The sequence below is a fragment of the Pectinatus haikarae genome, from assembly GCF_015732185.1.
Classification (GTDB): Bacteria; Bacillota; Negativicutes; order Selenomonadales; family Selenomonadaceae; genus Pectinatus; species Pectinatus haikarae.
Map to the genome: position 1 here is coordinate 1 of NZ_WIQM01000014.1, position 115343 is coordinate 115343.

Below are 115343 nucleotides of genomic sequence, written 5' to 3' on the forward strand. Positions count from 1 at the left end.
ATTTCAGATTGGCGCCTTCAATTTTTTTCGAAAGCAATCTGTTATACGGAGACGAATAATTTTTTAAAATATTGCATTCGTTATCCAGCAGCAGCAGACATAAATCATATTCCTGTAAAAAATCCCTTATCCCATCAGTAAAATCCTGCATATATTCCACTGCTGCTTTATGATGATTTTGCAAAACTCTTAATTCTTCTTTGCTCATCTCCGCCAGATCACTGAATTTCTCTGCGGTTATGGCAAATTTTCTGCTTTTCTGCCATGATTCGGCCACCCAGGGATGAACATTGGGATCAATTTCGCCGCTTTCTGCAAATTTATTGTAGTAATTCACTAATTTATCTCTATTGCGATTCTGTCTTATCATTATATCTTTGTGCCGGCTGTATGCCGACCACAAAATGTTACACCTCAATTTCCTATGCTGTCTAAATTAAAATACATATATATCATATTGTATCAATCATTACTGAAAGTAGCAATTGATATTTACAAAAAAGCTTGTTTCACATTGAATAATAATGATCATATTTACCAATATAATCCACTTGCAATGGGCAAATAACTATAATACTGTTTTTTATGATCAAAACTGTACTGTACAGATTGATAGGTTCAACCATGTTAGTCACTGATTGGAATTTATGCTATAATATATAAAATCAATAAAAAAGGATTGATGTGAATGGCCCGATATTCAAAACGCATCAGTGAGAAAATCGAAAAAACCAAGGGCTCTGCTGCTCCGCCGCAAAAAAAAGCAGGCCGCGATATTCTCTTGATAGTACTTATAGTTATTAACATCGTATTTCTGATAATAGGCTGGCCGCAGCTGGCAAACATTGACAGAGGCATATATATCCTGCTGGAAGGAGCCCTCATATCCATCTATGCGCAGCGGCATGCTGACCTAAGTGAGAAATACAGTGAATATGTAAAATATCTCAGTTTTATCTTTATGGGATTAGCTTTTCTTTTATTTATTTACAGTGCCTACATGCGTTATATAGCTTCATGAGACTTTCTGACTGCTGCGGTCCTACAGTATTCGCACGATATGAAACGGGGAATATCCACTATGTGGATGTTCCCCGTTTCGTGTATAAAAGATCAAGTTTCCTCTATAATATTGCCGCCGAAAATATCTACGGCATTTTGCAGACGCTTCTTTTCCTCAATGCTCAGATCATTTCTGTCGCCTGCTGTTTCAGTTTTTTTTTCCACAGCTGTATTTTTATCGGCAGATTCATCTGATAATATCTTTTTAGAAGCAGGCTGATCCATAACACATACAAGATTTATATGCTGCCCTGTTTTTGTTAATAAAAGCTCTTCTATAAGATTTTTATAATCAGCCCGTTCCGTCCTTGCTTTGAGAAATGACGCCTTAAAAGCAAGAATCATTTGATTGTTTGCCATACCGCGAACCTGTGCTTTCTCCACACAGGCAAGCGCAGGAATTTTATGCTGTTCACGCAGTCCATCCAGCACTGCCTGCCAGACAGGCAGTGCCTCTTCACGCTGTTCCGGTGAAAGCATCTCACGGACCGCAGGAGAAACTGGTTTTACCGCCTGAGCAGGAATATGCTCGTTACTGCCGGCGTTTTTCGTCTTTATATTGTTTTTTTCTGTGCTGCTGCTCTTTTTTACTGCCGGTACGATAGCCGCACGTGCAGAATTTTCCAGCTTACTGATCACATTTTCCAAATGCGATATTTTTTTCTCCATTGCCAAAAGACGCGTATCTTCCGCTGATACGTTATTTTCCGAAGCAGTCTCATAAGGGTAGCATAGTCTCATCAATGCCATTTCAACAGTTACCCGCGGCTGCGGGGACCAACGTATCTGTCCTGATGCTTCATAAACTGCATCTATCATTGCAGTCAGCTGTTCATGCTTAAAAGCAGCTGCCTGACGGGCAAGCACAGAACCTGCCTCCTGCTCTTCGAGAGCAATTTCACCGGAAGCCTTGTAGATCATGACCGAACGCCAATGAAGAGCCAACTCTATCAAAAGCTGACTTATGGCCTTACCTGCGGCAATCAATTCTCCTACAGCATGCAAAATACCCTGCGTATCATTATTTATAATGGAATCTGTTATCTGCCAGATGTATTCGTAATCTATTATACCTAAAATATGGCGTACATTTTCTGCCGTCAATTTCTCCGTTGACAAAGCCGTACACTGATCAAGCAAACTTAAGGCATCCCGCATACCGCCGTCAGCATGAACGGCTATTATGGAAAGAGCTTCATCTTCAGCTGCTATATTAATAGCAGCTGATATTTTTTGCAGCTGTTTTTTTATATCATTCTGTGTTATCCGCCTAAAATCGTATCTTTGACAGCGCGACTGGATCGTAGCCGGCACCTTTTGTATTTCAGTAGTAGCCAAAACAAATACCACATGCTCAGGCGGTTCTTCCAGCGTTTTCAAGAGTGCGTTAAATGCCTCGGATGTAAGCATATGCACTTCATCAATAATATAAACTTTATATTTGCCCTCTGCAGGGGCAAATTTTACAGTTTCCCGCAGATCGCGGATTTCATCAATGCCACGATTTGAAGCAGCATCTATTTCATATACATCCATAAATGTATTATTATTTATTTTTTCACAGTTGCTGCATTTATTGCAGGGTTTCGCCGTAGGACCATGTTCACAGTTTAATGCTTTGGCAAGGATTTTGGCTGTACTTGTTTTTCCTGTGCCACGCGGACCGGAAAACAAATATGCATGGCCTATCTTGCCGTTTTTTATAGCTTGCGCCAGCGTGTGACTGATATGATCCTGTCCTACCAGATCAGCAAAATCCTTAGGCCGCCATTTGCGATACAGTGCCACATAAGACATGCTTTCACCATCTCCTTTACCGGAAAAACAGGAAAAACAGCTCCTCAAATCAGACTACGGCGCTCAGGCACCCTCACGGCACATGAAGGTAATCACTTACCGCTGCTTCCTTCCGGATCTGACGGGGTTCATGAGTCTCCATTGCGTAAGACCCAAGCGCCGCAGTCTCATTTGAAAAACTGCTTTCGTTTGTCTATTTTATCATAACTTATGTCTTGTTGCAAGAATATATATTTTCAAAGCTTACAAAATAATAATTTTCTATCCGTCTTTCAGGCAAAACAAACAGAATATCAAAATCATCTTTCTTGTCAGGTCAATAATTCCGATTCAGTGAAGTTTGTTAATATAAACGTAACATTAAAATAACAAACACTGCGTTATATAATATTAAACTTAATCTATACATGTTGTGCTCAATGCTGCCTTATAAAAATATTCCACGAAGGGTGAAATGAAAATGGAAAACATTACAAAAAGCATCAAGACGCTTTTTATTATTGGCACAGTATTGATCGTAATTTTAATCAGTGGCATTCAAAGCGGTTTTGGCATTTATCAGTTCAAGAACAGCATGGAAGATGAAGTTAAAAACAATCTGCGGCATCAGTCCGGTGAAATAACCAACCAGATGTCTGTCAGTTTGACAGATGCAGCCAAATATGCGGAGCTGTTATCCTACAATATTGGCGCAATGCCTCAATATAATACAGATTTGATTCTCAATATTATCAATAAATATATATCCTCAAGCCAGCTGGTAAATGGAATGGGCTTTTGGTTTGAACCGGATATGTACGAAAAAGGCACAAAATATTACGGACCTTATGAATATAAAAATAACGGCAAAATTGAAACTACCTGGGAATACAGCAACAGCAGTTATGATTATTTCAGCTACGATTGGTATAAAAATGGCTTAAAAACGACTGCAAATACAGCCTGGAGCGAACCATATGAGGACTCTGTAAGCAAAGTCGCAATGATCACCATCAGCAGTCCTATCAAAAAAGATAACAGCGTCATCGGCGTGACTACCGCCGATATTAATCTAAAAACATTGACGGATTACATTCGCAATATAAAAATAGGCCAGACCGGATATGCTTTTGTTATAAGTCCTCAGGGATATTATCTTGGTGACAAGGATGACAATAAAAATCTTAAGGAAAAAATCGTAGATGACCAAAATCCCGCAGTACAGCAGCTTGGAACGGAAATCTTAAAATCGGCAGATACATTTTTGACAGAATCCTCAGCCTTTGGCGAAAACAGCTTTGTTATAGCCGCACCGATCGCCGAAACAGGAATGCATATGGTACTGGTATATCCTACTGCGGAAGCCTATCAGAATGTCAACAAAGTAATGATCATAAGCATAATTATCTTTATCGCCGTTGTCCTGCTGCTGGTAAGCTTCATAATCATGATTTTCAACAGAAAGATCGGCAGGCCGATCGAATATCTGATGCATTGTGCGGAACAGATAGCCGGAGGAGATCTATCAACAAAAATAAATATAAAATCAGAAGATGAAATGGGAAGATTGGGCAAAAGTCTTAGCCGTATGACAGAAGACCTGCGCAGCGTTATTTCCCGTGTAGCCGACACCTCGCAGTCGGCCGCGGCTTCAAGCGAACAGCTGACTGCCAGTTCCGGCCAGTCGGCGCAGGCTGCCGATCAGGTTGCGTCTCTGGTAGCTGAAATCGCAAACAACGCATCTGTTCAGACAAAAGAAGTAAATGACACCACTAAAACCGTTGATCAGCTATTAGCAAGAATAAAAAAAATCGCTGACAATGCCGGCCATATTGCCGAACAATCTGCCAACGCTTCGGAAAAAGCCCAAAACGGCGGTCAATCAGCAGACAAAGCCGTCCTGCAAATGAACCAGATAGCCGCAGCCGTCAATGAATCCTCACAGGCGGTAGCAAAACTGGGAACCCGATCAAAAGAAATAAGCATTATAGTAGACGCCATTTCCGGAATTGCCGGACAGACAAACCTGCTGGCGCTTAATGCCGCGATCGAAGCCGCACGGGCCGGTGAACAAGGCAAAGGATTTGCCGTTGTTGCCGAAGAAGTCAGAAAACTGGCGGAGCAATCGGAAAACGAAGCCAAGAAAATCGCCCAGCTGGTCGGGGAAATCCAGTCAGACACAGAAAAAGCCGTATCTGTAATGCAGTCCGGCACTCAGGAAGTACAAACAGGAGCTGAAGTAGTAGACCTGGCAGGCACTGCCTTCAAAGAAATCATAACTTCAGTGGAAAATGTCTCCGACCAAATGAAAGAAATATCTTCAGAAATACAGAAAATGTTCTCTGACAGCGGCCATATTGCCAAAGCCTTTGAAAAGATCGATCTCAACAGCAAAGAACTGGCTGACGGAACACAAGGCATTTCCGCCGCCACACAGGAACAGCTTGCCTCAATGGAAGAAATAGCCAGTTCCAGCCAGACCCTTGCAAAATTAGCCGAAGAGCTGAAAACACAAATAGCTAAATTTCATCTGTAACAGCAGCATTCTGTCAAAAACGGACTATGCTCCGTTTCCTATTTATAGCACAGACAGGTGTTTACCAAACCAAACAAATAGTCTATACTATAAATGAATCTTTTGTACTGACAGCAGCTGTTTTACCGGATAAAACGTCCGTTTGTGCAAGCTTAGAAATATATTGATGCGGGCGATGGTCCGAAAATAATAAAAATATCAGAAAGTCGGTGTTATGCTTATGGAAACTATTGCTTTAATAGCTCATGATCAAAAAAAAGATGAGATGCTGTCTTTTGTCAACAATCATAAGGATCTGCTGAAAAAGTTTCATCTTGTCGCCACTAAAACTACGGGCACGCTGATAAATGAAAAATATCAGCTTAACGTAGAAACAATGATGTCAGGACCTTTGGGCGGTGATCAGCAGATTGGTGCTCTTGTAGCTACCGAAAAAATCAATTATGTCATATTTTTGCGCGATCCGCTGAACGCCCAGCCACATGAACCGGATATCAATGCTTTACTGAGAATTTGTGATGTACATAACATTCCTCTTGCTACCAACAGAAAAAGCGCCCATATTTTATTAAAATATATTTCCGCAAAAATGCAATAAAAAATGGTCCGCAAATATCTTTATCAGGTATTTGCGGACCATTTTCTATTCAAATTTTTTTATTGCATTTTCCAGAGTGTCCAGCATATTATCAATATTATTTTCGGTTATTATGAGAGGCGGCTGAAAAGCCAGAACATTCCTGAATATACCGTTTTTCCCTATAATAAAACCTCTGTCTTTCATTTCTTCAGCAATTTTATCCAATTTATCCGCAGCAGGGCTCTTGTCTTTGTTTACAAGCTCTGCTCCTACCATGAGACCCAAGCCTCTTACATCACCGATGAGCGGATGTCTTTTTTGGATATCCTGCAAGCCTTCTCTCAGCTGTACACCTCTTTTTTGAGCATTTTTCATAAGATCATGTTCCAGGATATACTTCAGCACTGCCATACCCGCAGCCGTCGATACAGGATTTCCACCAAGAGTGGATGCTCCCGGCTTAACATATATATCTGCGATTTTGGGGCTGGCAATAAAGGCGCTGATGGGGACACCATTGCCAAGAGCCTTGGCCATTGTCATAATATCCGGCTCCACACCAAAATTTTCTATCGCAAACATCTTGCCTGTACGTGCGAACCCGGTCTGCACTTCATCAATTATCATAAGGGTATTATGCTTTGCCAGAATTTCCCTGACACGTTTAAAATAATTCTTCGGCGGAACGACTATCCCGCCATTTCCTTGTATCGGTTCTGCAATGAAGGCAGCCACTTTATCCGAAGTAGCATAACTTATTATATCTTCTATCATATTGGCACATTCCAGATCGCATTCCGGATAACTTCTTTTCAAAGGACAGCGATAACAGTTTGGATTCGGTGCAAAGTGAATGCCGCCGACAGGATGTGGATCAGTGCGCCACATGCTTATGCCCGTCAGATTCATTGTAAGCTTTGTCCGTCCGTGCAAACCATGCCGCAGACCTATAAATTCATCATTGCCTGTATACAGCTGAGCAAGCAGCAGCGCACCTTCATTGGCTTCAGTTCCTGTCGAACAAAAAAAAGATTTTTGCAGAGCGCCCGGTGTGACTTCAGCTAGCTTTTCCGCTAAATTAACAAAATTTTCAGTAAGATATATATTGCACACATGCTGTAAATCATTTACCTGATCGCATACGGCTTTTGTGATCTCCGGATTGCAGTGACCACAGTTGATGACTGACACCCCTGCAAAAAAATCAACATATTCCCTTCCCGTATTATCATATAAATACTGCATTTTTCCTTTGACAAATTCAGGAGGATTCTGATAAAAATGTCCCAAACAAGGCATTATATATTTTTTTTTCTTTTCCAATATTTTTTCCGGACCAATATAACTCGTCATGAAACTACCTCTCATTCAAATATTTACAATATCAAATCCATTTGCATTAATAATCGGATTTTATAGAAGTGCCGCATTGCAGTGACACGACTTATATCTTCAAATAAATATACTGTTTATATAAATAATATATAAACAGTATATTTCAAAACCATAGAATAACCTATTCTTTATTTTGAAGTATCGTAACGATATACACCGTTGCCAATGCTGCGCGGACCAGTCTGCTCAATCTCCTCGATTATTTCATGAACATCGTACGCAGTATAATCATCTATCATCTGGCGGTAGATATTCACCAGCCTGCCGGTATACTCCGGTGAGTAATCCTGTGCCTCGATACAAAATGAAGCTGCTCCAGCCAAACTTTCCAAATACGGCATAAGGCAGATGTCATGAGAAAAAAGTACATGATTTCTATTATATTGTGTTCGCCTTACAGCATGTACTTCATCTGCCATATCAATAAATGCATAATGTTTTTCAAAAGCTTCGGGATCATCCAATTGATTTTTCCCTGTTTCTTCCATAATAAAATCAAAATCACATATCATAGCTTCGATTGATCCATGAACGACAACTTCTATCGGCAGTGTGCTTTTCCCGATAAGACCGATAGTTTGTTTATGTGCCAGTTCCAATGAAACGGCTGCCTGAACAGCTCCTTCGCTTTTTAGTAAAGCTGCCGCTTCACAATTGAAAAGACTAAAGGAAGAACCACAATATACCGGCAGATTCGTCAATTTTTTCGCCAGTGAAAAAGTTCCCATGTTGTGTACCAAAATACCATCCGGTTTAAAGCTGCCGAGTGTGCTGAATAATTGTTCCAGCTCACTTATTTCCCGTGTTCGTGTTATGCGTGGTGTAGTGATAATCAGCCTGCAGCCTTTTTCAGCTGTTATTTTTCTGGCTTCTGCAAATTCGGCTATAGTCCACGGTTTTAAAGGACGATAGACATCACCGCCGGCATATACTGCATCTGCTCCGTTAGCACAGGCTTCCTTTAAGTGTAGCAATGACGCACAGTGTACAGACAGATCAGGTTTTTTATGTTCCTTCGGCTTAAAAGGAACTGTTTTTTCTCTTTCAAATCCAGCCTCTTTCACTGCCTTGCTAAAAAAGCGTGGCTCATCTTCTCCCGTCAAACCAATATCCTTATATGTAGGTTTACTGACGGCAAAGCAGGTCGAAAAACCTCTTACCTTACTTTCAGAAAGCTTCTGCCAGTCATTATTATCCACACTATAGCCTGCAGGATCTGCTATGTATCGATCTATGGCACGGCGATATATACCAACAAGCTGGCTGACAAAAGCGGCATCTCTCATACGTCCTTCAATTTTAAACGAATATACTCCTGATTGAATCAATTCGGGAAGCGCACGATACATACACATATCCTTTAAAGCCATTTTATAAGAAAATTTTTGTTCAGATAAGAACCGCGGATCAGCAATCTTGGTCTCTTCACCAAATTTATACTGCCAGCGGCAAGCTTTCATGCAGCGTCCGCGATTGCTGCTGTTGCCGAATACAATTCCCGAATGCAGACATTGTCCGCCTTCCGCAATACACATGTCACCGTGAACAAAATATTCCAGCTCGATTCCCGTTTTCTGTTTTAGAATGCATATTTCACTGAGACTCATTTCACGGCTGGCTACAATACGGCTGATGCCATACTGCTTAAATTTTTCAATCATAAGCTCATTGTGCGTATTCATCATGATCGATGAATGAAGATTGAGCTTCAACCCAAGTTTTTTCACTATTTCTATTACAGCCAGATCCTGAATAATAAGTGCGGCGGGTTTAATATCACGGTCAAGACATTTCAGATACTCGACAAGCTGTGGAATTTCATCATCACTTATAAGATTATTTAAGGTTATATACAAATTCACGCCATGGGAATGAGTATATTCCACAGCTTTTTTTAATGATGCATTATCAAAGTTAAAATCATCACGAAACATCCGCATATTAAAAGCTTTACCGCCCATATAAACAGCATCAGCGCCTGCTTCTACCGCAGCCTCCAATGTTTCCCACTGACCGACAGGAGCCAAAAGCTCAACAGATTTTTTATTGAGTAACATATATTGCTAACTACCATCCTCGCTAAAATTATTTTATAGATTCCCTTGAAAATAAATAAATATTCAATTCAGCAGATAAATCTATTTATAATAATTATACAATATTCTCCTGAAAAATACATACTGTTTTAGTGAGTTTTTTATTATTCGTAGCGAAGTGCTTCGATTGGGTCCAATTTTGCCGCCTTTCTTGCCGGATAAATACCAAAAAACAAACCAATACCGACAGAAAAAAAGAAAGAAAGCAGAATCGGTTCCAACGTTATCACTGTATTAAATCCACCGAATTTGGAAATTGCCATCGCAGAGGCACAGCCGACAACAATGCCGATGAGCCCGCCGATGACACTGACAACAATGGATTCTATAAGAAACTGCATCATCACATTATTGAAAGTTGCCCCCAATGCTTTTCTTATACCTATTTCCCTTGTGCGTTCCGTCACAGAAACCATCATTATATTCATAATGCCAATGCCGCCGACTATCAGAGAAATAGCCGCAATACTCCCAAGAAGCATCGTTATCATAGTTGTGGTGCTGGTCATTGTTTCCATTATGCTTGTAAGATTTCTTACCTGGAAATCATCATTGACCGGATTTTCTATACGATGACGCTGACGAAGCAACGTCTCTATTTCACTTTGGACCTGATCAATTTTTTCAGCCGACGAAACCTGCACGTTTATAGTCCTTATGCTTGTCAAAGCCATTAATCGTTCCATCGCCGTTGTAACAGGTATCAAAACACAGTCATCCTGATCCTGCCCCATAGCTGACTGCCCTTTATTTTCCAAAACACCAATAATTTTATATGGATCATTATTAATACGGATATTTTTTCCGACCGGATTGGTGCTGCCGAATAAATTTGATGCAACAGTGGCGCCTATAACGGCAACACGTGCACGAGTCGTTATGTCATTTTCAGTAAGAAATGACCCGCTGTTGACCGTCAAAGACCGTATCGCCATATATTCTGATGTTATGCCGTAAACAGTCGTGTTCCAGTTTTGATTGCCGTTTACTACCTGATATGATTTTTGCACACTTGGTGCGACATAATCAATGTTTTTTATTTTTTTCTTTATAGCATCCGAATCATCAAGTTTTAGATTTTCACCGCTGCCGGCAGCCTGGCGCACTCCATTCACCCGAGGAGCACCGGCCTGAACAATGAGCATATTGCTGCCAAGACTGGCTATCGAATCCTGAACATTTTTCCTGACCCCCATGCCTATTGATACCATAGCGATTACTGCGCCGACGCCGATGATTATTCCCAGCATAGTCAGTATAGAACGCAGTTTATTGGCAATCAATGCTTTCAGGGCCATCATAACACTCTCATTAAACAACATCCATTTTTTCCCCCCTGCCGGCATCACGTGTTATTACGCCATCGCGTACCAGCAGCTGCCTTGATGCGCAGGCCGCGATTTCAGGTTCATGCGTGACAAGGATGATGGTCTTGCCCTGCTCATGCAAGTCAATAAATATTTTCATTATTTCTGTCGTCGACTTCGTATCCAGATTACCCGTAGGTTCATCTGCCATGATTATACTCGGATCATTCACCAAGGCTCTGGCAATCGCTACTCTTTGTCTTTGCCCTCCTGAAAGTTCATTTGGCTGATGGTTGGCTCTAGTATCCAGGCCTACTGCTTTTAAAAAATGATAGGCCCTCTCCGCACGTTCTCTGCGGCTTTTCCCCGCATATACCAGAGGCAGTGCTACATTATCCAATGCACTTATGCGCGACAATAAATTAAAATTTTGGAAAACGAAGCCTATCTTTTTATTGCGTGTCTTGGCCAGATCATCATCACCTAAATATGCTACTTCCTTACCATCAAGTTTATATGAACCAACTGTGGGCCTATCCAAGCATCCCAGAATATTCATAAGAGTCGATTTTCCGGAGCCTGAAGGACCCATTAGGGCAGCAAACTCTCCCTGTTTTATATGCAGATCAATACCATTTAAAGCGGCTACCTCTTGGGTACCTATCTGATATATCTTTTTTATCCCCTCAAGGTCGATTGTCATAAAATACCTGCTTTCTTAAAAACAAAAGATTCACAAGGACTAAAATAAAAACATCTGCTCGGCAGATACCTGCATTCTTAATGCATATTATTAAAAAGGAGGTCCGCCGCCCTGTTTTGATGATGATGTGCTGGTCTTAGGCGCCGTATATTCTATTGAAACTTTCTCACCTTCATTGAGTCCGTCAAGAATTTCCACATAATCGTCACTATATATCCCCGTCTTCACATAGCGATTTTCAGTTGTTTTATTGTCGTTTACAATGATTACATATGACCCGCTGCTGTCTGTTTTCAAAGCGGCAAGAGGTACAGCAACCGCATCAGCCTTATTGTCAGTGGTTATTTCTACACGAGCCGTCATTGCCGGTTTCAGTAATCCGTCAGGATCATCCACATCCAATGTCACATAGTAATATATAACAGAGGACGTGCTGGATGAAGATGTACTGTCTGAAGATGTATCCCAGCTGTTGCTGACATCAGTTTGAGATATTTTTGCCACTTTTCCTGTAAAGCTTTTGTCGGTATAAGCATCAACGGCAAATACCACAGACTGCCCGACCTTTATCTGCCCTATATCAGTTTCATCGACTTTGGCCAGTATCTGCTTCTGTGAAAGATCGGCGACACGCATTATCACAGTCGGATTGCTTGTTCCCTGAACAGCCATTGTACCGGGTGTCTTAGGTTCGCCGACAACTACTCCGTCCATCGGTGCCGTTATCACAGTTTCGTCGAGATCCGATTTTGTGACTTCCATATCACTCTGTGCGGTTTCATAATTATATTCCGCATCTTCGTAGTCTTCCTTTGACTTGGCTCCGATGGAATATAAATATTTAGCGCGATTATATTTGGAAAGTGTATTGCTGACTGTTTCCTGTGCTTTTATAAGTTCATTTTCCAAATCCTTGCCGTCAAGTACTGCCACAGTCTGACCTGCCTTGACAGAATCATTTTCTTTAACTAGTACGCTTTTTATGCGTGCCGTTATTTTCGAACTCACTTCTACTGATTCTACAGGTTTTATAGTTCCCGTTGCTGAGACTACGGATTTAAGATCCATTTTCTGCACTGTATAAGTCTCGCCGACTTGAGACGCATTATTTTTCTCCTGATAACTGCTCCAGTATTTATAGCCGGAGAACCCCAATACTGCTACTATTACTATTGCTGCAGCTATTTTTATAATAGATTTCTTTTTCATTTTCAGATATTCTCCCCATTAAGCCCCATGGCGTTTTTCAGCTGCGCCTTATATCTGGCGTAATCGTACTGAGCACTTATATGATTTGTTCTGGCCGTTGATAGTGCCAGCTGCGCATCAATGACATCGAGAATGATACCTGCTCCGACCCTGTATTTTTCCTGCGCGATGAAAAGATCCTCTTCTGCCTGTTTTATAGCAGTCTGCGTTAAATTAAATCTTTTTTCTGCGTCGCGCATATTAAGATATGCCTGCCTGACTTCAATATCTATGGAATCAGTTTCCTGCTGGAGAGTCAATTCTGCTTCATCGAGTGCTGATTCGGCAGCATCTACATTTGCCTTTGTGAGTCCGTTATCAAAAACATCCCAGCTGGCGGATATGCCGGCAGTATAAGAATGATCCCGTTCACTGGGCAGAGGCTGCTTGCTCCAGTTTGTTCCTAGTGAGGCACTTACTGTGGGTTTGTAATCAGCCTTTGCCAGATCGACATTCTTTTTTGCAATTTCATAATCCAGCTGTGTCTGTTCCAGATCTTTTCTATTATCAGATGCATATGACAAACAATAGTCCAATGTCTGGTCAAAAGGAATATATCTGAAATCATCCGTCAGATCAAGCAATTCATTTTTATCCATTTTTAGTATGTTTTTCAAAGTCAGTTCATTTATGACCAAAGTATTCTGTGCCTTTATCAGTGTCTGCTGGGCATCAGATAAAGCTACTTCTGAACGCAGCAGATCAGATTTCGGCACACTTCCCGCTGAATATAATTGCTGAACATTTTCCAGATGCTTACCATAATTATCCACAGATTCTTGATCAACACCGATGTTTTTATGTGCTTCCAAAATATCATAATACGCTTTTACCGTATTGTATGTTATATTTTCGGTAGTTCTTTGGGTATTAAGCATACTCTGCTGCAGCATCTGTTCCTTCACATCTGTATTCAACTGTGTTTTTCCTGCAGAATATAACGGATAATTAACAGATACACTTGTATTATTGCTGCGTTCAAAATTTTGGCTTACTCCGTCAGAAACACCATCAGATATCGAAAAATTACTTCCCAGAGAAACTGTCACACCCGCTTGGGCCTTGGTAGCCGCAAGATTTGCTTCAGCTTGATTTTCCTTTGTCGAAGCAATTTTTATATCCAGATTGTTTTGCAAAGCCATCGCTACCGCTTCATTAACGGAAAGGCTGGCACAAAGACCTGTTGTTTCCTGCAAAAATAATAATGCAAATGCTAAACTTGTTACTTTTTTTGTAAATTTCCCGCCCATAGTACTCCTTCTCTAGTAATCTGAATTTAAATCTTCTGTCCATATATTTGCCAGATGCTGTTTTTAGCATAGCAGATATTTGTGTCTTATTGTAGGCAATTCTTTTTTTTATTACAACGCTTTTCCAAATTCATTGTATATTATAGCATAATTTGTCATATATTAAAGAAAAACAATATCATCACAGAGAACGGTCAAATATTCATAAATTGCTTAAAGCAAAACATATTTTAAACAAATTTCTTTTCATATTCGACATTTGCTCAAATTTTTTACTTGACGCATATAATAGTGATAAACTAAAATGTTTAAAGAAACATGTATTTACATAAATATTTCTGGATGTAATTATTACTTCATCTGGATTTAGCAATTGACATCATCATTTAACGATTTTTTCACACTGCTTGCAACAAAAAACTCTGAAATGAATGAAGCCAATTTAAGATCCGTATTATTTTATTTCAATTAAAAGGGAGACTGGATATCATAATGAAAGTTTTAGTTGCTGACGGTGTATCGCAAAAAGCTGTTGATATACTGCAGAAGGATTTTGACGTAGTAGTCAAAGATAAATTACCGGCAGAAGAATTGCTTGAAATAATACCTGAATTTGACGGCGTTATTGTACGCAGTGCGTCAAAAATAACCAAAGAAGTCATTGATAAAGCGGCAAATCTGAAAGTAATCGGTCGTGCAGGCGTTGGAACCGATAATATAGATATTCCTGCGGCTACTGAACGAGGCATCATCGTGCTCAACGCACCAGAGGGCAATACTATTGCCGCTACAGAACATACCATGGCAATGATGCTCTCGATGAGCCGTATGATTCCCATTGCCAATGAAACACTGCATAAAGGTGAATGGAACAGAAAAAAATATGTAGGTGTTGAACTGAGAGGAAAAACACTCGGGGTTATCGGCTTGGGTCGCATAGGCTCAGGTGTTGCCAAAAGAGCTATGTCCTTTGATATGAAAATAATCGCTTACGACCCTTACCTGAACGAAGACAGAGCCCAGGCTCTCGGTGTTAAAATAGGAACTTTGGATGATGTAGTAAAAAATGCCGATTTTATTACCGTACATATGCCTCTTACGCCGCAGACAAAAAACATGCTGAACAAAGATAATATTGCCAAAATGAAAAAAGGCATCCGCCTTGTCAATTGTGCACGCGGCGGCATTATCAATGAACAGGATTTAGCTGACGGTTTAAAATCAGGTCAGATCGCCGCGGCAGCAATCGATGTATTTACTTCAGAACCTCTGGCTCAGGACAATCCTTTGGCCTCCACTCCCAATATTGTTTTGACACCTCATCTTGGTGCTTCAACAGTCGAAGCACAGATCGGCGTAGCTATAGACGCATCAAACGGCGTAGCAGCCGCATTAAAGGGAGAACCCGTCTCTACGGCTGTTAATATGGCACCTGTGTCAGCAGAAACCATGGGAAAAATCCGTCCTTATCTTACTTTGGCGGAAAGACTCGGCTGCACGGCACAATCCCTCTCCGATGGACCTATTCAAAGCCTGACAATACAATATAATGGCGACATCGCTGATATAGATACGAAAATGATGACTATTGCCGTTATAAAAGGTGTCCTCAATCCTATTCTCCAAACAGCCGTCAATTATGTAAACGCGCCTTCAATAGCCAAGCAGCGCAACATAAAAATTCAGGAAATCAAAAATAAAGATGTTGACAATTTTGCCAATTTGATAACTGTGACTTTAAAAACCTCCGGCGGCGAACAATCCGTTCAGGGCGCTCTTTTCGGCACAGAAGGAAGGATCGTGACAATAAACCAGCATCGAGTGGATGTAGATCCTCATGCAAGAATATTGATCTGCCCTCATATAAACCGCCCGGGCATGATAGGCCACGTCGGTTCTCTGCTGGCTAAATATAATATAAATATCTCCGGCATGCAGGTCGGAAAAACAGCGATAGCCGGCACCAGCATTATGGTTCTTACAATAGATGATGATATCACACAGGATATAATTGATCAGGTTTCTAAGATTGATGGCATCTTTGGTGCCAAATTAGTAAATTATTATACAGTCTGAACGATTTTTCGATAAGCCTGTTTCTATTTATTTAGAGACAGGCTTATTTTTTTATACATCATTGCTCTTGTCAATCTGAAGTATGGCACACTTATTGCAGCGCAAAACATTTCTGAGCATAAGAGTCGCTCTCCATGCGGAGAACGACTTCACCTTATAATATATTATTTCTCATTCTTTTCGGGAGTATAATGAATTATACTTAGTTGTCAGCAGATACAATCATATTATATATAGTTTTTATCGTTCAATAAACAAAGCACTTTACTTATAACATTGATTGTATTATACTTTTAATAAAGCTGAATTTAAATCCAAAAATTTGAGGAGGACTCTTGATATGAAGATTTCTGTTATTGGCGCTGGTAACGTAGGTGCTACCGCTGCTAACGTATTAGCTTTAAAAAACTTTGCTGATGAAGTGGTATTGCTCGATATTAAAGAAGGCGTTGCCGAAGGTAAGGCAATGGACATGATGCAGACTGCAAAAATGATGCACATTGATACAAAAATTGTCGGCATTACCAATGATTATTCTAAAACCGAAAATTCCAACATAGTTATTATAACTTCCGGTATCCCTCGTAAACCGGGTATGAGCCGCACTGACCTTATCGGTGTTAACTCTAAAATCGTAAAGTCTGTTATGGATGAATCTTTAAAGCATTCACCTGATGCTATTTTTATCATTATCTCAAATCCTGTAGACACGCTTACATATCTTGCGCTCAAAGACAGCGGCTTACCGCGTGAACGCGTGATCGGTATGAGCGGACTTTTGGACGGGAGCCGTTTCGAATATTATCTGGCACAGGCTATTGGCTGTCCGGTTGGCGACATTGATGCAATGGTTATCGGTGCCCACGGCGACCTTATGGTTCCTCTCACACGTTCAGCTACTTATAAAGGTGTACCTGTCAGTGAATATCTGTCCGAAGAAAAACTTGCTGAAATTGAACATGCTACGCAGGTAGGCGGCGGCACACTCACTAAATTGCTTGGCACTTCCGCATGGTATGCTCCTGGTACTACAGCAGCTACAATGGCAGAAGCTATTGCCAAAAACACAGGTAAAACATTGTCATGTATAGCTTTACTTGACGGTGAATACGGTGAAAAAGACGTATGCGCAGGTGTGCCCGTTGTTTTGGGCAAAAACGGCATCGAAAAAATTCTCGAACTGCCTCTCAGTGAAAAAGAAAAGGCAATGTTCCAGAGCAGCGTAGATAGCGCTAAAGACACAAACGCAAAATTAAAAGAAGCTCTTAAGTAATAGTCTTGATATAAAAAACAGGGTATTGTTCATTTTGAACAATACCCTGTTTTTTGTGCAGCAGATTTTTATAATCATTTTAATCTATGCAATAATCTGCGCCTGGATGTTATGATCGCAGCCCTATTCACAATATCATCACTTTTTCTCTTTCCCGAAAACACTTTTGCATATCTGCCAATATTTATCAAGACTCCAATGCTGGCCATATTCAAAATAAGCGATGTACCTCCATAGCTTATAAAAGGAAGCGGGACGCCAACAACAGGCAACAATCCTATAACCATATAAAGATTAGCCGCTGCCTGACCGACAATAAGCAGCATAATGCCGCATGCCAGCAACTTGCCGAATCCTTCATCAGCCCGTTTGGCTATCTTTCCGCAATATACTGCCAAGACTGCATACAGAAAAAAAACAAACAAAACAGCAAGCAACCCATTTTCTTGGCTGAAAACGGCGAAAGCAAAATCTGTATGCGCTTCCGGCAAATAAGAATACTTACTGACACCCTTGCCCAGCCCCATCCCCCATATACCGCCAGAACCTATGGCAGACAATGACTGTACTGTCTGATAACCGAATCCCTGAGCCTGCGACCAAGGGTCATACCAGCTTTTTATACGATCCAGACGATATGACTGAAAAGTGACGAGTACTGCAAAAAGAACCATCAACGCAACCGCAGCGTAACCTATCAATCTTGTTTTCATACCTGCTATGAAATGCAGCAAAACTGGTATTCCGCCAATTAAAACAGCAGTCCCCATATCCGGTTCCAGTTCAACCAATGCTGCCATTAAAAGTGTTATGCCAAAAGTGCGGTTGAATAAAGAAATTTGCCGGCCTTTATCTATCTTTGCACCCAAAAACGATGCGGTTATTATAATACATACTATTTTGGCTATCTCTGAGGGCTGAAATTGCATAAATCCTAAACTTATCCATCTTTTTGCTCCGTTAACACTAGTTCCTGTCAATAATACGAGCATAAGTGCCGCTAAAGTGAAAAACATCAGAAAAGGAACAAATGTCCGCAGCTTATGATAATCAAAATTTACCGCCAGCAGAAAAGCTGCCATGCCCACTGCTACACTTATCAAATGTCTGACAAGGAAAAAATACGGATTGTCAAAATTCATTTCCGCGGTTATAAAACTTGCACTGAAAACATTTATGGTTCCTATTATTATCAGCACCACCATGATCATAAATACTGCTTCCATATCATTGAGCCAAAATTTCTTCTTCACCGCGGAATCTCTGCCTGTTGCCATATTCACGGAAAAATAACCTCACATCGATTTATATTCTCACCAAAACCGCTGAATTTTTCTTCATATTCTGTCACGAAATCCTCACGCAGACAGCCTTCCTCATGCAGGTTATAGGTAAGTGCCTGCACATTGCATCCTGCCTCGTTAAATTGTCCCAGTGAAAAATCAAACAACGGTCTGTTATCTGTCTTAAAAAATAGTTCGCCGGAAGCATCAAGAAGGCGACGGTATTTCTCCAAAAATGAAACATGCGTCAGCCTCCTTTTTGCATGACGCTTTTTGGGCCACGGATCGCAAAAGTTTATGTAAAATCGTTTTACCTCATCAACATTAAATAAAGATTCTATACTATTGATATCAAAAACAGCCAGACGAACATTTTTCAGCTCTGCTTCCGACGTTTTCTTAGCAGCATAATAGATTATATCCTGTTGAAGCTCAATGCCAAGAAAATTGATCTCCGGATGCATCGCGGCAGCCTGACTGATAAATCCGCCCTTTCCTGTGCCAAGTTCGACAAAAAGAGGTGCCGTCCTGCTGAATATTTTACACCAATTGCCCTTCAGCTCTGCCGGATCAAATGTATCCTTCATAAATACAAAATCTTTAAAATCAAAAATGGCATCTGCTATCCACGGTCTCCTACGTAATCGCAAAAAAATTCTCCTTTATTTTCATACTTACTGTCTGATCTGCTCTATAAATCCGGAATCTGCCAATCAATTGGGGTCTGCCCTGTACTCTGCAGAAAGTCATTGACCTTAGAAAAAGGTCTGCTGCCAAAAAAACCATTAAAAGCAGACAAAGGACTGGGGTGAGCTGATTCCACAATAAAATGTTTTGAACTAGTTATCATTGTCTTTTTACGGCGGGCGGGACCTCCCCACAAAATAAAGGCAACAGGTTTGTCTCTTTCATTAAGCAGTGAAATAACTTTATCAGTAAAAGTTTCCCATCCTATTCCCTTATGTGAATTTGCCTGATGCTCACGTACAGTCAATACTGTATTCAAAAGGAGCACGCCCTGCTCTGCCCATGATTTCAGACAACCATTATTGGGAATGGTGCATCCCAAATCTTCATTCAGTTCCTTGAAAATATTTACAAGCGACGGTGGTGCCTTAACCCCCGGATTCACAGAAAAGCTTAATCCGTGAGCCTGCTGCGGTCCGTGATAGGGATCCTGTCCAAGAATTACCACCTTACATTCGTGATAGCTCGTATAATGCAGTGCATTAAAAATATCGTACATACTGGGATATACGACTTTCGTTCTATATTCTTCCTTCAAAAAATCTCTTAGTTTTAAATAATAATCCTCTTGAAACTCCGCGGACAGATATTCATTCCAATCATTTTTAAAAATCTGCATAATTTCTGATGCTCCTAAGCTTGCAGCCGATATTTTATAACTATTGCTTTCTACTATTATATATAAAAATCACAGATGTAACAAGTACTGCCCGGCTTCTGCGCATGAAAAAGGACACCAATCCGTGTGGTGCCCCCTATAAGTTAAATTTAGGTCTAACTTAGGGGACAGTTCACCGACGGGTGTCCTTTTCTCACCATATTAGGCAAAGCACTGACTCAAACAGCGTCATACCCCAGCTTCAAAGCTTTTATATTTTGTTCGATTGTATGAACCGGAACGCGCCCTTTAACGGACATTTCTGCGCTTTCAAAAGATATGAGCTTTGAAAGTTTTACAAGCACGCCTAAAGCAACAATATTGGTAAAAAGCATTTTTCCTACCTGCTCGGAGGCAATACGTGTAACAGGCACTTTTATTACATTGGCAAACACAGGAACATTCGGGACCAAATCTTCATCCACGACTAAAAGCCCCTCCGCATTATCCAGATCCTTATAGTATTTGTCAGCCGCCTTCTGCGTCAGAGACAAAACAATATCCGGCTTGATAATTTTGGGATGATATATAGGTGCATCGTCTATAATAACTTCCGCCTTTGAGGCACCGCCGCGGGCTTCCGGTCCGTAAGACTGTGACTGCACCACCTGCCGGCCTTCACTCATAGCAGCTTCAGCAAAAATAATAGCAGCTGTAATAACTCCCTGCCCCCCCGAACCGGACAAACGTAACTGTTTCATTATTTTCCGCCCTCCTGTGCCAGCGTAATAACTTCACTGTAAGCTTCTGTATATTCCACGGCCTGATGCCTGTGGAATACGCCGATAGGAAATTTATCCGCTTTCTTTTCCTCAGGCATTCTATCCCACGCTGTCTTCATAACCGCGTTATCGCGCATCCATTTCATCATTTCTGCGGGATCAGGCATCTTATTTTTTCGTCCGTAAGCTGTAGGACACTGAACCACTGTTTCTATAAAAGCGAAGCCCCGGCAGCTTATTCCTTCCGCTATCATATCAGTCATATGCTGAACATGAAATGCTGTACTGCGGGCAACATAAGAAGCACCGGCAGCCTGGGCAAGATTGCATGCATCAAAAGGACGGTCAACACTTCCGTAAGGCGCAGTGGTCGCTTTTTTATGCAGCGGCGTCATCGGTGAAGCCTGTCCGCCTGTCATTCCATAAATAGTATTATTAAAAAGCACCACTGTCAAATCTATATTGCGGCGCGCCCCATGGATAAAATGATTTCCTCCTATAGCCGTGCAGTCACCATCTCCTGTTATGACAATGACGTTCAATTCCGGATTGGCCAGCTTTATTCCTGTGGCAAAAGGAATAGCACGTCCATGTGCCGTATGAAGCGTATCAAAGTCCATATAGCCTGAAGCCCTTGACGAACAGCCTATACCGGACACTATAATCGTCTTGTCACGTGGCAGACCACGCATCTCCACAGCCTGAACAATAGCTTTCATTGCTATACCATTTCCACAGCCGGGACACCAGATATGGGGCAGTCGATTCTGTCGAAAATATTTTTCATAAGTACGTTCCTTCATTAAAGCCTGCCCCCCTTCAAAGCTTCTATGCCTTCGAGTATTTCACCCGGCACAAATATTTCCGTGTTATATTTGGCGAGCAATTTTACAGGACATTTTCCGCCGGCGGCTCGTTCCACCTCATATTTCAATTGACCGTAATTAAGCTCCGGAACTAATATGCCCTTCAAACTTTCGGCATTTCTGCGGATCACCTTATCGGCGAAAGGCCAGATCGTCATAAGACGTATCATTCCTGCCTTGATGCCCTTTGCACGGGCCTGCCGGACTGCTTCGTATGCCGTTCTTGCGACACCGCCGTACGAAACCACCGCATATTCCGCATCATCCATAAAAAATTCATCATAATGAGTTATCTCATCTTGTGCCAGCAGAATTTTTTTATGAAGCCGATCAATAAATTCTTCCGTCACAGCTGGACTGCCCGACGGGAAACCCGTGTAATCATGAACTAAACCTGTAACATGTATGCGATATCCAGTGCCAAAATCGGCAGGATTAGGAACCAGATCAGCCTCCGGTGCATATGGTTCATATCCTTGCAGACGTGTCTTTGAGGGACAGCGGCGCGGATAAATATCAATGTTCTCAGCAGCGGGCAGCTGTACATTCTCCCGTAAATGGCCAACGATTTCATCCATAAGCAAAATAACAGGTGTGCGGAACCGTTCCGCATAATTGACCGCCATTACCGCAGCATCAAAAGTTTCTCTGACAGTCCACGGCGACAAAGCTATCATCGGATGATCACCATGTGTGCCCCAGCGGGCCTGCATAACGTCTCCCTGCGCTGGTGAAGTGGGCTGCCCCGTAGAAGGTCCTACTCTCTGAACATTTACTATCACCACAGGTATTTCAGCACATGCGGCATAGCCGATAAGCTCCTGCTTGAGTGAAAATCCCGGTCCCGATGTAGCCGTCAAAACTTTTTTGCCGGCAAGGGACGCACCCAGTACCACACCCATACCGCCTATTTCATCTTCCATCTGAACAAAACAACCGCCAACAGAAGGTAATATTTTTGCCATTGTTTCCGCTATTTCTGTAGACGGTGTTATCGGATAACCGCCAAAAAAGCGCACACCCGCGGCCACTGCACCAGCTGCACAAGCTTCATTTCCCTGCATCAATTTCATATCCGTCATGCGCCCACCTTCTTGTCCACAAAAATCGCATAGTCCGGACAACGCAGCTCACATTGTCCGCAGGCAATACAAGCCTGTTCATTGATAACGCTGCAATGCCCCAGTGTATCAAGTCCAAGAACCTTTTTAGGACAAAAAGACACACAGATACCACAGCCTTTACAACGTTCAGATTTTAATAATATTTCTGTATTCATAGAGCTTCCTCCCCAACTCACCAGCATTTTATCCGGATCAACCAATTCTATTGAATATTTTTATGATATTAAAAAGCAAACCATCCGGACAGCAAACAAAAACATCCATCAATGAGTCATAAATTATATTATAGAGAGTATTGTTCTTTTTGACAATACTCAATAAATAAAACTTATATTACCTTGTCATGCATCACTGCCCAAGCAGCATAGTAAAATTTACATCTGTATATATTTCAAATGTTCTTGGCCACGGAAAAAAAGCATCTACTTTCATATTACGCAGGTAAATCTTTTTTATGCCATCGGAAGTTTTTATCGTGAGCGGAGTGCGTGAGGCCATACCATACGCCAACTTATCCAGCTGTCTTTGCAGTGAGAACGCCAGCATCCGATTGGCCCAAAGATAATTGTTCTCCAAATTCAAATCACTCACATTATTGATCCCGGCCTTACGCAAGGATATATTGACAGCATCAATCGTTCCCTTTAAATAAAAATAATCTTCAACAAAATGCTCATAAAGTACCGTTAGATTATTATAAGTAAGGCGTAAAACATCATCTGTATCTATTTTATTATTATCTGACAGGCAATATAACGCAGCCTGTGAAACTGCCGTGCCGACAGAGTTGCTCACTGTATTCCAGCCTGAATAAGCCAGCAGGCTATTAACCGGAACATCATTTGCCAACAGTACAGGGAACAATGCTTCATCCGCAGAAAAATGCCTGCTCAAATCCACAACAGCGACTTTTTTCCCATCTTTAAGCCATTCTTTTATTCTTTTTGCCCCGCAATACCGTGCTGATAAATTCTCATCGTCACCGATATGCAGATATAAAATAAAATCCGCCTCATCGGCTGTTGACACGATCCGACCTCCCGTCATAGCAATCTTCTCTTCTGTAATTTCTTCCACAGGAGCGGCCATGTAAGGCAGAATGGCCTGCGCAGAACTTTCTTCATTATATGCGACAAATATACGAGGATGATATTTATTGTCATTGAACTCCTGTGCCATGTTAAACAAGAGCGACATCCCCACTTCATCGGCACCATGTGTTATAAACACGGTACCATTATCCAGCTGTTCTGTAGCCGTATATTGCTGCAGACTTCTTCGCTCCATATTCGGAATGCCATATTTTTCTCCGTCGTCCTGTCCTATTACCACTTTAGTCAAAACTTTTTGAGCAGCCAGATCAATCAACTTTTTGTTGAGCTGCAAATTCCGAATATACAGGTCCATATACTGCGCCAAATGTCCCTCAGGGATTTTACCGCGCAGTTTTTCGATCTTCACCAGATCGTCTTCATCATAAAACTGACTGAGCTTATCAGTCAGCCTTGAATATTCCATGAGATTCTTTATATCCTGAACTGAATCTATATTTGCCGGAGGTGTTATACGCGGCAGTATATTAAAAGCATATATCGGCAGCTGCGGATTGCTTTCACGTATATCCTTGAGCATCTGCCATAAAGCACCTTCCTGCGCCTCCTTGCCAAAGGATTGACGAGAGGCAAGCAGCCCTCCATATAACAATTGATCTATCGATACTATAATACCATCGGCTGAGACAGCATTCTCTGCCAGCCATTTACGAAGAGCCGCAGTATTTCCCGGCTCCGTATAATAATCCATCATAGATTGAGGAGGCGTGATAACTTCTATATCCGCTATCCTGCCGGCATCAATGACAAACTTGGCGCATGGCGGACGACTGTCCAGCGGTATAAAAATGACTCGTTTAGTGTATTTCTGTGTAATAGTAATATTTTTGCCGACAGGAACATCCAGATAAAATCGCTGAAAAAAAACAGCAATAATTATTGCTGCCAATATAAAAAAAACACTGCGTTTATACAAATCCGTCATCCTTTTTGCAGGCTTTAATCAAAAAGCTGAATTTAAACAGAAAACAATACATGCCCTAAAAATATAAACATTGGTATTGATATACCGCTTAAAACCGTCGTATTCATCACTACCTGCGTAGCATACTCCGGACAATTATTAAATTCAATGGCAAATATGGCCGAATTTACAGGCGACGGCACCGCACAATAAATCAAAAACACCAGGGCCGCGACGGGTGTGAACCCACCGGGAGCAAAAACATTGCTCATATAAACTATCCCTAACCCCAAAACGGGCGCAACAATAAGCTTTAAAAAACTGGCGAGCCACACATCATAATTAAGCCACTGTATTTTAGTGCGTGAGAGCTGAACACCCATACTTATCATGGCAACGGGCAGCAGCATTTCACTGGAATGGGTAATAACCGGCCATAAAAAAAACTGAGTTGCATCCAGCTCAAAATATTTCGTCAAAATGACAAGGGGAAATACATAAACAATAGGCATATGTAAAATGACGCTGATCGCGTTTCTGGCGGACATTCTTCCTCTGCCTGCCTGATAGAGGCCGATAGTATTAAGCGTCACATTCTGCACTATAAGCAGCAATATCTGCACCACCATAGCCTCGCCAAGATATGGTGTCTTGCCGTCCACCAGAAAAGGCGGATGCGAAAAAACAAGTGCTACAAGTGCGACCCCAAGATTTCCGGAATTATTGAACATCGTGGCATTTCGCAGCGACTCCAGCATACAGCCGTCATACCCCTTGATCTTACTGATAACAGTGGCTATTATAAACATCAATGCCATAAGAGCAAAAGCTGCTGCCAAAATATTATAACTTGCCTCCGGAAATTGCGTTTCGTAAATATTTTCAAAAATAAAACTGGGTACGATTACATAAAACATTAATTTAGCCAATGTATTTATATCCAATCGAAACTTTCTGTCGAGCAGGAACCCAATCAAAATCAAACTGAATATAGGCAGCATTATATGTTCAATCAAATAAATAAACAGCATCGATATCATCCCTTGTATGTATAATAAAAAAATAATTTCACATATAACTATTGCAAATTATATATAACAGCATTATAATGATTTCGAACTAATTAATATCTTACTCAGCCTTACGCCTTTATGGTGTAAGGTCTTTTTTCTTTCAATCTGTATTTGCGGGATCATCCTGCAAACACCAAATATCATAATAATAGCACTTATATATTCATATAGAAAGAGTAAACATGGAAATTTTAAAATCGATCATCTATTTTATCATTGCCGGTATTTTCGAAATAGGCGGTGGTTATCTTATCTGGGAATACTTTAAAAATAACAAAGGCCCCCTTTACATGCTTCTGGGAGGCCTTGCGCTTATCCTGTACGGTATAATTCCCACCATGCAGACCGCCAGCTTTGGCAGAGTCTACGCTGCATACGGAGGAATATTTATTATTTTATCCATACTCTGGGGTTGGCTTATAGACGGTACGGCACCCGATCAATTTGATATCATAGGCTCGGTTGTTGCACTGACAGGAGTCCTTATTATAATGTACTGGCCGCGATAATGACACTTTATATTTACTTTCACTAAATTAATTCTATTTTTACAAGTCCGTGCGGTAAATTGGTTTCCTGATCTAAAAAAATGGCACTGTTGATTTCCTCATGAAATTTTGGGCTTTCAATAGAGTTCCGCAGACCTTTATATCCTCCCAATAAAAAAATATCATCACTGTCTTTTATAGCTGTTATTTTAAATTTAGCACAGTTTAAATGAAATAAAAAATGTTCTTTCTGTCTTTTGAGACTATCAAGATATACCAGCATTTGTTTTAATTTCTTCTTTGCAGAATCATTTGCTGACTTTATGAGTGATATCGCACAACTTTTATCTTTTACATAAATCTCACCAATTAATTCTGTATGTGCTTTTATCATTTCGACACCAACATTAGGGAAAAAAACAGCAAAATCAGCCTTTTGTTCATCATTAACATACTGTGCCTTATATAAATTGCGTAAAACAACATCATTATTACTGACTCTGATATCATCGACCATTATATTTCCAGTATCAGAGGAGCGCTTCTGGCACAAGGCTCCTTTGATGGAGCTACCAGGCAGATAATATTTTGCACTCTCAGGGACATATTTTGTATATTCACCATACTGATAAAATGGATAAATAATATTTAGTTTAGCTTTATCAAGATAGCCACCGCTAGTTGTTAGCTGATCCAGAAAAAACTCATCTAATTCCTTATATAGAGCTGTATTCATTCTGGGTGATACAATCAAACTGGACTGTGCAGTCAGTTTATATGTTATTTTTTGCATATCTGCACCTGTCTTTTCTGTATTGGCAGCGGGTATAAAAATGCATTGCCAAAGACGATATCCCTTTGAGGATTAAATGGTGATGGTATAGATTTTCCGGTGTTGTTTGCTCCAAGAGAAGCCGTGATGATGCTGCCCTCAGCAATAAAGCTGATATAGTATCTGGTGAAATTACTGTCCCAGCCACCGGGAATATTAAAAGGACGTCGTTCTGAGGTAAATAACTTTAAAGTTGAAGCTGTATAATCAATGTTCTCGGGCAATAGCATACCTGTATTAATAAAATGTTTTACGGATTCATAATGCATATTTTGCCTGCTGATATCCTGAAATTTAAAAGTATTCAATCCCTGTGAGGCTCTTTTTCCTAATATTACAGCCGCCGAACGCCGGACTGCTTCTTGTATCATATTTAGTAAATTGGTACAAATTTCGCTGTTATCTATGCGCAAATAAAAACAAAATTTATTTACGGTACTTTTTTGTTCTTTATTTTCTGTACTTTTTTCCTTTTGCATCAAACTTACTTCTGATATATTGATGGTAGGAACCGAATAGAGCTTGCTGTCTAACACCGGAATATCATAGAAGCTGCTTTCTATAGAAGCACGAAGCTGTTGTTTAGGGTCCAAATTGATATAAGGAAAAATATTTTCAATATCTGATTGCTTACCAAATGTTAGATCATTTAAAAGCTCCTTTAGTTTGCTTGTCAGTATATAGTTTCGCTTTTTTAGAGCCTTGCGTTTCTTTTTTAGGTTTTTATCCTTATCGCTCTGATCTTTGGATGGTTGAGAAGCTATACAGTCGATGATATAATCCAGTGGTGTAGGGATATACCCCTTCGGCATAAGATTTGACAGCGAAAAATAAATATCTTTATTTAAAAGACTTTTTGTCAGTATTGACGCAGATGTGTCACCATATTTTTCGGAATACATATAAACCAGAGCTCCGAAGAGTTTTTGAGAATCCGGAAGCTGTGTCAGGGGACCTGTTGACAGAAGCTGTACTTCATAAATGTCCATATTATTGCTCCTCATTCTCGATACTTACATGGATTTTTCCATATCCCCGGCTTTTGGAATTTCCAAGACGATAAATTCCTTCATTAAATTTTTTTAAGATATAAATAATATAATCCTTACACAGCTGTTCAGCACCTTTTCCCAAGGCATCTATTTTATGGAGACGAATTTCACCGGTAAAAATCAATCCATTTCGAGCGGCCTTGTAAGTGCGAGGATTGGACGTGAGTGTAGTACCGTTAACAGTAATAGAGTTTTTCATGTCAATAGAAAAACAGCTTTTTTCATCACGAAATTTTTCACACAAACGTAAATCACTAAACATTAATTTTGGTGTATTATTGAAACCGCTGATGCCAAAAAGGTATTCAGCAGATACCGCATTCTGTGCTTCTTTATATCTTTCCTGAACACGGGTTAACGCTTCAGCCTCTTTTACCAGTGTTTTTATTTTATCCCGATTTTTTATCTCTTCGGATTTTAAATACTCAGTATATAGATTAGTAATAGCTGTTTTTTTGGCGCTGTTATCCTCATGTACTATGCTGCGAACGCTACCTTTTTCAGAAGAAGCAGGGATGCAGGGATAGCCTTCCTGATCCAGCGCGGTCTGTTGGTCTATTCCCCCGATCTCAAAAGGAGGCGGTGCGCCCCCGATAAACAAATTAGACAATGTTTCTACTTCATATTTAACTATGTCTGACATAACGGATACTCCTTTTGTCTTTATGATTTTTACTATTGCCAGTAATAATTTTATATTTAATGACGGCCTCATTGTATTGATAAAATAACATTAAAGAATCAATGAAATCTGGGGTCCAATCGGTACTTGACCGAGTTTTTTCACAAAAACTTTCTGCATCAAATGGCATTCTGTAAGAAGGCTTATCTGGTTGCGATGCAGTAGTATTATCTAAATCATTATGATTGTTATTCATGGAAAGCATGATTGCAGCTTTACAAATGGGGATTTTTTCTGTATTGCGCAATCTAAAGAACATGGACTTTTCAACACGGACGGTCTTATAATAGGATATTATACGAGGTTTTTTATTACCCGCACGGGTATTGTCTGCAGGTATTGTGAACTTATCTTGTTTTACAAAGCAGCTTGTCAGAGTTTTATGTGAAATAGTCTCATATAAACAGTGACGGATCTTTGTCAGTAAATTTTTTCTGGCATTATCTATATTTTCTTTACTTAATAAAACTGTATCTGAAACTTGATTTTTAGCTATCTGAAAACGAGGATCAGAAAACAAAAGCATTAATCGCAGATACGTGTCCATACGGTGCTTTGCATAAGATGACTTATCGATTATAAATCCTTTTTTGGGAATTTTCCTGCATAACTGTCTTAATATGGCGGCATTTAATAGTAGTTCAGCTTGCCACAGACGTTCTTCAGTATTGCCTAAATAATTCGGCAGTAGATAGTATAATAAAAGATTTATATATTTTTTATCATCGCAACGAATAACTTCATCTGAAAGCCTTTCAAGCAGAGTATAAAAAAAGCTTGGTGTACCAAGAAGCTCTTTACAAGCAGCAGTATTTTTTATAAAAAGAAGTAAATTCATGTCGTTAATAAAAAACTGCCATATGGGCACAGAATTAATGGCACTATTAAGGTCTGATTTTCTTTCTTTGGAGGTACTCTTTTTACAATCCTTAAACTGAGCATAATCAATATCTAAAAAGGTGAGTCCACCGATTGATATTTTAGAATTGAGAAATGGTTTCAAGCTATTAATATGAGAGCTATTTTTATCGTTTTTGGCATTTTCCAGCTGATCTTCCACCCTATCAAGATAATAGCGTATGGGCTGCCTGTTGAAGGTGATTTCCACGCCGATGCTCATAGAGATTTTGTTAGAAATTTCCCCAAGGAGTTTTTCAGCGAGTTTATTTTTTATTTCTTTCAGTAAATATTGACATACATCAACACCTTTTATTATATTTGTCACCGATACCGCGAAAAATATGTCATCTCCAGCAATGTAAAAAGGAAAAAGCCAATCACCAGTTGTATATGATTGATTATCTGGTCGGCAAGACTTAGCAGCTTTATGCAGGCCACGTAAGGAAACAGTATCAGACAGCACCTCGCTTGTCGAAGTATATTCCTTATAATTTTTTATACTACTGAACATATCGCCCATTCCGTCAAGATCGGCTTTAATTACGGCTATACGAAAATGATTGCTGTTTCCGGTATCTTCACTATCAGTATCCTTGGCCTGATACAGTGCGTTGATATCCTTAACAAACATCGGATAATCTTTTTGATTAGCTGCAGAGGCGGTATCTGATTTTTCGATTTTACAAAAAGAGAACAGCGGATGGTCTTTTGGTTTCGCTGCAGAGGCGGTATCTGATTTTTCGATTTTACATTGTGATTTGTTTTTTTCTATTATTCGGGTAAAGTATTTGTTCTGCTTAAGACGCTTTTTAGCTTCTTGAATAGCCTCAATTTCTGTACGTCCGTCATTCTTAAAAAACACATAGTGTAATAGCTTATTTCCCTGCGAGATGTGATAATAGTGTAAAAATAATTCATTGAGCAGTTCCTCTAAAGCAGGCTCATCAGACTCAGCGATTGTACAGGAAAATATATATACTCCCGAACATGACATGAGTTTTTCAATTTCAATTTTATGCTCGTTAAATTTGTTCTCAATTGCAGTAAAAAAATCATCTGATATTTCTCTGGAAGAGTTCACGATGCTTTTTAAAGTGGCCTCCTCAGTCTGTTTTTCCTGTACATGAGCGTGAATTGCTTCCGTCAAATATGTTTGAATTTTATCAATGGAAAGCCCTGCAACATATTTATTTACCATTAACCTTATCCTCCGGTTTACATTTATTAAACATATCTGCGTATGCCCTGTGAGGGAAAAGTATAGGATTGTTAATGAGCATAAGTAGCTGATTCAGCTGCAAATTCAAGGTTAAGAGGGCTACAGGCTTTTCAGCTATTTCTACTTGATATTTGTCAAGTGATACATCTTTAAGCTTATAACTGTATGTTTCGTGGCTTCTTTTTTTATCGTCTCCTTCATCAGATTTTTCTGGTTGATTCCTATGATTTAAATCAAGATACCAATCGTATAAATTTTTTTTCGAATCATTTATATCTATTTGTAATCCTTGTCTTTTACCTTTTGATCGAATAATGAAATCAAAGGATTTTTCTCCAGAATGAAGTTTTTCATTACTTATGCGTTCTTTTAAACAGCATAAAATACGCAAAGGACGTGTGGAAGTTTGCGTTGGACTGGGAATCTCTTTACCAACAACAATCTGACTGATGGTTCTGGTATATGAATCGGATGATGTTTTCAATGCTGATACACGTTCTGCCCAACTCTTTAATTTTTTTGTCTTAATGGAATTACTTTTACATTCAATGACGACTGCTACAGCCTCAATAGGAATAAATTTTAATTTCCCGTAATGGAATATATAAGGGGTATAGGTCTCATCGAAAATCGCAAGATCGACTTCATTTGATACATTACCATTCGAATCAATAATGAATACCGATTGCTCAATAACAAATTTTTTAGGAATAATTTGTTCAAACATTCCCTTCCATATTTCTTCACGGAAGCCGCCGATAGTCGGTCCATGCGAAGTAGTAAAATATAGCTGATTTACAAGTGATTTTTCATTTTGAAGATAATTATTGATAATATTGCGGATAGTATCATTGGCGGGTAAATCAAAATTTTCTGTGCAATCCATATGCTATTCACTCCTTGTTTTTATCAAAATTTGAATTTAGTATATCCTTATAAAACAATTATACATCCAATTTAAATAAACTCTACTTCTATTTTCCCCATACCAAAAGTAGTATTGCGCCCGATGTGCAAAATTTGTGCGGCATACAGCCAAGGGACAAATGAAGTCAATACCCCTTCGCAACGAATACTGCCTAGCAAACCGCCAAAATCCATCTTTTCGCCAAGCCTATTTGAATATCGGGACATTTGTTTAAGCGCTAGATGGCTCTGAGTAACCGGGATTTCTGAAGCGAGTGTTTGAATACGCACTGCCTCTGTGGTATTCACCCAACCACCGTAGCGCTGGGTAATTGCTTCGATTCGATGTATGATATTGCGAATAATCGTCGGGAAATCTATGCTTTCAAGCAACATACCACTGCGGCGAATACGCAGCGGTGTCTGTATATTAATAGTTAATTGTTTGATATTGCTCAGGCAGCGATATGGAACAACGGCACTCTGAACAGCAGTTTCATAAAAAAGTCCTGACTGCCAGATCACTCGTTGATCTAAGCTATGAAATATCTTTTTTAAGATAAACGGATATCTTGAAGCCCCTAATTTAAAGTTCTCAAGGCTGCCCAGTGCATCTACAACTGATGGTGCATATTGTATAGCATCACCCAGCAGAATCATATAAAAACTGAGATCTTCTCCAGCCTGATAAGGTGTTTTATGCATTGCGGGAGGTATTATCATATACGGGTTTACAATGTCCTGTTTATTCCCGCTCAGTGAACGATTGTTATAAATATAATTGAAAGCCGTAATATCAGAATATAAGGCCTGCCCAATGGCTCCCCGAAGAGCAGATCCCAGATATTCCGGCAATACAGCTTTTTCTACAGATGTCAGTGATATCTTCATAGGTAAATACTTAATAAAAAAATCAGGCTGCGCCATCATCAATCCTCCACCAAGTTGCTTAAGATATTATTATTAATTTTAAAAATTTTTTTCACACTATTATTACGAGGTACCGCATTAAGTATCAATAATACCAACTCATAACACATCAGGCCGTATTCTTCATAAATATAAAGCTTAAGAAGAGTTAGCTGTTTTACCCGTCTATATATTCCGTCGATACAACTTTACTTTCGCCGCTCTTCTATGTTCAGTGCTTTTATTTTATTATACTCTTTTCATACCAATTTTCCACAATTTCAGTTATATTATCCATTCTCGCCGCCCATGTATGTGCTTCATCTGCCTTTTTATATGCCCGCATTGCTATTTTGTCTCTTAAATCTTGTTTCTGCAACAATAAATGGACAGCTGATTCTATTCTATCCATATTCTCCCAGTCAAATAATATTATATCCTGACCATTAACGAATACCTTATTCAGATAAGATCCATTTTCACTGATCACCACTGCTCCATTTAACATTGCACTAAAAATACGTTCATGAATCCCCCCGTTTATACCGGCATTATCCTGGATGATCAGCTTGCTTCTTCCATACAAATTTATTATCTCGGAATAAGGAAGAACTTCATGATGAACCGTTCCTGATGTATGGTATATATCAGGCCAATTTCCGCATATATGCGCAAAAAGTCCCTTGTCTATTACATATTTCATACATTTTAAACGTCTATAAGCTTTTATATAACTGAATAGATCTGCAAAATATGGATATAATTGATCCATAGAAAAGGTTCCCAGCAAATGCCTGCTTTTAATAATAACATAAACGGCTTCCGGCACTGCCGATGCATATGTCTCCATATAATCGGCCGTATCATTTAAAATCGATTTAACAAAAACAGGTATCATTTGTCTATTCCATTCACGAACTGGACTGCCCGCAAAACTTCCTGAAAAAATAATATCAATATCTTTATCCTGACTACTTTTTTCGCTCTTGACCCCGCCAAAGAAAAAAGGATGAGTTTTAAACTGTTCTTTTTCCGACTGCAGCTGCTTAATATAAAGATTATCTATTCTTTCCAAATGCAAAATAATATTATTACGATTATCGATTCCCGGCTCTGTTAAATATTTTGATAAAAAATGATAAGGCACTTCCGTCATTAAAGAAATATGCGGATAATTAAACAACTGACACAACAGTGTTCCATTCCCGCAAAGACCAATTCCAGCACTATTAAAACCTATAGAAAAATAAACTCTCTCTGATATAGCATTTTGTAAATCCTTTTGCCAATCCGTCATTCCAAAGTCAATTTTAATTGAAACATAATTTGCGTTTGCTAAATATTTTTCTATCTCTTTGACAATACACCCGAAAAAATCAATATCGGTTGAATTATAATAAATCAAAACAATGTTTTTATCCTTATGTGAATAAGTTTCCTTTTTCATTTACACGCTTTCACTATCCACTGCAGAGTATTATATTCATCACTGTCCGTTTTTGTTAATTTTGTTAATTTGTCTACAAACTTTTGATTAGCGAAATATCTATTACTTTCTATAGATATTTTATTATAGCTGGAGTCCGCAAATATATTCTCTATCTCATTTTTTGTGAAAAATCGCAAATGTGTTTTATCCAGAATACCGGCATCCTCATACTGCCAGTCAAGATTAAATAAATTTTTCAATGCTGTGCTGTGTTTAACATTTGGAATACTGGCTATCAAACAACCATCCTTTTTTAAGTAGTGCCATATATCACTTATGGTCTGCCATGGATCATACAAATGTTCCAATATATCGCCCGCGATCACATAATCAAATGACTGATTGCTAAACGGAAGTTTATTTTTTTCAACATTCATAACTTCGACAGTATTATTACCCAGTATAAGTTTGGAAATAGCAGCAGCCTTTTCATCGAGCTCTATTCCATGTATTTCGGTTTCACAGTTTCTGTTTAGAATTTCTAATAATGTGCCTCCGCAGGCAGATCCTATTTCCAGCACTGACAGATCTTGCTTATTTAAATCCATTTTATTTATCAATTCATATCTTACACCCAATGAATACACTGCTGAAAAACCCCATTTTTCCTTAAATAAATGCTGGGCATAATCAAATACAGTTTGAATATTAGGACATGTTTTAATAATTGTCGTGTGCATATTATGATAAACAAAAACTTCCATATTTACCAATAAACCATATCCCTTTTTCATCAAGCGAAATGAAAAATCTATATCTTCCATAAAACCATTCTTAAATATTTCATCAAACAATCCGATGTCATCAATAGCTGATTTTTTTATCAATACACAAAAATCATATAAAAAATTGGCAGCTTTAAACTTATTCTGATTTACCTCTGCGACTCTTGCGCAAAGTGTCTCAATATTTTCAGCATCATTTACAGGCATAAAATAGTGCTGAAAAATATTTTGAAAATATGGTGTTCTATTGCATATCGGACCAACAGCACCAACATGTTCATTTGAGTAGAGCAGCTTTTTCATACTACTCAACCAATTTGGACCTACAAGCACATCATTGTGCAAGATAGCACACTCTGTGCCAGCAGTATATCGCACAGCAAGATTACATGCCGTAAGAAATCCGTCATTAGTATTTCTTTGTATAACTTTTATATCATTTTGCCGCAATAACCATTCAGTAGTATTATCTGTCGATGCATTATTAACCACTATTATTTCATATGTATCTTTACGAGTAAATTTACGTATATGTTCTATGCAAGCAACAGTGCTGTCAAATTCATTATGCACAGGTATTATTATACTGGTTATTCCCATCAAATTGCCTCCAGATTTTATATACTTATTTAATAATTGACAATATATAACCGCATGTACCAAAATCCTGCATGTCATTTTCTGATGCCAAACCCGCTTTTATATACGGGCTCATAAAAACAGCACAATCCGTCTCCGCTTCCGCATCAGCTACATAAGCAATATTCTTTATCTTTAAATCAATTGAATCCAACATGCGGTACATAGATTTAATAGTAAAAAATTTGACATTTTCTTTTAACAGTAAATTCGATCCGCAATTTGTACTAAATTCTGCCTCAGAATGGTAATGCCATTTCCCCTCAAGCAAATTTTTAATGTTTCTAAAGTAGGCTACGTTATAAAAATTCATTACAATGATCCCATCCGGTTTAAGACATTTTTTTAATTTGACCAATATATTTTCCGGTCGCTGCCAATGCATTATATCATCGAATAAAACTATATAGTCAAAAATTTGGTCTGCCTGATCAAACAGTACTTCAGCAGGCTTTTCATTGGTAAGAGCCACAAAAATACTTTCTGAATCTATTTCATCCACATTCGAGTGTAATCTATACATTTTCATAGTAAACTTATCATATTTTAATCTGCTGAGAAGTATCTCTGTCTGACGGCTCACACAGCAGCATGTACAATTTTTATTCCTTTTTTTCAAGAAATCTTTTAAAAAGAACTGCATATTAGCTTCTATTGAACCATTTGTCAGTAACTGCTTCAGCTTGACAGCTTTCCCTGTCGCTTCTACAATTTTATTATTGTTTACAGCATTGTTTTTCTGTAGCATAATATTGCATTTGAGAATTTTTTCTGCTTTTGCATAATTTTTCAAGAATTCATCAACAATATCCTTATCATAAAACAAAGAAATATTAGGATCCGTCTTTCCTGTCAAATCAAACGGAGCATTTTTATGATTACTTATATAGAGCCATATTTTTATCATTCTGATGAATTCTTCTTCATTTTCAAAACCAAAAGAATGAGCAAAACTCAATGCATAAAATTTAAATAAATCATTTTTAAAAGCAAACCAAATAGAATTATCCTTTGTTTTTTGTCCTTTATGTACACGCATGTAACTCAATGAATCTTTCAAATAAGCCAGCCTGCCATGTTTCAAAGACTCAAACCATTGTGCCATATCATTTATACAATCGAAAGATGTACCGAAAAAAGTACCAAAATTATTATCTATATCACAGCGTCTTAGTAATGCAGTGGTCGGTTCTCCTATATAATTATCTGTTCCCAGTAATAATGCACGCACAGCAGTTTTTGCATCTATGATTTGATCGCATTTGACTTCAATACTGCTATATCCCGAAAAAATTTGTTCTTCTCCATTTTCATTTATAAAAATTCTATGAGATGACACGAGCGCTATATCATCATATTCTAAATAATAATTCATCATCCTGTTAATTTTTTCAGGATGAAATATATCATCATCATTTAAATAGTTTATATAAGTCCCATGACTTTTATGCAGTATTCTATTGTAATTGGCGTAGCTGCGTTCACTAACATTACTATACTCACTGCCATTTTTATGATAAAAAATATTATCGTATTTTTTTTGATATTTTTCCACGATTATCCTTGTATCATCATTGGTACTGTCATCACCTACAATAATTTCCGTATTCCTGTAGGACTGCGTCACTGCACTATGCAGAGCTTGTTCAAAAAAATGCGGTCGATTATATGTAGGAATCAGAATACTTACCAAAGGATATATATTTTTGGAATACTCGTCCAGAAATAAAGCATGCTCATTCTCACTATACGATATGTTAACCGATGCAATTTTACACCACGATTTCAAAGGTTGTTGTGCTGTTACCACCAAATAGTTTTGTCTTTGAAATTCTATACATTGGCTTATTTTTGCAAAATATTCTGAAACAAAAATATCCTCTCGCCATTTTATATCGTATTGTGTCGCCATGAAATAACTATCAATAACTTTAACTTTCTGATATGTATCTTTTATATCAGACCATGTCAATATATTATCATTGCCGATCATCACTTTACCAACACGATTTATAGCCTGTAAGCCTATTCCGTTGGTTGGCAGCACAGAAGCCCCACTTGCACCAACAATTCCTATAGCCCAGTTTTTTCTAAATATCTCTATTAATTCTGTCAAAAAATTTTCATTTACAAATACAGTACCCGCAGTTATATATATCTTATATTTAGCATTATTTTCCTGCAAAATTTCATTATATGATTCAGCTGTGTTATTTCCTACAAATGGATGTATCAGAATTTTATAATTATCAGGACAGATTAGCCTGGATATTGAACTGACTGTATTTTCATATTCTAAAAAATTAGTATTATTTATAATAAAACAAATTTCCTTTTCGTTCAAATTTGTAACAGCCATTTTATACTCCTTTTTATAATCCCAGTAATTTGCCATATTCTTTTATAAAAATTTTTTGTGCATCTTTATACCCTGCCAGATTTATTCCTGACTCATGAATACACCACGGTTCGCCCATATTGGGAATACCTATTTCATAGCCAAGTTTTATAAACTCCATGCATTGTGATAAATCATAATAATGCCATCCTTTAAAAATATCCTCTCGCCACAAAACATCATATTGTGTCATCATTAAAATGCCATCGACAGCCTCTACACTTTCATAGGCACCAGCCATTTTCACATTATTGGTAAAATCTGTAAATAATACTTTATCCTCATCTGGTAAATAATGATATACCTTTCCATATTTATCAGCCCCAGCTCCCCATACACAATTTGTCGGCAATAATTTTGTACCGGCTACACCTATCAACCCCAATTTAGAATGAAATTTAAATAACCTTAACATATCATAGATCATATTATGATTTATAATATAAACATCATTATGCAAATATACTTTATATTTGGCATCTGATATCTTCATTGCTGAATTATATCCTGATGCAATGGAAGAAGCGCCATGTACGGGAATTATTTCCCATTCATAGTTCTTTGGTAAATATATTTTCCTGATATATTGCAAACATTTACTATACTTTCTTTCGTCATTCGTGCAGACAATGAAGCTTATTTTTTTTTCATTTACATACTGATTTATCACCAAAGTGACCTCCGAACAAAGTCCTCGTTTATTCCAAAAAAAATTTCTAGATCACATGTTAATCAGTTACTAATTCTGCAAAAATCCTTGCTGTATCCATTTTGAAACGAACCTGTTCATTCCTGATACATTCTCTATATTTTTCAAAGGATTTACTATATTTCGGGTAATAGGCAAATATATCTTCTATTTTTTCTAAAATTTGATCACAATTATTTACATTATCTTCAAATTTAAATTCCTGTGGTATCGGAACATCCTCTTCAAATGCTGCCGCTCCTCTCAAGCTGGTTAGAATACAACAGCCGCTTATTGCTGCCTCACGCGGAATTCTATCTTTTCCAGGATGTTCGCCAAAATCTATATAAACTTTTGCACGGCGCAAAAGTTGTGCCATTTCTCTGGGCGTCATATTAAATAATGAAATCCACTTTATATGCGGAGCTCTTTGCATTAATAAAGCTGTATACTGATATCCCTTTTTAGGATTATACAAAACGATATTTTCACGTACTATTTCCGAATAATTGCTAGCCTTTCTGATAAAAATCGGATTAAGATAATCTGACAAATAATATATTTTCTTTTCATCTATACCCAGTTTTTTGCAATGCTTTAAGGCATATGCAGATTGAACAAAATGTACTACTCTATGATCAAAAAAGTTCCCATTTTGTTCAGATGCCTTTATAATCAATTGAATATCTATATTATGGTCTAATTTATTATTACACTTTTCTCTAAAATTATTTAGAAAAAAATTATAATAATTATCAACACTAAGCCACCAAAACACCTTTTTAGATAGTTTCAATATTTTCAACAAAGGATACATTGTCTCAGGAATAATTGCTATATTATTGATAGTATCCTCATAACAGATATTATATGGATTACGGTAGGCTTTAAACCTTTCTGCCACCGGCACTTGCTGCTTATTTTTATCAAAGCCTACATAAATCATTTGTGCATCGTATTTTAGCTTCCTTAATTCATAGCAAAGCTGATGCAATAATTCTGGTCCTCCTGAGGCAAGATAAGCCGGACAAAAAATAAAGACTCTCGACATCGAGACAGCTCCTTTTATGATTGATACTTGTGATATTATAGATCAGACATTACAGCCTTTAATGCCGAATTTATTACCTGATCCATATTATAATATTTATATTCAGCTAATCTGCCGCCGAATATTACATTACTCTCATCAGTGGTCAATACCTTATACTTATTATATAATTCTTGATTTTTTTCATCGTTGACTGGATAATATGCCTCCTGTCCTCTCGCATAGTCGCATGGATACTCGTATGTGACATAAGTAACTGGTTGAGTACCAAACTCAAAATGCTTATGTTCAATAACGCGCGTATATGGTACTTCTCTATCAGTAAAATTTGTTACAGCTACTCCTTGATAATTTTCTATGTCTAAACATTTTGTTTCAAAGCTGAGTCCCCTATATTCCAACTCACCCAATTTATAATCAAAATATTCATCAATAGGGCCTGTATAAATTATCTTTTTTGCCATCTTTCTATAGAAATCCCGTGTTTTATTAAAATCAGCATTTACCTCTATATCTGCGCCTAAAAGCATATGCCCTATTATCTTATTATACCCACCAATGGGAATTCCCTGATATCTGTCATTAAAATAATTATTATCATACCTATAACGTACCGGTAAACGCCGTATTATAAAGGCAGGCAATTCAGTACAATCTTTATTCCATTGCTTTTCCGTATATCCTTTAATTAGTTTTCTATATATATCTTCACCGACAAGATTTAATGCTTGTTCCTCAAGATTTTTAGGAACATGCCCGTTGCTTTGTCCTTTTTGCCTGTCTATTATGGCTTTTGCCTCAGAAGGTGTTCTGGATCCCCACATTTGATGAAAGGTATTCATATTAAAAGGTAAATTATAAAGCTCCCCCTTATAATTAGCCAGCGGAGAATTTATATATTGATTAAAATCTGCAAACTGATTCACATAACTCCATATCTTGCGATTGTTCGTATGAAAAATATGAGCACCATACATATGAATGTTTATACCGGATTTATTTTCGCAATAAACATTTCCGCCTACCTGCGGTCTTTTATCTATAATCAAACAATGTTTTCCAGATTTCATGGCTTCATATGCAAATACCGAACCGAACAAGCCAGCTCCTACAACAAGATAATCATACTTCATATTTTATTATACCCTCAATTTTATACCAGTGATATACATCAACGTGGCAATTCCGTCAAAATATCACCATAAGGTCGATTTTTGCCAAACAGTACCGTTGTTCCCAAAATGAAACCTTTAACTCCCATAGGTGCAAACTTCTTTATTTTATCCAGGCCACATGCTCCATCCCAATATACCTCAATATTATAATTATCTTTCATTGAAAGAAGTTTTTCTATTTTTTGTCCGATATATGGCAAATAAACCTGTCCTGCATGTCCGGGATTCACACTCATTATTAAAACACGATCAACAATATATAATAATTCCAGAATACTTTCAATGGATGTTCCCGGGTTAATAGCTATCCCCGGAATTATACCCGCCTCAATAATATGCTGCAATGTAGTAGACGGATGATAATCCGCCTCGGGATGTATGTAAATGGTATCTACATTCTTACTTGTAAAAAGAGTTAAATAACTATCAGGTTTTTTTATCATCATGTGAACTTCTACAGGTTTTTTTGTTGCACTGCGGATATACGTCAAATCCTGCAAACCCATTCCAAAATTGGGAACAAACTGCCCATCCATCATATCAATATGAAAACTGTCAATGCCACCCTTCTCCAGCATTTTCACTTCATCACGCAAACACGAAAAGTTTGCACACATCATCGATGCGCTGTAATGTATCTTGCCCATATCCTCAGCTCCTATTTATCAATAAACATTACTTTACAGTACGATTCCTTTTTTTCATGCATTAATGAAAACGCCTGCTTAAACTCCTTAAAATTGAACTTATGACTTATAAGCATTTCTACACTTATCCTGCCATCCTCCATAGCTTCCAAAGCTTCATGCCAGTCATTTTCACTATGACTGAAGCTGCTGTTCCATGTCCCCGTGACAGACACTTCTTTACGCAGAATTTTCCAATATGCATCTTGTGATAATCTGATATCACCCGTCGGATTACCCATGGCAACAACAATGCCAAAATTTTTTACACTGTACAAGCACTGTTCCAACGCTTCAGAATTACCTGTCCCTTCTATGCATGCATCGACTCCTTGTCCTTTAGTCTCCTGCATGATAAAATCCTGTGCATCTTCATTCTGAATATTTATTACTTTAGAAAAACCCACTTTTCCTGCAAGTGTTGCCTTTGCCGCACTTCGTCCTGCGAGTATTATATTTTCAACGCCAAATGAGCGGGCCCATTGAGCCGCGATAAGAGCAATCGGGCCAATTCCCCATATGAGCAAAGACTTCCCCGCTTTTATTCCAGACTTTTTAATAGCATGAAGTGCCACTGAAGCTGGTTCACACATAGCCGCAGCCTCATATGATATATTTGATGGCATCAGTGCCAAATTTTTTACTCTGACTGCCAGATATTCACTCATAGCACCATCACAGCGTGACCCATAATAATTGTAATTGCAGCACTGTGCGTACCTTTCCGATCGACAGGCAGTACATTTACCGCAAGGGATTAAAGGAAAAACAGCCGCTCCTCTACCAATTAGTTTCGCATCCTCAGCATCAATAATCTCCCCTGCAAACTCATGTCCGGGAATAGTGGGAAAATTGTATGTACCTTTCTCAAAGATCCGCGGAATATCGCTTCCGCATATTCCGACAGCCTTTATTTTTAGGAGAACTTCATCGGTTTTTGTTTTAGGTTTCGGCACTTCATCATAACGTAGATCACCTACACCATAAAGATTTAATGCCTTCATTTCAACCACTCATCCTTTGTCGTCTGAAGCAGAGCCTTAAATAATTCAATATCTTCAGTACGAGTAAGCTTTATATTTTTTTCTGATCCCTGCGCAAAATATACTTTCATTCCCAATGCTACCTGTAACTCCGAAATTGAATCAATTTTTATATTTTTTTCTTTTGCCATTGCGTACATAACTCTCATACGTTTTGCACACACAGCCTCGGGCGTTTGCCCGCGAACAAGTTCGCTGCGATTCATATTTGACGATGTACCCTCATGGTCACTTCTCATATACATTGTATCGGCACAATCCAAAACAGACATAGAATTACCAAACCGACGACATACGCAAATTGTTTCAGAAATAGACTGTTCGGTAACCATAGGTCTCACGGCATCATGGACAATAATAACATCTTCATCAGACATATTTTTTAAAGACATCATTCCATTGTAGGTAGATTCAAATCTTGTTGTTCCCCCGCAAATAATTCCGGTCAATTTACTTATGCCAAATTGGAGAGCATATCCCTGCAGAATCGCCTGCCAGCCATCTACACAAACAATACATATATTATCTATATCCCGGTGCTGTTGAAATTTTTTCAGAGTATAAATAATAATAGGCTTGTTATTCACATGAATAAATTGCTTAGGGATATCCTGTCCCATGCGGGAACCAAAACCGCCCGCTAAAATCAATGCTGTATTCATTTTCTCAACCTTCCAACTTATTTCCCACAGTCTTCCACTATTTGATAATACCTAATTAGTTATGTACACCTAGATATACGCATATAGCACTGTCCCACAGTTATTGAAGCTAGAATAATGCCTTACTTTAAATTTATATTCTGGTACGATTTTCTTTATCAACAATGGAATTTTCCATAAATCAGTATTTTTATGATATATGCAAATTGCTAGTTTAGGTTTATATTTTTCTAGAGTTTTTTGCGCACCCAAAATAGCATCATATTCAGCTCCTTCAATATCCATTTTTATAAAAGTGAACGCTTCATTAAATGAATCAACCGTACGGATTTCAATTTCACTATTTCCTCTATTATTACCCGAAAAATCCAAATGAGATCCCATAGTGTCTTCAGAAAAAAAACTTGCCTTTCCAACTGATTTTCCCAAACCAACATTAAAAACATCTACATGTTCGAATAATGATGTTTTTACCAGTAGTTTTTTATATGTAATAGCATCTGCTTCTATACAATAATATTTCTTCCATCCATTATTAACAGCATAATATTCTCCCATCGTATCTCCATTATACGCACCAGCATCAAGTACTATTTCATCTTGAGTAAAAGTAAGAATATCTTTATCCAGATATTGTATGTTTCCCTTCATTCTAAGATAATGAAATCTCTGTTTCATTTTTTCTGTAAAATCGTATTTTTGTTTTCTTATATGCATAATTTCTTCTATAATCTCTTTTGAAACATCATCATCCAAAATTTCTTTCATGCTTTCGATTTTACTTGTGTCATATATTTTTTCAAAATTTGCATATGGTTTTATTTCCCTTATTTCCTTTTCAATATAGAAATTCCAACTAACACAATTTATCCCCAATAATTTCAACTGTTTTTCTATGCCTAAAACACTATCAAGGCAATCTATAGCAATAATAATCCCTACCTTTTTATTTTGTCTATTGATTTTTTTTGAAAAAAATTCGGGAGAGATAATATCAAAACCGCATAAACACTTTCCCCATTTTTCACTGGAATTATCTAAAATTCCCTTAATTTTATTTGAATATTTAAATCTATTTAAAAAATTCTCTCCAGCTAGTCCTGCTCCCCAACAATATACATCACCAGTATCATATTTTAACATATCTATAATATTAAAAGTTTCCTGCATCATTTATTTCTCCTTATATTCATAATTACATTGTTAGATAAAATAAAAAGACTTATCAGCCTTCTTAATATAATAGGTTTACCACAACACGCACCACTTCGTAAAAGAAAACAAGCCAAAAGAGCAGTTGGTTTTACAAATAACTTTTACATCAAATTGCCCTTCACCATTGTCAATATACGGTACTATAGTTTTGTACCGTCGTTAAAGGGTTGAAACTTTATCTGATGTTTTTTTCTAAATATTTACACTGTCAAAATAATATTTGTCATATTAATATAAAAACATTTTTTCTGCGTATGCTATTTTCCAATTTCTTTTATTATAAAGGAAATATAGTCCAGTCAATTGTTCGGCACAAAATCCCGCATAACGATTATAATATGAATCTTCAAGTTCGCCAATACGTTTTTCAATTTCAAATAATATAGGAAACAACCATGAGAATAAATCATCCAAAACAGTTTTCCTGACAATCCACATATTATTAGCAATAAATATTTTTTTGTCATATATATTTAATGCACTGTCATAGTATTCTGGCGAATATTCATCTAAAACAGCTAACATAACCTTATAAACAGTAGGGGTATATTTCATCAAATGGTCTTTATATATGGATGTCTCATACAATGTAGGCAAAGGTAAAACAATATCAATATTTATTCTGTTTAACTTAGAAACTATTTTTCCCAAATCAACAAAATGACGCCGATAATGACATAACCCGATAAAATCTGCCTTACTGTGCTTCCATGCCCAATAAGCCGCTGTCATCTCAGAATATCGCCGATTTCGACTAGATATATTATCTCCTATGTCATCAGTCACTGTTGCAATTCGTTTATCAGTCAAGGCTGCACCTGCCTGTATTTGTATTACACATTGCGGCAGACTATTTGGAAAACTGACCAGAGGCTTGTCAACTATACATTTAGTCATGTATAATTCTACTTTATTTTCTTGAGTATATCCTTCATTATCCATCTCGTAAATATAGTTGAATCTTTCTCCTTGTTCCTCAAAGTACTTCGAAAAATATTCTTTTTTCAATTTATTATCCACAGCAGGTGTATAAAAAAATAAATTATGGAACCCCTTTTTATTTAAAAACAATTGAATTTGCCGATGCACTTTAACTGAAAAAGCAATAAATAATACAACATCATACTCTAATTTTTGCAAAAAATCATTGCATGAATCGAAATCAAATACATTATTGTCGGATTTATCTGTTACTAATGGGAATACAAATTTAACACACTTGATTTCATTATGATAAATTTGATCATAATAAGAACATACTCTTTTTACATAATCATCCTGTCCCATAACTATCAATTGGTGACTAGTCTCTATACTCAATTTATTCATTTTGATTCCTTTCAATATGAGTTGCATATTATTTTTAATTCCACTCCATACAATCACCTATAAATTGAAAAATAAATTTTTTGTAATATATGTACTGGCCTTCATCAAATCTATTAGCTTTCAATTGTGCTATCATTTCCGATTTGTATTTATCGCTGGCAACCAAAATTAATGTGTCTTGAGAAAATTTCGTCTTAAATTCATCAAGTCCTACTATTTTTTTATCATATAAACGCATTCCGTGTCTACATATGTCGTTATCAATAAAACAATCCAAATTCAATTTCTTTTTCAACAACATATTTGCCAAAATTTTACCTTCATCACCTGAGCCAAAAATAGCATAATTTCTACTGCTTATTATATCATTATCTATATTATTCCATAAAAGTTCCAATAATAAAAATTGCTTTATATTTAGAAAACGTTTTTTAATTTTCGTTAAATAAATATCTCTAATATGCCTGCCAGTATTTATATTCTCCACCGTATACAGCCAGACCTTTTCCCAACCTCTCCATAATTCCAACCGCTCTTCTACTGAATTATATTTGTGGCTGTGACTATCATCGTGGCATAAATAAGTACCTAAACACTTTTTGATAAAACCGCATTTATAATGATATGCCAATGGTAAAACCAACTGCACATCTTGAGTATAGCGGCTATTGTAAATCTGCATATCAGGAAAAATTTTATAAAAAGCCGCTGTCGAATATAAATAAAAAATAGGAAAAGCATTTATCTTATTATCAACCAGATCATCAAAAATCCAGGCTTCCTCTGTTGTTTCTTTATTGAGAAAATGCATTCTTTTATCTGGTTGATCTTCAGAAATCCGCCATACGTTAGACCGTACCAGACCACACTGAGGATGTTCCTTCAAAAATCGTACTCGTTCTTCAATACAATCTGGTTCTAATAAATCATCTATATCAAATAAACAAAAATATTCACCTGTCATATGACTGAGTCCAACATTTGTAGCTGCCGCTTGACCTTGATTTTTCTGATAAAAATATTTTAATACTATTCCCCTTTGGGTAAATTCACCAGCATGTTTTTTTATCTGTTCAGCTGAATTATCAGTAGACCCATCATTAATAAAAATTATTTCTATACTATCATAGGTTTGTGAAAGAACCGACCTTACATAATTCTCTATAAATCTTTCACCATTATAACAAGCCGTAATAATCGATACCATATCATTAATCATCTATCTATTCTCCATATATAAAAAACGACAACACACAACATGCTATCGTCCATAATTTTAATTCAATATATTTCAACTTATTTCACGGTGAACTTATTATCATTAAGATTCAAAAATTATTTCTTCCAGCGAAATAGTTGGGAAAGATACATATTTTTCTATTTCTCTTTTTATACTATCATATTGCCCATTTATCGTCACAATTATGATATCAACCCTTGGAAGTTCATATTGCAAGCTATAAATAGGATAAGCCACATTTAAAACTTCTGAACTTCTGTCTACAATATATTTGATATTAACGGGAGTTTCGCTCAACTCCTGTATTAAATGATTTCCCATAATACCTGATCCATAGATTGCAATATTATAATATTTTCTTTGCAATAAATACTTTGCAATGGATTTTTTTTCCTCTTTTAATATAAGCCATTGATTCAAAATATATGAATTTTTTTTAGAAATATATAAATCTCTATAAATCTTCTCTTTTTCATTTGAAAAACAATGGTTAGCACCTTTTTCCATATATTTAAGGTCAGGCATATCATTATACTTATCAATAATTTTTTTTATTACCTCCAGATATCCGTATTTATTATTTGTATCTGGTTCAAGATACATACCTTCCCCCCACTCGTTCCAAGCATTTAAGAAAACGTAATCATTGCCATAATCAATATTTTTTTTAACGAAAACATCAAAAAATTTCCCAAAATCTTTAACATTACTATTAGCTAAAACTATCCCTTTACAACCACGTCGTGGAGTCGTATCGTAATCTACCATCCCGCATAAATAAGTTTTTTTATTATTCAAAAAGTGATTTTTATTTAAAATAAATTTCCAACAATCATTATACTGATACACCTTTAATCCATTTTTTTTTGTACTCGAACTTATATTCTCAAATGCAGCATCAGGAAATCTTATTAAAACAGCATCCAAATTATCAGCAGATATGTAAGGTTCCCAGATCTCACCTATTAAATAGATACCATCAAAACCTTCTTTTCTTATTAGTTCATTCCAGCAAGTCATCATATCACTTAAACAATAAATAAATGCGGGTTTATAGAGAATAAGAATAGGTTTATTGTCTTTTTTTATATACCTTTTATCTTTAAAAAATGGCAGTAAATAATAAAAATGATCTATCCAATTTTTTTTGTCACCATATTTTTGTTCTAACAATATTCCGCTAGAATAATTAGATTTATTATCCACATTTTTTTCAAAGGTATCGGCCCAAGTGTTTTTCTGAGAAATCTTGCTCCAAGTCCTGGCCCAAGTATCATTTGCCCAAGTAAAACAAAAAGGCATATCGATATCTTTCCAGATAAGTAAATTTTCAGCCGGTTTTTCCAAAATTTTTTTACCATCTTTAAACCAGTAATGATAAAAACAAAATCCTCCTATATGATATTTCTTTGCCAGTTTTGCCTGCCAGTCCATAGTTTCCCTGTCCAATAAATTATAATAATTTTCATCTAAAGGTATCCTAGGTTGATTATGTCCTTCAAATAATTTTCCTCCACCTTTTACAGCAGTCCATTCTGTAAACCCCTTTCCCCACCACCGATCATTTTCAGGTATTTGATGAAATTGGGGTAAATATCTAACTAATACTGCTGGTGTTTTCATATAGATCTCCTTCAATATAGAATTACTACTTATAAATAATTTCTTAATTATACATATTATGTATGCAGCATATTTATATATTTTACAATAATTAACTTATTTTCTAAGCTCATGATAAATAAAATCTGAGACAACTATTGAACCTTTTTTATTATTCTATTTTTGTATTTAAAGCTTCTTGACCTATACCCGCTTTGCTAGACACCTAAAACACAGATATGCTTCAGCAGATTCACAAAATTCATAATGAGAACCATCGCACCTATGGTTCGACGGAACTCCACAATAATGGATATCCCGTGAATCACAAGCGCGTTGAACGTATCATGCGCGAAAATTGCCTTCGTGCCAAGGCTCGTCGTAAATTTAAGGCAACAACATACTCTGATCACGACCTGCCTGTTAACGAAAACCTGCTCGATCGCGACTTCGCAGCTGAACATACTGGCGAAAAAATGGTTAGCGACATCACGTACATTCCTACCGACGAAGGCTGGTTATATCTTTCCGGTATCATGGATCTTTGCGGACGCAAAATGATTGGCGTGGCTATGGGCAGCCGTATGACGAAGCAGCTCGTCATGGATGCTCTGCAAAATGCTATAAATCACACAAACAATGTCGAAGAATGCATCCTGCACTCAGATCGTGGCAGTTCAGTACTGCTCCAAGGCTTACCAGCAAAATGGTGTCCCAAAACCATCTTGTCAGCAGCATGAGCCGCAAAGGCAACTGCTGGGACAACGCCTCCCATGGAAAGCTTTTGGGGTACATTGAAGCAGGAATGGTTAAACGACCGACACTTCCGCACACGAGACGAAGCCAAGACCGCGATTTTCGAGTATATCTGGATTTTTTACAACTAGAAGCGGATTCACTCCAGCATTGGTTATACGACGCCGGAAAAATATTACGCCGCAAGGCTTGTACAGAAATTAGCAGCGTAGGTGAGAAATTAGGCATTTTTATGAAATCGAGAGATTCCTTTCGTTTTCGGTGTCTAACCGCGTGGGGAAAGGCCATCTAATCATATTTATACATAGTAGCTTGCTTATTAAAATAAAATATACATTACTAAAACCTAAATTGCCTTAAAAACTTTTCTGGCTGATAAAATAATTCTATATTATTTTCAATTTTTTCTGTAGTCCAGTTCCACCATTCTATTTTATTGAACATTTTTCTTTGTTCTTCATTAAATCTATATTTTATAAACTTCGCAGGTACGCCACCTACTATTGCATAATTATCTACGTCTTTAGTAATAACTGCACCCGCCGCTAATATAGCTCCATTTCCAATATTAACTCCTGGTAAAATAATAACATTTGCGCCTATCCAAACATCGTTACCTATACTTACCGGTCTATTATTACGTATCTCACTATTTTCAAAAGTAGCATTGTTTTTATATTTACCGTATTTATTAACAAAAGCCTGCCTCTCACCATATTTTTCAAATGAATAGAAAAATGGGTAATCTAGTATAGGACTTGTTGTTACACAATCTAATGAATGATTATTCCATATTCTTGCGGTTTCATTAATTGAACAGTATCTGCCAATTCTTGTTGCCAAGGGATAATTACTTAATAATTCTTCATATCCGTAAGTATATTTACCAACGCTACACCCTTTGTATAAAATATCTGTTTTATTAATAAATTGATAAATATACCACCAATCTTTATATGTATATCCATTTTTATACATATAGTCCATTATATCAACATCCATAGACATTAAACTAACGATTACATAGTCTTCTTTTGCATTTATATTCTCCTTTTTTATAATTGGATAACCTCTATAATTAGAATAATCATCCGCATTTTTATCAATAAATCCATTGATTTGTATTTTTTTTTCACTTAAAAAATTTAAAACTATAGCCCCACCAGTTCCTGCTCCCCATATATATAGCTTTCTATTATTTCTGTCACATTGTATTTTTTTAAACGCTATTTCACACATTTCTTTAAAAATAGCTTCCGTACATCTCACTTTTTTCTACTTTCCTTTATATTTATATATTATCAATATTTTCATTGTCCTAACGTCTAATGTCTTGAAAATAGACATTTTTCTTAAATCCTGATTTTTCTAACATAGGTATTATCTCTAGCTGTGATTCCAATGCCATTGTTACAATAATACCATCTATTTCACTTGATAACCTTCTTTTTCTAAATTGATACATAGGCAATCCACAAAAGCTAAAATTAACTGGGTTGTCGGTAACTAGAAAGCCTTTAATAGAGATATTCATATCTTTTAAACACTTATATAAATATTTAGCATTTTCTCCTGCCCCATAAAAATATATGTTATCAAATTTTTTAGCGAACTGAACAATTAATTCAATTTTTCTATTTATAATTTCTGTTTTTATTTTATCAAGTTTACTAATTGATGTATATAAAGCCAACTTATAAAACAATGTAAGATCAGGATATTTTTCAATATATGTCCAAATAGATGATAAATTCCACATTTTTTCATTGGAACAAGTTTGTCGATAATATAAAACAAAATCCAGAACTATTGTTGCTAGCTCTCTGTGAAGGATTTTATTTAATACACTTATTTCAAAACCACATTCACACCCAGTAATAAGCATTACCCTGCTAAATTCTTTAATCCAAGTATCATATACATCATATCCTACAGTAATATTTCCAGTTGCTGCTAAACAATTTCTTGTAATAATAATATATTTCCCATTCTTTTTCATTGTTCTCAATGCTATATGTGATAATAAAAGATTTCCACCATAATATTTTTCTTTATTACAAATTGACTGTACCAATTCAACATTAAAAATTAGAGAGCTTACAAAAGATATGTATATACCCACGTATTGTAAAAAAATATTTTTGTCTTCAATTTCAATTAAACCTTTTTCTACAAACCTTGGTTTACCATATTTTAAAGGATTCTGGGAAACAATTCCTGATGTATTCAAATGAATAAATACTGGTTCTCTTTTGATAGCTTTAAAAATATCTTCAGAAGCACCTGGTAGTAAATAATCATCATCACTCAATATAAAAAGATATTTCCCTTTTGCCTTATTAAAACAGTTCAAAAAGTTTCCATCAAGACCAAGATTTTTCTCATTTCGATAATATTTTATTTCCGGATAAATACTTCTAATCTCAGTCATATATTTCTGAGTCCCATCCGTGGATGCATTATCTGAAACAAAAACTTCTACATTTTTCTCTTTAAAATATTTTATTGCCAACTTTAAAGATTGCTTAAGACTATTTATTCTATTATAAGTGGGAATTGCAACTGTCAACTCAGGTTGCATATTAATAAACTTCCTTTTGATTAAATTGTCAATACTTGGTGGATTCTATAACACAACAACTGCATGCAATTAGATTCCAATAAATTAAACATTATAATAAACTTTTTTAACTGAAACTTAAATCAGCATAATTTCTCAATATATTTTTCATACGTAAAATGCTTATCGAACGTTTGGATTTAATACTAACATTGTTATGCCCAACATGAAGTAATTTGACTTATTAATGTCTGCTGCACAGGATATTCTATTTTTTAGAATGATTATTGATCAACTTTGCGATAAAATTATAAAATGATATGATCCAGTTAAACTTACATAGTTAAATATAATAAATCCAAAATATATTCAGAAAATCTTTTATAATACTATTATAATCTTATCTAGCGTATCATTAAATGAAGTTTTTATTAATAAAAATTTCTCCTCATCTGATATAGACAAAACATTCATGCTTAAAAAGTGGCTCATCGCTTTCAATAATAGATGTAACATTTCATTACAGGATACTTCATACGATTCAATACTATTATGCTTGCAGATTGCTTTATTCCTCATAATATCACGATACACAATGGTAATATCAATCAACAACCTACTATATAGTATATGTAATAATTTTTTCTGTATCAAAATTTGCATATCAAGCGTTTTTAAATGGCTCAAAAATAGATCAAAATAGCGCAAGCGTTCATTTGGGACAAAATACAAATTATTTTTTTCACTTGAATATGTGTATGACTTTGTTCTTTGCGCATCCTCCAACGTTTCTGTATATAAAAGAGGTGCATCATAAATCATCATATCTCCTTTAGTGGAAATTGAAGTTTGAAAAAAATCAAAGATGAACGCATTATTATCTACTTGGATATTCCCCTTATTACATTCCTGATAAACATCATTTAAGCAATCTTTTCGAAAGAAATATCCAGAAGGATGCCTACATGGGTATCCAAATTTTTTTATCTTTTCTTCTTCTTTGTCAATGATATTGATCTTTTTTGTACTTTTATATCTATTTTGCAAACAGTATCCACCACATATATAACTATAGGAATTAAGTATAAAAATAAAATAATCTAATTGTTTTCCGGTAATTAAATCCTTATCAAGAAGTAACATAACAAATCTCCCTGTACCATACGTTAAACAGTCTAAACAGTTTTTCGGTCCAGAAACGCTATCATTTCTTATTTTTACTTTTAATCTTGAATCGTCAATATTAATTGCATCATTGATATTATATGCAGATTGATTATCCAAAACAAAAATTTCAAAATCCTGTGACTTTGCCTGCAAAATATCAATTAAAGTTTTTTTCAATTTGTCATGCCGATTATAAGTTGGTATACAGATAGATAGAAGCATAATATTTCCTCCATTTTTATTACAGCTATATTTTTAAATTTAAATAAAATGCAAGTAGATATTGAATAAAAACCTGATCAAGAAATATTATTAATAATATATACTTTGTAGTAGTCAAGCATTTTTGTAACACTTGAGTCTACTTTTTTCTTTTTTAAATCTTGCCTCAAAAGGAATCATATTATGGTTATCGGAATGTGGCCTAATATGGTTATACCAAATATAGGCAAAATCACTGACCACTTGGTTCATTTCTTCGTCCGAATGATAATAATGTAGATTAAGCTTTTCATTTTTTAACGTATTATAATATCTCTCCATTGTTGCATTATCGTAAGGATATCCAGCTTTACTCATACTTTGAGTAATTTTCATTAATTTACAGAATTCAATGAATTCTGTTGAGGTGAATTGTGATCCTTGATCACTATGTAGCACTAATTTGTTTTTTATAGATGGTTGAGAAGTAAATGCCTTTTTGATGGTCTGAATCGCAAGCTCGCTGGTCATTTCTTTTCCATTCATACTGGCAACGATGCTGCGGTCATAAAAATCTATTATCGAGCAATTATAGCGTTTGATGCCATCTGTTAAAAATAAGTACGTAAAATCAGTACACCATTTGCTATTTCTAGATGTAGTAGTAAAATTTTGCTTAAGTAAATTAAGGAAGATTTTATGAGCTCTTCCTTTTACAAAACTTGGTTTTTTCCGCCTTACAATTGATTTTAAGCCTAATTCTTTATTCATGCATTTATGAACGGTTACTTTACTTAAATAAATATGTTTGCGTTCTAAGAACACAGACATTGTACAGTACCCGACCACACCATTCGTAGCATGATAGACTTTTGCTATTATCGCTAATATTCTCGATTTTTCGCAACGATACTTACTTTTTCTCTCTATAAGAAACGATTCTCCTTTTCCATTTCTTCCAGCTGTTTTCTTAGCTTCAGGTTTTCTTTCATATAATCTAATTCTGTTTGGCTGGCAGTATTTTCTTGGCATTCTTTGCGGTATGTTTTGATCCATTTTGAAATGACAGCTTTTGAAGCGCCATATTCGTCAGCTAAACTTTTTAAACTCCAGCCTTCTTCTAAATGCAGTCGAATAATTTTCTTCTTGAACTCCTCATCATATTACTCCATTTTATCCCTCTTTCTCTGATAGATTTATTGTAATCTATTAGACAGAGGTGTTACAACTTCACTATATCACTACATACCGTATTAATACTCTTTAGCTCTTACAATTTTAGCAATAGCATCATCTATTTTCCAATTTCTCTTCCAACCGATTGATTTTAGTTTTTTAGTATCCGCAAATGAGTTCATTATTTCATTTTCTTGGTAAGGAATTGCACCAAAATTTAATATTGTTTTACTGTTAGTCAATCGTTTTACTAATTTAACAAAATCCTGTATACAGATATTTTCTCCAGTTCCGATATCATATTCTTGATATTGCTCAAATGTTACTTTTTGATATTCCAAAATTTTCATATATGCATTCACAACATCTTCAATATAAATAAAGTCACGTTTCTGCTCCCCTTTAGTCAACTTCAACTCAGGAATGTTTTTCTTTAAAGACCTAACAATAAAAGGAACAAATTTCATCGCATTATCCATTTCTCCATATATATGCTCAAGCTTTGCATTAATAAAACGAATCTTTCCCTGCGCTGCTAATTGCCTACCCCATTCTACAAACTGCTTTTTCGACAACGCATACCAATTCAAATATTTTGAACAAATAATATCTGTATTGAAAAATGTATCTGTATTGAAAAATGTATCTGTATTGAAAAGTGATGCTGTTTCCAATAGTGCCAACGGAAATTCCAGGTTAGTCCGTGCAATTTGTTGTATACTTTCATTGTTCCTTCCATAACACGTAGCAGTGTGGATAATGATTTTTATATTGTTTTCGTCAAATACTAAATTAAGATTATTCAATTTATCAATATCATATGATTTTATCTCAGTCATTTCATTTTTAATACGCCAAATATTTGAAAAACTGCGTTTTAAAATAATGACACTTTTTCCATCATTTATTAATCGTTTGACTATATGACTACCTAAAAAACCAGTTGCACCTGTTACTAAGACATTTTCCTGTTCATTCATTTTTCACTACCTCTTTTATGCAGTCCGCCATACAATTTAACTTTTTATCTGTCATGCCTGGATAAACGCCAATCCAAAAAGTCCTATTCATAATTTCATCTGTGTTTTTTAATTCATCTACGATACGAAATCCTTTATTATTTTTTCTCATTTCATCAAAGCAGGGATGTTTAATTAAGTTGCCGGCAAAAAGCATTCTTGTTTGTATATTGTGTTCTTCTAAATATTTGACCAATTCATCGCGTGTAAAGTCGGCATCATTTTTTACTGTGATTAAAAAGCCAAACCAGCTTGGTTTAGAGTTATATGTGGGTTCTGGCAATATTAATTCATTTTCTAAAGCTTTTAGTTCGTTTTTAAGTGTTTGCCAGTTTTCACGTCGTTTCTCTATGAATTCGGGCAATTTTGCCAATTGTGCACACCCCACAGCTGCCTGCATATCAGTAATTTTTAGGTTAAAACCAAGATGTGAATAAACATATTTGTGGTCATATCCCAAAGGAAGCTCACCAAATTTTTGAGAGAATCTTTTGCTGCAAGTGTTGTCATAACCTGATGCACACCAACAGTCTCTTCCCCAATCCCGAAAGGAATTTACAATACGATACAGCTGTGTATTATTGGTATATACTGCCCCGCCTTCTCCCATTGTCATGTGATGCGGTGGATAAAAGCTGGACGTTCCAATATCTCCTATGGTTCCTGTATATTTCCATTCTCCGTTATATTTATATTGTGATCCTAACGCATCACAATTATCTTCTATAAGCCATAGTTGATATTTGTCACAAAAATCTTTTACTGCTTTTAAGTCAAATGGATTCCCCAATGTATGGGCAATCATGACTGCTTTTGTTTTTTTAGTGTATGCTTTTTCTAGTTTGTCTACGTCTATATTATATGTTGGAAGAGTCACGTCTATAAATACTGGTATTGCGCCATATTGAATAATAGGCGCTACTGTTGTGGGAAAACCAGCGGCTACTGTGATAACTTCATCTTCTTTTTTTATCCTGCGTTCACCTAATTTATATGATGTTAATGCCATAAAGGCTAGGAGATTGGCTGATGAACCTGAATTTGTCAGTGAACAATACTTAATATGTAAAAATTTAGCAAAATTTTTTTCGAATTTTTCGGTATAAGGCCCTGTTGTAAGCCAAAAATCTAGCGCGGAATCAATAAGATTTACAATTTCTTTTTCATCGAATATACGTCCAGCATATACGATTTTATCACCCGGTGTGAACCCTTTTTTGTCTTTATGTACTGCATTATAATATTTTATTGCTGCATCAAATACATTTTGTTTTAGCTGTTTTTCTTTTTCCACCGGTTTTCCTCACTTTTCGTATTCACAAATTTGCTTCAGACAAACTTCGCGCATATCTGCGTTTTTTTCATATGCTTTGGCCCATTCAATAGTTTTATCCAGCGCTTCTTGTAAATGCCATTTTGGCTGCCAATGTAATTTAAATTTAGCTTTTGTACAATCCAAATTTAAATATTTATTTTCATGTAAATGAATTTTATTTTCAATTCTATAAGATGACCCATTTTTTAGCTGACTACAAATATATTTTACTATCCATTCAACATTTCTTATATCTTTTCCATCGGGACCAAAATTCCATCCTTCTGCGTATTCACTACCTTCATTATATAATTTTTCCGCCAATGTGAGATATCCACTCAACGGTTCCAAAACATGCTGCCACGGTCTGATGGCATATGGGCTTCTTATATTAACCGGTTCTCCATTAAGCAAAGATTTTAGACAATCAGGAATTAATCGATCTTCTGCCCAATCACCACCACCTATAACATTTCCTGCTCGTGCTGTTGCTATTGCAGTCTTATGTTTTTCATATGTTTTTGAGCTAAAAAATGAATTGCGATATGCGGCCGTTACTAATTCGGAACAACCTTTACTATTTGAATATGGATCATATCCTCCCATGGGTTCATTTTCTCTATATCCCCATATCCATTCTCGATTTTCATAGCATTTGTCCGTAGTTACATTAACTACAGATTTTATATTACCTATAGTTCTCACAGCTTCTAGCAAATTAACTGTTCCCATAACATTTGTTTCATATGTCAATATTGGATATTTATATGATTTTCGCACTAATGGCTGTGCTGCCATATGAATCACTATTTCAGGCTGTACCTGCTGCATAGTATTCTTCAGATTTTCATAATTTCTAATATCTCCCTCCATAGAAATTATTAGTTCTTTTATAGCAGCAACATCAAATAGACTAGGATTAGTAGGTGGTTTTAAGGCATAGCCCGTAACCTCTGCTCCTAATTTTGCCAGCCATAATGACAGCCATGATCCCTTAAATCCTGTATGCCCCGTAACAAAAACCTTTTTATTTTTCCAGAACGATAGATTCATTTGTATTCACCACAACTTCCATGGAGCATTGCCCACATCCCACATCTCTTCAAGCTTATTCTTATCTCGCAGTGTATCCATGCATTGCCAAAATCCATTATGTTTATATGCCATTAATTCTCCATTTTGTGCTATTTCTTCTAATGGTTCTTGTTCAAATACAGTAGTATCATTTTTTATATATTTAAAAATCCCTGGTTCTAAAACCATATAACCACCATTAATATAACCTACATCATCTTGCCTTTTTTCCCGAAAAGAATTAATTTCATTATTGTTACTTATATCTAAAATTCCAAAACGACCTTCTGGTTTTACTGCTGTCATTGTACAAATTTTTTTATGTCTTTTATGAAATTCATATAATTTATCTATTGCTACATTACATACACCGTCACCGTAAGTAAGCATAAAAGTGTTATTTTCTATATAAGGTTCAATTCTTTTTATCCTTCCACCAGTCATAGTTTCAAATCCGGTATCGACAACAGTCACTATCCAAGGTTCCAAAAAACTATCATGTACTGTTATCTCCCTGCCATTTCTAAAGTCAAAGGTAATATTACTATTATGCAGATAATAGTTTGCAAAATATTCTTTAATGATATGTTGCTTATAACCCGCACAAATAATAAACTCATTAAATCCAAAGAAGGAGTATTCCTTCATAATATGCCAAAGAATAGGTTTCCCACCAATTTCTATCATAGGTTTTGGGTTAAACTGGGATTCTTCACTTATCCGCGTGCCAAAACCTCCTGCTAATATTACTACTTTCATATTACACTTGCCTCTGCCATTGATAAATACATTTCCCAGATTCTTGGTATTTTCTTTGCTTATTTTCATTATGTTGTTCAATTTGCCGTATAAAATCTTCTAATAAACCATCATATTTTTCAGTAGCAATCTTTTCTCCAATTCCAAAACAATCTTTTCTCCATTCTGTTATACGTTCTTCACCCATATTTACCACTACTGTTTTTTGTAAATACCCTTCATCATCATAAATATCAATTTGACCTTTGCAAATATCTAAAGCAAAAATATAATTTTTACGCGTTCTTCGCACCATCGCATATCCGCCATCATGAGAATTCACTCGTGTTATAGTCCCATCCTGTAATGAAACAGCCATAATCTCTTTAGCACCTTCATGCTCACAACATGGAAATAAAAGGATCTTATTTTCTGTATAAATAATATACACAAAATAGGGTAGTAACTTAGAAACTTTATCAGTCCATATATAATATTTTTCCAGTTGTTTATTTTCTGGTTGAAATGAATCAATAATTGCGCTATTTTCTAAAAGCCATAATTTTTCTCCATCTGATGTTACATGTACATAGCAAGTGGTCTCGTTTCCAGTAGATATAAGAACTGCCTTTTTCGTATAAAAATTGATTTCTAATAGTTGATTTGTTGCTAAGGGAATATAGAGTCGATCATTTTGTATACACGCAGCATCTTGAATCATCATTTTCTTAGTTTTACTTCCCAAATTTATCCATTCATTCCATAGACAAATCATTTTATTTTTCGGATTATAAACCCAAAGTTGCGGTGTACTATTCCACAAAAACAAACACTCATTGTACTCTATACTCCCCATAATCATCAAATTTAATTCTCTTATATCTGTGTTTATGTTCTCAATTTTATTTGTTTCGATATCATATATATAAAATAAATTTCCATGATATGGATAAATCAGTATTTGATTCTTGATTTTCTTTATTGAAATATTTGGCCATGATCCAACGCCCTTGCCACTAAATAAATCTTTTTTCAAGGGAACTTCATTATTAATAGATCCACTAGTTGAATCTATTGCATAAAGACATTCTGCTACCGGTGAGAGAAACCAAAAACAATCATGCTCAAAGTCTTCTACAACATCATAAAACCAATAGGGACTATATAAACTTCCCGGCAAATTTTGTAACAGTATCCCCTTCCCTGTTCGATTATACAAACATACTACCGAGCTCATATCGCCATAATAGGCATCTGACCACGCTATCGCTCGATGAAGATCTGCCGTATCATCGTATATTCCCCAGCCTTCATCCTTATAATTTTGTTCTATCTGCTGATACTCATAAAGTATTTCCGGATGCATTGATTTCATGCTGTCTTTCATCAAAGGATGCGGTCTCCACCAAAGGACAACATCATCACGTTTCTTAAACACAGAAAAAACATAGCGTAATTTAGCATTTGTCTTTGCCGCATTTTCAAATACAGCACCAAGACTGGTATTATATAATATAACTTTTTTACCATTTATTTTGTTCTTCCAGGTACTAGGTAAAATAAAATCTTTCTTTTCACTGCTGAGAACCTTATCAAATTTAGGTGAACCTAACGGTAAAAATTTATCTTTAGGTGGATTTCCACCGGGATAATACATTTCATATTGTTTTTTTATTTCTTCAGACTGAACAATAACCTTATCTGCATTAATTACTCCCGGCGTTTGGCAAAAATGTGATTCGATATTTTCCGTTACAACAAAATACGGGACATAGACAAGCATATTCGTATATTTTTTTAGTTCACTTGAATAATAATGCGAGTCGACAGAAGTTATACGATTTGCCCCATCATAAGGATTATGAATATAAATAACATCCGGATGACGGACAGCTATATCATATTTTTGAAAGTCAATAATAGGAACATAATCAGGAAACTGGTTCCCTTCATAGTACCATTTATTAACAGTTCCATCTGGATTTTTACCACAATATGGAATAGGAACAACATACGCATTACAATGTTGTTTATCTGCCTCTGCTGCTTTCCATATGCTTTCAAGACTATCCCACATTGAAGCCTTATATGGTAAAAAAAGGATTTCTTTCTTTATTTCCTTTTCTTCTTTTAATTCTTTTATTACAAAAACTAAAATATCAATACTAAGTTTAGAAATATCTCCTATATTTGTGGCATTGACATGATTAATTTCACTGTTTTGATATGCAGAAATAATTCCTTTAAAAATATCAATATAATAACCTGCCCTTACAGGTGAAAACTCTTTTTTCATAACTTCACAAAGAGATTGAAAGACAGTAATATCTTCACTTATTAAAGAATTTGCGGTTATCAGTGTCCAATGTGCCATCTTTTCTTTAATAACCGTCAATATTTCGACCACTTGATCACGTGTCTGCTTATCCATAGGTACCCTCTTTTCATACTGCTGGACTCAGTAAGCAGTATAATGCTTAACTACAAATCAAAATGATTATGCATTAATTTCCGATCTATTCAGTGTCCAAAAAATTTGCATATTCCCTCAGAAATATTTTTCTGGCAGATTCATAATCGTTTGCCAATTTTGTCAAGCCGCAATCGTGTATGTTCCAAGGAATATCTAAATCTGGAACTACCACTTTATACCCTTTTTTTATAAATTCAAGACACTGTGAAGTATCGTAAAAATGCCAACCAGAAAATAAATCTTGCCGCCATGGAAGATCATACTGGGTCATCATGATATTTCCATCAATAGCATTAAGTTCAGCATAAGGAGCTTGTATGCGAGCTTCTTCGAAACGCTGTTCAAAAAGAGATCCCCCATTAGGATTATGTATTATCAGTCCAACGCCAGCCTTAGCTTCCCACCATACCCCCTTTGAAGGTATCTTATACACGCCGGCGGTTCCGATCATTCCGATTTTTTTGTTCATCCTGAACAGATGCAGTATATCAAAAATAATTTTTTTATTAATAATCCTCACATCTTGATGCAAATATATTTTATATTTTGCATTCGTTTTTTTTAAAGCCTGATTATAACCCTGTGCCATAGAGACTGCATCTTTTATTGCCAATATCTCAACAGAGTACCCTACCGGAATTCTCAGATCATGTATACATTTTACACATGTATCATATACCATATCGTTATTAACACAAGTTATAAAACAAATTTTTTTTGGATTCGTTCCTTTTTCAATTTCCGGATTTATATTTTCTGCCTGTTTTTGCAAATGGATTACATATCGATCTGTTTTTAATTCCCATTTCTTTTTTTCTGAGATAAATGGTATAGACATTAACTGTCCTATTATACTGTTATCCTGTTCAATATCATCGCTGGTCTTCGTTAAGGCCTGACATTCTTTTATTGAAAGACCAGCATCAATTGACAATTTTTCTAAAGTTTTATAGCTAAAGAAACGCAGATGATTATGCGCAAGAGCTCCTCCAAAAAGATCATTTTCATAGCTCCACCCATCTGATAATATTTTTTTAAGATTATCATAGTGCATAATGTTACGGCAGCTTATAATAATTTCACCTGTGTTCTTTAGAAAAGGTTTTATTTTTCTGAGAACTGTCAGTGGTTCCTTTACACATGGCAATAAATCAGGTAATATAATATAATCGAAAAACTGCTTTGAATAAGGCAATTCCATTGTATCAATATCACCGCAGATAACAGGCACATATTTGCCTGCAACTGCTGCAGCTATTGGTGATTTTTCTATACCATAAAACTTTGCATTAGAATATTTCGCTGCAAGTTCCATAAGCCAAACACCACATGAACAGCCTATTTCCAAGAGACTTTCATTATCCGCAACCTTGAGTTTATTGTAAATATCAGACTGCAATGTCGGGTATATAGATACTATATGCCATTTATCAAAAAATCTTTGTTGATTTTCAATCAACACGTCGCAAAAATTTGTTTCATGTACACTAAAGGAAACGCTGCCAAAATGATGAATAAAAGTATCATTGCACTGTAATAAATCATATCCAGTTTGTATAAGCCGCAGAGAATAATCATCATCTTCAAAATTTCCCGGGAAAAACCGTTCATCCAGCAATCCTACTTTTTTTATCGCATCCGTTTTAATGAGCATACAAAAACCGACTAACTTAATTTTTTTCTGCCAGCCTTTGGAATCATTAATACTATTGTATTTTTTGCCAAACTCAATGATATCGTTCCAATTGTACGCCTTATAATCGACAGCTATGCTCTGCCAATTTGAAGAGTTGTTAGTAACAGGTCCCACAGCTCCTATTTTGGATGAGCTGTATAATGCCCGTTTCAAATTTTTCAGCCATCCCGGTACAACTATTGTATCATTATTGAGCAATAAAATTTCTGTCCCGGCAGCTATTATTATTCCTTGATTGCAGCCTCCGGCAAAGCCTTTATTCTCCACATTCAAAATATATTTTATATCATTTTGACGTTTCAGCCATTCAACGGTTCCGTCGTTGGATGCATTATCTACAATTATTATCTCAAACAATTCTGGCTTCGTATATTCTCTTATGCTTTTTATACAGAGCTTTGTATAGTCAAGATTATTATGTGTCAAGATTATTATACTGGTCATAAGCTCCATTTTATATCTCCCAAAAGAAATTTACGTATTGTAAAGTTAAATGAAAGTTGAGGACTCGTCAGCCCTTCTGGTACAATAGTTTTATCACAAACACTGTACCTCCCGAAAGGAGACGAGTCCTCATGACAAAATCATATCAGATTTGCTGTCCAAAATGCAACAATCATCAAAACTTTTATCGTTATGGCAAAGATAAAGATGGAAATCAAAAATATCTTTGCCGTGTATGCGGGCATCAATTTGTACCATATGCCAATACAACCGGCAAATCAGGAAGGCCACGCATACGTTCTTACCCAATTTGCCCTATCTGCGGGAAGGCCATGTTTCTTCATCATGAACACAAGTATTATTCAAACTACCAATGTGGTGACAAGAAATGCGGTCATTCCCTTTTTGTCCCAAAACAAGCTGCTATTACAGCACCTTCTATGTCGAAATTGTCAGGAAAAACCAATTTCAAGCGAATGCGTTATCCTATGCATGTTATTCTGACAGCATTGTCAATGTTTTATTTAGGCAAGAATTCTTTCCGCAATATTGCTCTTATTATGCGTACGGTCATGAATATTCAGCTTTCTCACACCACCATCAGCAACTGGTGTACGAAATTTGCACCTTTGTTTCACAACATTGCAGTTGAATTGATACCAACGCTCAATTTCGACTCCGATGAATGGCACGCGGACGAAACCGTGGTGAAAATCCGTGGCATGAAATATTATCTTTGGTTAATTGTGGACAGCGAAACACGTTTTGTCCTCGGCTTTCATCTTTCCAAACACCGGGATAGTCCTCAGGCTTTTTCCTTGCTTAATTCCGTTAAGCACCTTGGCAAACCCAGAGCCATTGTAACCGACCGTTACAGTGCCTACAAAGTTCCTGTAAAAGCAGTGCTGAACATCAAACATATCCGTGTCCACAGCTTCAGTGACGATATCACCAACAACCTGATCGAATGCTTTAACAAGCAGTTCAAAGCATGGTATAAAACCAAACAGGGATTTTCTTCTTTCAATTCCGCCAACAACCTTATCGCCGTTTTTCTCTTTTTTTACAATTTTGTCCGGCCTCATTCCGCTCTTAACAGTTTGACTCCGGCACAAGTTGCAGGGCTCAATCTTTCTGCCAGAAGTAAACACAAGCTTTTGTTCGTTGCTTGAAATATTTGGCTGTTTCTGTTTGTTAATCTTTCATGTTTACTTTACAAAGCCGAAATTTAAGCCTCTGTTAGAGATAATTATTCTCTAGAGAGGCTTTTATTATTCGGCGCATTTTTTTAGCAACTCACATACCATAAAATCTTTGCGGTTAACCGCCCGCAACACAGTAAAAGCCTTTTTAAACTCATTCTGTACGTAGAATACATAGCCTAAATTCTTTAAAATGAGATCATCTTGATCATCTATTTTCAATGCGTTTTTAAGCATAATTATAGTCTTTTCTTTTTCGTCCGTTTCATAATAGGCTGACGCCATAAAATTACACAGAAGAGCTTTCTTTTTCAAACTAACATTTAACTGATCAATTAAAGAAATAATAACTGCTGTATCTTTTTCAAGTAAAAAGGTTATCTCATTCTGCGAAAGTCCAGTTCCCGTAGACAGCTTCATCAGCATTTCTGCCAGGTCCAGTTCAGCAACAGGTTCATTCTGCGGAGAAATGCCATTATTTTCTTCAGATACACACTCAGATGGTATTTCTGCGATGCTGCTGTTATCTGTCTTGTATACCTGTTCATTAGGTATTTCATTTTTTTTATGGGGAATATCATCATTCATCCAGCGTGCTGCATTGGGAAATTTGTCGCTTATTTCATCAGCTTCATACGAGAGTTCAATATAAAACAATAAATCATCTATTATTTTCAGTTGCTCCTGTGAGAAATCTTCATATGGTTTTGCCAAAACAAGATTGATTGTTTCGGCCATTTCATTCATTTTGTCATCGGCTGAGTATACTCTGGCCAAAAACAATAATGCTTCCGTATTTCCATCATGGTTAAACGCATTAATTGCCCATGTAGCTGCTCGCGCATAATCCTGCGTATTATAATAAATTTGCGCCAGTTCCAGCATCAAGTCTGCATCGGTATGCCCCGCATTGAAAAGACTGATTATTTTTTCCATCATGGCATTGTATTTGCGTTCTTTTTTTAATTCTTTCAATTCCTGACGACATCTATTTACATCATCTTCAGTTTCAAATTCTTCAATATTCAAATCATCATATTCAGCCATTTTATTATCATCCTTGTTTTGTATTTTTATCGAATCCATCACGTTTATACATTGTTTTTTAACATTATGTTTTCTTTTTTTCTTTTGTTTCATCTTCATCACCTGCAAATCATTAATAGTTTATTAAAATGCATACCAAAAGACTAACAGTTAATAAATATATTTCGTTATCCAACAATAAAATACCTGCTCCAAACAACAGATTATACTCTTTTAACATATTTCCTCCATATAACCTTATATGCTCTTTCTACATCTTTCATATATGTATCGGCATTCATGACAGGAGAATCAATCATTTTCTTATATAAATTCAAATGGTATTTGTTGATCTTTTCACTATTCTTTGCCAGTGATACAGCATTATATACATATTCCTTAACTGAAAAGGCTATACATTCATCCATGCCGCCGATATTCTTTAAAAGACTAAAGCCGAACCGGCTGCCATGTCGTTTACCGACAAGTGTTATAACTGGTACTCCCATATAAAGAGCATCGCAGGTCGTCGCCCCTCCCGGATAGGGGAATGTATCGAGTGCTATATCAATGCGATAATATGATTTCATATAATTTAATGATGCCGGTTCAAATTCTATCCGTGACAGGTCTATCCCATTTTTTTGCCAATATTCTTTTACATGTTTCAATGCATATTCATATCCGGCGATTTTATCTTTAAGAAGAAGTCTGGAGCGTGGTACTTCATCCAATATTTTTTGCCATGTCTTTATAACATTGATATTTATTTTGCTGAAAAAATTCATACTGCCGAATGTAATATAGCCATTTTTCATACAAGGAGCCGGCTTTGCTGTTAAATGTGGATTCAATGGTGTATAGCAGAGATGTGAATGTGGCAGACGCAAAAGTTTTTCCGTAAAATAAGCATTATTTTCTCCCAGTGGATCACAATATATATCTGTCATAAAGTAATCCACTTGTTTTAGCCCTAAGGTATTGAAATAGCCTATTCCCGATACTTGAACAGGTGCTGGTTTTTGAACCAGCACTGCAACTGCATTATTATCGGTATGACCTGCCAGATCAACTAAAATATCAATTTTATCTTCATATATACGCTTGGCTGCTTCCTCATCAGTCATACCATATATACTAGTCCATTTTTCAGGAAATTGCTTTAACTGTGCACTTATCGGATCTTCTTTACAATTAGCATAACAATAAACCTCAAAGTCCTTTTTGTTATAATTGGCTATTAAGTGATATATAAACAAAGAAACTGCATGTTTATTAAAATTAGGAGAAATATACCCTATACGTATTTTGGCTGGCACCATTTCATTTGAGAATTTATGCTGATACTGGATTATTTGAGGGAAAAAATCTTGAATCCCCATACTTACTGCAAATAAGTGTTTTGCTTTAATAGACTTAAAATAGTGCAGCAAAAAAAGGAATTTACTGTAATCCCTATAATTTCTGCTTAATCGGCAACTTTTAATAGCATATTCCGCGGCCCTCCCTATACTGCCAATCAGAACATAATTGTCTCTGAGCAGTCTATATATCAAGCATTTCTTCTCATCACTCAAATCCGGCAATGTCAGCAATTTTTTAGCTGTTACAACCTTTCCAGCCGTCTGAGTATTTTTTAGTTGCAATTTCGCCAAATAATAAAGCGGTTCCCACTCGTTTGCTTCTGCAAGTACTTTCAATAAATGCTTGATCACTTTATGCGCTTTTTCTTTTCTATCGAGTCTGATATAACTTTTACTCAGGCAAAACAGCGTATTATAGTCATCAGGATTGATTTTTAATATCTTGACGGCCAGTGCTATAGCCTCAGAAAATTGCCCTGCCCTCATCACTTCATTTAGTTTACTTATCTGTTCAAGATAAATATCTTCATATTTATTCTGCATTCCTATGAGCCCTCAAAGTATCTTCTCTGCTTTCATTGATCATTTTTACATATCTATTTTCCAATTCATTTATATATCCTTTTTCATCCATTAAAGGAGATATTTCCATTACATGGCGAAGATTTTTATGCATACTGTCCAAGAGAGTTTTATCTCCTGCCAGTGCTGTAGCCTTATTCACGTACTCTTCAGTATTTCTGGCTACAAGTTCATCCATATTAATATTTGACAGAATGCTATGTCCCATGCGGCTGATTCTTGTTTGCCCACAGAGAGAAACCACCGGCACTCCCATGTAAAGAGCATCACAAGTAGTCGCGCCTCCATTATAAGGAAAAGTATCAAGTGCTATATCCATGTCCAAATAGCGATGCATATATACAGAATCAGCTGCCTCTAAATAAAATCGTTTTTCCTGTATACCAAGTTTTTTCATGCGCTTGCGGCAGGCTTTGCGCACATCCATGCTGACAAATGATTGGTTTTTCAGTATAATAACCGCCCCGGCGACCTGCGTCAATATCTTATTCCAAAGTAACAAAATATCGTCGGTTATTTTCACATAACTATTAAATGAACAAAAAGTAATTATTTCCGCTTTTCTGCACGGTGCTTCTGAAAGATATGGCAAATTGCTGTTTCTTTCATAACAAAACAGACTATGCCGTAGCAATTTTAATGGTTTTTCATAATGCCCAGCATACTCATCCACAGAAGTATTATATATATCAGTAAGATAATAATCAACAGTATTCAGGCCTATCGGTCCTACATAACCTATCCCTGAAATTTGTACTGGAGCTGGTTTATAGGCAAGCACAGGCAGTGCGTTGCCCAAGGTGTGACCTGTCAAGTCAAATAAAATATCTATTTTTCTATTATATATGTCCCCGGCAATTGTTTCATGCGATTGATTTTTGACATTATGCCATTCATCCACATGTTTTTTTAAAAAAAGTGTACTATCATCTTCATCATTCAAGCAATAGCAGATTACCTCAAAACGTTTTTTATCGTAAGCAGTCAGCATTGGTTGATAAAAATAATACATTACATGTTTTCTGAAATCCGCAGAAATGTAGGCTATCCGTATTTTCCCCGATCGGTTTACACATGGGTTAAATTGCTTTAGATCATAAAAGAACTGTTGATAATCTTCATGCTCCTTCTTTATTTTTTCATTATTTTTTTCATAATAGAGAAGTGCCAAAAGATATGCGCTATAAGCTGCGGCACGTTTTAAAGTGTCCGCGGCGCCGCCACAAGCCCGCAGATAATATTCGGCGGCCTTCTTAGCCCGCCCCAGTTTTATACAGCAGTTTGCCATTTCCTTATATAATCTGCTTTTATCTGCAGTCTGATCGATTACTTCCTGCAGAACAGTCAATTCTTCTTCATATTGGGCCGACTGAAAATATATTTCCGCATAGCGCATTTTGTCTTCAAGGGGACACTTTATTTTTTCAGCAGTATATTTCCGCCATAGAGAAAAGTATTTCTGTTCCAGATTCTGCATATATAAATGGCTGTTCATCAGGGGAGACAGTTCCATATGTTCCCGTAAAAACATATGAAAAAAATTAATTCTTCTTCTATTTCGTGCCAGTAAAACAGCCTTCTTTACATAATCTTCCAGCGAAAAAGCGATGCAATCATCCATACTGCCAATATTACTGAGCAAACTGAAACCGAAACGGGAACCATGTCTTTCTCCTGCCAGAGTAATGACCGGAATTCCCATGTACAAAGCATCGCAGGTCGTCGCCCCTCCGGGATAAGGAAAGGTGTCGAGGGCTATATCTATTTTATAGTAGTCTCTTAAATAATCGGCAGTCCATGGTTCAAAATCAACACGACTGATATCCAGGCCAGCTTTTTTCCATCTGGTTTTTATTTTTTCCAAAGCAACAGGCGTAGTTGCAGTTCTGTCTTTTAATAATAGGCGGGCATTTGGTATCTGCACTAAAATTTTCTGCCATGTTGCAGCTACAGTGGAATTTATTTTTGTAAAAAAATTCATACTGCCAAAAGTTATATATTTATTTTTCAGGCAAGGCGCCTGCTGCGGTTTCCATGGTATATCGACAGCAGTATAGCAAAAATGCGAGTGGGGCAGATAAATCAATTTTTCCGTAAAATATTTATCATTTTTCCCCGGTTCATCACAAAATTCATCTGTAAGAAAATTATCAACAGCCCTCAACCCAGTCGTATTGAAATATCCTATGCCGCAAAACTGTATCGGCGCAGGTTTACGCGCCAGAACTGCCAAGGAATTTGCCTTGGTATGCCCTGCCAAATCAAATAATATATCAACATCATCTTCATATATTTTCTTTGCCGTTTCCGTATCTGTCATATTTTTGATATTGCACCAACTGTCAACAAATTCTTTGATCTGTCTGCTTATCTCATCTTCCTCACATTTCGCATAGCAAAATACTTCAAAATATTTTTTATCATATTTATGCAGCATGGCATAAACAAAAAGCACTACAGCGTGACGATGAAAATCAGGGGAAATGTACCCTATCCTGATTTTGTCATGCCTTTTACTTTGCTTATGTTCATAAACCGGCACATCAAGGAAAAAGTTGTTAAATATCGTGTGTGCATTGTATAGATGTTCAGATTTTATATTATGGAGGTAATGCAGGCTGAATAAAAAATTGGTATATTCACTTCGCTTTCTCATTTCATTTGTGCAAAGTTTGACGCAAAGTTTACAATACTTTAAGCTCAGACCAATATCACCCGTCATCAAATAATTTCTATTCAGCAAATCATAAATTTCCAATCTTTTTTCTGCAGTCAAATCAGGAAGTTTAAGTAATTTTCTTGCCGGTTCACTATCTCCTAAGGTTAGCAAATTTTGAAATTTTGCTCTGGCAAGATTATACATTATATCCCAATCTTTTTTCCCATACAACCGTGTCATTCTTTCAAGTATTTTTATCGCTGTTTCTTCTTTTGCTCCTACAATATATACCTTGGCTATGCTTAAAAGCGCCTGGTAATCATCAGGCAGAAGACGAATAAGTGCCAAGGAGAGTTTTAATATTGCATTATAATCCTTTTTTGTATATGCTTCGCCGATTTTTTGCCGATAGCTTTTTATAGTATTTTGCATTTTAGTCATCCTGTCTTATATTAGGATATTTTGTTTTATTATTCTTATATTTTCACGGATTTCCTGTACTTTATGATTGATTATGCTTTCATCCGGCATATTTTCTTCTATAGCTGTCAGATATGCTGTCGGCAGAAAAGATATGAGCCGTCTTTTTTTTTCTCCAGCATTATCCGGTAAAGATGCACCGCTGATAACAAAATCATAACATTTTGCCAATTCATCAGCACTTTCACGTGAAGCATTATCATAATTTGCCGCAAGTAAAAAATCTTTTGTCAAATTTCGTTCTGTCCGTATATTATATTTTTTCAATAAAATTTGCCTGTAATATAAACTGATTTGGTCCGGCATATATGAATATAAAGTATTCAATATAAATTGAAGCTTCACGCTGTCATCTTTATAAATGCTGTATAATATATTTACTTTCTCTGTAACACTTTCATGCCGTATAAGCTTATATATTTTAAGCAAATTTTTCTCATTGAGCCCGCCTTCATCTATTATAGTCTTATGATGCTTTATTGCTGTTATCTTGTCACCCTTCAGCTCAGCTATAAAAGCCAGACAATTGTATATATATAATTTTTTCCCTTCTACTGTACTGGCATTAAATCCTTCTTTAGTCATATTGGCAAGCACCTCTTCAAAAAGTTCCTCTGCCTCATCATATTTTTTTAAACTATATGCATAGTCAGCTTTATAAAAAAGGATCTCACTGCTGCCTGGAAATTCTACCAAAGCCTTGTTAATAAGAAAAAAAGTTTTTTTCTTATCTTTTTTATAATTAAGAACAATTTCTATAAGCCGCGAATAAATATATAATCGCATACCGACTGCGTCATTTCTGCTTTGCAAGAACTTTTCGCAGCATAAAACAGCTCGATCATAGTCCTGCATAGCAGCATAGCATTCGGCAAAGTAAATATAATGCGTAGTGCGCAAACCATTTTCTCTAATATCTTTTTTAAGCAGGAATAAATTTCGCTTCAATTTTTCCTTGGCCATCTTGCCGGCATAGCCTGTATGCAAAATATATACATCAGCATCCATAAAAGCAGCATCAATCTTTTTCCCGCTTTTATTCACTAAATGTTCATGTACTGCACCTTCGTATCTGATAGATGAAAGGTTGCGGAAAGCACGTATATTAAAAAAACTGCTCTGTACATTACCATCATCATCAATATTTTTTATCTGGCACAAAAGGGCCTCAATATTATTGCCTGCGGCATACAGATATTTTTTTAGGCAATCAATAGTTTCATCAGGAAAGTATTCATCAGCATCAAGAAATAATATCCAATCTCCTGCTGCCTTTGACAATGCATAATTTTTCGCAGCAGAAAAATCATACTGCCATGAAAAATCATATACTTCAGCATCGGCAGCAAATGCAATATTTTTTGTCCGATCATTAGAACCTGTATCGACAATAATTATTTCATCAGCTATTTTTTTCATGCAGCCAAGCCATCTTGGCAAATTTTTTTCTTCATTTTTTACTATAGAACATGCTGTTATTTTCATATTTTACCAGTCATTCCAACTTAAATTTTTTCTTGGTCTGATTCAATACGGTTTTATATGCCTGCGGCAATAGTGCAGCTGTCCGTTCGTAGTTTTTACTGGGATTGTCTTCTAGTGATGCAAGCATAAGTTTTTTGTATAGTTCGGATAAATCTGCTGCGAGATCTGCTGCTAAATCAGAATACTTTTTTTGCCCCCAAAGCGTAAGTTCCCAATCTGTTTCTCCGCCTGCATAATGCAGAAAAATTTCTCCCTTATCATACTTTTTCAGCATTGATACGAGCCAATTGCGCTGTTTTTCGTTTTCGGCACAGAAATTATCCCAAAATTTTATTATCAATCTTTTAGGCCGATGTCTAAGCAGATTATATATTTTTACAAAATATTTTTCATCACAGTTCTTTTTATGCAATGCTCTGGTAAAATAATTTATTGCAGATGGCATATCTCCTTTTATCCGGGCCAAAGTACCGGCAGTACTATAAACAGCACTTTCTAAATGAGGCATAAGAGACATTGTTGCCTTTTTTTCACCTGTGCGCCATGCCGTAAAAGTTTTGTTCAAATACTCTTCAGCCTGTACATATTTTTTTTGCCGCAGTAAGAAAAAACATTTCATAAATAGAAATTCCGGCAAATCGGGGAATCTTGCAACTGCCAGATCAATTGCCGCTAAAACTTCATCATTTGTATGTCCGGAAAGAGAAAGTGCATCAATAAGACGTGTATAGATGCTTGTCTCCGCACCAATCATCGTTATTCCACTGTCAATAAATTTTTTACTATAGTATGCTGTTTTAGCATAATCATTAAGACTGTAATAGCAATCAGCAAGATAAGAGTAATATTCCGGACGTTCACCATTTTTTTCTATTTCTTTTTGAACTAGTGCTAAATTACGCAACGCCTTTTTTTTCATTATAGAAGATGAATAACCCGTATGCAAAATATACACGTCATCCGGTAAAACAGTCATGCCAATTTGTTTTCCGTCGTTGCGACGCAGAGATTCATGTATTCTACCCGCATAGTAAATGCTGTCTAGATTGCGAAAAACTCTTAATTGATAAAAACTGCTTATAAATTCATTATTTTTATCGGCATCTATATTTATTAATTTGCATATTAAAGCATCAGTATTATCATCAGTATTATATTTTTTTATATAGGTGATTAAATTTTTGCCTGCTTTTTGCGGGAAATATTCATCAGCATCAAGAAAAATTATCCATTTCCCCTGCGCTGCGGATAATGCATAATTTTTCGCGGCGGAAAAATCATCACACCATTTAAAATCACAAATTTTAGCTCCCGCTTTTTCGGCAGCAGCGCGGGTATTATCCTGCGACCCTGTATCAACTAAAATAATTTCATCTGCTATAGGACGGATATGTTCTAAATACTGCCCTATATTTTTTTCTTCGTTTTTAACAATAATGCATGCGGAAATAAAGACATCTTTTTTACTCACTGCTGAAGTTTTTACAAATTGCCCATTTATTAATTCTATGCCATATTGCGATAAAACATATATTATCTCTTTGTTACTTTTTCCGCTTAATCGCATAGCAGAAACAAGTGTATGATAAACTTGACTTTCTCCACCTAAGGCTGTTAAACCTGATTCAATAAATTTACGTGCAAATTCAGCGGCTTTTTCATATACTCCTAATCCATAATAGCAGTCCGCCAGTGCAGAATAATAACGAGAATTATCCCCATTCATACGAATATCGCGGCACATAAGCTGCAGATTGCGCCGCAACTTTTTTTCAACATTTTGTTCTGTATATCCCGTATGGTATACCTGTATATCGGGCATGGCAGCCATATTTGTTATCTCTTTATCATAATAAAAAAGCTGTTCATGGATAAGACCTTTATAACGCAGCCCTTGTTCATTCCTGAAACCTCTCACCATATAAATAGGGTCAGACAATTTTCCTTTTTCATCTTTATTTATCAGCTGACACATAAATATCTTTATCCCTGGTTCAATAGCTGCAATATTTTTCCTGACATTTTTAATTGAGGTTTCATCAAAATATTCGTCTGCATCAAGAAACAATATCCAGTCTCCCGATGCTTTATCTATGGCATAATTCTTCGCTGCAGCAAAATCATCCTGCCATCTGAAATCATAAACTGCCGCATCTGAGCTGGCGGCTATATTTTTCGTATCATCGTCAGATCCCGTATCTACGATTATCATTTCATCAGCAATCTGCCGCATGCAATTAAGCCAACGCGGCAGATTACGTTCCTCATTTTTCACGATCACACATGCGGATATTTTCATTTTCATTTTTCCTTTTTTACTTGCAATATCAGCAGCCATACGATAAGCTGCTTTTGCCAGATTTCGCATCAGTGACAATGGATCATTATTATGCCGCCATAGGAAGAACCCTTTATATAGAGTTTTTTCCGCTGCTTCATAATTATTCTCAGAAATATATATGGCAGTTTTAAAAAACCAAAAGTCAGGTATTGCTGGCATTCTTTTTATCACCAGATCAATAGCTGCCAATTGATACAGTGAAACATTGCGGCAGATTACCCTTCTCGTCTTTTACAATCACACATGTTGATATTTTTACCATTTGCCAATTTGTCTTTCTTCGATCCACTTCAAGTAAGCTTTAACCTCTTCTAAACGATAGTTATCTGCCAATGATTTTTTAAAAAATTGTTCTGCCTCAGCAAATTCTTTATTGTAATATAAGCATTGAGCCATTCTGAATAAGTATTCCTCACCTGGCAGGTCTTCTTCTTTTATCAATTTAAGCAAAAAGATATGTAATTCCTGCCATTTTTCGGAATTATAAAGTATATCCGCAACTTTTACAAGAATTTCTCTGGGGAACGCTACAGCCATTGCTACATATTTTTGATAAATATCATCTTCCGTTCGTGATATTACCACGGGCAGTAATGTCAAATAAGCATCATAGTCATCATTTCCCTGCAGCTCGTTCTGATTATAATAAGCACATAAGCAATTCCAAATTTTCTCGGGTAAAATCTGCTGATATTTTGCCGGCAATTCACCCATATTCAACAGGGAAATAACCAGCAACTGTATTCTTTCTACTGTACGTGCCAATAATTCTTCAAAGGCTTTTTCTTTATCATTACTCATAAGTATATTCCATGCTTTCCAATTTTCTGAATAAATGCCGTGTTTTTCGTACAAAATCTGATTGTAATAAGCAAACAGCTTCATATTGCCTGCCATGAAAGACTGGTCACTAATAAACAACATATCTTTTATTGTATTATTGTAATACTTCCCAACCAATCCAAAAGCTTTTTCATTCTCCATTTCATTTACTAATTTTATCAAAAGCCGCAGAGCCATATAATTGTATCTATAGCCGCTCAATGACTTATCAAGGCAGACAAACGTTTCTTCTTTATTATTTTCTTTCCAAAATATATATGCCAGATATCGATATACTTCCGGCACAATTGCTGTAAAATTATCCGTAAAAATTTCTTCGGGCCTATCCTGCATATCAAGTGCTGTCTGCAAATATTTTTTTGCTGTATCATAGTTTTTCAAAAGAAAGTTCAGTGCACCAAACTGTGCAGGAAACTCAGGCTGCTGAGGAAATTTTTCGCATGCTGTTTTTACGAGTGGAAAAACATCCTGTTTATGCGCTCTGCCTTTTATCATCACATCGATCAAATTAAAATAGATATCACTTTCATTACCCGCAGAACAAAGCCCTGTCCGCAAATGCTTATTATAATAAAAAATTGCTTTTTCATAATCATCAAATGCAGCGTAGCAGTCAGCCAGATATTTGTAATAGTATATATTTTCACCATTATGTTTTATATCATCCAGCATAATATCTAAATTACGTTTCATTTTTTCAGTACAGATCTTTTCAGAATATCCGGTATGATAAATCAGCATATCTTTCCGTGAAATGTTTTGCAGGGAACCATCCTTTTTCCAAAGCTGCTCATGTATTTTCCCTTTATAGAATATTTTTCTACTATTAATGAATATGCGTGTCTGAAAAAAACTATTTATTTCAGCGTTGTTATTATCAGTGTCTATATTTATCATCTTACAGGTGACAGTATCAATCATGTCTCCGAGATTTTCAAGAATATATTTCAGATGCCTGACTGTGTTTTCAGAAAAATACTCATCCGCATCAAGAAACACTATCCATTTTCCCTGTGCTTTATCAAGAGCATAATTTTTAGCCGCAGCAAAATCATTTTGCCATGTGTAAGGATAAACTGCAACATCAGAGTCTTTCAGGATGTCAATAGTCGAATCCTCACAGCCGGTATCAATTACTATTATCTCATCGCTGAAAAGCTTCACACAATTAAGCCAGGTTTTGATTTCTTTCTCGTTATTTTTTACGATAACACATGCGGATATAAATAATTCTTTTTTAGCCCGCTGTATCTCAGACATATATTTATCTATCTGAATTTGATCCGCAGCAAAGGCTGTACTGGTCATACCGATATGTTTATTTTTCATATAAATACTTTTTGCTTGTAAAAATTTATTTTCTGCCTGAATATATTTATTCTGCTGAAAATAAATATATCCGGCAAACGCGTAAAAATCAGCTATATCAGGAAATTTTTCGATCGCACTATCTATGACTTTCTTTATCTGCATGAACGGTTTTTTCAAAATAAACAGTGCATTTATATAATTGCGCCATACACTGCTTTCCATATTTATAACCTTATATCTATCCTGAGAAAAATAGTGCTCCGTACAAAAAACGGCTTTCTCAAAATCTTCCATTCCGTAATAACAGTCTGCCAAATAATGCCAGGGAATTGGTTCTTTTTCATCATATTTTTGGTTCAAAAGCAATTTGAGATTTCGTTCAGCCTTTTCTTTTCTCAAATTTGCGGAGTAACCGGTGTGATAGATGCATAGGCTATCATTTTGCCTCACTGTGAGATCAGTTTTGCTGTTGCGAAGCTGTTCATGTATTTTACCATGGTACCTCAAATGAGAGAGATTGCGGAAAATACATAAATCACAAAACCTGTTTATCTCATTGCCGGTACTTTTTTCTATATTTACTTTTACACACATAATCGCATCCGGTATTACAGAGGATATTTCCTCCTGTGCTATGATCATATGCAGTTTGCTTGCGGTATCTGTAAAATATTCATCTGCATCAAGAAAGACGATCCAGTCCCCATTTGCCTTATCTACAGCAAAATTTTTAGCTGCAGCAAAATCATCCTGCCATTTATAATGATATGGTGTCACTGCCATATCGCTCAAAAGAGAAAGTGTATTATCTGTTGACCCGGTATCTACAACAATTTGCTCATCGGTGTATTTTCTAATATTATCGAGATAATACTGAATGTTTTTTTCTTCATTTTTAACAATTACGCAAGCCGATATGCGTATTTTGGCAGCCAAAGCGATGACGTTCTGCCACTTTCGCAGAGAAATCTTCGCTATATCATAATTATCATTTTCAAATAAAGATCTCTCTTTTCCCCTATATGTTTTTTTCAGTATAAATGCTCTCTTCATAAATTTTACAGCTTTTACAAATTCATATTCTGCTGCTAAAATATTGGCATATTCTGCTGTAAAATCCGGTAATTCTGGAAAATCCCGTATAGCTGCTTCTATAGCCCTTTTTATAAAAACTGCATCCGTATTTTCTTTTTCCAATAAATTTATAAGCAATCGATATGGTCTGCTTTGAGGCGCAGCAGATACACTTTGAACAGTGATATCTTCTATTAACTTTTTTAAAATTTTCTTTTTTTCATCTTCCATATAAAGCATTTCCATACATTTATCCCAAAAGTCATCAGTTTTTTCGGCATCATTTTTTTTATGCAAAATATATCAGATCCATTCTTAATTTTATATCTAAGTCTAAAAATATTTTTAGACTTAGATATAAAATTAAGGCGGATGTAATTACATCCGCCTTAACGAAGCCAGATAACCAAATATCTGTGCAACTATTATTGCAGTAACTGCAATATATTCTGGCTGCTCTGATTAGCCTGTGCGAGCATAGCCTGTGAAGCCTGCATAAGAACATTGTTCTTGGTGTATTCGGTCATTTCTTTTGCCATGTCAGCATCGCGAATAGTGGATTCAGAAGCCTGAACATTTTCGCTCTGTGTCGTCAAGTTATCCTGCGTGTAATCCAAACGGCTTTCAACAGAACCTATTTTTGTCTGTTCTTTGAGAGCTTTCTGCACTGCATTATCAAGTACATTGATAGACGCATTAGCATTAGCACGAGTAGTGATATCAAGATTCTGGACACTGCCGTCAGTGGATACGCCCTGCAGACCAAGAGCCTGTGCACGCATGTCACTGAGTCCGACACGGATAGACTGATTAGCTTTTGTGCCGATCTGCATAGTTACAGCATTATCATTTGATTTATCCTGTGCGCTGATCTGTTCGCTCCATGAGTCAAGCTTGGAGTTTACAGATTTTTTAACATTGCCGTCTGTACCGGTTATGCTGATGGTGAAACCGGCAATATTACCGCCAACCCCCATGCTGCTTGAAGAAATTGACAATACGGACGTACCGTCAGCGGTATGCATCATGAGATTTTCAGCAGTTGTGCCGATCGTACTAGCAGCGTAGGAATTACCGAAAGATACGCCCTTAGCAAAATCACCATAGCCAGTCGCACTGGTAACACTTTTAAATACATCTTCAAGACTGCTGCTGCCGACCGAGAAGCTGGTTGTCATCGTTTTGCCGTTGACAACATAAGAAATAGAAACAGTATCTTTTTCTAAAATATTTAAAGAATTACCATTACGGTCTTTTAAACCTGTTAATCCAGAAGTAAAAGTAGTTGTCTTATCAAGGCTTTCATTACTGTATGTTACAGTAGCGCCTGTAGTCTGTTTGTTCATAGAACCATCAACGAGGAGCTTGCCGTTATAGGAAGCATTGGCATTGTCGTTGATCTGATCTATAGCCTGATTCATATAATCCTGAATGGTATTGCGGTCAAAAGTGGTGTTGGTATCATTAGCGGCATCAAGGACTTTTTCCTTTAATGTTTTTAAAATATCAACTGTGGAAGAAACAGAACCTTCTGCTGTCTTCAGCATGTTCTGACCGTTTTTGGCATTCTGATTATCCTGATCCAAGGAACGGATCTGAGTACGCATACGTTCAGAAATAGCATAACCTGCCGGATTATCAGCAGCGCTGTTGATCTTCATACCAGAAGATACTTTTTGCAGACTCTTTGACAAAGCACTGCTGTTTTTACCCATTATATTCAGCGTATTGATAGCTGACATATTATTTTTTACTACTAATCCCATAAGAAAATTCCTCCATGATTTAAATTGTTTTTATACCGTTACATCCTCAACGGTTTTATCTAAAAACCAGCTGCACTGCCGATCGCTCAGAACAACTGATTTCCGATTCTATTATTATTATCGGTAATATATAAAAAAACTTAATAGTTTTTTTATTTTTTTTACATTTTTCGATTAAACATAAAACCTAATGGCATCATATCGGAACTATCGTATGAATGGACCATATTATTTCTATTTCTTGTACGTATAAGCCACGACTGGGCCATTGAGTGTATTTTTGAATTCAACGGATTGATAGCAGCAATAACCGCACTTCCCTCAACAGTCTTGTGATACGTGTGATTATCCAACTTTTCTATTTGATCCTGAATCTCGATTCTTTGCCGTAAAAGCTCGAAAAACGTGTCAATATCATTTTTTTTGATAAAACGATACATTTCCTCTGTAAGAACAGAAAACTTTTTCCACAGGGCTGCTGCCCGCTGATCATCGTTGCCCATACTCTTATTCCTTAATTTTAATAAAAGTACAGCTTATACTGCATAGATAATCAGTCATTGGCTGCACCGCCGTCCATCTTTTCCTGTCCGGCTATTTTCATCGCCTGATGCCATGTGTCGCGAAGCTCTATCAGCAGAGTTTTCGCCTCTTCCAACTTCTCTATATTATTTTTCATATTTCCTTCTATCAAAATACGATAAATATAATTGTATAAAGGATACAGCTGACCTGCTATTTCATAATCCATATTGAGTGTAGCCATAAATTCTATCATTATATCCTGTGCTTTGAGCAAAGATGTATTAGATTTAATGCAGTTTTGCTCATTTATAGACTTTATTCCTTCATTTATGAATTTTATAGCGCCATTGTAGAGCATAAGTGTCAGCATCTCCGGGCTGGCAGTCAATATCTGCTGCTTTTTATACGCATCCGCCGTATAGGACGCATTTTGCATTAATGAATGCTCCCTTCAAAATGAAAAATCTAAGACTGGCCCTTTTCAGATAAAATATAGCACATCTAAAATATGCTATTATTCTAACATACTTCTTGTCAGCTGCCAAGGTAACTGGAAACGAAACTGTACTGCGAATTAAGATTTTGAATTGCTGTTTCCATGGCATCAAACTGGCTGTACAGGCTGTCTTGATACTTATCCATTGCATCCTGAAAATCAGACATCTTATTTTTCCAGTCAGTTATCTTTTTTCCCCAATAACTTTGATCAGCGTAGTTGCCCGAATCAGTAACACCTGCCATTCCCCGCAATCCGGTGGCAGTTTCGATGCTGCCTGTACCGATGGCTGATGTCATAGCCGTATTAAGTCGTTTAACAACACCAAATGTGCTGCTGTCATTTTTGTCAGAAGCCGGATTATTCAATACTTTGTAAGCTGCATCGGGATCTGCGGACAGAGCCTTCCTCAGCTTGTCTTCGTCAAGACTGAGCACCCCGCTGTTATCATCAGTCCAATCTGCTGAAATAGATATACCCAGATTTGCCAGACTGTTATATTGACCGCCTATGCCCGATACAGGCTGATTAACGGCAGAACGCATACTGCTTATGAGATCTGTAAGTGTACTGTCCTTATATAAAAGACCTTGTTTTGCCTTTTTTTCCCACGCCGTTACCTGATCATCGCTCATGGCTTTCTTTTCGTCATCCGTCAAAGGCGCATAATTATCATCCGGCTCTGTGTTCACAGCCGTCTTAATGCTGCCCAGCAATGTATTATAGTCATCCACAAATTGTTTCATATTTTTGATGATCGTATCTATATCGGAATTAACCGATACCGTAGAACTCGTATACGTGGTAACTCCCTCAGCAGTTGTGCTGGGACTCTGCGATACTAGATTATAGGTGACGCCGTCGACAGTCATCTGATTACTGCTGGTAGTATATGTTTTTCCGTCTATTTTGACACTGCCGTTTATGCCTTTATATGCATTGGTGCTGTATGCTGTATTTACATCGGCCGGATTTTCAGGTGTGTCGATAAATGCCGTACCAGCGATAGAGCTCCCCAGCGAATCTGTTGTCGAATTATATTGACCCAATTGCAATGCGCCTAACAGATTTCTGGTATTCGCATTACTATTATTGACACCCTTATTATTAAGATCAGCAGGAAGAGCTATACTGTCGACTGTCATATCAATCAGATTGCTTTCTCCGCCGGTTTTATTATAAATACTGAATGAATCATTAGCAGTATCGTACTGAGCATTTACATTTGTACCCGAATTATTTATCTTGGCCGCCAAATCATTAAGTGTTCCTTCTGCAAGATCACGATAACTGAAGGAAATTGTGTAGGTATTTTTAGTTTCTATACCGGTATCCGCATTTTTTGTTGTGCCGCCATCCCTGATAGTGAAACTGAGTGCAGTTTCATCCATGGCAGTGCCGTCAAGCTCATATGGCGTACCATTTACTTTATAGGTCAGCTTATCAGTTGTACTTGTGGTCCCATCCGCAGCCGCAAGGTTAATATCCGTTATGCCAAGAATATCGGATAATTTTATACTGCCGGAATCGACACCCGTAGGTCTTGTTATCGCGGCTGTAGATTTCAAATACGCATTTGAAGACATGCTGGTAACGGTCACCTGATGCGAAATAGCGGCTGCATTGCCGCTCGCGGTTGCCGTCACCACACTGCTGTTTGAGGTTGCCGCAGTTTTTGGCTGAGTACTGCCTGATAATGCATATTTATAAAGTGTATTATTCTGAAAATCACTTAACTTCTTATACCAGTCATTATAAGCGTCTTTTGTCCATTCGGCGGATTTTTCTTTTTTATACATTGAATCGTATTGCTTTTGTTTTGCAGACATAGCCTGCGTCACCAGTGAATCGACGTCAAGACCGGAAGAAAGCCCATATATCCCATTTACTCCCATGTTACTACCTCCTTATAATTTATGCATTCTCATCAAGAAATTTACCAACCCATTCTTTTGTTTTCATTAATGTTTTCATGACATCCTCCGGAGGAAATGACTTGATTGTTTTTTGTGTATTTATATCAACCATTTTTACGCCAAGCCTATCCAGCTCTTTATACCAGATAAATTTCAGCTGAAGATTCATATCATTCATATTGTCGTTTAGTTTATCAGTCATTTTTTTGACATCATCAGCAGAAAAAATTTTTTTATCATCTTTTTTCATATCATCAATAGTTGTATCAAGCAGATTCGTCACTTGATTTTTACCCGATAAAGCATTCTGACTGCCTGTCACTGCGAATGTACTGCCGGCATCGCTGCCATGAGGCACCTCAACTCCCGCAGTATTCATATTACCTGAACCAATATTCACCACATTATCAATCATAATTCATTCCCTCCATAGAAAATGTCATCCAGACCAACTTCCAAATCTGATTACAATGATCACTATTCCTTGATCAATTTTGATAAATCAGCATCCGGTGTCTGAGCCGCTGATTTTTTGTTTTCTTCCAATATGGCCTCATATATTTCACCACGATATATTTTTATGTTCTTTGGTGCATCTATAGCCATACGAACATTAGCTCCTTGAACATCCGAGATGTGGATGACAATATCATCACCTATTGTTATATATTGACCCGGGCGGCGTGTTAAAACTAACATTATTCATCATCCCCCGTCTTCTTCTCATCGTCAGCCAGTTTATGACGTGTTGTATACCCGGTATTTTCCAATATCAGCTGTATACCCTGACAATTATTTTGATTTATAATGATAGGGGCCAATAAATTCGCCGTAGTTTTTTTCACATCTCCATCATGCACGGTCAAAAAAGAAAAGGTGAGAATGTCTTCCTGCTTTTCTATTTTCAGTTTATCCAATACATCATCATCTATTGTAAACTCATAATCGCCAAAGAAAGAAAAAGGATCTACCATCAAAAACGCTAAACTTGGTGTTTTCACGGACTGCAAAAATAAAAAAGGAGTATCATTACTATAAGGAACTATCACAAATTCATGTTCCGTTTCAAAAGCAGGTATGCCTTCTAAAAAATTTATTATCTTATTTTCATCAATATCAATAGTACCAAATCTTGTAGTGTTTATATTTTTCAATTAAGAACCTCCTGTTATGCATAAGCATCATAGCTGCTTTGTGTGGTCCACATCCTTACAGATGCGTATTGTTTTACCGATATATCAACCTTCGCCGGAAGATATTGTAATTTATATTGTCCCGGAGTAATAACAATTTTTGAACTGCCGGGATCGATACTTCCTTCTATCCGGGAAGGCGTAACTGTGATTTGAGGTGCCGGCATCGATTTCACAGTCAAGCCTTTTTGTTTGGGCATCATATTGCTGCGGCTTATGTCAGCGATGGCGTTTGTGACAGGGCCATTATTACGGACCTCACGCCCTTCCCGCATTCGCCTGGCGATGCCCTCGCTTAGTTCAGTCTGTCCGCGTGATGCCAATTTTCTGCCTAACGCCGCTACCGTATATAAACCGACTGCTTCTCTTGAAGCTGTCGAATCTATTTTTACACTTACCGGCGTGACTTTCAAATTATTTTTCAGTGCTTTATATTCACCTTTGCTGGTCGGCTCAGGCATATTAGGGTCCACTTTACCCGGATCAGTCTTCATACCCAAAATAAAATTTGTAGTTCGTATGTTTAATTGCAGCATCCGTGCATCACACTCTCCTGTCCTTAAAGTTCAGAAAGCATCAGCTTAAATAGTCAGCTATTGATTTCGGCAGAACATTTTTCCCCATTGAAATAGAAATATTATATATGGTCTGTGCCGTAAGCAGCTTTGTCATTATCTCTGCCGTGTTTACACCATTTACATTATTTATATTATCCTTGATCACCACATTTTGATTTTGCATCGTATCAATGGCATTTGAATAGGCAAGCTGTCTGGAGGCAAGAGAGGTCTGTGCCTTTTGCAGCGTAGTCACGGCATTGTTTGCTAATGTAATACCATCACTTGAGAGCCATTTCTGGTTGCCGCCGTCCATTTCCGCCACGACTGTCAGCATATTATTCAGCGTAGCTGTCCCGTGTGACGCTCCAAAAATATCACTGTCTCCGAAAATATCACTGCCCGTAAGATTGACGCTGTCACGGGTTTCATCCGTACCGCCGCTGAGTTTGACCATTGATATTTTATTATCGTCTCCTGCATAGGAGACCACATACTGATTTATTGTATTAAAAGAAAAGGTAAGACTGGAACTATTGGACTCTGTTATAGCAGTACTACCCTTAACTGCACCATTATTGCTGCTGTCAAAATACTGGCTTGTAAAATTACTGCGCACATCTGCTGCCAATTTCTTGTAAGCCGTTTCATCAGTATATGAAGTAGGGATAAATGTACTATCACTCGCGTTTGCCGGCAGATCAGCCAATTTGGGGGCTGTCGTGTTCGGCGGCACTGCCGGTATCGTAATTCTTCCTACCGCGTCAGCTGCCGTAACGCTGGTCTGTCCTGCATTTATTTTATCTTTATAACCGTTCTGCACAAAATCCTGAGAAAAGATATACCCTGTGCTGGGATCAAGATAATATTCACCGCCGTCACTGCCCTTCAGGCTGAGCATCTGATTCAAAGTGCCGACCTGAGTACCGCCCTTCACATTGGTATTTACCCCGTCTATACTGACTGTCTTGCCAAAAAAGTTTGACTGGTTTTCATCAAGAGTTTTTGCCAGACCTCTTTCTACTTTTGTATCTGAAATCGTGAAGGGCTGTGTCTTATCCTTCTGACCGGAAAAAAGATACCTGTCACCAAGATCCTGATTTCCCTGACTGATCGTTTCCTGCAGGATAGCAAGCAGCTGACTGGCCGTAGCCGGATTATCAGTCGTGCCGTCATTTGTTCCGTTGGCCGCCTGATTTACCTGCTCTACAAAAGTATCAAATTGTGCCTTTATATTTGTCAGCGCATTATCGCTGGCCTTCATCCATGACACACCATTTTGGGCATTCTCCATATACTGCTGATTTTCAACATCATCATTCGTATATGACAGATATCGTGCGTATCCCACAGCATCGTCTGATGGCCTGTTCAGCCGCTGCTGTGTCGAGTTCTGTTCTGTGAGTTTTGCCTGTTGTTCATAATTGCCATTAACTGAATTCATATAATTTTGAAGCATCATTGTACTGCTTACACGCATCTAATCATCACCTTCCTACGGTTCCTGTGCTATTTATCAGTTTGTCGAGCATTTCATCCATAGTCGTGAGCACCCTGGCACAGGCTGAATATCCCTGCTGAAATTTTATCATATTAGTCAGCTCTTCATTCCAGTTTACACCTGACACCGCCTGCCTTGAATTATCGACCTGTGTCACCACGGACGTCATTTTAGTCACATTATCATCCGTAGTACTGGATGCCGTACCCAAAACAGCCATGGCGTCAGTGTAATAATCATTCAATGACAAATTGCCGGTTGAGCTTTGTTTTGTGGGATTACCACTGGCATCAAGTGCCATCCCCGCAGCGTTTTTAACAGTGTCATTGACCCCGGCGTTATTAATGGACGTATTAAACAGCGTGCTGAGTGTCACCGCATTAGAACCATCAGCCTCATTGGCTGTTCCATCTTTAGCTGGTATACGATCGGCATAAGCCAGTAAATTTCCGTCAGCATCAATATAATCCCCTGTCTTAACAGTTTTTCCATTACTATCAGTATAAGAATCCGTTTTTGTGTATTTATTTGCACCCTTTGCCGCTATATAATCTGTGCCGCCGCTGGCGGTAATCTTACTGTTGACAGATAATTCATTAATAAGATCTATACCGCGCAGTTGTTCTGTTCCGGCAGTGCTAGTCTTTTCAACGTAAGCTTTCTCATAACCTTCTGCCGGACTGCTTTTATCGTCGACCCATGTATAATTATTTGCCGTATCGCCAAAAAAATTAATATCAGTTGAGCCGTTGCCACCATTCGCACCATCTATACCATATCCTTCTTTATGCTGTGCGTTGAATGTCGTAAGAAAGAAGGCAGAATAATCAGCAAGTTTATCAATATAAGTTTTATCTTCCGCAACGCTATCCTGAGTGGCTTTCATCTGTCCGTCCGCCGGATCATAGATCGTACCGGTTTCCTGGAAAATCAAATTATAATCAGTCACTCCGTATTCAGAATTATTCTGTGCCTGAAGTCCCAGTGTTAATTTTCCTTTGCCGTCAACCAGAGTACTGCCATTGCTGGTAATAGAATATGAACCGTCACTTTGAATAGTAACATCTGTCTTCACATATTTTGACAAATCATCGACCAATTTATCTCTTTGGTCTCGCAGATCGTTAGCCATCCCGCCGTTAGCTTCAAGCTGAGTTATATTTTTATTCAATGCCAATATCTGAGTCGTAATTTTATTTACGTCTGTCACATCAGCCTGCAGCTGCCCATAATTGGAAGTAATCTGTGCCTGCACCTTAGATGCCATGTCCTTTATTTTATCAGACATTGTCACCGCCATATCACGCGCATTTATACGTGTATCATTGTCGCTTGCCGCAGTGGACAGCTTTTGCCACGAAGTCCAGAAATCACTTATCGAACTTTTCAGTCCGACGTCTTCACTATTTATTTGCGAGTCATTAAAAATTTGTTCCAATGTTGTGTAATTATTCTGGCGTTGTTCATAATATGATTTCGTAGAATTTTCACGCCAGAAATTTTTATCCGCAAAAATATCCCGTGCTCTCGTTATTGATGCAGCATCGACTCCTGTTCCCACATAGCTGGTTCCATACAATGTATTTTGATCCAGCGCTTTTGTCGCCACCAGGTTGACGCTTTGACGCGAATATCCTTCTGTGCTGTCATTGCTCAAATTCTGCCCTACGGTATCAAGAGCAAGCTGATGCGCCTGAATGCCGCTGGTTACTGTATTTAATCCTGAAAATGTTGATCTCACTGCTCATCATCCTTTGTTATATACTTTGATCAAACATCTTTATCTTTCGCGTACTGCCCGCTGTGTCTTCGGCATTCGGCTGATAAGCTGCCCCTGCTGTAGCCTGAGTCGCCACGTTTATATTAAACCTTATAAAATCCATCCTGTTTTTTAAGAGAACACCGTTGGATTCGTTGATCTTTTGAATATCCGCGGCTGCCAGCTTCACCTGGTTCAGCAATCTTTTTATTTTTTCGTCAGCCTTATTTTCTCCAAGTTTTTTTTGAATAGTACGTTCCCTGCTTTTTATTTCATTCATCAGGGATTCCATGCTGTACGCTTCTTTTTGAAACTTGTCATCTTCAAGATTCATAAGAAAATCTTGCTGTCGTTCAACACATTTTTTCAGTTTTTTATAACTACCAAGCTGTTCTTCAAATTGATCTATCATATCATTCATATTGTACCTCAGGCTTGGAAATCAAATTTTTTCTTTTGGGAAGAAAAGTTCTGATTTCCACTTTTTTCATATCCCGGATCGGCTTTTATTCCTGCAAGCGAATTTATATTCATATTGACAGCTGTAAGCGCCCCCTGCAGCAGAAGTCTGTTTGTCTCGTTTATAGAAGAAACTTTTTCCACATTTGCCGAGAGATCGTTATTTGCTTTTGAAAAGCTTTCCTTATACGTCTGCGGACAAAATGCCAAAAGTGTCTTTGCATTTGAATTCTCATTTATTCCTGAATTTTCAGCAGCCATTTGTTTTAAAATCTTTTGCCGTTTTTGCTCTGCCTTTATTACTGAACCTGTCAATTCTTGTTCAGTTTCCACTATTTTATTCAAAGCACTCATATCTATGTCTAAAACGGCTTTGCGTTTTTTTTCATTAAGAATAAAAAGACAATTATACATCTCCATGAGTTCAATTATAGTATCTATCAGATTTTGCCACATAGCAGACTCCCTTCAATGAATTCAGTCTATCAGAGTAAACTGCCATTTAAAATTTTTTCTGAAAGTTCATCCGTATTTATACGGTATTTATTATTGTTTATAAGATCACGGTAATTATCGACTATACCTGTCCTGACCTCCGGCATGTCTCTGAGTTTATTCAAATATGAAGAAAATTCCTGACTCTCACTGGATAACAAGATCTCATCGCCGGCATTGCTTGTTTCACCTGCTGCATCATTTTTCACAACCGACTTATCTATACTATTCATATACACATTTGTAATAGAATGTATATGATTGCTGTTTGAAATCATCATATATCCCCCCCTTAAAAAAAATTGCCGATACTTTCTTATAAAGTAATATCGGCAATTTCTCTATTTTAATTAAGGCACATTTTTTAAGGAATACAACGCTTTTTCTAAACAATTCTGTCGTTTACTGCGATTTTCATGCTCTTGAACAGGTTCTTATTTTATTTAAGGTACATACCGCGGCTTTTCAAAACGCCCTTATCCTTTTTAACTGCTTGTTTTTTCTGGTTTATAGCGTCACTCATCCGTTTCACATCAGCCTGCAGCTCCTGCGAACATTTGTGACAATAACGCCCTTCCTTTATCATAGTACCGCACCGTTCACACGGATAGCTGATATCTCCCTTGCCTATAAATCTGCCGGCACGCAGCATACGCATTATGGTTCTTTCCTTTATGCCCGTATCTTCATATATTTGTTTTATTGTACTGCCCGGATTATCACGCAAATAACTGCAAACAACAATTTCATTCTGCTCTTCCTTGCGCAGACAGTCATTGCACATGCCGGCTCCCGTATCAATGAATATTTTTCCGCATTCAGGACAATTTTTCATTTTATTAGCCATGGTCTTTTCCTCCTTCTATCAACCATTATTGCTATTATTATAACTTAGACAATAAAATTTAACAATCAATATTTTAACCACAGCACTAACCCGCTTCCGTACAAAAGCAGTTATTTCAATAATATTCAGGCATCACTGGCAAGAACAAGTCCGTACACCGCAGCAGCCCCTTTGGAACGCAAATGGCGGGCGCACGATTCCATTGTTGCGCCTGTAGTATAAATATCATCAAGCAGTAAAAAAACTTTTCCGGCGGCATTAAAATTTGTTTTCAGAGAAAAAGTATTTTGCATATTCTGGAATCTTTCCGTTCTGCTTAATTTATACTGTCGCTGCGTAAAATATGTCCGTTCAAGACAATCGACAAAATCTTTGCTGTTTTCGGCAATCCATTTTTTAAATATAAGTTCAGTTTGATTAAAGCCTCTCTGCTCCATCCTTTTTTTATGCAGGGGGACACAAACTGTTATATATTCACATGCAGGCAGCCGCAGAGATATTGTGGCTGCTGTTATATATTTATGTATGCTGCGCAATGCGCTCATTTTACCATTATATTTCAGATTTATTATCAGCCTGCGCATTGTCCCGTGATATCTTCCCAATGCCCAGACTTTTTCAAGAACAGAATCCGGCGGCAGTGCCACCGGATGTACCTGCACTGCCTTTTGCATACATGGCAGACACCAGTCGCCTTCGTGTTTCACATAGCTGCGGCATGACGGACAGCGCGGCGGATAAAGAAATTCCATAAACAAATCAAATATATGCATATTATTTCTGCCTCGTCATCAGCTGATCCCTTGTGTCAAACGTTCTGCCAGCAGTGTATATCTTTTTTGTGTGCGATTATTTTGAATTGCTGTGTATAGGGCTTTTTTGGAGCCAAGCAATATTACTTTTTCCTTTGCTCTGGTAACCGCTGTATACAAAAGATTGCGCTGCAGCATAATAAAATGTCCCGTTGTCAGCGGCAGGACAACAACTTTGTATTCGCTTCCCTGGCTTTTGTGAACACTCATGGCATAAGCAAGCATCAGTTGATTTACTTCAGCCGGCTGATAATCAACATTATTTTCCCCGAAATTGACCGTTATCTTCTGAGGTGATATTTCTTGCACGAAGCCTATATCGCCGTTGAAAATATTTTTTTCATAATTATTCTTTATCTGCATTACCTTATCGCCGACACGAAAGGTCTGGGCAGCTGTCTTATATTCTTTTTTTTCCGTTTTGGCGCAATTGAGTGCTTCCTGAAGTAATTTATTCAAATTGCTGACACCGCATGCAAGCCGATGCATGGGAGAGAGAACCTGTACATCCGCCAGCGGATCAAATCCCGCAGTAACCAGCTCTTTTCTGCACAGAGCGACTATTCTGTCAGCCGCTTCTTCATCATTGTCTATTTCCAGAAATGAAAAATCGCTGTTTGAACTGCAGTCCGGCATTCTGCCCGCATTTATTGCGTGTGCATTATGAATGATCATACTCTCTTGTGCCTGTCGAAAAACTTCATCAAGTTTCAAGGAAGAAACGGCACCGGAGCGCAGTATATCTTTGAGCACAGCCCCCGGTCCGACTGCCGGAAGCTGATCGACATCCCCTACAAGGACGACGCGGCAGCCGCTGGGAACGGCATTGAGAAAATGCTGCATGAGTACTATATCGACCATTGATACTTCATCAATGATTATCGCATCTGCCTCAAGGGGTTCATCACTGTCCCTGCCAAAAGCAGAATCCGCATCAGACCTTATACCTGTGGCTTCAAGGAGACGATGAATCGTACCGGCGCTCTGCCCGGTGGCTTCTGTCAAACGTTTAGCTGCCCGTCCTGTCGGTGCGCCAAGCAGCACTTTCAAACCAAAGTGCTGCAAAACAAAAAGTATCCCCTGAATAATTGTTGTCTTGCCTGTCCCCGGTCCTCCTGTCAGTACAAAGACCCCATTTTTTAACACAGCCTCTATAGCTTCTCTTTGTTTTTGAGCCAGATTTATATTGCTGCTCTTTTCCCACTCAGCTGTCATTTTAGCCGCATTTTCCAAAGGAAGAGGTTCTGCATTGTTATTCAATTCCAAAATTTTTCTGGCTGTCTGTTTTTCCGCAAAATAAAGATACGGCGGATAGATCAGCTGTTCGCCGCCCACATATTCAGTATAAAGCCTGTCATTTTCAATTTCTTTTTTCAGCTTTGCATAAATACTTTCTCTGTCTATATTCAAAAGCCTTGCCGTCTTATTAATGACGATTTCCTCAGGTACGCAGCAATGACCGCTGGCAGCTGTCTGCAAAAGGGCAAAATCTATCCCTGCTTCTATCCTGCTGTCGGCATTTTTTTCCACTCCCATCTGCGCGGCTACCTGATCTGCCGTCAGGAAACCAATACCTTCTATATCATGGGCAAGACGATACGGATCATTTTCCATTATTTCAACGGAAAATGATCCGTATTCCTGAAATATGCGCCCGGCATAAGTGGAAGAAAGCCCGTGTGTTTCCAGCCATATCATTACATCACGCAGCTCTCCCTGCTCATTATATGCCTGAAAGATTTTTTGTGCCGTTTTCTTGCCTATGCCGCTTACTTCACAAAGCCTGCCGGATTCTTTTTCTATGATCTGCAATGTGTCCTTGCCAAATTTGCTGACAATACGTTTAGCCATAGCCGGTCCTATACCTGCCAAAGCACCTGAAGCTAAAAATCTTTCTATTCCATCAGCACTGTCAGGCGCCGTAGTTTCCATCTTATCCGCCTTAAATTGCTGTCCGAATCTAGGATGAACTATCCATTTCCCTTCCACACATACATTTTGCCCGACCAAAGGTGCCGGAAAATTGCAGGTAACCGTAATTAAAGCATTCTGCTGTTCCGGCTTCAGACGAAATACACTGAAACTGCTGTCCGTACTGGCGAATATGACCGCCTGTATGCTGCCCTCAATTTTTTCCATAAATTTTACCTGCCCGTACTGCAATCTTTATTGCATGAGCTTATCCCATTCCTCATACTTTTTATCTATTTCCTCTTGTTTACCGGCATAAGTTTTTGCTATTTCTTCACTTTTCTGCGGATCCTGCTGAAAGGACGGATCATTCATATCATGTTCCAGCAATTTGAGTTCGGCTTCGAGCATAGCAATTTCCGCCTCACATTTTTTCATGAGCTGCTCTTTTCTGTCTTCGTTGAAAATAACAGTTTTTTTATTCTTTGCCGGCAGGCTTTTTTCTTTTATAACATGCTGGTGTTCTTTTTTCACCGGAAGCTGTTTTTCTTTCTCGGGTGGATTTTCCAGTAATTTTTTCTGACGATAATAACTGTAATTACCATCATATTGATTCAGCTTTCCGTTTTCCATTTCATAAGTACAATTTGTAACTTTATCCAAAAAATACCTATCATGAGAAATGACAAGGAAGGTCCCCGGAAAGGTCATCAATGCATTTTCTACTGCCTCTCTGGCAGGTATATCCAGATGATTTGTCGGTTCATCCAATATTATAAAATTAGCCCCGTCCATCATCAGTTTTAATAATGCCAAGCGTGATTTTTCCCCGCCGGACAATTCTGCCACTATTTTATAAACATTGTCACCACTGAATAAAAATGCCCCTAAATAATTTCGTGCCTGTTCATCGGCAATTCCATAATTATATGTAATTTCCGCCAATACTGTATTTTGACCGTTGAGCTCCTCATGATGCTGCGAAAAATATCCTATTTTAACACGGCTGCCAATTTTTATTCTTCCGCTGCCAGCTTCAAGTTCACCGACTATTAATTTGAGCAGTGTCGTCTTACCAGCACCATTCGGACCGACAAGCGCGATGCCGTCACCCTTGCGCACCGTCATTGTCAAATTTTCACAAATAACTGACGCTCCAAAGGAAAAAGAAAGTTCTTCTATTTCCAGTACTTTCTGAGCACATTCCATTGGCGGATTAAAAAGAAAATAATTAAATCCGGCAGGATCAGGAGGAAGAATGATCCTTTCCAGTCTTTTCAGCTGTTTTTCTCTGCCGCGCGCTTGTTTTGATTTTATACCGGCTTTATATTTACGGATATATTCTTCCGTTTTTTTTATATGATCCTGTTGTTTAACGAAAGCAGATTCCAAAGCGGCACGCCGGTCTGTTCTCACCCTCATGGCCTTTGTATAATTTCCGTCGTAAATATCTATTTTTTGATCAATCAATTCGATTATGGACGTAGTCACTCTGTCAAGAAAAAAACGGTCATGTGATATCATCAATATACCGCCTTTATAATTACGCAGAAACTCTTCCAGCCACTCTATCATCCCAACATCCAAATGATTTGTCGGTTCATCAAGAAAAAGAAAATCCGGTTCGCGTAAAAGAGCTTTAGCAAGACATATACGAGTCTTCTGTCCGCCGGAAAAATCCTGCGGTGATTTTAAAAAATCAATTTCACCGAAACCAAGTCCAAAAGCTATACGGCGAATTTTATTTTCATATTCATAGCCGCCAAGGCGTTCAAATTCCTCAGAAACCTTTGCATACTCGTGCATTATATCATCTGTCTTTTTTTGTGACCCGCTTTGTGCTGCTGCTTCTTCTAAAGATTTTTTTCTATCCGCCAGCTCCAGCAGATCAGCAAATGCAGTGAGCAGCTCCTCATGCAGCGTACTGCCTGTAAATACAGCCTGCTGCTCAACATAGCCAATCCTGTCTGCCGTATCTATCTTTACCTTGCCGCTGTCGTATTCTTCTCTATCCATAATACAGTTCATCAATGTCGTTTTTCCCGCACCGTTAGCACCTATAAGACCAATTTTGTTTTCTCTGTCTATATCAAAAGAAACACCACTGAATAATGCTCTTATTCCATATGATTTTGCAATATTTTCAACACGCAGCAAGCTCAATTCTCCACATCCCAATTATATATTTATCTGGCAGTCAATCCGTGCATCTTTTATCCTGAAGCTATTTCCTAAAATCTCTGCCAATGGTCAGTACAGCCTGTTTTGTCCCGCTGCCCGTCATTATAACACAGGGAAAGGGCATACCGTAAAAAAGACTGACAGCATCATCATTTGTCATTATTTTCGTGTTTTCATTAGAAGATGTACGTCCCGTTTCTACGCTTGATATCTTAAATCCTTTACGCATCAATGTATCTGCCGCTGCTGCACCTGCTCCGTTTATACCACTTGAATTAATCACCATAACAGTGATATCCTGCGGTTTTACCGGTATTGTCTTTTTTTCAGCCGAATCGGCATTATCTGCACTGTTTTCATCACTTTTTTTATTTAAATCCTCATTCAATACTTTCAGCCCTTTAGGCAGGGATTTTTCATATTCCGCAGCAGTTTCATCTGCATTCCGCTGCATCTGCTCTGTCACATTCAATGCCAGTGTCTCTGCTATATTCTGCCGCAATACTTTTATATCAGGAAGCCAATAGCTGATATCATCTATATAGGCAGGTTTTCCCGGGAGCATGGATGAATTTATCTGTCTGTCCTTCATTCCCGGAAGCATACCGGCAAATTTGAGCATATAGGCAAAAGACATATCTGTTTTTACTGTCGCGCTCACTTCCTTTATTATTTCAGGTAATTTGGGCAGTATGGACGGAGTCAATATCTTTTCCAGAACAGCCTTTATGAAATGCTGCTGTCTGGTAATTCTGCCGATATCACCTTCCCCGTCTCGAAACCGAACATATTCTATTGCTTTTTTGCCGTCCATATGCTGCATCCCAGGATAAAGATCTATATGAAGACCGCCATTATCATCCCACGGGTCATTATAATACATTCTTTTTTCCACATCGATATCCACGCCGCCTATGGCATCAATGATATTTTCAAATGATTTTATATCTATAAGCACATAGTAGTCAATCGGCACGCCAAGCAGATTCTGCACGGCATCCCTGCTGAGCTCGTGGCCGCCGTAAGCATAAGCATGGTTGATCTTATCATATTTATATCCTTTTATTTGCACTCTGGTATCACGCGGTATCGACATTACAGAGACATTGTCATTTTTCGTATCCACATTGAATATCATCATGGTATCGCTTCTGCCAACATCATCAGCACGGCTATCAATCCCCATTACCATGATTGTATATTTATCCTCAGAAGAAAAAGCTTTTTCGCCTTGTTTCTGTGACGCATTTTTCGAAAAACTGTAGGCCATTGCTGTAGCAGCAAAAACTAAAAATATCATACCTATTATAATAATACGCTTATAGCTTCTTTTATATTTTACTTTTTGGGGTTCCACTTTTACGTCTCCATAAATTATTTACTAAAAACAATGCTTTGCCTATGCTGCATATGGTTTTTAGTATAACAAAAAATTTTGCTATTTTCAATTTTATTACAAGCTTATTCATTTATACCGTATAGACCATTAGAGCAGAGGGAAGAATTCACCATTATTGCTAATCAATCCGTTTTATTGTAGAATATTACATATATTTATATTTATTTGTGAAAGGATTAATATTAATGGCAGTAAAGTTGATTGCTCTGGATATGGACGGTACCACGCTCAATGATGAACAGACAATATCTGACCAAAATCGTGCGGCAATAAATGAAGCTCTTAAAAGAGGCATAACGGTAACTGTCTGCACAGGACGCAGCAACACTGAATTAGCACCGATCATGGCTCTTCTCCCCGAACTGCGTTATTTCATAAACGGCAACGGCTGCAAAATTTATGACAAAAAGCTGGATAAAATTATATTATCCGATCCGCTGACATTTTCAGCTGCCAACACTATTTACAGAATAGTCCGCGAGTATCCTGTAATGCTTGAGGTATATACAAACAATCAGATTTATACCTCCCAATCCTGCTACGATCATGCTGCAAAATATGTGCCGGATCATTTTGTACAGCTCGTCCTCGATACTCGTACACCACTGGAAAATTTAAAAGCTCTTTTCCGGCCTGAATGGCAAAAATTGATTTATAAAATGAATATCTTTTATAATAATGCAGAAAATTTTGAAGCCATTCGTGAAAGATGCAAGGGTCTGCCGGCAGAAATGACAGGTTCTTCTGATGCCAACCTCGAATTCAACAGTCTGACCGCGACTAAAGGAAACGCAGTGCACATGCTTGCCAGCACTCTGAGCATCACTGCAGATGAAGTTATGGCTATAGGCGACGGAAGCAATGATATCTCTATGCTGAAATATGCCGGTTATTCGGTATCTATGGAAAATGCTATCACTGATGCAAAAAAAGCCGCCAAATATCAAACTTTGAATAATAATGAACATGGTGTGGCTGCCGCTATTAAAAAATATGCTCTTCTCTGATATATCCGGTACGGACAGCCGAATATATCATCCGTTCATATTAGGCAGTCCGTATTGGAAAGGAAATGCCCTGTGAAATATACTATTATCCTCATAGTTTTGATCAATATCTTTATTTTATCGGGAGATGCGTACAGTTATAAGCAGCTTTATCCCGCTCTTGAAATAACTACACATTACACTGAAGAAAACCCTGCTTCAGCAGCCCCGCTGCTGCGCTGGAACGAAAACACCGAGGCTGTTTACTATGAGCTTGAAGTTTTTGATAAAATTCCTGATAGATTAAGTACAAATTCTGTTTCGGCAGAACATATCTATTTTACAAACCAGGTATTTGTAAATGCCTTCAATCTTCCAATCGCGGAAATCACGGAAGGCTGTCATAAAAACCTATATTGGCGGGTACGGGCAATGGATTTTGACAACAAGCCTGTGACAAATTTTTCGGCATTGGAATTGCTTTATACTGACGGTCATCCGTCAGAAATCAATTCACCGGTTACCAACACCAATTATAATCATGGCAACGGGTCCGTTCTTTTATATCCTGTTTATCAATGGATTCCCAACGCAGGTGCTGTTAAATTTGAAGTAGAGGTCTTATCGGCTCCCCCGGAAAATCCTAATGGAACAGAGCCTTCAATGTATCGCATCTTTTCCAGCACTATAGACTTTTCCTGCGAGTATTACGATCCTCATTCGCGTATAGGTACCTATTATTGGCGGGTTCGCGGTATTGACAGCGATGGCCGGCCGATAGGAGTATATTCAAATGCAGAACGATTCAGTAATGAACCCTCCGCTGATTATCAGGTAGGCATTTTTGGTGACAGCATAAGCCACGGCGGCGGACATCTTTCTTACAGCCCCGCTGATTTTGAATTCAGCTATTCTTCCTATCTTAATTTTCCCTCAATAAATTTGTCGGAAAGCGGCGACACTATAGAAATGATGGTAAATCGTTTTGATAAAGATGTTCTCCCTTTTGCCCCCAGATATTTGATCATTATGGGAGCGAGCAACAGCCTGCGTGCCGGTGTTTCCGCCGATAAAATAATAATCGGCCTGAAAATCCTTCAGCAGAAATGTCAGGAAAATGACATTCAGCCTATATTGCTGACATTGCCTACGATAAACCCGCATAATATAAATAAAATTTTTACGGAAAGCACATCATCAAACTGGCCGTATGAATTTAACAAAGTAAACAATTATATCCGTACACGTGTTCATATTGATACCGCTGCAGAATTCCCTGTCCCACCGGAAATTCTGCCTACAGAATTTGCTCTTGACGGACTGCACCTTGATGATAACGGCAAGGCAATAATGGGACATACGATAAATGAAAATTGGAGCAATGTACTCGCACAGATCACTGAAGATAACGATGAAGACAAAGTAACCGTGACCGCAAAGGAAATGGAGCTTTTCAGAAGCATACCCGATGTATACGATCTATAAGCCATATTATAACTGTTTTCCGTTATTTCATAGAGCATACAGACACATAAATATTATTTCTGTGTCTGCACAAATACGGTTAATATTAATTGTGTCTATTTTTTACCAGTGATATAATAATGGTAGATTATTTTTAGAAAGGCAGGGACTATTATGCAGGCAGTTGAGATAAAAAAAGGAATCTATTGGGTTGGTGTTATTGATTGGAACTTGCGCAATTTTCATGGATATCGGACAGGCAGAGGATCTTCTTATAATGCTTATTTGATCATTGATGAGAAAATTACACTCATTGATACGGCAAAAATAAGCTTTAAGGATGAAATCTTAGAACGTATATCTTCTGTAATCGACCCATCAAAGATTGATTATATTATTTGCAACCATCTTGAACAGGATCATTCAGGATCTATTCCTGCGATAATGGAAAAATGCCCCTATGCACAAATTTTCACATGCATTCCAAACGGCTTAAAAAATATTCCCAAATTCTATGGCGATCTGAATTACAAAGGCGTAAAGGCCGGTGACTCCTTAAATATCGGCTCAAGGACTTTAAATTTTATTCCTGTTCCTATGCTTCACTGGCCTGACAGCATGTTCACCTACTGCCCGGAAGAGAAAATACTTTTTTCCAACGACGGTTTTGGTCAGCACTTTGCCGCTACTGAACGTTTTGACGATCAGGTGGATTTTGGTGTACTTATGTATGAAGCGAAAAAATATTATGCCAACATATTGATGTTGTATGGGCGTCAGGCCAAAATCGCTCTTTCTGCCTTAAAAGATTTGAGTGTTGAAATGATAGCCACGGGTCATGGAATAATCTGGAGAAAACATATACAGGAAATCATAGACAATTACAGCAAATGGGCAGAAGGGGAAACCAATGAAGAAGCTGTAGTAGTTTATGACAGCATGTGGCATTCTACCGAAACCATGGCCCGGACAATTACTGATGCATTTTCGTGCAGAAATATTCCTGTCTGCATGTACGACTTAAAGGAAAGTCATATATCAGATATAGTTACTGAAGTTCTCACAAAAAAATATCTGGCTGTCGGTTCACCCACTCTGAATAATAATATGATGCCTACAGTTGCGGCTTTTCTCTGCTACCTGAAAGGGCTGTCGCCAAAAGAACATAACAGACTTGCCTTTGCTTTTGGTTCTTATGGCTGGGGTGGGCAAAGTATAGGTCAGGTTGAGGATGAACTGAAAAGTTCCGGTTTTACCATTTGTCTGGATAAAATGAGTATAAAAAATATTCCTGCCAAGGAAGAATTGGAAAATATTACAAGGACAATGCTTCAAAAATTTTAACAATATATAATATTTCTGTACCGGATAAAAAGAGCTAGAGCTAAATAGCGATTATTCCAAAAATAAAAAGACTGCCAATGAAGAAAAAATTTCATTGGCAGTCTTTTTGTACTCTATTTACTTATGATCCCCATACGCTTCTGGATGATCCTAAGCGGAATAGTCAATATCAAATTAAAAAGCAAAATGACTATTATGAGCAGCGCACCTATCCCGTCAGCAATAAGCTCTCTATCCGGAACCAAACCCACTGACATCAGATACCACATATGCACAGCCAGAGTTTCTCCTGCTGCCGTGACATCAGTATCAAACATATGTCTTGATACCGTCGTGCCTGCAGTAAAAATCAAAATGGCTGTTTCACCCAAAGCACGACCTGCCGTCAGGATAATTCCCGTTATTATCCCGGCCAGCGACGACGGTAAAACGACCTTGTAAATAGTCTGCCATTTAGTTGCTCCCATTGCCAGGCTTGCTTCTCTATATGACTTAGGCACCAATTTAATAGATTCTTCTGTAACTCGCACTAAAAGAGGCAGATTCAAAAGAACTAACGTGAGTGTACCGCTTAATATGCTGAATCCCAATCCCATCATATTTACAAATATGATCATACCAAACAACCCCAGAACGATAGACGGCACAGTTGCCAAACTTTCTATACTGAGTCTGATAATTTTTGTGAGAATATTATCTTTTGCATATTCTGCCAGATATATTCCAGCGCCGAGTGCGATCGGTACAGATATTCCGAGCGATAAAAACAACAGATAAAACGAATTGAATAATTGCCCGCCGACTCCTCCGCCTGCAGTGATATCACTTGATTTATTAAAAATAAAATCAAAGGAAAGCACCGGAAGACCCTTATACAAAATATAACCAAGAAATACACACAGCAGAAGCAAAATAAAAAAACCGGTAAACCATAAAATACATATGGCTATTTTGTTCACAAGTTTAGCATTCATTATGCATACCTCCGGGCGCCTATTCGTTTTATGAGCAGTATCATCAGCAGCGATACCACCAGCAGGACCAGCGCCATTAAGAATAATGCATTCCCCCATGCTGACCCGAAGGGTGTATTGCCCATTTCTATGACTATATCACTTGTCAGCGTTGCCGTCGGTGAAAATAAAGATGTAGGCAGCAGCGGTGTGTTGCCTATGACCATTTGCACCGCCATCGTTTCCCCAACAGCTCTTGCCATTGCCAAAACTATGGCGGTCAATATCCCCGGTGCAGCCGACGGTATAATGACTTTGTATAAGGTCTGCCAATATGTGGCACCCAATGCCAGTGATGCTTCCTCAAGAGGTTTAGGTACACCATTGAGCGCATCTTCACTGATACTGATTATCGTCGGCAGAATCATTATGGACAGTATGAGCGATGTGACAAAAATACCATATCCCATACTTACGTTAAATACGATCCGTATGAACGGTATCATGACAGTTAAACCTATATAACCATATACCACAGAAGGAATAGCCACATAAAGATCCACTGCCGGACGCATCAGATCACGAAGTTTTTTTGGTGCTATTTTGGACATAAACACGGCACCCAAAAGGCCTATGGGAGTACCTATAATTATCGCCAGCAATGTCACGGCTACAGATCCCAATATAAAACTTAAAGCCCCATATTTATGCATACCGGGGTTCCATTTATCGGTGAAAAAAAATTCAGCAGGGCTGACGTCCTGAAACGTCATCAGCCCCTGCTTACCGACAAAAAATATAATGGAAAAAATTATTATGGTCATCAATGCCGCACAAGCGATAAACAAATACCGCACATATCGATCATATACTAATTTTCGTTGATGATTGAAATCTTTTTCCATATTTTTTACCTTTGTAAATTACTTTTTCATTTTATTGACTGGAATAAATCCTAATTTTTCAACCTGTGAATTTTGGAATTCATCACCCATTACATAATCAATGAATGCTTTTACCGCACCTTTAGGTTCACCTTTAGTGTACATGTGTTCATAACCGTAAACAGGATATTTACCGTCAATAACTGCCTGTGCAGAGAAAGCTACTCCATCAAGAGAAAATGTTTTTACACTTTTATCAGCATAAGCCCCATCCACATAACCGATAGATCCGGGAGTTGTCGCCACGCCTTTTAATACAGCACCGTTTGAATCCTGAATTGACGCATTATCAGTAAATTCCTGTCCCTTGAGGATAGTAGCGGTGATAATAGCGCGGGAACCGGAAGATTTAGCACGATGAATAATAGTGATGGGCTGATCATCTCCGCCGACTTCTTTCCAATTAGTGATTTTCCCAGTAAATATATCTGTTGCCTGCTGCATAGTCAGATTCGAAACTTTATTGTCCGTACTGGTTATCAATACAAAAGGTGCGACAGCAACTTTATGATCGACAAGACCTTTATCCTTATATTCATCTGGCAGATCAACGTCTGAATTACCTATATCAACTGCACCTTCAGATACCTGATTCATGCCGGTGAACGATCCACCGCCTGCAATATTTATAGTAACTTTTTCGTGTTCTTTTTCAAAAGCTTCCTGCGCAGGTTTCAACATTGGCAGCAATGCCGTAGAACCTGAAGCTGATACCTTGCCTTCAAGAGCAGTTTTATCACCGCTGCCTGAAGAAGCCGCGCTGTTGTCACTGCTGCCGCAGCCTGCAAACAGCATCGTACTTACCACCATAGTTCCAAGAACAGCCAACAATTTTTTCTTTCCGCTAAAAAGCATTTTAAAACCTCCAAAATAAATTTTATGTAAGATTTCAGCTGCAGCATATATCCGCCACGCATACATCTTCCGTGCTTTATGTTCATTCTATCGTATCCTTCGCGCCAGCTTGTTACGTATTTGTTAAGGTTTTGTTAAGTGTTGACGGAAATTATATTTCTCAATAGGATATCGGTAAAATTTAGCGAAGGTATTATGTAAGTTCAACACAAATTCAATGATAATGGAGAGTTTAAATGAAGATTTTAGTCGTTGATGATGAAGCACCTATTCGTGAGTTACTGGTTTTTAATCTAAAAAAGAATGGTTATGACACTGTTACCGCCGATAATGGTTTGACCGCCGTGGAACTTGCCCAATCGGAAAAGGACCTTTCATTGATCCTGCTGGATATTATGCTGCCGCAGATAGACGGTTTTGAAGTGTGCCGGCGTCTTAAACAGAATAAGGCAACATCAAAAATTCCTATAATCATGATAACTGCCAAAGATGAAGAAATAGATAAGGTACTTGGACTCGAACTTGGTGCGGACGATTACACAACAAAACCATTTGGCATGCGTGAACTGATTGCACGCGTCAAGGCTGTCCTGAGACGCAGCACAAAAGACCAGCCGGAGGGTGAGCTAATTATCGGGCCTTTAAAAATCAATTTCAATGCTTATACTGCTTCTCTCAACAATGAGCAGCTTATGCTTACACCCAAGGAATATGATCTGCTGAAATTATTTGTCACAAATGAAGGCAAAGCATTTTCACGCGATGAACTTCTGGAAAAGGTCTGGGGGTATGAATATTACGGTGACACAAGAACAGTGGATGTACATGTCCGTCATCTGCGGGCAAAGCTGCAATCCGAACCATCAATAAGTGACGGAATAAAAACGGTGCGCGGTGTCGGTTATCGTTTTACAAAATAATTTTTTCATTATCTAAAAAAATAATTTTCCCCTATTTTGAAAACAGTGAGGCGATCTTTAATGTATGCAGTAATAGATATCGGTTCCAATACCATCCGGCTTGTAATTTACAAGATAGAGAACGGTTCATATACGGTTCTCCTCAATAAAAAAGAAATGGCAGCGCTGGCTTCTTACGTCAATGATAATATGATGAGCGCTGCCGGCATAGATAAAGCATGCCACATCTTATTGATATTTAAAAAAATAGCCGGTGATCTGAATATAGAAGAAATCCATGCATTTGCCACTGCAGCTCTGAGAAATATTTCCAACAGTGAATATGCCGTAAAGGAAATAGAAGACAGAACAGGCTTAAAAATAAATGTTATCAGCGGAAAGACAGAAGCTACCTTGGATTTCATCGGTGCCGCAAGAACTGTCAGTCTCACCAGCGGCCTTTTGATCGACATAGGCGGTGCGAGTACAGAGCTGGTAGCCTATGAAGAAATGAAAATAAAACAGGCAATCAGTCTGCCTATAGGTTCACTGAGTGCTTATCGCAAATATGTTATGCATTTCTTCCCTAATAAGGATGAGCAGAAAAAGATCCGAGGGAAAGTTTTACAGCTTCTGGACAAACAGGAATCCCAAAGCTTTGCTCCGGATTATCCCGATATTTGCGGTGTAGGCGGAACTATCAGATCTACTAAGGATGTGTACAATTCTCTTTTTGGTCTGAGCCTGCAAAATAGAAATATGCGCGCGGAATATATAAACGGAATAATAAAACCGTTTTTAAGCAAAAAAAGTAAAACCCATATTGACCGCCGCACGCTGGATACACTGCTTGATATTGTTCCTGATCGCATCCGCACTATTTTACCGGGTATGATCATATTGGAAACCCTGATCACTCGTTTCAATGCAAAATCGATTCTTATAAGCCGGGCCGGTGTCCGTGAAGGTTATTTAACAAAAATGATATTAAAAGAATTCGATGATATTGAGGTGTAGCAAAATGATAAAAAAAATTAATCCTGTATATACTCAAAATCGTGAATTATCTTGGCTCAAATTTAATGAACGTGTTTTGGAAGAGGCTGAGGACGAAACAGTTCCCCTTTATGAGCGTTTGAAATTTTTAGCTATTTTTAATAGCAATCTGGATGAATTTTATATGATACGTGTCGGCAGCCTTTATGATCTCTCACTTGAAAACACATTGAAATTTGACAATAAAAGTTTTTTGACACCAAGTCAGCAGCTGGAAAAAATATTTGCAGCCACAAAGGTTTTATATAAAAAAAGGGCTGTACTTTCTGCAAAACTAGAACGTGCCTGTAATGCTGCCGGCATACAGCGTAAAAAATCCGGCAGACTCGGCAAAATTGAACAGGCCTTCGTAAAAGACTATTTTCAAACACAAATATTCCCTCTCCTGTCGCCGCTGGTAATAAATGTGCGCCATCCCTTTCCTCATTTAACAAATAAAGCTCTTTACATCGCCGTCTCTTTAAAGGAAAAGAAAAATAATATCCTGGGGATCATTCCTATTCCTCAAAATCTTCCCAAGCTGCTTTACCTGCCGGGCAGAAAAACAAAATATATATTGTTGGAAGATATTGTCCTTCATTACGCTGAAAAAATATTCAATCTTTATAATGTCGAGAAAAAAGCAATTATCAGCGTGACTCGCAATGCAGATATAAGTCTCGATGACGAAGAATTCGAGCTCGGTGAAGATTACTTGCAGCACATGCGCAAAAGCTTAAAGAAGCGGGGAAAACTTGCTGCGGTGCGTATGGAAATAAACGGAGAGACATCTCCGTCTATGCTCAATTATCTGATTGATCATTTGAACATAAAAAAAGAACAAATATTTTTCTGCCGTACACCTATAAATCTTTCTTATCTTCTCTCCTTTGCTGAAAAACTTACAGTCGAACAAAAAACGCTTTTTATGTATCCCCCGTTTACACCTTCTAATAAATGCTCTATACCACAAAATACCGGCATGATCGAATATATACGGCATAAGGACTTGCTTTTGAATTATCCCTACCAAAGTTTTGATTTATTTTTAAAACTGATAAAAGAAGCCGTTTATGATGATTCTGTTTTCGCCATAAAGATAACCATTTATCGTATAGGAAAAAGAAAAGCCAAGCTGATACAGCTGCTCGCAATAGCCGCTGAGCTTGGCAAAGAAGTCACCGTTTTAATGGAATTGCGCGCCCGCTTCGATGAAGCTAATAATATAAGCTGGGCAGAAATGCTCCAGGATGCCGGCTGCAAGGTAATATACGGCATAGAAGGTTATAAGGTTCATGCCAAAATATGTCTCATAATGCGCCGGGAAAACAGTAAAATAGAATACATCACCCAGATAGGCACCGGTAACTATAATGCTCAGACAGCCAGCCTTTACACGGATCTTGCTCTTTTCACCACATCAGACGATATAGGCCTTGATGCCGTCCAGTTTTTTCAAAATATGGGGACAGATAATCTCCATGGTAATTATAATTCCCTTTTATCTGCACCGAACAGTCTGAAACCAGATTTAATACGCCTTATCCATGAAGAACGGGACCGTGCTATAAATGGGCAAATATCTCATATATTGCTCAAAATGAATTCACTTACGGATCGTGAACTCATTGATGCTCTGGCAGAAGCTTCACAGGCGGGTGTCAAGATAAAAATGATCATCCGCGGCATCTGCTGCATTAAGCCTGGAATAAAGGACAAGACAGACAATATAAAAGTCATAAATATTGTAGGTAGATTTTTGGAACATTCACGGATATTTTGTTTTGGCAGCGGAGAAAATACTAAAATTTATATTTCTTCCGCTGATTGGATGACCAGGAATACAGAACACCGCGTGGAAATAGCATGTCCGATCTATGATGCGGATTTGAAAGAGACCATTTACCAGAGTATGCTCATCATGTGGCGCGACACTGTAAAAGCGCGCCAGCTTAATGCCGACGGCAATTATGAGAAACTTTCCGCAAAGCTTCCCCGGTTCGACAGCCAAACATTTTTTCTGAAGCAATATACAGAATAGGCTGCCTCATTCTGACTGTAAAATAAATAGAAACCAAACAAAAAGTCAATGCCGTTTTATCTTTTATTTACAATAATTTAACATTTAACTAACAATCAAAATTACTTTCCATGCTATATTTGTCATTAAGATGTATCAGGAGGAAATAAAATGCAATATAAAATGCAGGCCAAAAATTTGAATTTATATTACGGCAGCAAACAGGCTTTATTTAATATCTCACTTGATGTTCCGTCCAACAAGGTCGTTGCTCTGATCGGTCCTTCCGGCTGCGGCAAGTCTACTTTTCTGAAAACACTTAACCGTATGAATGATTTAATAGACAGTGTACATATTGACGGCGATATATTTTTGGACGGAAACGATATATATGCCCCTGATACAGACATCGTATATCTGCGCAAGCGTGTCGGTATGGTATTCCAGCGCCCTAATCCGTTTCCTATGTCCATATATGAAAATATAGCATATGGTCCCCGCATTCATGGCACAAGAAATAAAAACCAGCTGAACGAAATAGTGGAAAAAAGTCTTCGCAACGCTGCCTTATGGGATGAAGTGAAAGATCGTCTCAATGATTCTGCAATGGGAATGTCCGGTGGTCAGCAGCAGCGCCTCTGTATAGCGCGCGTACTTGCGGTCGAACCGGAAGTCATTCTCATGGATGAACCGTGTTCCGCACTTGATCCTATTTCCACTATGAAGATAGAAGAACTGGTAGCCGAATTGAAAAAAAATTACACTATCGTAATGGTAACCCATAACATGCAGCAGGCCGCACGTGTATCTGATTATACAGCATTTTTCCTCAACGGAAAATTAATCGAACACGACATAACAGATGTAATATTTACCAACCCTGCCGACAAACAAACTGAAGATTACATATCCGGACGTTTCGGCTAAGAAAGGAAGATCTTGCTAATGGAAAATCAAGTGACAAGAAAAGCTTATATTGAAGACCTTGCAAGGATACAGGAAAAAATTGTTGAAATGGGGATAGCGGCAGAAACAGCTGCTAAAAATTCAATAAAAGCTCTTTTAAATTTCGATAAAAAATTGGCAGCACAGGTAATGGAGAATGATGATATTATTGACCAGCTGCTTATCGAAACAGAGGACGCCTGCATCTTACTTATAGCCAAACAGCAGCCAATAGCCCATGATCTTAGAGTGATCGCTACATCTTTTAAAATTTCCACAGATTTAGAACGTATAGGTGATCATGCCTTTGATATAGCAAGAATTACCAGTAACCTAGAAAAACCTTTTAATTTTGACAAATCCCATATAAAAGCGTTATCTGACTGTGCCATATCAATGATCAACATGTCCATCAAGGCTTATAAAAATGCTGATGTGAATTTAGCCGAAAAAGTCTGCAACGAAGATGATAATGCGGATTCTCTTTTTGCCAAAACATTGACAGAAATCTCCGACCATACATTGGCAGGCGCTGTACCGGAATTTGTTTTTATATCGCGTTATCTTGAAAGAATAGGTGACCATGCCACCAATATTGCCGAATGGGTCATATATTTGGAAACAGCCGAACGTATGCGCAAGACAAAAAAAATTTAGAAAATAGTCTGTTTTTCTACACGTAACCCTCAGTATTATAATGTACTGAGGGCTTTTACATTTTCAGCATGAGTGATACAATAAAGCTGTTTCGTTATAAATGGAAAGGAATTTGCCGATGTTAAAATCAAGTATCAGCAGACGCCTGACAATATACTCACTAGTTCTGATAATTCTTCCTCTTCTGATATGCAGCATATATATGGTAGACTATTTCTATAAGATAAATATTCAGGATAAAACCAGTTCCTTAGAAAATCAGGCTAAAACTGTAGCTGCTATATCACATATATATTTTGAAAAAAAAGATAATGCCGATATGTCACTCCTGCAAGCCATCAGCTCTGATACAGGACTGCGGATAACATTGGTCAACACCTCTGGAGAGGTGGTCTATGATTCGTCCCATGACAGTGAATCAATGGATAATCATGAAGATCGTCCGGAAATCCAAAATGCACTGCATACTGGTATCGGTTCATCTATAAGGCACAGTGACACGCTGCAAAAAAATTTACTTTATGTTGCCGTTCCTGTATATGATAATGGTGTTTTGCTGGGAGTAAGCCGTACATCTTTAAGCATTACGCCTCTTGAAAAATCCTATGACAGTATGCGCAATAATATTTTGTTTATATTTTTCGCCGTGACTATCATCGCTATCAGCATAGGCATGATCCTTACACGCCGCTTCACCAATCCCATAAAGCAGATGACTCTGGACGCGCAAAAAATAATCAACGGGGATCTAAGTACCCGTATGAGAATAAACACCGCAGATGAATTAGAATTTCTCGCAGCTGCTATCAATAAACTTACCAGCCGCCTGCTTCGCAAAATCAATGATTCGCAGGCAAAAGCCCATACTTTATCCCTTATATTGGATAATATGGATAATGCAGTTATTTTATTGAATGAGAATGGTCTTATCACAGAGGCTAATAAACAGGCTAAGGATATGTTTAAAATAACACCTGATATTATCAAAACATACAGTATCAATTTTATAGGCAACACAGTCATCAGTGACACAGCCAAAACTTGCGCACAAGAAAATAAAAATAAAAAAATAACGCTCAGGATAAAATTAGGTGCCACAGAAAAAACTTTTATTGTATTTTTTGCACCATTCACCAGCGAAACAAAACAAAGCATAGTATGCGTGTTCCATGACATATCACTGATGCAGGAAATAACAGACAGACAAAATATTTTTGTTGCCAATGCGGCACATGAGCTTTCTACCCCCTTAACCTCTATTAAGGGCTTCAGTGAAACTTTGCTGGACAGTGACTTAACAGAAGCAGAAACTTCCCGGCATTTTTTGAAAATTATTTATGAAGAAAGCTGCCGCATGCAATATCTGGTAAAAAATCTTCTGCAATTGGCGAAATTGAACAGCAATGATTATAAAAAACAGGTTGCTACTACTAATATTGATTGTACAGATGCATTGAAAAAAATAATAAAAACCATGACACCATTTTTGGAACAAAAGGGGCAGTTTTTCGAAACTAATTTTTCATCTGAAAACTTAGTAATAAAAGCGAATCCAGATCTATTTACACAAATTTTTATTAATTTAATCGAAAATGCCGTAAAATACAGTCCTGATAAAGGTAAACTTCTTCTCGCATGCAGCCGGGACAAAGATAAAGCTGTATTTACCATAAAAGACAATGGTGTCGGTATCGCCAAGACAGATATTCCATTTATTTTCGATAGATTTTACCGAAGTGATAAATCACGTGCCAGACAGGATATTGGTGGGTCCGGGATTGGACTGTCCCTGGTAAAATTTCTCGTTGAATTGTTCAGTGGGAAAATATTTGCAAGCAGCGAATTGAACAAAGGTACCACATTCACAATAATATTTCCCCTGCAAAGAAATATTGATTCTTAATAGTTTTTCTATTTTAAAAGACTTTAGGACTGCTTCAATATGATCTGCCACTTTTCCTCCAGCATTTCCATTTTAAAACGGGCATTAGCCGGACTTGTAGATGGCAGAAGATAAATTATGTATTTATTGCTGTCAAGAATTTGTTTGTTATATTTTTTAAAACACTGATATGCCTTGCCTCCGTTAAAGCACAACATATTTATATTCCGATATCTTTGAAAAAACTCATTAAAATCATTTGGTGTTTCTTTCTGTATTGCTGAATCCAGACTGCCTTCCCTTTCACAAAATGCAATTGAATCCCATAAAGCAATATGCCTGTCCAAAATCATTTTCAACCTTTCCCCATAATCTACAGGTGTAATCTCATAACCCAGTAATTTAGCCATAAGGCGCCAAAATCTATTCTGTGGATGCGCATAATACTGTTTATGCGACAACGAAACAATGCTGGGCATTGATCCAAGGATCAAAAGCTTTGAGTGGCTGTTTACCACAGGAGTAAATCCCTTGCATTCTGACATACTATAATCTCCTCCCCGCAGAACATCTAACAATTTTATTACTTACCATACTATATAAGAATAATTGAAGCCGTTTTTCTAAGATGATTATTTCATTATACAGTAGTTAATATATTTTACAAGCTGCACTGATATTCACCCTAATTAGTTATCTAATCTATATAAAAAAACAACTAACTTAAAATATTAATCATGAAACAATAAATCAACCAAAATATTTATAAAAAGTCAAAAGGTCTAATTTTTTATTTGACTTTTTGACTTTTTGTTATTATAATAGCATTGTAATCAAAAATCAATACAACAATTATAAATTAGTAATCTGTCAAATTAGGAGGTACATATTATGCCAGAAGAAAAATATACACAAAAAGTTTTGACTGCATTGCAGAGTTCTCAGCAAAATGCGGCATTGCATTATCATCAGGAAATAACGTCTGCTCACGTTCTACTATCTCTTGTTAAGGAACCCGAAGGCCTCCTTGCAACTATATTTGATGAATGCAAAACGGATTTGCCCATGCTGAAAGTCCGTCTGGAGCAAAATCTTAACAAAATCCCTGCGGTAAAAGGACAGGATCGTCTTTCCATGAGCGTGGAACTGTCCCGGGTTTTAGGAAGAGCACGTCAAATTGCTGACAATATGAAGGATGAATATATCAGTACTGAACATTTGCTTTTGGCAATTATAGATGCCGCGGATGAAAGCTGCCAAAAGCTATGCAAAGATTTTGGTCTCAGTAAATCAAAAATACAAGCTATAGTTAAAACCAACAGAAAAAACAATGTTAACTCCGACAATCCTGAGAGCGAATATAAATCCTTGGAAAAATATGGCCGTGATCTGACTGATGCGGCACGCCGCGGCAAGCTGGACCCTGTGATAGGAAGAGATGAAGAAATTCGCCGCACTATAGAAATTCTCTCACGCCGCACAAAAAATAATCCTGTTCTCATCGGTGAACCTGGGGTGGGCAAAACGGCCATTGTCGAAGGACTGGCCAGACGCATAGTCGGCGGTGATGTTCCCGAATCTCTAAAAAATAAGAAATTATATTCGCTGGATCTTGGCTCTTTGGTAGCCGGAGCGAAATTCCGCGGCGAATTTGAAGAACGCCTGAAGGCAGTTTTAAATGAAATTGCTAAATCAGACGGACAAATTCTTCTTTTCATCGATGAAGTGCATACTGTTGTCGGTGCCGGTGCTGCCGAAGGTGCTATGGATGCCGGCAATATCTTAAAACCAATGCTGGCTCGCGGTGAACTGCGCTGCATCGGAGCGACTACATTAAATGAATATCGAAAATATATCGAAAAAGATACCGCTTTGGAACGGCGTTTTCAGCCTGTAATGGTGGGCGAACCAAATGTTGAAGATACTATTTCCATCCTGCGCGGCTTGAAGGAACGTTACGAAGTCCATCACGGTGTAAGAATACGTGACAATGCTCTTATCTCTGCGGCAGTTCTTTCCGATCGCTATATATCTGACAGATTTTTGCCCGATAAGGCAATCGATCTGGTAGATGAAGCAGCTGCAAAACTTCGTACTGAAATTGAATCCATGCCTGCTCCGCTTGATGAAATACGCAGAAAAATATTGCAGTTAAAAATAGAAGAACAGGCCTTAACCAAGGAAACGGATGAACCTTCAAGGGAACGTCTGCAAAAGCTTACCGAAGAAATAAAGGCTGCTGAAAATGAAGAAGCAGGCTGGAAAAAACAGTGGGAACACGAAAAGCAGCTAATCACGCGCACCCGCGGTATAAAACAGGAAATTGACAATATAAAGAATGAAATGGCTAAAGCCGAACGTGACGGTGATCTGCAAAAAGCATCAGAACTCAGATATGGCAAGCTGCCTTCTTTGCAGCAGGAACTTTTAGTTCAAGAAAAATCAATGGCGGAAAACAAGGATTCTCGTCTTCTCAAGGAAGAAGTCAGTGAAGAAGATATTGCTCAGGTCGTCAGCCGCTGGACAGGTATTCCTGTAGCCAAAATGATGACAGGAGAACGAGAAAAACTTATTCACTTGGAAGATGAACTGCATAAACGTGTCATTGGACAGGATGAGGCCGTGAAGGCCGTCAGCGAATCCATTCTGAGAGCTCGTGCCGGTATCAAAGATCCTGATCGGCCTATCGGCTCGTTTATTTTTCTCGGCCCTACAGGTGTAGGCAAGACCGAACTTGCCAAAACATTGGCAGAATCGTTGTTTGATGATGAACGCTCGATGATTCGTATAGATATGTCCGAATATATGGAAAAGCATTCTGTATCACGTCTTATCGGCGCTCCTCCGGGCTATGTGGGGTATGATGAAGGCGGGCAGCTTACAGAAGCCGTGCGCCGCCATCCGTACAGTGTTATATTACTTGATGAAATAGAAAAAGCTCATGCAGATATATTCAATATTCTCCTCCAGATACTTGATGATGGACGTCTCACTGACGGAAAAGGCCGTGTCGTAAATTTTAAAAATACCATCATTATTATGACATCCAATCTTGGATCTCATGAAATTCTGGAAGAAACAGATTTCACCAAGGCTAAAAAAGACGTACTTGAATTGCTGAAAAACTATTTTCGTCCGGAATTTCTTAATAGAATTGATGACATAATTGTATTCAAAGGTTTAGCAAAAAGCCAAGTTAAAAAAATTGCTGCAATATTGCTTGAAACATTGAATAAGCGTTTACAAAAGCAAGTTAAAATCAATATAGCATGGTCTGACGATGTTCTCACCAAGCTGGCAGAAAACGGTTTTGATCCTCAATTTGGTGCACGTCCCTTGCGTCGTTTATTGACGCATACAATTGAAACCGCACTCAGTAAGGAAATAATCAAGGGATCTGTCAAGGAAGGCAGCACGGCCAAAATAGGTCTTGAAAATGGTGAATTCACTTTTACAGCAGAATAGTTATTTTTTTCCAAAGAAAAAAACGGTCTTATGTAAGGCCGTTTTTTGTTCTTTATTTTTAAATGTCACAATAATGTCACACATTTTATTTTTGCAAATGCTATACTTTATCCATAAACAGTAAACAAATATTTACTAATAGAAAGAGTGATAAATATGCTGAGAAATAAAATGAAAAAAATAATTGCTTTTATTCTTTCGTCTTTTATGGTAATAACTGTATTGGGGACTACAATGGCAGAAGCACATCCGATGTACAATTCCCATCCGTCAACCAGACATGAAGAACGCCGTCATAACCCACCTTCACACAAAGATAACGATAAAGGACATTCTACTGGTGAAGTGACCACAGCTGCTATCATAGGTGCTGTGCTTGGTGCAGTAGTGGCTAAAAACACCTGATGTTTCATAATACTAAAAAATAAAGCTGCGCCGGAATAAAAATTTTTTATTTCTATTCTAGCACAGCTTATTTATTTTATCGCTCGAAAAAATTTTATATTAGTTTTATAATATTCTTATATTAGTTCATCAAAAAACCGATATTATAAATGTAACATATTAAAATCGTAAGGAGTGTAATAAAATGTTTATTTCTAAAACGTCCGCCAATAATTCATCTTATTCTGCAGCCTCCTCATCAGGTACTTCATCCGGATCGATTTCTCAGCTTGAAGCACAGAAAAGTCAATATCAGCAGGAGCTGCTCTCTATTCAAACAAATGCTTCGACTTCAGCAAAAACCTCAACTTCAGCTTCCACACAAGAAGCTCAGATTGAGAAAAAAATCGAGGCAATCAACGAAGAAATCGCTAAAGCCAAAAGCCAAAATACATCTAATACTTCAAAAAACCAAAAAACAAGTGAAACTAACAGTGATAACTCAAATGATCAGGATAACGATTTGCTGAATAAAATTGGCTCCGCTTATTCTACTTCTATTTCCGATGAAGGCTATACAGCCTTGACCAATTCACAATCCAACACCAATTCCATTGACAACTTATACAAATAAAAATAGTCATATTATAATCAGCTATACAATAATAGTCACAAGAAAAAACAGGATTTCCTGCTCTTTCTTGTGACTATTAATTAACTAAACGATGAGAAAAGAATGGGCATCATAAAATCCCATATTCTTTCAATGCTTCCATAGCAGCATGCTGTTCCGCTTCTTTTTTACTGCTGCCTATGCCAAAGCCTTTTTGTTTTCCGCTGACAACAGCAGCAAAACGAAAACATTTTGCATGATCGGGCCCTGTTTCATCTATCAGCTTATATTCGATACATTCGCCGTGACTTTGTACAACTTCCTGCAATATAGTTTTATAATCTTTTAAATTATATCCCTGTTCAACAGCAATAAGAGCACTATCCAATTTATCAAGAATATACATACGCGCCGTCTGCCAGCCTTGGTCTAGATATATGGCACCAATCACCGACTCAAAAGCATCCGCCAAGATAGAAGGTCTTTTATTCCCTCCCGTCATACGTTCACCCTTGCCCAGCAAAAGATATTTTCCCACACCAAGCCTGGCTGATAAATCAGCCAGGGTAGTTTCACAAACAACGGAAGCACGTGCTTTTGTCATTTCACCCTCCGGCATTTGCGGGAATTTATTAAACAAATATGTGCTGCATGCCAATTCCAGCACAGCGTCACCAAGGAATTCCAGTCGCTCATTATGGATTACACCGTTTTTGACTTCATTGGCATATGATGTATGGGTAAGAGCAGTATCCAACAAAGATAAATCCGCAAATTTCACGCCTAGACGTGAAGATAAAACTAATAAATTTTCCTTACGTTCTATTGAAAGACTCATTATAAAACCCGGCTTATTTAAATTTTTTCAAAAGTATCGCCGCATTATGTCCACCGAATCCCAAGGAATCGGAAATTGCTGCATTGACAACTTTTTTTCTGGCCTTATTAGGAACATAATCAAGGTCCAGTTCTTCATCGGGAGTTTCTAAATTTATAGTGGCCGGCATGATATCATTTTTAACAGTCAATGCGGTCGCTATACATTCAATACCACCCGCAGCGCCAAGCAGATGACCAATCATTGATTTGATTGAACTTACCGCCAGTTTATATGCATGATCACCAAAGGCTCTCTTTATAGCAGCGGTCTCTGTTCTTTCATTCAGTTGTGTGGACGTGCCGTGAGCGTTTATATAGTCAATATTTTCCGGCTCAAGCCCCGCATCTTTTATTGCCAGTGTAAAACATCTGGCCGGCTGAATAGCCGCCGGAGCAGGACTCGTTATATGATATGCGTCCGAAGTAGCTGCATAACCGGAAACTTCCGCATAGATTTCCGCATTACGTTTAACAGCATGCTCCAAACTTTCTAA

The 115343-nt window shown here is 37.4% G+C and carries 95 protein-coding genes, 1 other RNA gene and 2 pseudogenes (1 of these 98 running past the window's edge); 21 read left to right on the forward strand and 77 right to left on the reverse strand.

Annotated elements, in window-relative coordinates:
• Positions 1–370, reverse strand: a pseudogene (locus tag I6758_RS08465) (Fis family transcriptional regulator); the annotation flags it as partial.
• Between the two features lie 318 nt (positions 371–688).
• On the opposite strand from I6758_RS08465, the gene I6758_RS08470 reads away from it, so the two are divergent.
• Complete coding sequence (locus tag I6758_RS08470) at positions 689–1021, forward strand: hypothetical protein (protein WP_196604780.1); 333 nt, start codon at positions 689–691, stop codon at positions 1019–1021.
• Positions 1022–1113: 92 nt separating this feature from the next.
• Here I6758_RS08470 and dnaX read toward each other — a convergent pair whose 3' ends face one another.
• Both dnaX and ffs read right to left on the reverse strand, forming a co-directional pair.
• On the reverse strand, positions 1114–2859 hold the full coding sequence (gene dnaX / locus I6758_RS08475; protein ID WP_196604781.1) for a DNA polymerase III subunit gamma/tau: 1746 nt from the start codon (positions 2857–2859) through the stop codon (positions 1114–1116).
• Positions 2860–2878: 19 nt separating this feature from the next.
• An RNA gene (gene ffs, locus I6758_RS08480) (signal recognition particle sRNA large type) lies at positions 2879–3108 on the reverse strand.
• Between the two features lie 211 nt (positions 3109–3319).
• Here ffs and I6758_RS08485 point away from each other — a divergent pair.
• Positions 3320–5374: a methyl-accepting chemotaxis protein gene (locus I6758_RS08485; protein WP_196604782.1), complete on the forward strand. Its 2055-nt coding sequence runs from the start codon at positions 3320–3322 to the stop codon at positions 5372–5374.
• 220 nt (positions 5375–5594) lie between these two features.
• Positions 5595–5972, forward strand: a complete 378-nt coding sequence (locus I6758_RS08490) for a methylglyoxal synthase (protein ID WP_196604783.1) — start codon at positions 5595–5597, stop codon at positions 5970–5972.
• 45 nt (positions 5973–6017) lie between these two features.
• Here I6758_RS08490 and I6758_RS08495 read toward each other — a convergent pair whose 3' ends face one another.
• The 6 genes from I6758_RS08495 to I6758_RS08520 all read right to left on the reverse strand — a co-directional run bounded on the left by I6758_RS08495 (position 6018) and on the right by I6758_RS08520 (position 13953).
• Complete coding sequence (locus I6758_RS08495; protein ID WP_196604784.1) at positions 6018–7307, reverse strand: aspartate aminotransferase family protein; 1290 nt, start codon at positions 7305–7307, stop codon at positions 6018–6020.
• 170 nt (positions 7308–7477) lie between these two features.
• On the reverse strand, positions 7478–9406 hold the full coding sequence (locus tag I6758_RS08500; RefSeq protein WP_196604785.1) for a peptidase U32 family protein: 1929 nt from the start codon (positions 9404–9406) through the stop codon (positions 7478–7480).
• Positions 9407–9549: 143 nt separating this feature from the next.
• The gene (locus I6758_RS08505) at positions 9550–10767 is read right to left on the reverse strand and encodes an ABC transporter permease (RefSeq protein WP_196604786.1); all 1218 of its coding nucleotides are present in this window, start codon (positions 10765–10767) and stop codon (positions 9550–9552) included.
• Entirely contained in the window at positions 10757–11455 is a 699-nt protein-coding gene (locus tag I6758_RS08510; RefSeq protein ID WP_196604787.1) for an ABC transporter ATP-binding protein, read from the reverse strand. Before I6758_RS08510 ends, I6758_RS08505 begins: the two co-directional genes overlap by 11 nt.
• Before the next feature lie 90 nt (positions 11456–11545).
• Positions 11546–12664 (reverse strand): efflux RND transporter periplasmic adaptor subunit, encoded by a 1119-nt coding sequence (locus tag I6758_RS08515; RefSeq protein ID WP_196604788.1) that lies wholly within the window; start codon positions 12662–12664, stop codon positions 11546–11548.
• 2 nt (positions 12665–12666) lie between these two features.
• Positions 12667–13953, reverse strand: coding sequence for a TolC family protein (locus tag I6758_RS08520; RefSeq protein ID WP_196604789.1), 1287 nt, complete (start codon positions 13951–13953; stop codon positions 12667–12669).
• A gap of 492 nt (positions 13954–14445) precedes the next feature.
• Between I6758_RS08520 and serA the strand changes: the two genes are divergently transcribed.
• On the forward strand, positions 14446–16029 hold the full coding sequence (gene serA, locus I6758_RS08525) for a phosphoglycerate dehydrogenase (RefSeq protein WP_196604790.1): 1584 nt from the start codon (positions 14446–14448) through the stop codon (positions 16027–16029).
• A gap of 340 nt (positions 16030–16369) precedes the next feature.
• Positions 16370–17302 carry a malate dehydrogenase gene (gene mdh, locus I6758_RS08530; protein WP_196604791.1) on the forward strand — a complete coding sequence of 311 codons (933 nt, stop codon included), beginning with the start codon at positions 16370–16372 and terminating at the stop codon, positions 17300–17302.
• Between the two features lie 74 nt (positions 17303–17376).
• Here mdh and I6758_RS08535 read toward each other — a convergent pair whose 3' ends face one another.
• From I6758_RS08535 to I6758_RS08575, 9 genes are all read right to left on the reverse strand, one after another.
• Positions 17377–18579, reverse strand: coding sequence for an FtsW/RodA/SpoVE family cell cycle protein (locus I6758_RS08535; protein ID WP_196604987.1), 1203 nt, complete (start codon positions 18577–18579; stop codon positions 17377–17379).
• 2 nt (positions 18580–18581) lie between these two features.
• A complete protein-coding gene (gene trmB, locus I6758_RS08540; protein WP_196604792.1) occupies positions 18582–19235 on the reverse strand; it encodes a tRNA (guanosine(46)-N7)-methyltransferase TrmB in 654 nt (217 codons plus the stop codon).
• A 41-nt stretch (positions 19236–19276) separates the two neighbouring features.
• Entirely contained in the window at positions 19277–19951 is a 675-nt protein-coding gene (locus I6758_RS08545) for a uracil-DNA glycosylase (RefSeq protein ID WP_196604793.1), read from the reverse strand.
• Positions 19952–20169: 218 nt separating this feature from the next.
• Complete coding sequence (locus I6758_RS08550) at positions 20170–20694, reverse strand: 2-oxoacid:acceptor oxidoreductase family protein (protein WP_196604988.1); 525 nt, start codon at positions 20692–20694, stop codon at positions 20170–20172.
• Positions 20691–21515 (reverse strand): 2-oxoacid:ferredoxin oxidoreductase subunit beta, encoded by an 825-nt coding sequence (locus I6758_RS08555; RefSeq protein WP_196604794.1) that lies wholly within the window; start codon positions 21513–21515, stop codon positions 20691–20693. Before I6758_RS08555 ends, I6758_RS08550 begins: the two co-directional genes overlap by 4 nt.
• Complete coding sequence (locus tag I6758_RS08560; protein WP_196604795.1) at positions 21515–22660, reverse strand: 2-oxoacid:acceptor oxidoreductase subunit alpha; 1146 nt, start codon at positions 22658–22660, stop codon at positions 21515–21517. Before I6758_RS08560 ends, I6758_RS08555 begins: the two co-directional genes overlap by 1 nt.
• Complete coding sequence (locus I6758_RS08565; protein ID WP_196604796.1) at positions 22657–22857, reverse strand: 4Fe-4S binding protein; 201 nt, start codon at positions 22855–22857, stop codon at positions 22657–22659. The genes I6758_RS08560 and I6758_RS08565 overlap by 4 nt, the downstream gene beginning before the upstream one ends.
• A 193-nt stretch (positions 22858–23050) precedes the next feature.
• Positions 23051–24730, reverse strand: a complete 1680-nt coding sequence (locus I6758_RS08570) for a DUF4127 family protein (RefSeq protein ID WP_196604797.1) — start codon at positions 24728–24730, stop codon at positions 23051–23053.
• A 41-nt stretch (positions 24731–24771) separates the two neighbouring features.
• Positions 24772–25749 (reverse strand): AEC family transporter, encoded by a 978-nt coding sequence (locus I6758_RS08575; RefSeq protein ID WP_196604798.1) that lies wholly within the window; start codon positions 25747–25749, stop codon positions 24772–24774.
• A gap of 224 nt (positions 25750–25973) precedes the next feature.
• On the opposite strand from I6758_RS08575, the gene I6758_RS08580 reads away from it, so the two are divergent.
• On the forward strand, positions 25974–26300 hold the full coding sequence (locus tag I6758_RS08580; RefSeq protein WP_196604799.1) for a YnfA family protein: 327 nt from the start codon (positions 25974–25976) through the stop codon (positions 26298–26300).
• A gap of 22 nt (positions 26301–26322) precedes the next feature.
• On the opposite strand, the gene I6758_RS08585 is transcribed toward I6758_RS08580, so the two are convergent.
• The 19 genes from I6758_RS08585 to I6758_RS08675 all read right to left on the reverse strand — a co-directional run bounded on the left by I6758_RS08585 (position 26323) and on the right by I6758_RS08675 (position 48742).
• A complete protein-coding gene (locus I6758_RS08585; protein WP_196604800.1) occupies positions 26323–27072 on the reverse strand; it encodes a hypothetical protein in 750 nt (249 codons plus the stop codon).
• Complete coding sequence (locus I6758_RS08590; RefSeq protein WP_196604801.1) at positions 27060–28100, reverse strand: hypothetical protein; 1041 nt, start codon at positions 28098–28100, stop codon at positions 27060–27062. Before I6758_RS08590 ends, I6758_RS08585 begins: the two co-directional genes overlap by 13 nt.
• A 1-nt stretch (position 28101) precedes the next feature.
• On the reverse strand, positions 28102–28806 hold the full coding sequence (locus I6758_RS08595; RefSeq protein WP_196604802.1) for an RAMP superfamily CRISPR-associated protein: 705 nt from the start codon (positions 28804–28806) through the stop codon (positions 28102–28104).
• The gene (locus I6758_RS08600) at positions 28790–30943 is read right to left on the reverse strand and encodes a Cas10/Cmr2 second palm domain-containing protein (RefSeq protein WP_196604803.1); all 2154 of its coding nucleotides are present in this window, start codon (positions 30941–30943) and stop codon (positions 28790–28792) included. The genes I6758_RS08595 and I6758_RS08600 overlap by 17 nt, the downstream gene beginning before the upstream one ends.
• Positions 30933–31850 (reverse strand): DUF6602 domain-containing protein, encoded by a 918-nt coding sequence (locus tag I6758_RS08605; protein ID WP_196604804.1) that lies wholly within the window; start codon positions 31848–31850, stop codon positions 30933–30935. The genes I6758_RS08600 and I6758_RS08605 overlap by 11 nt, the downstream gene beginning before the upstream one ends.
• A 71-nt stretch (positions 31851–31921) precedes the next feature.
• A complete protein-coding gene (cas6, locus tag I6758_RS08610) occupies positions 31922–32800 on the reverse strand; it encodes a CRISPR system precrRNA processing endoribonuclease RAMP protein Cas6 (protein ID WP_196604805.1) in 879 nt (292 codons plus the stop codon).
• Positions 32801–33020: 220 nt separating this feature from the next.
• A complete protein-coding gene (locus I6758_RS08615) occupies positions 33021–34226 on the reverse strand; it encodes a glycosyltransferase family protein (RefSeq protein ID WP_196604806.1) in 1206 nt (401 codons plus the stop codon).
• On the reverse strand, positions 34223–35593 hold the full coding sequence (locus I6758_RS08620; RefSeq protein WP_196604807.1) for a glycosyltransferase: 1371 nt from the start codon (positions 35591–35593) through the stop codon (positions 34223–34225). The genes I6758_RS08615 and I6758_RS08620 overlap by 4 nt, the downstream gene beginning before the upstream one ends.
• Before the next feature lie 25 nt (positions 35594–35618).
• On the reverse strand, positions 35619–37991 hold the full coding sequence (locus I6758_RS08625) for a glycosyltransferase (protein WP_196604808.1): 2373 nt from the start codon (positions 37989–37991) through the stop codon (positions 35619–35621).
• A 13-nt stretch (positions 37992–38004) separates the two neighbouring features.
• Positions 38005–38700 (reverse strand): glycosyltransferase family protein, encoded by a 696-nt coding sequence (locus I6758_RS08630; protein WP_196604809.1) that lies wholly within the window; start codon positions 38698–38700, stop codon positions 38005–38007.
• A gap of 58 nt (positions 38701–38758) precedes the next feature.
• On the reverse strand, positions 38759–39769 hold the full coding sequence (locus I6758_RS08635) for a hypothetical protein (protein ID WP_196604810.1): 1011 nt from the start codon (positions 39767–39769) through the stop codon (positions 38759–38761).
• A gap of 35 nt (positions 39770–39804) precedes the next feature.
• On the reverse strand, positions 39805–40902 hold the full coding sequence (gene glf, locus I6758_RS08640) for a UDP-galactopyranose mutase (protein ID WP_196604811.1): 1098 nt from the start codon (positions 40900–40902) through the stop codon (positions 39805–39807).
• A gap of 38 nt (positions 40903–40940) precedes the next feature.
• Complete coding sequence (locus I6758_RS08645) at positions 40941–41591, reverse strand: ribulose-phosphate 3-epimerase (RefSeq protein WP_196604812.1); 651 nt, start codon at positions 41589–41591, stop codon at positions 40941–40943.
• Positions 41592–41602: 11 nt separating this feature from the next.
• Positions 41603–42634 carry a galactitol-1-phosphate 5-dehydrogenase gene (locus I6758_RS08650; protein WP_196604813.1) on the reverse strand — a complete coding sequence of 344 codons (1032 nt, stop codon included), beginning with the start codon at positions 42632–42634 and terminating at the stop codon, positions 41603–41605.
• On the reverse strand, positions 42631–43335 hold the full coding sequence (locus tag I6758_RS08655; protein ID WP_196604815.1) for an IspD/TarI family cytidylyltransferase: 705 nt from the start codon (positions 43333–43335) through the stop codon (positions 42631–42633). Before I6758_RS08655 ends, I6758_RS08650 begins: the two co-directional genes overlap by 4 nt.
• Positions 43336–43404: 69 nt before the next feature.
• Positions 43405–44508 (reverse strand): FkbM family methyltransferase, encoded by a 1104-nt coding sequence (locus I6758_RS08660; RefSeq protein WP_196604817.1) that lies wholly within the window; start codon positions 44506–44508, stop codon positions 43405–43407.
• Between the two features lie 270 nt (positions 44509–44778).
• Positions 44779–45879, reverse strand: coding sequence for a DUF4422 domain-containing protein (locus I6758_RS08665; RefSeq protein ID WP_196604818.1), 1101 nt, complete (start codon positions 45877–45879; stop codon positions 44779–44781).
• 34 nt (positions 45880–45913) lie between these two features.
• Positions 45914–47098: a glycosyltransferase gene (locus I6758_RS08670; RefSeq protein ID WP_196604819.1), complete on the reverse strand. Its 1185-nt coding sequence runs from the start codon at positions 47096–47098 to the stop codon at positions 45914–45916.
• 102 nt (positions 47099–47200) lie between these two features.
• Positions 47201–48742, reverse strand: coding sequence for a glycosyltransferase WbsX family protein (locus I6758_RS08675; protein ID WP_196604820.1), 1542 nt, complete (start codon positions 48740–48742; stop codon positions 47201–47203).
• Positions 48743–48960: 218 nt separating this feature from the next.
• On the opposite strand from I6758_RS08675, the gene I6758_RS14895 reads away from it, so the two are divergent.
• Both I6758_RS14895 and I6758_RS15220 read left to right on the forward strand, forming a co-directional pair.
• Positions 48961–49461: a DDE-type integrase/transposase/recombinase gene (locus I6758_RS14895; protein WP_196604821.1), complete on the forward strand. Its 501-nt coding sequence runs from the start codon at positions 48961–48963 to the stop codon at positions 49459–49461.
• Positions 49462–49494: 33 nt separating this feature from the next.
• Complete coding sequence (locus tag I6758_RS15220) at positions 49495–49608, forward strand: IS3 family transposase (RefSeq protein ID WP_196604822.1); 114 nt, start codon at positions 49495–49497, stop codon at positions 49606–49608.
• A gap of 208 nt (positions 49609–49816) precedes the next feature.
• Here I6758_RS15220 and I6758_RS15145 read toward each other — a convergent pair whose 3' ends face one another.
• From I6758_RS15145 to I6758_RS08735, 10 genes and pseudogenes are all read right to left on the reverse strand, one after another.
• Entirely contained in the window at positions 49817–50746 is a 930-nt protein-coding gene (locus I6758_RS15145) for a CatB-related O-acetyltransferase (RefSeq protein ID WP_196604823.1), read from the reverse strand.
• 49 nt (positions 50747–50795) lie between these two features.
• Complete coding sequence (locus tag I6758_RS08695) at positions 50796–52058, reverse strand: glycosyltransferase family 2 protein (RefSeq protein ID WP_196604824.1); 1263 nt, start codon at positions 52056–52058, stop codon at positions 50796–50798.
• 360 nt (positions 52059–52418) lie between these two features.
• A complete protein-coding gene (locus I6758_RS08700; RefSeq protein WP_196604825.1) occupies positions 52419–53426 on the reverse strand; it encodes a glycosyltransferase in 1008 nt (335 codons plus the stop codon).
• A gap of 114 nt (positions 53427–53540) precedes the next feature.
• Positions 53541–54544 (reverse strand): annotated as a pseudogene (locus I6758_RS08705) (IS3 family transposase).
• Between the two features lie 114 nt (positions 54545–54658).
• Complete coding sequence (locus I6758_RS08710) at positions 54659–55561, reverse strand: NAD-dependent epimerase/dehydratase family protein (protein ID WP_196604826.1); 903 nt, start codon at positions 55559–55561, stop codon at positions 54659–54661.
• Positions 55554–56894, reverse strand: a complete 1341-nt coding sequence (gene rfbH, locus I6758_RS08715) for a lipopolysaccharide biosynthesis protein RfbH (protein ID WP_196604828.1) — start codon at positions 56892–56894, stop codon at positions 55554–55556. Before rfbH ends, I6758_RS08710 begins: the two co-directional genes overlap by 8 nt.
• A gap of 9 nt (positions 56895–56903) precedes the next feature.
• A complete protein-coding gene (gene rfbG, locus I6758_RS08720; protein WP_196604829.1) occupies positions 56904–57968 on the reverse strand; it encodes a CDP-glucose 4,6-dehydratase in 1065 nt (354 codons plus the stop codon).
• Positions 57969–57974: 6 nt separating this feature from the next.
• On the reverse strand, positions 57975–58748 hold the full coding sequence (gene rfbF / locus I6758_RS08725) for a glucose-1-phosphate cytidylyltransferase (RefSeq protein ID WP_196604831.1): 774 nt from the start codon (positions 58746–58748) through the stop codon (positions 57975–57977).
• Between the two features lies 1 nt (position 58749).
• Positions 58750–61158: a hypothetical protein gene (locus I6758_RS08730; RefSeq protein ID WP_196604832.1), complete on the reverse strand. Its 2409-nt coding sequence runs from the start codon at positions 61156–61158 to the stop codon at positions 58750–58752.
• 85 nt (positions 61159–61243) lie between these two features.
• Entirely contained in the window at positions 61244–63349 is a 2106-nt protein-coding gene (locus I6758_RS08735) for a glycosyltransferase (protein WP_196604833.1), read from the reverse strand.
• A 122-nt stretch (positions 63350–63471) separates the two neighbouring features.
• On the opposite strand from I6758_RS08735, the gene I6758_RS08740 reads away from it, so the two are divergent.
• On the forward strand, positions 63472–64512 hold the full coding sequence (locus I6758_RS08740; RefSeq protein ID WP_196604835.1) for an IS6 family transposase: 1041 nt from the start codon (positions 63472–63474) through the stop codon (positions 64510–64512).
• Positions 64513–64611: 99 nt separating this feature from the next.
• On the opposite strand, the gene I6758_RS08745 is transcribed toward I6758_RS08740, so the two are convergent.
• The 24 genes from I6758_RS08745 to I6758_RS08860 all read right to left on the reverse strand — a co-directional run bounded on the left by I6758_RS08745 (position 64612) and on the right by I6758_RS08860 (position 95482).
• The gene (locus tag I6758_RS08745; RefSeq protein ID WP_196604837.1) at positions 64612–65682 is read right to left on the reverse strand and encodes a tetratricopeptide repeat protein; all 1071 of its coding nucleotides are present in this window, start codon (positions 65680–65682) and stop codon (positions 64612–64614) included.
• 110 nt (positions 65683–65792) lie between these two features.
• Positions 65793–67475, reverse strand: a complete 1683-nt coding sequence (locus I6758_RS08750) for an O-linked N-acetylglucosamine transferase, SPINDLY family protein (protein WP_196604839.1) — start codon at positions 67473–67475, stop codon at positions 65793–65795.
• The gene (locus tag I6758_RS08755) at positions 67465–70605 is read right to left on the reverse strand and encodes an O-linked N-acetylglucosamine transferase, SPINDLY family protein (RefSeq protein WP_196604841.1); all 3141 of its coding nucleotides are present in this window, start codon (positions 70603–70605) and stop codon (positions 67465–67467) included. Before I6758_RS08755 ends, I6758_RS08750 begins: the two co-directional genes overlap by 11 nt.
• A 15-nt stretch (positions 70606–70620) precedes the next feature.
• Complete coding sequence (locus tag I6758_RS08760; RefSeq protein ID WP_196604843.1) at positions 70621–72138, reverse strand: glycosyltransferase family 2 protein; 1518 nt, start codon at positions 72136–72138, stop codon at positions 70621–70623.
• A 10-nt stretch (positions 72139–72148) separates the two neighbouring features.
• Complete coding sequence (locus I6758_RS08765) at positions 72149–74638, reverse strand: glycosyltransferase family 2 protein (RefSeq protein ID WP_196604844.1); 2490 nt, start codon at positions 74636–74638, stop codon at positions 72149–72151.
• Between the two features lie 96 nt (positions 74639–74734).
• On the reverse strand, positions 74735–78004 hold the full coding sequence (locus I6758_RS08770; RefSeq protein ID WP_196604846.1) for a glycosyltransferase: 3270 nt from the start codon (positions 78002–78004) through the stop codon (positions 74735–74737).
• A 128-nt stretch (positions 78005–78132) separates the two neighbouring features.
• Positions 78133–79473, reverse strand: a complete 1341-nt coding sequence (locus I6758_RS08775) for a flagellin N-terminal helical domain-containing protein (protein WP_196604848.1) — start codon at positions 79471–79473, stop codon at positions 78133–78135.
• Positions 79474–79634: 161 nt separating this feature from the next.
• Positions 79635–79976, reverse strand: a complete 342-nt coding sequence (locus I6758_RS08780) for a flagellar protein FliT (protein ID WP_196604849.1) — start codon at positions 79974–79976, stop codon at positions 79635–79637.
• Positions 79977–80026: 50 nt separating this feature from the next.
• The gene (gene fliS / locus I6758_RS08785) at positions 80027–80434 is read right to left on the reverse strand and encodes a flagellar export chaperone FliS (protein ID WP_196604851.1); all 408 of its coding nucleotides are present in this window, start codon (positions 80432–80434) and stop codon (positions 80027–80029) included.
• 98 nt (positions 80435–80532) lie between these two features.
• The gene (gene fliD / locus I6758_RS08790) at positions 80533–82389 is read right to left on the reverse strand and encodes a flagellar filament capping protein FliD (RefSeq protein ID WP_196604853.1); all 1857 of its coding nucleotides are present in this window, start codon (positions 82387–82389) and stop codon (positions 80533–80535) included.
• 19 nt (positions 82390–82408) lie between these two features.
• On the reverse strand, positions 82409–82825 hold the full coding sequence (locus I6758_RS08795) for a flagellar protein FlaG (RefSeq protein WP_196604855.1): 417 nt from the start codon (positions 82823–82825) through the stop codon (positions 82409–82411).
• A gap of 62 nt (positions 82826–82887) precedes the next feature.
• On the reverse strand, positions 82888–83109 hold the full coding sequence (gene csrA, locus I6758_RS08800; RefSeq protein ID WP_196604856.1) for a carbon storage regulator CsrA: 222 nt from the start codon (positions 83107–83109) through the stop codon (positions 82888–82890).
• Positions 83109–83564: a flagellar assembly protein FliW gene (fliW, locus tag I6758_RS08805; protein ID WP_196604858.1), complete on the reverse strand. Its 456-nt coding sequence runs from the start codon at positions 83562–83564 to the stop codon at positions 83109–83111. Before fliW ends, csrA begins: the two co-directional genes overlap by 1 nt.
• A 14-nt stretch (positions 83565–83578) precedes the next feature.
• The gene (locus I6758_RS08810; RefSeq protein ID WP_196604860.1) at positions 83579–84139 is read right to left on the reverse strand and encodes a DUF6470 family protein; all 561 of its coding nucleotides are present in this window, start codon (positions 84137–84139) and stop codon (positions 83579–83581) included.
• 40 nt (positions 84140–84179) lie between these two features.
• The gene (locus I6758_RS08815; protein ID WP_196604861.1) at positions 84180–85640 is read right to left on the reverse strand and encodes a flagellin; all 1461 of its coding nucleotides are present in this window, start codon (positions 85638–85640) and stop codon (positions 84180–84182) included.
• A 7-nt stretch (positions 85641–85647) separates the two neighbouring features.
• Positions 85648–87402 (reverse strand): flagellar hook-associated protein FlgK, encoded by a 1755-nt coding sequence (gene flgK, locus I6758_RS15150; protein ID WP_196604863.1) that lies wholly within the window; start codon positions 87400–87402, stop codon positions 85648–85650.
• A 16-nt stretch (positions 87403–87418) separates the two neighbouring features.
• Positions 87419–87841 carry a flagellar export chaperone FlgN gene (gene flgN, locus I6758_RS08825; protein WP_196604864.1) on the reverse strand — a complete coding sequence of 141 codons (423 nt, stop codon included), beginning with the start codon at positions 87839–87841 and terminating at the stop codon, positions 87419–87421.
• Between the two features lie 8 nt (positions 87842–87849).
• Positions 87850–88335: a flagellar protein FlgN gene (locus I6758_RS08830; RefSeq protein ID WP_196604866.1), complete on the reverse strand. Its 486-nt coding sequence runs from the start codon at positions 88333–88335 to the stop codon at positions 87850–87852.
• A gap of 29 nt (positions 88336–88364) precedes the next feature.
• Positions 88365–88655 carry a flagellar biosynthesis anti-sigma factor FlgM gene (locus tag I6758_RS08835; RefSeq protein ID WP_196604867.1) on the reverse strand — a complete coding sequence of 97 codons (291 nt, stop codon included), beginning with the start codon at positions 88653–88655 and terminating at the stop codon, positions 88365–88367.
• 158 nt (positions 88656–88813) lie between these two features.
• The gene (locus I6758_RS08840; protein ID WP_196604869.1) at positions 88814–89221 is read right to left on the reverse strand and encodes a flagellar protein; all 408 of its coding nucleotides are present in this window, start codon (positions 89219–89221) and stop codon (positions 88814–88816) included.
• 125 nt (positions 89222–89346) lie between these two features.
• Positions 89347–89994 carry a ComF family protein gene (locus I6758_RS08845; RefSeq protein WP_196604870.1) on the reverse strand — a complete coding sequence of 216 codons (648 nt, stop codon included), beginning with the start codon at positions 89992–89994 and terminating at the stop codon, positions 89347–89349.
• 18 nt (positions 89995–90012) lie between these two features.
• Positions 90013–92172 (reverse strand): SF1B family DNA helicase RecD2, encoded by a 2160-nt coding sequence (gene recD2 / locus I6758_RS08850; RefSeq protein WP_196604871.1) that lies wholly within the window; start codon positions 92170–92172, stop codon positions 90013–90015.
• 27 nt (positions 92173–92199) lie between these two features.
• Complete coding sequence (locus tag I6758_RS08855; protein WP_196604872.1) at positions 92200–94107, reverse strand: ABC-F family ATP-binding cassette domain-containing protein; 1908 nt, start codon at positions 94105–94107, stop codon at positions 92200–92202.
• Between the two features lie 61 nt (positions 94108–94168).
• A complete protein-coding gene (locus tag I6758_RS08860; protein ID WP_330998041.1) occupies positions 94169–95482 on the reverse strand; it encodes an LCP family protein in 1314 nt (437 codons plus the stop codon).
• 227 nt (positions 95483–95709) lie between these two features.
• Between I6758_RS08860 and I6758_RS08865 the strand changes: the two genes are divergently transcribed.
• The 3 genes from I6758_RS08865 (at position 95710) to I6758_RS08875 (ending at position 99318) form a co-directional block, all read left to right on the forward strand.
• Positions 95710–96531, forward strand: coding sequence for a Cof-type HAD-IIB family hydrolase (locus tag I6758_RS08865; RefSeq protein WP_196604873.1), 822 nt, complete (start codon positions 95710–95712; stop codon positions 96529–96531).
• A 72-nt stretch (positions 96532–96603) separates the two neighbouring features.
• On the forward strand, positions 96604–97995 hold the full coding sequence (locus I6758_RS08870) for an SGNH/GDSL hydrolase family protein (protein WP_196604874.1): 1392 nt from the start codon (positions 96604–96606) through the stop codon (positions 97993–97995).
• Between the two features lie 153 nt (positions 97996–98148).
• The gene (locus I6758_RS08875) at positions 98149–99318 is read left to right on the forward strand and encodes an FprA family A-type flavoprotein (RefSeq protein ID WP_196604875.1); all 1170 of its coding nucleotides are present in this window, start codon (positions 98149–98151) and stop codon (positions 99316–99318) included.
• Positions 99319–99431: 113 nt separating this feature from the next.
• Here the strand turns inward: I6758_RS08875 and pstA are convergent, their stop codons facing one another.
• From pstA to I6758_RS08890, 3 genes are read right to left on the reverse strand one after another with little or no spacing between them, the layout of a single operon-like run.
• On the reverse strand, positions 99432–100292 hold the full coding sequence (gene pstA / locus I6758_RS08880; RefSeq protein WP_196604876.1) for a phosphate ABC transporter permease PstA: 861 nt from the start codon (positions 100290–100292) through the stop codon (positions 99432–99434).
• Positions 100292–101176 (reverse strand): phosphate ABC transporter permease subunit PstC, encoded by an 885-nt coding sequence (gene pstC, locus I6758_RS08885; RefSeq protein WP_196604877.1) that lies wholly within the window; start codon positions 101174–101176, stop codon positions 100292–100294. Before pstC ends, pstA begins: the two co-directional genes overlap by 1 nt.
• Before the next feature lie 18 nt (positions 101177–101194).
• The gene (locus I6758_RS08890; RefSeq protein ID WP_196604879.1) at positions 101195–102070 is read right to left on the reverse strand and encodes a phosphate ABC transporter substrate-binding protein; all 876 of its coding nucleotides are present in this window, start codon (positions 102068–102070) and stop codon (positions 101195–101197) included.
• Between the two features lie 236 nt (positions 102071–102306).
• Between I6758_RS08890 and I6758_RS08895 the strand changes: the two genes are divergently transcribed.
• The 6 genes from I6758_RS08895 to I6758_RS08920 all read left to right on the forward strand — a co-directional run bounded on the left by I6758_RS08895 (position 102307) and on the right by I6758_RS08920 (position 109529).
• Positions 102307–102990, forward strand: a complete 684-nt coding sequence (locus tag I6758_RS08895; protein ID WP_196604881.1) for a response regulator transcription factor — start codon at positions 102307–102309, stop codon at positions 102988–102990.
• A gap of 60 nt (positions 102991–103050) precedes the next feature.
• The gene (locus tag I6758_RS08900; protein ID WP_196604882.1) at positions 103051–103986 is read left to right on the forward strand and encodes a Ppx/GppA phosphatase family protein; all 936 of its coding nucleotides are present in this window, start codon (positions 103051–103053) and stop codon (positions 103984–103986) included.
• Between the two features lie 4 nt (positions 103987–103990).
• Positions 103991–106045: a polyphosphate kinase 1 gene (ppk1, locus tag I6758_RS08905; protein WP_196604884.1), complete on the forward strand. Its 2055-nt coding sequence runs from the start codon at positions 103991–103993 to the stop codon at positions 106043–106045.
• 150 nt (positions 106046–106195) lie between these two features.
• Positions 106196–106951, forward strand: coding sequence for a phosphate ABC transporter ATP-binding protein PstB (gene pstB, locus I6758_RS08910; protein WP_196604885.1), 756 nt, complete (start codon positions 106196–106198; stop codon positions 106949–106951).
• An 18-nt stretch (positions 106952–106969) separates the two neighbouring features.
• On the forward strand, positions 106970–107626 hold the full coding sequence (phoU, locus tag I6758_RS08915) for a phosphate signaling complex protein PhoU (RefSeq protein WP_196604887.1): 657 nt from the start codon (positions 106970–106972) through the stop codon (positions 107624–107626).
• Positions 107627–107744: 118 nt separating this feature from the next.
• The gene (locus tag I6758_RS08920) at positions 107745–109529 is read left to right on the forward strand and encodes a sensor histidine kinase (protein WP_196604889.1); all 1785 of its coding nucleotides are present in this window, start codon (positions 107745–107747) and stop codon (positions 109527–109529) included.
• A gap of 23 nt (positions 109530–109552) precedes the next feature.
• Here I6758_RS08920 and I6758_RS08925 read toward each other — a convergent pair whose 3' ends face one another.
• Complete coding sequence (locus I6758_RS08925; protein ID WP_196604891.1) at positions 109553–110053, reverse strand: DNA-deoxyinosine glycosylase; 501 nt, start codon at positions 110051–110053, stop codon at positions 109553–109555.
• 346 nt (positions 110054–110399) lie between these two features.
• On the opposite strand from I6758_RS08925, the gene clpB reads away from it, so the two are divergent.
• The 3 genes from clpB to I6758_RS08940 all read left to right on the forward strand — a co-directional run bounded on the left by clpB (position 110400) and on the right by I6758_RS08940 (position 113991).
• Entirely contained in the window at positions 110400–112973 is a 2574-nt protein-coding gene (gene clpB, locus I6758_RS08930) for an ATP-dependent chaperone ClpB (protein WP_196604892.1), read from the forward strand.
• 156 nt (positions 112974–113129) lie between these two features.
• A complete protein-coding gene (locus I6758_RS08935) occupies positions 113130–113378 on the forward strand; it encodes a hypothetical protein (RefSeq protein ID WP_196604894.1) in 249 nt (82 codons plus the stop codon).
• A 184-nt stretch (positions 113379–113562) separates the two neighbouring features.
• Complete coding sequence (locus I6758_RS08940; RefSeq protein ID WP_196604896.1) at positions 113563–113991, forward strand: hypothetical protein; 429 nt, start codon at positions 113563–113565, stop codon at positions 113989–113991.
• Between the two features lie 109 nt (positions 113992–114100).
• On the opposite strand, the gene rnc is transcribed toward I6758_RS08940, so the two are convergent.
• Complete coding sequence (gene rnc, locus I6758_RS08945; RefSeq protein WP_196604897.1) at positions 114101–114808, reverse strand: ribonuclease III; 708 nt, start codon at positions 114806–114808, stop codon at positions 114101–114103.
• 13 nt (positions 114809–114821) lie between these two features.
• Positions 114822–115343, reverse strand: the end of a protein-coding gene (fabF, locus tag I6758_RS08950; RefSeq protein ID WP_196604899.1) for a beta-ketoacyl-ACP synthase II. The gene runs 720 nt beyond the window's last position; the window shows 522 of its 1242 coding nt (coding positions 721–1242); its start codon lies off the right edge, out of view; the stop codon is at positions 114822–114824.

Bases quoted from the DNA above. Each gene is read 5' to 3' on its own strand.
- I6758_RS08470 (WP_196604780.1), top strand. From the start codon at position 689: ATGGCCCGATATTCAAAACGCATCAGTGAGAAAATCGAAAAAACCAAG.
- dnaX (WP_196604781.1), bottom strand. From the start codon at position 2,859: ATGTCTTATGTGGCACTGTATCGCAAATGGCGGCCTAAGGATTTTGCT.
- I6758_RS08485 (WP_196604782.1), top strand. From the start codon at position 3,320: ATGGAAAACATTACAAAAAGCATCAAGACGCTTTTTATTATTGGCACA.
- I6758_RS08490 (WP_196604783.1), top strand. From the start codon at position 5,595: ATGGAAACTATTGCTTTAATAGCTCATGATCAAAAAAAAGATGAGATG.
- I6758_RS08495 (WP_196604784.1), bottom strand. From the start codon at position 7,307: ATGACGAGTTATATTGGTCCGGAAAAAATATTGGAAAAGAAAAAAAAA.
- I6758_RS08500 (WP_196604785.1), bottom strand. From the start codon at position 9,406: ATGTTACTCAATAAAAAATCTGTTGAGCTTTTGGCTCCTGTCGGTCAG.
- I6758_RS08505 (WP_196604786.1), bottom strand. From the start codon at position 10,767: ATGTTGTTTAATGAGAGTGTTATGATGGCCCTGAAAGCATTGATTGCC.
- I6758_RS08510 (WP_196604787.1), bottom strand. From the start codon at position 11,455: ATGACAATCGACCTTGAGGGGATAAAAAAGATATATCAGATAGGTACC.
- I6758_RS08515 (WP_196604788.1), bottom strand. From the start codon at position 12,664: ATGAAAAAGAAATCTATTATAAAAATAGCTGCAGCAATAGTAATAGTA.
- I6758_RS08520 (WP_196604789.1), bottom strand. From the start codon at position 13,953: ATGGGCGGGAAATTTACAAAAAAAGTAACAAGTTTAGCATTTGCATTA.
- serA (WP_196604790.1), top strand. From the start codon at position 14,446: ATGAAAGTTTTAGTTGCTGACGGTGTATCGCAAAAAGCTGTTGATATA.
- mdh (WP_196604791.1), top strand. From the start codon at position 16,370: ATGAAGATTTCTGTTATTGGCGCTGGTAACGTAGGTGCTACCGCTGCT.
- I6758_RS08535 (WP_196604987.1), bottom strand. From the start codon at position 18,579: ATGGCAACAGGCAGAGATTCCGCGGTGAAGAAGAAATTTTGGCTCAAT.
- I6758_RS08545 (WP_196604793.1), bottom strand. From the start codon at position 19,951: ATGCAGATTTTTAAAAATGATTGGAATGAATATCTGTCCGCGGAGTTT.
- I6758_RS08555 (WP_196604794.1), bottom strand. From the start codon at position 21,515: ATGAAGGAACGTACTTATGAAAAATATTTTCGACAGAATCGACTGCCC.
- I6758_RS08560 (WP_196604795.1), bottom strand. From the start codon at position 22,660: ATGACGGATATGAAATTGATGCAGGGAAATGAAGCTTGTGCAGCTGGT.
- I6758_RS08565 (WP_196604796.1), bottom strand. From the start codon at position 22,857: ATGAATACAGAAATATTATTAAAATCTGAACGTTGTAAAGGCTGTGGT.
- I6758_RS08575 (WP_196604798.1), bottom strand. From the start codon at position 25,749: ATGCTGTTTATTTATTTGATTGAACATATAATGCTGCCTATATTCAGT.
- I6758_RS08580 (WP_196604799.1), top strand. From the start codon at position 25,974: ATGGAAATTTTAAAATCGATCATCTATTTTATCATTGCCGGTATTTTC.
- I6758_RS08585 (WP_196604800.1), bottom strand. From the start codon at position 27,072: ATGCAAAAAATAACATATAAACTGACTGCACAGTCCAGTTTGATTGTA.
- I6758_RS08590 (WP_196604801.1), bottom strand. From the start codon at position 28,100: ATGGACATTTATGAAGTACAGCTTCTGTCAACAGGTCCCCTGACACAG.
- I6758_RS08595 (WP_196604802.1), bottom strand. From the start codon at position 28,806: ATGTCAGACATAGTTAAATATGAAGTAGAAACATTGTCTAATTTGTTT.
- I6758_RS08600 (WP_196604803.1), bottom strand. From the start codon at position 30,943: ATGGTAAATAAATATGTTGCAGGGCTTTCCATTGATAAAATTCAAACA.
- I6758_RS08605 (WP_196604804.1), bottom strand. From the start codon at position 31,850: ATGGATTGCACAGAAAATTTTGATTTACCCGCCAATGATACTATCCGC.
- cas6 (WP_196604805.1), bottom strand. From the start codon at position 32,800: ATGATGGCGCAGCCTGATTTTTTTATTAAGTATTTACCTATGAAGATA.
- I6758_RS08615 (WP_196604806.1), bottom strand. From the start codon at position 34,226: ATGAAAAAGGAAACTTATTCACATAAGGATAAAAACATTGTTTTGATT.
- I6758_RS08620 (WP_196604807.1), bottom strand. From the start codon at position 35,593: ATGGGAATAACCAGTATAATAATACCTGTGCATAATGAATTTGACAGC.
- I6758_RS08625 (WP_196604808.1), bottom strand. From the start codon at position 37,991: ATGGCTGTTACAAATTTGAACGAAAAGGAAATTTGTTTTATTATAAAT.
- I6758_RS08635 (WP_196604810.1), bottom strand. From the start codon at position 39,769: ATGTCGAGAGTCTTTATTTTTTGTCCGGCTTATCTTGCCTCAGGAGGA.
- glf (WP_196604811.1), bottom strand. From the start codon at position 40,902: ATGAAGTATGATTATCTTGTTGTAGGAGCTGGCTTGTTCGGTTCGGTA.
- I6758_RS08645 (WP_196604812.1), bottom strand. From the start codon at position 41,591: ATGGGCAAGATACATTACAGCGCATCGATGATGTGTGCAAACTTTTCG.
- I6758_RS08650 (WP_196604813.1), bottom strand. From the start codon at position 42,634: ATGAAGGCATTAAATCTTTATGGTGTAGGTGATCTACGTTATGATGAA.
- I6758_RS08655 (WP_196604815.1), bottom strand. From the start codon at position 43,335: ATGAATACAGCATTGATTTTAGCGGGCGGTTTTGGTTCCCGCATGGGA.
- I6758_RS08660 (WP_196604817.1), bottom strand. From the start codon at position 44,508: ATGATGCAGGAAACTTTTAATATTATAGATATGTTAAAATATGATACT.
- I6758_RS08665 (WP_196604818.1), bottom strand. From the start codon at position 45,879: ATGAATAAATTGAGTATAGAGACTAGTCACCAATTGATAGTTATGGGA.
- I6758_RS08670 (WP_196604819.1), bottom strand. From the start codon at position 47,098: ATGATTAATGATATGGTATCGATTATTACGGCTTGTTATAATGGTGAA.
- I6758_RS08675 (WP_196604820.1), bottom strand. From the start codon at position 48,742: ATGAAAACACCAGCAGTATTAGTTAGATATTTACCCCAATTTCATCAA.
- I6758_RS14895 (WP_196604821.1), top strand. From the start codon at position 48,961: ATGCTTCAGCAGATTCACAAAATTCATAATGAGAACCATCGCACCTAT.
- I6758_RS15220 (WP_196604822.1), top strand. From the start codon at position 49,495: ATGGAAAGCTTTTGGGGTACATTGAAGCAGGAATGGTTAAACGACCGA.
- I6758_RS08695 (WP_196604824.1), bottom strand. From the start codon at position 52,058: ATGCAACCTGAGTTGACAGTTGCAATTCCCACTTATAATAGAATAAAT.
- I6758_RS08700 (WP_196604825.1), bottom strand. From the start codon at position 53,426: ATGCTTCTATCTATCTGTATACCAACTTATAATCGGCATGACAAATTG.
- I6758_RS08710 (WP_196604826.1), bottom strand. From the start codon at position 55,561: ATGAATGAACAGGAAAATGTCTTAGTAACAGGTGCAACTGGTTTTTTA.
- rfbG (WP_196604829.1), bottom strand. From the start codon at position 57,968: ATGAATCTATCGTTCTGGAAAAATAAAAAGGTTTTTGTTACGGGGCAT.
- rfbF (WP_196604831.1), bottom strand. From the start codon at position 58,748: ATGAAAGTAGTAATATTAGCAGGAGGTTTTGGCACGCGGATAAGTGAA.
- I6758_RS08730 (WP_196604832.1), bottom strand. From the start codon at position 61,158: ATGGATAAGCAGACACGTGATCAAGTGGTCGAAATATTGACGGTTATT.
- I6758_RS08735 (WP_196604833.1), bottom strand. From the start codon at position 63,349: ATGGAGCTTATGACCAGTATAATAATCTTGACACATAATAATCTTGAC.
- I6758_RS08740 (WP_196604835.1), top strand. From the start codon at position 63,472: ATGACAAAATCATATCAGATTTGCTGTCCAAAATGCAACAATCATCAA.
- I6758_RS08745 (WP_196604837.1), bottom strand. From the start codon at position 65,682: ATGAAACAAAAGAAAAAAAGAAAACATAATGTTAAAAAACAATGTATA.
- I6758_RS08750 (WP_196604839.1), bottom strand. From the start codon at position 67,475: ATGCAGAATAAATATGAAGATATTTATCTTGAACAGATAAGTAAACTA.
- I6758_RS08755 (WP_196604841.1), bottom strand. From the start codon at position 70,605: ATGCAAAATACTATAAAAAGCTATCGGCAAAAAATCGGCGAAGCATAT.
- I6758_RS08760 (WP_196604843.1), bottom strand. From the start codon at position 72,138: ATGAAAATAACAGCATGTTCTATAGTAAAAAATGAAGAAAAAAATTTG.
- I6758_RS08765 (WP_196604844.1), bottom strand. From the start codon at position 74,638: ATGCCAGCAATACCTGACTTTTGGTTTTTTAAAACTGCCATATATATT.
- I6758_RS08775 (WP_196604848.1), bottom strand. From the start codon at position 79,473: ATGGGATTAGTAGTAAAAAATAATATGTCAGCTATCAATACGCTGAAT.
- I6758_RS08780 (WP_196604849.1), bottom strand. From the start codon at position 79,976: ATGGGCAACGATGATCAGCGGGCAGCAGCCCTGTGGAAAAAGTTTTCT.
- fliS (WP_196604851.1), bottom strand. From the start codon at position 80,434: ATGCAAAATGCGTCCTATACGGCGGATGCGTATAAAAAGCAGCAGATA.
- fliD (WP_196604853.1), bottom strand. From the start codon at position 82,389: ATGGGAGTAAATGGGATATATGGGCTTTCTTCCGGTCTTGACGTCGAT.
- I6758_RS08795 (WP_196604855.1), bottom strand. From the start codon at position 82,825: ATGATTGATAATGTGGTGAATATTGGTTCAGGTAATATGAATACTGCG.
- csrA (WP_196604856.1), bottom strand. From the start codon at position 83,109: ATGTTAGTTTTAACACGCCGCCCGGGTCAATATATAACAATAGGTGAT.
- I6758_RS08810 (WP_196604860.1), bottom strand. From the start codon at position 84,139: ATGCTGCAATTAAACATACGAACTACAAATTTTATTTTGGGTATGAAG.
- I6758_RS08815 (WP_196604861.1), bottom strand. From the start codon at position 85,640: ATGCGTGTAAGCAGTACAATGATGCTTCAAAATTATATGAATTCAGTT.
- flgN (WP_196604864.1), bottom strand. From the start codon at position 87,841: ATGAATGATATGATAGATCAATTTGAAGAACAGCTTGGTAGTTATAAA.
- I6758_RS08830 (WP_196604866.1), bottom strand. From the start codon at position 88,335: ATGTGGCAAAATCTGATAGATACTATAATTGAACTCATGGAGATGTAT.
- I6758_RS08835 (WP_196604867.1), bottom strand. From the start codon at position 88,655: ATGATGATTTCAAACAGCAATCATATACATTCTATTACAAATGTGTAT.
- I6758_RS08840 (WP_196604869.1), bottom strand. From the start codon at position 89,221: ATGGCTAATAAAATGAAAAATTGTCCTGAATGCGGAAAAATATTCATT.
- I6758_RS08845 (WP_196604870.1), bottom strand. From the start codon at position 89,994: ATGCATATATTTGATTTGTTTATGGAATTTCTTTATCCGCCGCGCTGT.
- recD2 (WP_196604871.1), bottom strand. From the start codon at position 92,172: ATGGAAAAAATTGAGGGCAGCATACAGGCGGTCATATTCGCCAGTACG.
- I6758_RS08865 (WP_196604873.1), top strand. From the start codon at position 95,710: ATGGCAGTAAAGTTGATTGCTCTGGATATGGACGGTACCACGCTCAAT.
- I6758_RS08875 (WP_196604875.1), top strand. From the start codon at position 98,149: ATGCAGGCAGTTGAGATAAAAAAAGGAATCTATTGGGTTGGTGTTATT.
- pstA (WP_196604876.1), bottom strand. From the start codon at position 100,292: ATGAATGCTAAACTTGTGAACAAAATAGCCATATGTATTTTATGGTTT.
- pstC (WP_196604877.1), bottom strand. From the start codon at position 101,176: ATGGAAAAAGATTTCAATCATCAACGAAAATTAGTATATGATCGATAT.
- I6758_RS08890 (WP_196604879.1), bottom strand. From the start codon at position 102,070: ATGCTTTTTAGCGGAAAGAAAAAATTGTTGGCTGTTCTTGGAACTATG.
- I6758_RS08895 (WP_196604881.1), top strand. From the start codon at position 102,307: ATGAAGATTTTAGTCGTTGATGATGAAGCACCTATTCGTGAGTTACTG.
- I6758_RS08900 (WP_196604882.1), top strand. From the start codon at position 103,051: ATGTATGCAGTAATAGATATCGGTTCCAATACCATCCGGCTTGTAATT.
- ppk1 (WP_196604884.1), top strand. From the start codon at position 103,991: ATGATAAAAAAAATTAATCCTGTATATACTCAAAATCGTGAATTATCT.
- pstB (WP_196604885.1), top strand. From the start codon at position 106,196: ATGCAATATAAAATGCAGGCCAAAAATTTGAATTTATATTACGGCAGC.
- phoU (WP_196604887.1), top strand. From the start codon at position 106,970: ATGGAAAATCAAGTGACAAGAAAAGCTTATATTGAAGACCTTGCAAGG.
- I6758_RS08920 (WP_196604889.1), top strand. From the start codon at position 107,745: ATGTTAAAATCAAGTATCAGCAGACGCCTGACAATATACTCACTAGTT.
- I6758_RS08925 (WP_196604891.1), bottom strand. From the start codon at position 110,053: ATGTCAGAATGCAAGGGATTTACTCCTGTGGTAAACAGCCACTCAAAG.
- clpB (WP_196604892.1), top strand. From the start codon at position 110,400: ATGCCAGAAGAAAAATATACACAAAAAGTTTTGACTGCATTGCAGAGT.
- I6758_RS08935 (WP_196604894.1), top strand. From the start codon at position 113,130: ATGCTGAGAAATAAAATGAAAAAAATAATTGCTTTTATTCTTTCGTCT.
- I6758_RS08940 (WP_196604896.1), top strand. From the start codon at position 113,563: ATGTTTATTTCTAAAACGTCCGCCAATAATTCATCTTATTCTGCAGCC.
- rnc (WP_196604897.1), bottom strand. From the start codon at position 114,808: ATGAGTCTTTCAATAGAACGTAAGGAAAATTTATTAGTTTTATCTTCA.